Source organism: Rhodococcus sp. 14C212 (genome assembly GCF_011058195.1).
Lineage (GTDB): Bacteria > Actinomycetota > Actinomycetes > Mycobacteriales > Mycobacteriaceae > Rhodococcus > Rhodococcus aetherivorans.
The window spans coordinates 1-113,530 of record NZ_JAALEH010000001.1 but is presented as its reverse complement, the minus strand read 5'-3'; the positions used below and the strand labels follow the sequence as shown (position 1 = coordinate 113,530).

110 protein-coding genes, 3 pseudogenes and 2 riboswitches (1 of these 115 cut by a window edge) are annotated in these 113,530 nt (G+C 71.4%); of the genes and pseudogenes, 51 read left to right on the top strand and 62 right to left on the bottom strand.

Annotated features, from left to right (window positions below):
- From G6038_RS00565 to G6038_RS00550, 4 genes are all read right to left on the bottom strand, one after another.
- Positions 1-689, bottom strand: partial view of a ferredoxin reductase gene (locus tag G6038_RS00565; RefSeq protein WP_165035389.1) — the 5' portion only. The gene continues 442 nt to the left of window position 1, outside the view; 689 of the gene's 1,131 nt are visible here — the first part of the coding sequence; the start codon lies at positions 687-689; its stop codon lies beyond the left edge, outside the window.
- Between the two features lie 106 nt (positions 690-795).
- Complete coding sequence (locus G6038_RS00560; protein WP_165035388.1) at positions 796-1,308, bottom strand: hypothetical protein; 513 nt, start codon at positions 1,306-1,308, stop codon at positions 796-798.
- Positions 1,309-1,311: 3 nt separating this feature from the next.
- The gene (locus G6038_RS00555) at positions 1,312-2,724 is read right to left on the bottom strand and encodes a wax ester/triacylglycerol synthase family O-acyltransferase (RefSeq protein WP_165035387.1); all 1,413 of its coding nucleotides are present in this window, start codon (positions 2,722-2,724) and stop codon (positions 1,312-1,314) included.
- A complete protein-coding gene (locus tag G6038_RS00550; protein ID WP_165035386.1) occupies positions 2,721-3,173 on the bottom strand; it encodes an HAD-IA family hydrolase in 453 nt (150 codons plus the stop codon). The genes G6038_RS00555 and G6038_RS00550 overlap by 4 nt, the downstream gene beginning before the upstream one ends.
- A 194-nt stretch (positions 3,174-3,367) precedes the next feature.
- Here G6038_RS00550 and G6038_RS00545 point away from each other — a divergent pair, with 194 nt between their 5' ends.
- Positions 3,368-3,868: an Rv3235 family protein gene (locus G6038_RS00545; RefSeq protein WP_165035385.1), complete on the top strand. Its 501-nt coding sequence runs from the start codon at positions 3,368-3,370 to the stop codon at positions 3,866-3,868.
- 46 nt (positions 3,869-3,914) lie between these two features.
- Here the strand turns inward: G6038_RS00545 and secA are convergent, their stop codons facing one another.
- From secA to G6038_RS00480, 13 genes are all read right to left on the bottom strand, one after another.
- Positions 3,915-6,776 (bottom strand): preprotein translocase subunit SecA, encoded by a 2,862-nt coding sequence (secA, locus tag G6038_RS00540; RefSeq protein WP_165035384.1) that lies wholly within the window; start codon positions 6,774-6,776, stop codon positions 3,915-3,917.
- Between the two features lie 167 nt (positions 6,777-6,943).
- Positions 6,944-7,618 carry a ribosome-associated translation inhibitor RaiA gene (gene raiA / locus G6038_RS00535; RefSeq protein WP_165035383.1) on the bottom strand — a complete coding sequence of 225 codons (675 nt, stop codon included), beginning with the start codon at positions 7,616-7,618 and terminating at the stop codon, positions 6,944-6,946.
- Between the two features lie 255 nt (positions 7,619-7,873).
- The gene (locus G6038_RS00530) at positions 7,874-8,521 is read right to left on the bottom strand and encodes a ComF family protein (protein ID WP_165035382.1); all 648 of its coding nucleotides are present in this window, start codon (positions 8,519-8,521) and stop codon (positions 7,874-7,876) included.
- A 47-nt stretch (positions 8,522-8,568) separates the two neighbouring features.
- A complete protein-coding gene (gene lpqB / locus G6038_RS00525) occupies positions 8,569-10,341 on the bottom strand; it encodes an MtrAB system accessory lipoprotein LpqB (RefSeq protein WP_165035381.1) in 1,773 nt (590 codons plus the stop codon).
- Positions 10,338-12,113, bottom strand: a complete 1,776-nt coding sequence (gene mtrB, locus G6038_RS00520; RefSeq protein ID WP_346772709.1) for an MtrAB system histidine kinase MtrB — start codon at positions 12,111-12,113, stop codon at positions 10,338-10,340. Before mtrB ends, lpqB begins: the two co-directional genes overlap by 4 nt.
- Positions 12,110-12,796, bottom strand: coding sequence for an MtrAB system response regulator MtrA (mtrA, locus tag G6038_RS00515; RefSeq protein ID WP_346772716.1), 687 nt, complete (start codon positions 12,794-12,796; stop codon positions 12,110-12,112). The genes mtrB and mtrA overlap by 4 nt, the downstream gene beginning before the upstream one ends.
- Complete coding sequence (locus G6038_RS00510; protein WP_165035378.1) at positions 12,793-13,458, bottom strand: dTMP kinase; 666 nt, start codon at positions 13,456-13,458, stop codon at positions 12,793-12,795. Before G6038_RS00510 ends, mtrA begins: the two co-directional genes overlap by 4 nt.
- A 31-nt stretch (positions 13,459-13,489) precedes the next feature.
- Entirely contained in the window at positions 13,490-14,977 is a 1,488-nt protein-coding gene (gene ahcY / locus G6038_RS00505; protein ID WP_100057735.1) for an adenosylhomocysteinase, read from the bottom strand.
- Between the two features lie 58 nt (positions 14,978-15,035).
- A complete protein-coding gene (locus G6038_RS00500; RefSeq protein WP_165035377.1) occupies positions 15,036-15,698 on the bottom strand; it encodes a TetR family transcriptional regulator in 663 nt (220 codons plus the stop codon).
- A gap of 118 nt (positions 15,699-15,816) precedes the next feature.
- On the bottom strand, positions 15,817-17,088 hold the full coding sequence (gene manA / locus G6038_RS00495) for a mannose-6-phosphate isomerase, class I (protein WP_165035376.1): 1,272 nt from the start codon (positions 17,086-17,088) through the stop codon (positions 15,817-15,819).
- Positions 17,088-18,173, bottom strand: coding sequence for a tobH protein (locus tag G6038_RS00490; RefSeq protein ID WP_165035375.1), 1,086 nt, complete (start codon positions 18,171-18,173; stop codon positions 17,088-17,090). Before G6038_RS00490 ends, manA begins: the two co-directional genes overlap by 1 nt.
- Positions 18,174-18,255: 82 nt before the next feature.
- Positions 18,256-19,623 carry a phosphomannomutase/phosphoglucomutase gene (locus tag G6038_RS00485; protein WP_165035374.1) on the bottom strand — a complete coding sequence of 456 codons (1,368 nt, stop codon included), beginning with the start codon at positions 19,621-19,623 and terminating at the stop codon, positions 18,256-18,258.
- Between the two features lie 69 nt (positions 19,624-19,692).
- Positions 19,693-20,088, bottom strand: a complete 396-nt coding sequence (locus G6038_RS00480; protein ID WP_346772708.1) for a DUF3499 domain-containing protein — start codon at positions 20,086-20,088, stop codon at positions 19,693-19,695.
- A gap of 88 nt (positions 20,089-20,176) precedes the next feature.
- Between G6038_RS00480 and G6038_RS00475 the strand changes: the two genes are divergently transcribed.
- Positions 20,177-20,671, top strand: coding sequence for a metallopeptidase family protein (locus G6038_RS00475; protein WP_037201001.1), 495 nt, complete (start codon positions 20,177-20,179; stop codon positions 20,669-20,671).
- A 5-nt stretch (positions 20,672-20,676) separates the two neighbouring features.
- Here G6038_RS00475 and G6038_RS00470 read toward each other — a convergent pair whose 3' ends face one another.
- The gene (locus G6038_RS00470) at positions 20,677-20,940 is read right to left on the bottom strand and encodes a WhiB family transcriptional regulator (protein ID WP_170914112.1); all 264 of its coding nucleotides are present in this window, start codon (positions 20,938-20,940) and stop codon (positions 20,677-20,679) included.
- 402 nt (positions 20,941-21,342) lie between these two features.
- Here G6038_RS00470 and cofD point away from each other — a divergent pair, with 402 nt between their 5' ends.
- From cofD to G6038_RS00455, 3 genes are read left to right on the top strand one after another with little or no spacing between them, the layout of a single operon-like run.
- Positions 21,343-22,332 (top strand): 2-phospho-L-lactate transferase, encoded by a 990-nt coding sequence (cofD, locus tag G6038_RS00465; protein ID WP_165035373.1) that lies wholly within the window; start codon positions 21,343-21,345, stop codon positions 22,330-22,332.
- Positions 22,333-22,334: 2 nt separating this feature from the next.
- On the top strand, positions 22,335-23,711 hold the full coding sequence (locus tag G6038_RS00460; RefSeq protein ID WP_165035489.1) for a coenzyme F420-0:L-glutamate ligase: 1,377 nt from the start codon (positions 22,335-22,337) through the stop codon (positions 23,709-23,711).
- The gene (locus tag G6038_RS00455; RefSeq protein WP_165035372.1) at positions 23,708-24,295 is read left to right on the top strand and encodes an NUDIX domain-containing protein; all 588 of its coding nucleotides are present in this window, start codon (positions 23,708-23,710) and stop codon (positions 24,293-24,295) included. Before G6038_RS00460 ends, G6038_RS00455 begins: the two co-directional genes overlap by 4 nt.
- On the opposite strand, the gene G6038_RS00450 is transcribed toward G6038_RS00455, so the two are convergent.
- Genes G6038_RS00450 through rfbD form a run of 4 tightly spaced genes read right to left on the bottom strand, consistent with a single transcriptional unit; the run spans position 24,292 to position 27,948 of the window.
- The gene (locus G6038_RS00450) at positions 24,292-25,047 is read right to left on the bottom strand and encodes an SGNH/GDSL hydrolase family protein (protein WP_165035371.1); all 756 of its coding nucleotides are present in this window, start codon (positions 25,045-25,047) and stop codon (positions 24,292-24,294) included. The two genes, G6038_RS00455 and G6038_RS00450, sit on opposite strands and share 4 nt — an antisense overlap.
- A 16-nt stretch (positions 25,048-25,063) precedes the next feature.
- A complete protein-coding gene (locus G6038_RS00445) occupies positions 25,064-26,149 on the bottom strand; it encodes an NDP-sugar synthase (RefSeq protein ID WP_165035370.1) in 1,086 nt (361 codons plus the stop codon).
- Positions 26,146-27,051, bottom strand: coding sequence for a glycosyltransferase family 2 protein (locus G6038_RS00440; RefSeq protein WP_165035369.1), 906 nt, complete (start codon positions 27,049-27,051; stop codon positions 26,146-26,148). The genes G6038_RS00445 and G6038_RS00440 overlap by 4 nt, the downstream gene beginning before the upstream one ends.
- Positions 27,052-27,087: 36 nt before the next feature.
- Entirely contained in the window at positions 27,088-27,948 is an 861-nt protein-coding gene (rfbD, locus tag G6038_RS00435; RefSeq protein WP_165035368.1) for a dTDP-4-dehydrorhamnose reductase, read from the bottom strand.
- Positions 27,949-28,103: 155 nt separating this feature from the next.
- On the opposite strand from rfbD, the gene G6038_RS00430 reads away from it, so the two are divergent.
- Both G6038_RS00430 and G6038_RS00425 read left to right on the top strand, forming a co-directional pair.
- On the top strand, positions 28,104-29,639 hold the full coding sequence (locus tag G6038_RS00430; protein WP_165035367.1) for an LCP family protein: 1,536 nt from the start codon (positions 28,104-28,106) through the stop codon (positions 29,637-29,639).
- 14 nt (positions 29,640-29,653) lie between these two features.
- Positions 29,654-30,361, top strand: a complete 708-nt coding sequence (locus G6038_RS00425) for a TIGR03089 family protein (protein ID WP_165035366.1) — start codon at positions 29,654-29,656, stop codon at positions 30,359-30,361.
- Positions 30,362-30,373: 12 nt separating this feature from the next.
- Here G6038_RS00425 and G6038_RS00420 read toward each other — a convergent pair whose 3' ends face one another.
- The 3 genes from G6038_RS00420 to G6038_RS00410 form a co-directional block, all read right to left on the bottom strand.
- Complete coding sequence (locus tag G6038_RS00420) at positions 30,374-30,727, bottom strand: hypothetical protein (protein ID WP_206024050.1); 354 nt, start codon at positions 30,725-30,727, stop codon at positions 30,374-30,376.
- A 79-nt stretch (positions 30,728-30,806) separates the two neighbouring features.
- Positions 30,807-31,310 (bottom strand): 5-(carboxyamino)imidazole ribonucleotide mutase, encoded by a 504-nt coding sequence (gene purE, locus G6038_RS00415; RefSeq protein WP_346772707.1) that lies wholly within the window; start codon positions 31,308-31,310, stop codon positions 30,807-30,809.
- Positions 31,303-32,505 (bottom strand): 5-(carboxyamino)imidazole ribonucleotide synthase, encoded by a 1,203-nt coding sequence (locus tag G6038_RS00410; RefSeq protein WP_206024080.1) that lies wholly within the window; start codon positions 32,503-32,505, stop codon positions 31,303-31,305. The genes purE and G6038_RS00410 overlap by 8 nt, the downstream gene beginning before the upstream one ends.
- A gap of 222 nt (positions 32,506-32,727) precedes the next feature.
- Here G6038_RS00410 and G6038_RS00405 point away from each other — a divergent pair, with 222 nt between their 5' ends.
- Positions 32,728-33,276, top strand: a complete 549-nt coding sequence (locus G6038_RS00405) for a GtrA family protein (protein WP_165035364.1) — start codon at positions 32,728-32,730, stop codon at positions 33,274-33,276.
- A 52-nt stretch (positions 33,277-33,328) separates the two neighbouring features.
- On the opposite strand, the gene G6038_RS00400 is transcribed toward G6038_RS00405, so the two are convergent.
- The 4 genes from G6038_RS00400 to G6038_RS00385 are packed head-to-tail and all read right to left on the bottom strand — an operon-like array spanning position 33,329 to position 36,823.
- Positions 33,329-34,633 (bottom strand): HAMP domain-containing sensor histidine kinase, encoded by a 1,305-nt coding sequence (locus G6038_RS00400; RefSeq protein WP_165035363.1) that lies wholly within the window; start codon positions 34,631-34,633, stop codon positions 33,329-33,331.
- A gap of 10 nt (positions 34,634-34,643) precedes the next feature.
- Positions 34,644-35,327: a response regulator transcription factor gene (locus G6038_RS00395; protein ID WP_100057411.1), complete on the bottom strand. Its 684-nt coding sequence runs from the start codon at positions 35,325-35,327 to the stop codon at positions 34,644-34,646.
- Positions 35,328-35,365: 38 nt separating this feature from the next.
- Positions 35,366-35,911, bottom strand: coding sequence for a PH domain-containing protein (locus G6038_RS00390; RefSeq protein ID WP_165035362.1), 546 nt, complete (start codon positions 35,909-35,911; stop codon positions 35,366-35,368).
- A 45-nt stretch (positions 35,912-35,956) separates the two neighbouring features.
- Positions 35,957-36,823 (bottom strand): biotin--[acetyl-CoA-carboxylase] ligase, encoded by an 867-nt coding sequence (locus tag G6038_RS00385; RefSeq protein ID WP_165035361.1) that lies wholly within the window; start codon positions 36,821-36,823, stop codon positions 35,957-35,959.
- A 117-nt stretch (positions 36,824-36,940) separates the two neighbouring features.
- Between G6038_RS00385 and G6038_RS00380 the strand changes: the two genes are divergently transcribed.
- The 5 genes from G6038_RS00380 (at position 36,941) to G6038_RS00360 (ending at position 40,896) form a co-directional block, all read left to right on the top strand.
- Entirely contained in the window at positions 36,941-38,581 is a 1,641-nt protein-coding gene (locus G6038_RS00380; RefSeq protein WP_165035360.1) for an acyl-CoA carboxylase subunit beta, read from the top strand.
- A gap of 152 nt (positions 38,582-38,733) precedes the next feature.
- The gene (locus tag G6038_RS00375) at positions 38,734-39,042 is read left to right on the top strand and encodes an acyl-CoA carboxylase epsilon subunit (protein ID WP_165035359.1); all 309 of its coding nucleotides are present in this window, start codon (positions 38,734-38,736) and stop codon (positions 39,040-39,042) included.
- Positions 39,043-39,044: 2 nt separating this feature from the next.
- Positions 39,045-39,701 carry a nucleoside triphosphate pyrophosphatase gene (locus G6038_RS00370; protein ID WP_165035358.1) on the top strand — a complete coding sequence of 219 codons (657 nt, stop codon included), beginning with the start codon at positions 39,045-39,047 and terminating at the stop codon, positions 39,699-39,701.
- Between the two features lie 25 nt (positions 39,702-39,726).
- A complete protein-coding gene (locus tag G6038_RS00365) occupies positions 39,727-40,524 on the top strand; it encodes a class I SAM-dependent methyltransferase (protein WP_165035357.1) in 798 nt (265 codons plus the stop codon).
- 9 nt (positions 40,525-40,533) lie between these two features.
- Complete coding sequence (locus G6038_RS00360; RefSeq protein ID WP_165035356.1) at positions 40,534-40,896, top strand: cupin domain-containing protein; 363 nt, start codon at positions 40,534-40,536, stop codon at positions 40,894-40,896.
- Here the strand turns inward: G6038_RS00360 and G6038_RS00355 are convergent.
- Positions 40,862-41,263: a group III truncated hemoglobin gene (locus G6038_RS00355; protein ID WP_165035355.1), complete on the bottom strand. Its 402-nt coding sequence runs from the start codon at positions 41,261-41,263 to the stop codon at positions 40,862-40,864. The two genes, G6038_RS00360 and G6038_RS00355, sit on opposite strands and share 35 nt — an antisense overlap.
- A gap of 93 nt (positions 41,264-41,356) precedes the next feature.
- Between G6038_RS00355 and G6038_RS00350 the strand changes: the two genes are divergently transcribed.
- From G6038_RS00350 to G6038_RS00310, 9 genes and pseudogenes are all read left to right on the top strand, one after another.
- The gene (locus tag G6038_RS00350) at positions 41,357-42,250 is read left to right on the top strand and encodes a sulfurtransferase (protein ID WP_165035354.1); all 894 of its coding nucleotides are present in this window, start codon (positions 41,357-41,359) and stop codon (positions 42,248-42,250) included.
- Complete coding sequence (locus G6038_RS00345; RefSeq protein ID WP_165035353.1) at positions 42,247-42,660, top strand: SufE family protein; 414 nt, start codon at positions 42,247-42,249, stop codon at positions 42,658-42,660. Before G6038_RS00350 ends, G6038_RS00345 begins: the two co-directional genes overlap by 4 nt.
- A 6-nt stretch (positions 42,661-42,666) precedes the next feature.
- Positions 42,667-44,109, top strand: a complete 1,443-nt coding sequence (locus G6038_RS00340) for a condensation domain-containing protein (protein WP_165035352.1) — start codon at positions 42,667-42,669, stop codon at positions 44,107-44,109.
- A 120-nt stretch (positions 44,110-44,229) separates the two neighbouring features.
- Positions 44,230-46,026 carry an acetyl/propionyl/methylcrotonyl-CoA carboxylase subunit alpha gene (locus G6038_RS00335; RefSeq protein ID WP_165035351.1) on the top strand — a complete coding sequence of 599 codons (1,797 nt, stop codon included), beginning with the start codon at positions 44,230-44,232 and terminating at the stop codon, positions 46,024-46,026.
- An 83-nt stretch (positions 46,027-46,109) separates the two neighbouring features.
- A pseudogene (locus G6038_RS31090) lies at positions 46,110-46,286 on the top strand (DUF1707 domain-containing protein); the annotation flags it as partial.
- A gap of 440 nt (positions 46,287-46,726) precedes the next feature.
- Positions 46,727-47,107: a DUF1707 domain-containing protein gene (locus tag G6038_RS00325; RefSeq protein ID WP_165035349.1), complete on the top strand. Its 381-nt coding sequence runs from the start codon at positions 46,727-46,729 to the stop codon at positions 47,105-47,107.
- Positions 47,108-47,365, top strand: coding sequence for a hypothetical protein (locus tag G6038_RS00320; protein ID WP_165035348.1), 258 nt, complete (start codon positions 47,108-47,110; stop codon positions 47,363-47,365).
- Entirely contained in the window at positions 47,362-47,703 is a 342-nt protein-coding gene (locus G6038_RS00315; protein ID WP_165035347.1) for a VanZ family protein, read from the top strand. Before G6038_RS00320 ends, G6038_RS00315 begins: the two co-directional genes overlap by 4 nt.
- 117 nt (positions 47,704-47,820) lie before the next feature.
- Positions 47,821-48,216, top strand: a complete 396-nt coding sequence (locus G6038_RS00310) for an MmcQ/YjbR family DNA-binding protein (RefSeq protein WP_165035346.1) — start codon at positions 47,821-47,823, stop codon at positions 48,214-48,216.
- Between the two features lie 39 nt (positions 48,217-48,255).
- On the opposite strand, the gene G6038_RS00305 is transcribed toward G6038_RS00310, so the two are convergent.
- Positions 48,256-49,080 carry a tyrosine-protein phosphatase gene (locus G6038_RS00305; RefSeq protein WP_165035345.1) on the bottom strand — a complete coding sequence of 275 codons (825 nt, stop codon included), beginning with the start codon at positions 49,078-49,080 and terminating at the stop codon, positions 48,256-48,258.
- A 23-nt stretch (positions 49,081-49,103) separates the two neighbouring features.
- Positions 49,104-49,307: pseudogene (locus G6038_RS00300) on the bottom strand (tail fiber domain-containing protein); the annotation flags it as partial.
- Between the two features lie 432 nt (positions 49,308-49,739).
- Between G6038_RS00300 and G6038_RS00295 the strand changes: the two are divergent.
- Positions 49,740-51,569, top strand: coding sequence for a histidine kinase (locus G6038_RS00295; protein ID WP_346772706.1), 1,830 nt, complete (start codon positions 49,740-49,742; stop codon positions 51,567-51,569).
- Between the two features lie 38 nt (positions 51,570-51,607).
- Here G6038_RS00295 and lat read toward each other — a convergent pair whose 3' ends face one another.
- Together lat and G6038_RS00285 are read right to left on the bottom strand one after the other, a co-directional pair.
- Positions 51,608-52,951 carry an L-lysine 6-transaminase gene (gene lat, locus G6038_RS00290; protein ID WP_165035344.1) on the bottom strand — a complete coding sequence of 448 codons (1,344 nt, stop codon included), beginning with the start codon at positions 52,949-52,951 and terminating at the stop codon, positions 51,608-51,610.
- 66 nt (positions 52,952-53,017) lie between these two features.
- Positions 53,018-53,467 carry an Lrp/AsnC family transcriptional regulator gene (locus G6038_RS00285; protein WP_165035343.1) on the bottom strand — a complete coding sequence of 150 codons (450 nt, stop codon included), beginning with the start codon at positions 53,465-53,467 and terminating at the stop codon, positions 53,018-53,020.
- 36 nt (positions 53,468-53,503) lie between these two features.
- On the opposite strand from G6038_RS00285, the gene G6038_RS00280 reads away from it, so the two are divergent.
- Both G6038_RS00280 and G6038_RS00275 read left to right on the top strand, forming a co-directional pair.
- Positions 53,504-55,009, top strand: coding sequence for an aldehyde dehydrogenase family protein (locus G6038_RS00280; protein WP_165035342.1), 1,506 nt, complete (start codon positions 53,504-53,506; stop codon positions 55,007-55,009).
- Positions 55,006-56,166: a hypothetical protein gene (locus G6038_RS00275; protein ID WP_165035341.1), complete on the top strand. Its 1,161-nt coding sequence runs from the start codon at positions 55,006-55,008 to the stop codon at positions 56,164-56,166. Before G6038_RS00280 ends, G6038_RS00275 begins: the two co-directional genes overlap by 4 nt.
- 10 nt (positions 56,167-56,176) lie before the next feature.
- Here G6038_RS00275 and G6038_RS00270 read toward each other — a convergent pair whose 3' ends face one another.
- Genes G6038_RS00270 through G6038_RS00260 form a run of 3 tightly spaced genes read right to left on the bottom strand, consistent with a single transcriptional unit; the run spans position 56,177 to position 57,976 of the window.
- On the bottom strand, positions 56,177-56,611 hold the full coding sequence (locus G6038_RS00270; RefSeq protein ID WP_165035340.1) for a pyridoxamine 5'-phosphate oxidase family protein: 435 nt from the start codon (positions 56,609-56,611) through the stop codon (positions 56,177-56,179).
- Positions 56,608-56,985, bottom strand: a complete 378-nt coding sequence (locus tag G6038_RS00265; protein ID WP_165035339.1) for a hypothetical protein — start codon at positions 56,983-56,985, stop codon at positions 56,608-56,610. Before G6038_RS00265 ends, G6038_RS00270 begins: the two co-directional genes overlap by 4 nt.
- Positions 56,986-57,007: 22 nt before the next feature.
- Positions 57,008-57,976: a hypothetical protein gene (locus G6038_RS00260; RefSeq protein WP_165035338.1), complete on the bottom strand. Its 969-nt coding sequence runs from the start codon at positions 57,974-57,976 to the stop codon at positions 57,008-57,010.
- Between the two features lie 139 nt (positions 57,977-58,115).
- Between G6038_RS00260 and G6038_RS00255 the strand changes: the two genes are divergently transcribed.
- The 5 genes from G6038_RS00255 (at position 58,116) to G6038_RS00235 (ending at position 67,047) form a co-directional block, all read left to right on the top strand.
- Positions 58,116-59,660 (top strand): AMP-binding protein, encoded by a 1,545-nt coding sequence (locus tag G6038_RS00255; RefSeq protein WP_165035337.1) that lies wholly within the window; start codon positions 58,116-58,118, stop codon positions 59,658-59,660.
- The gene (locus G6038_RS00250; protein WP_206024068.1) at positions 59,657-61,027 is read left to right on the top strand and encodes an FAD-linked oxidase C-terminal domain-containing protein; all 1,371 of its coding nucleotides are present in this window, start codon (positions 59,657-59,659) and stop codon (positions 61,025-61,027) included. Before G6038_RS00255 ends, G6038_RS00250 begins: the two co-directional genes overlap by 4 nt.
- A gap of 44 nt (positions 61,028-61,071) precedes the next feature.
- Entirely contained in the window at positions 61,072-61,638 is a 567-nt protein-coding gene (locus G6038_RS00245; RefSeq protein WP_165035335.1) for a hypothetical protein, read from the top strand.
- A 97-nt stretch (positions 61,639-61,735) separates the two neighbouring features.
- Complete coding sequence (locus G6038_RS00240) at positions 61,736-66,253, top strand: ATP-dependent helicase (RefSeq protein WP_165035334.1); 4,518 nt, start codon at positions 61,736-61,738, stop codon at positions 66,251-66,253.
- Positions 66,253-67,047 (top strand): Fpg/Nei family DNA glycosylase, encoded by a 795-nt coding sequence (locus G6038_RS00235; protein ID WP_165035333.1) that lies wholly within the window; start codon positions 66,253-66,255, stop codon positions 67,045-67,047. The genes G6038_RS00240 and G6038_RS00235 overlap by 1 nt, the downstream gene beginning before the upstream one ends.
- A 52-nt stretch (positions 67,048-67,099) precedes the next feature.
- Here G6038_RS00235 and G6038_RS00230 read toward each other — a convergent pair whose 3' ends face one another.
- Positions 67,100-67,357 (bottom strand): Rho termination factor N-terminal domain-containing protein, encoded by a 258-nt coding sequence (locus G6038_RS00230; RefSeq protein WP_165035485.1) that lies wholly within the window; start codon positions 67,355-67,357, stop codon positions 67,100-67,102.
- A gap of 69 nt (positions 67,358-67,426) precedes the next feature.
- Positions 67,427-67,978, bottom strand: a pseudogene (locus G6038_RS00225) (TetR/AcrR family transcriptional regulator); the annotation flags it as partial.
- A 151-nt stretch (positions 67,979-68,129) separates the two neighbouring features.
- On the opposite strand from G6038_RS00225, the gene G6038_RS00220 reads away from it, so the two are divergent.
- Positions 68,130-68,666: a hypothetical protein gene (locus tag G6038_RS00220; RefSeq protein ID WP_165035332.1), complete on the top strand. Its 537-nt coding sequence runs from the start codon at positions 68,130-68,132 to the stop codon at positions 68,664-68,666.
- 94 nt (positions 68,667-68,760) lie between these two features.
- Here the strand turns inward: G6038_RS00220 and glpD are convergent, their stop codons facing one another.
- Positions 68,761-70,494: a glycerol-3-phosphate dehydrogenase gene (gene glpD / locus G6038_RS00215; protein WP_165035331.1), complete on the bottom strand. Its 1,734-nt coding sequence runs from the start codon at positions 70,492-70,494 to the stop codon at positions 68,761-68,763.
- Positions 70,495-70,590: 96 nt separating this feature from the next.
- Here glpD and glpK point away from each other — a divergent pair, with 96 nt between their 5' ends.
- On the top strand, positions 70,591-72,105 hold the full coding sequence (glpK, locus tag G6038_RS00210; protein WP_165035330.1) for a glycerol kinase GlpK: 1,515 nt from the start codon (positions 70,591-70,593) through the stop codon (positions 72,103-72,105).
- Between the two features lie 6 nt (positions 72,106-72,111).
- Here glpK and G6038_RS00205 read toward each other — a convergent pair whose 3' ends face one another.
- Together G6038_RS00205 and G6038_RS00200 are read right to left on the bottom strand one after the other, a co-directional pair.
- Positions 72,112-72,585 carry an aminotransferase class I/II-fold pyridoxal phosphate-dependent enzyme gene (locus G6038_RS00205; RefSeq protein ID WP_346772705.1) on the bottom strand — a complete coding sequence of 158 codons (474 nt, stop codon included), beginning with the start codon at positions 72,583-72,585 and terminating at the stop codon, positions 72,112-72,114.
- A 215-nt stretch (positions 72,586-72,800) separates the two neighbouring features.
- The gene (locus G6038_RS00200; RefSeq protein WP_165035329.1) at positions 72,801-74,201 is read right to left on the bottom strand and encodes an NAD(P)H-quinone dehydrogenase; all 1,401 of its coding nucleotides are present in this window, start codon (positions 74,199-74,201) and stop codon (positions 72,801-72,803) included.
- Between the two features lie 177 nt (positions 74,202-74,378).
- On the opposite strand from G6038_RS00200, the gene G6038_RS00195 reads away from it, so the two are divergent.
- Positions 74,379-74,849 (top strand): gamma-glutamylcyclotransferase, encoded by a 471-nt coding sequence (locus tag G6038_RS00195; RefSeq protein WP_006939627.1) that lies wholly within the window; start codon positions 74,379-74,381, stop codon positions 74,847-74,849.
- On the opposite strand, the gene G6038_RS00190 is transcribed toward G6038_RS00195, so the two are convergent.
- The 6 genes from G6038_RS00190 to G6038_RS00165 form a co-directional block, all read right to left on the bottom strand.
- A complete protein-coding gene (locus G6038_RS00190; RefSeq protein WP_165035328.1) occupies positions 74,846-75,892 on the bottom strand; it encodes an ABC transporter ATP-binding protein in 1,047 nt (348 codons plus the stop codon). The genes G6038_RS00195 and G6038_RS00190 overlap by 4 nt on opposite strands.
- Entirely contained in the window at positions 75,889-77,343 is a 1,455-nt protein-coding gene (locus G6038_RS00185; protein WP_206024063.1) for an iron ABC transporter permease, read from the bottom strand. Before G6038_RS00185 ends, G6038_RS00190 begins: the two co-directional genes overlap by 4 nt.
- A gap of 104 nt (positions 77,344-77,447) precedes the next feature.
- Positions 77,448-78,488, bottom strand: coding sequence for an iron ABC transporter substrate-binding protein (locus tag G6038_RS00180; RefSeq protein ID WP_165035326.1), 1,041 nt, complete (start codon positions 78,486-78,488; stop codon positions 77,448-77,450).
- 54 nt (positions 78,489-78,542) lie between these two features.
- Positions 78,543-79,697, bottom strand: a complete 1,155-nt coding sequence (locus tag G6038_RS00175) for a M20 family metallopeptidase (protein WP_165035325.1) — start codon at positions 79,695-79,697, stop codon at positions 78,543-78,545.
- Positions 79,694-80,854, bottom strand: a complete 1,161-nt coding sequence (locus G6038_RS00170; RefSeq protein ID WP_165035324.1) for a M20 family metallopeptidase — start codon at positions 80,852-80,854, stop codon at positions 79,694-79,696. Before G6038_RS00170 ends, G6038_RS00175 begins: the two co-directional genes overlap by 4 nt.
- Positions 80,855-80,888: 34 nt before the next feature.
- Complete coding sequence (locus tag G6038_RS00165) at positions 80,889-81,587, bottom strand: enoyl-CoA hydratase/isomerase family protein (protein ID WP_165035323.1); 699 nt, start codon at positions 81,585-81,587, stop codon at positions 80,889-80,891.
- Between the two features lie 65 nt (positions 81,588-81,652).
- On the opposite strand from G6038_RS00165, the gene G6038_RS00160 reads away from it, so the two are divergent.
- The gene (locus G6038_RS00160) at positions 81,653-82,465 is read left to right on the top strand and encodes a purine-nucleoside phosphorylase (protein ID WP_165035322.1); all 813 of its coding nucleotides are present in this window, start codon (positions 81,653-81,655) and stop codon (positions 82,463-82,465) included.
- Positions 82,462-83,937 (top strand): phospho-sugar mutase, encoded by a 1,476-nt coding sequence (locus G6038_RS00155; protein WP_165035321.1) that lies wholly within the window; start codon positions 82,462-82,464, stop codon positions 83,935-83,937. Before G6038_RS00160 ends, G6038_RS00155 begins: the two co-directional genes overlap by 4 nt.
- A gap of 71 nt (positions 83,938-84,008) precedes the next feature.
- Here the strand turns inward: G6038_RS00155 and G6038_RS00150 are convergent, their stop codons facing one another.
- Positions 84,009-84,704, bottom strand: a complete 696-nt coding sequence (locus G6038_RS00150; protein ID WP_165035320.1) for an MspA family porin — start codon at positions 84,702-84,704, stop codon at positions 84,009-84,011.
- A 380-nt stretch (positions 84,705-85,084) separates the two neighbouring features.
- Entirely contained in the window at positions 85,085-85,708 is a 624-nt protein-coding gene (gene upp / locus G6038_RS00145; protein ID WP_165035319.1) for a uracil phosphoribosyltransferase, read from the bottom strand.
- Between the two features lie 187 nt (positions 85,709-85,895).
- Here upp and G6038_RS00140 point away from each other — a divergent pair, with 187 nt between their 5' ends.
- The 5 genes from G6038_RS00140 to G6038_RS00120 are packed head-to-tail and all read left to right on the top strand — an operon-like array spanning position 85,896 to position 91,076.
- Positions 85,896-86,540 (top strand): ABC transporter permease, encoded by a 645-nt coding sequence (locus G6038_RS00140; protein ID WP_165035484.1) that lies wholly within the window; start codon positions 85,896-85,898, stop codon positions 86,538-86,540.
- Positions 86,537-87,727, top strand: a complete 1,191-nt coding sequence (locus tag G6038_RS00135; protein WP_165035318.1) for an ABC transporter ATP-binding protein — start codon at positions 86,537-86,539, stop codon at positions 87,725-87,727. The genes G6038_RS00140 and G6038_RS00135 overlap by 4 nt, the downstream gene beginning before the upstream one ends.
- Complete coding sequence (locus G6038_RS00130; protein WP_206024048.1) at positions 87,724-88,530, top strand: ABC transporter permease; 807 nt, start codon at positions 87,724-87,726, stop codon at positions 88,528-88,530. Before G6038_RS00135 ends, G6038_RS00130 begins: the two co-directional genes overlap by 4 nt.
- On the top strand, positions 88,527-89,504 hold the full coding sequence (locus tag G6038_RS00125) for a glycine betaine ABC transporter substrate-binding protein (RefSeq protein WP_165035317.1): 978 nt from the start codon (positions 88,527-88,529) through the stop codon (positions 89,502-89,504). The genes G6038_RS00130 and G6038_RS00125 overlap by 4 nt, the downstream gene beginning before the upstream one ends.
- 15 nt (positions 89,505-89,519) lie before the next feature.
- Positions 89,520-91,076, top strand: a complete 1,557-nt coding sequence (locus G6038_RS00120) for an MFS transporter (RefSeq protein ID WP_165035316.1) — start codon at positions 89,520-89,522, stop codon at positions 91,074-91,076.
- Between the two features lie 102 nt (positions 91,077-91,178).
- On the opposite strand, the gene G6038_RS00115 is transcribed toward G6038_RS00120, so the two are convergent.
- On the bottom strand, positions 91,179-91,493 hold the full coding sequence (locus G6038_RS00115) for an SMR family transporter (protein WP_165035315.1): 315 nt from the start codon (positions 91,491-91,493) through the stop codon (positions 91,179-91,181).
- A gap of 10 nt (positions 91,494-91,503) precedes the next feature.
- A riboswitch (guanidine-III (ykkC-III) riboswitch) is annotated at positions 91,504-91,571 on the bottom strand.
- A gap of 140 nt (positions 91,572-91,711) precedes the next feature.
- On the opposite strand from G6038_RS00115, the gene G6038_RS00110 reads away from it, so the two are divergent.
- The 5 genes from G6038_RS00110 (at position 91,712) to G6038_RS00090 (ending at position 95,031) form a co-directional block, all read left to right on the top strand.
- Positions 91,712-92,056 (top strand): type VII secretion target, encoded by a 345-nt coding sequence (locus G6038_RS00110; protein ID WP_165035314.1) that lies wholly within the window; start codon positions 91,712-91,714, stop codon positions 92,054-92,056.
- Positions 92,053-93,027: a C40 family peptidase gene (locus tag G6038_RS00105; protein ID WP_165035313.1), complete on the top strand. Its 975-nt coding sequence runs from the start codon at positions 92,053-92,055 to the stop codon at positions 93,025-93,027. The genes G6038_RS00110 and G6038_RS00105 overlap by 4 nt, the downstream gene beginning before the upstream one ends.
- 67 nt (positions 93,028-93,094) lie before the next feature.
- Entirely contained in the window at positions 93,095-93,427 is a 333-nt protein-coding gene (locus tag G6038_RS00100; protein WP_165035312.1) for a hypothetical protein, read from the top strand.
- 5 nt (positions 93,428-93,432) lie between these two features.
- Positions 93,433-93,738, top strand: a complete 306-nt coding sequence (locus G6038_RS00095; protein ID WP_165035311.1) for a YbaB/EbfC family nucleoid-associated protein — start codon at positions 93,433-93,435, stop codon at positions 93,736-93,738.
- 60 nt (positions 93,739-93,798) lie between these two features.
- Positions 93,799-95,031, top strand: coding sequence for a primosomal protein (locus G6038_RS00090; RefSeq protein WP_165035310.1), 1,233 nt, complete (start codon positions 93,799-93,801; stop codon positions 95,029-95,031).
- Here G6038_RS00090 and G6038_RS00085 read toward each other — a convergent pair.
- The 5 genes from G6038_RS00085 to G6038_RS00065 form a co-directional block, all read right to left on the bottom strand.
- Positions 94,964-96,352, bottom strand: coding sequence for an FAD-binding protein (locus G6038_RS00085; protein ID WP_206024047.1), 1,389 nt, complete (start codon positions 96,350-96,352; stop codon positions 94,964-94,966). The two genes, G6038_RS00090 and G6038_RS00085, sit on opposite strands and share 68 nt — an antisense overlap.
- Positions 96,353-96,434: 82 nt before the next feature.
- Positions 96,435-98,525, bottom strand: coding sequence for an ATP-binding protein (locus G6038_RS00080; protein WP_165035308.1), 2,091 nt, complete (start codon positions 98,523-98,525; stop codon positions 96,435-96,437).
- Positions 98,526-98,579: 54 nt separating this feature from the next.
- Positions 98,580-99,680, bottom strand: a complete 1,101-nt coding sequence (locus G6038_RS00075; RefSeq protein ID WP_100057605.1) for an adenosine deaminase — start codon at positions 99,678-99,680, stop codon at positions 98,580-98,582.
- Between the two features lie 17 nt (positions 99,681-99,697).
- On the bottom strand, positions 99,698-100,981 hold the full coding sequence (locus G6038_RS00070; protein ID WP_165035307.1) for a thymidine phosphorylase: 1,284 nt from the start codon (positions 100,979-100,981) through the stop codon (positions 99,698-99,700).
- Positions 100,974-101,396 carry a cytidine deaminase gene (locus tag G6038_RS00065; protein WP_165035482.1) on the bottom strand — a complete coding sequence of 141 codons (423 nt, stop codon included), beginning with the start codon at positions 101,394-101,396 and terminating at the stop codon, positions 100,974-100,976. Before G6038_RS00065 ends, G6038_RS00070 begins: the two co-directional genes overlap by 8 nt.
- Positions 101,397-101,649: 253 nt before the next feature.
- On the opposite strand from G6038_RS00065, the gene sdhC reads away from it, so the two are divergent.
- Genes sdhC through G6038_RS00045 form a run of 4 tightly spaced genes read left to right on the top strand, consistent with a single transcriptional unit; the run spans position 101,650 to position 105,039 of the window.
- Positions 101,650-102,054 carry a succinate dehydrogenase, cytochrome b556 subunit gene (sdhC, locus tag G6038_RS00060; RefSeq protein WP_072786530.1) on the top strand — a complete coding sequence of 135 codons (405 nt, stop codon included), beginning with the start codon at positions 101,650-101,652 and terminating at the stop codon, positions 102,052-102,054.
- Position 102,055: 1 nt separating this feature from the next.
- Entirely contained in the window at positions 102,056-102,496 is a 441-nt protein-coding gene (locus G6038_RS00055) for a succinate dehydrogenase hydrophobic membrane anchor subunit (RefSeq protein ID WP_029544728.1), read from the top strand.
- Positions 102,497-102,511: 15 nt separating this feature from the next.
- Positions 102,512-104,263 carry a succinate dehydrogenase flavoprotein subunit gene (gene sdhA, locus G6038_RS00050; protein WP_165035306.1) on the top strand — a complete coding sequence of 584 codons (1,752 nt, stop codon included), beginning with the start codon at positions 102,512-102,514 and terminating at the stop codon, positions 104,261-104,263.
- Positions 104,263-105,039, top strand: coding sequence for a succinate dehydrogenase iron-sulfur subunit (locus tag G6038_RS00045; protein ID WP_003935736.1), 777 nt, complete (start codon positions 104,263-104,265; stop codon positions 105,037-105,039). The genes sdhA and G6038_RS00045 overlap by 1 nt, the downstream gene beginning before the upstream one ends.
- A 69-nt stretch (positions 105,040-105,108) precedes the next feature.
- Here the strand turns inward: G6038_RS00045 and G6038_RS00040 are convergent, their stop codons facing one another.
- Together G6038_RS00040 and G6038_RS00035 are read right to left on the bottom strand one after the other, a co-directional pair.
- Positions 105,109-106,146, bottom strand: a complete 1,038-nt coding sequence (locus G6038_RS00040; protein WP_165035305.1) for an NAD(P)-dependent alcohol dehydrogenase — start codon at positions 106,144-106,146, stop codon at positions 105,109-105,111.
- 89 nt (positions 106,147-106,235) lie between these two features.
- Complete coding sequence (locus G6038_RS00035) at positions 106,236-107,243, bottom strand: NADP-dependent oxidoreductase (RefSeq protein WP_165035304.1); 1,008 nt, start codon at positions 107,241-107,243, stop codon at positions 106,236-106,238.
- 125 nt (positions 107,244-107,368) lie between these two features.
- Between G6038_RS00035 and G6038_RS00030 the strand changes: the two genes are divergently transcribed.
- Positions 107,369-107,965, top strand: coding sequence for a TetR/AcrR family transcriptional regulator (locus G6038_RS00030; RefSeq protein WP_165035303.1), 597 nt, complete (start codon positions 107,369-107,371; stop codon positions 107,963-107,965).
- Here the strand turns inward: G6038_RS00030 and yhjD are convergent.
- The 4 genes from yhjD to G6038_RS00010 form a co-directional block, all read right to left on the bottom strand.
- Entirely contained in the window at positions 107,910-108,974 is a 1,065-nt protein-coding gene (yhjD, locus tag G6038_RS00025) for an inner membrane protein YhjD (protein ID WP_165035302.1), read from the bottom strand. The two genes, G6038_RS00030 and yhjD, sit on opposite strands and share 56 nt — an antisense overlap.
- 103 nt (positions 108,975-109,077) lie before the next feature.
- Complete coding sequence (gene trpS / locus G6038_RS00020) at positions 109,078-110,118, bottom strand: tryptophan--tRNA ligase (RefSeq protein WP_165035301.1); 1,041 nt, start codon at positions 110,116-110,118, stop codon at positions 109,078-109,080.
- Between the two features lie 82 nt (positions 110,119-110,200).
- Positions 110,201-111,004, bottom strand: a complete 804-nt coding sequence (locus tag G6038_RS00015; RefSeq protein WP_346772704.1) for an exodeoxyribonuclease III — start codon at positions 111,002-111,004, stop codon at positions 110,201-110,203.
- An 85-nt stretch (positions 111,005-111,089) separates the two neighbouring features.
- Complete coding sequence (locus tag G6038_RS00010) at positions 111,090-112,307, bottom strand: NADP-dependent isocitrate dehydrogenase (RefSeq protein ID WP_165035299.1); 1,218 nt, start codon at positions 112,305-112,307, stop codon at positions 111,090-111,092.
- Positions 112,308-112,573: 266 nt separating this feature from the next.
- A riboswitch (SAM riboswitch) is annotated at positions 112,574-112,689 on the top strand.
- A gap of 85 nt (positions 112,690-112,774) precedes the next feature.
- Between G6038_RS00010 and G6038_RS00005 the strand changes: the two genes are divergently transcribed.
- On the top strand, positions 112,775-113,530 hold a 756-nt coding region (locus tag G6038_RS00005; RefSeq protein ID WP_206024046.1), incomplete at its 3' end, for a PLP-dependent transferase.

Genomic DNA, 113,530 nt, shown 5'->3' with positions numbered 1-113,530 from the left:
GTCAGCCGCACGTACGGGCGGTACTGCTCGTGGTCCGCGCCGAAGCGGGCGATCTCGTCGGCGAACATCACCTCGGGGGCGGTGGGCGCCGAGTGCACATGCACGACGTCGGGCAGTTCGGCATGCGCCTGCAGCGACCGGCGGTCGAGGGTGCGCAGCATCGACATGATCGGGGTGATCCCGCTGCCCGCGGTGAGGAAGAGGATCTTCGCCGGCGGGGGGTCGGACAGGACGAACTCGCCCTTGGGTGCGGCGAGCCGCACGATCGTGCCCGCGGGCACGCCGCTCACGAGGTGACTCGAGAGGAAACCGTCGGCCATGGCCTTGACGGTGATCGAGATGAGCTTGCGGTCCCAGGTGGGCGACGAGGTCAGCGAGTACGAACGCCAGTGCCAGCGGCCGTCGACGTGCAGCCCGATGCCGATGTACTGGCCCGGCGCGTACCCGAAGTCGAAGCCCCAGCCGGGCTTGATGACGAGCGTCGCGGAATCGGCGGTCTCGCGGCGGACCTCGACGATGCGGCCGCGCAGCTCGCGCGCCGACCACAGCGGGTTCGCAAGGTGCAGGTAGTCGTCGGGCAGGAGCGGTGTCGTCAACCGCGCGGCCGCGCCGCGCAGGAGGTTCGACACGGATCGGTCCTTCGTCGCGACATGCGCCGCCGGCCGCTCGATCCAGTCCTTCAGACCCATCCGATCACTTCTCCTCGTCCAGGGGCTACGCCTCCGTAGGTTACCAGTTTCCTACGGAGGCGTAGGTTGCGGCGAGACAGCCGTCACACTCGTGGCCGGGAGCGGCTCAGAGCAGCTCGACCAGGAACTGCAGTTCCTGGGTGGCGTACCAGGCGAGTTCGTGGTCCTCGGCGTCGCCCAGCACGAACTCCGCCTCTTCGTCGCCGAGGTCGGCCGCGTCCACGACCGGTAGGGCACGGGCGATGTCCGGCTCCGCGGCGGCGAGGTCCACGTGCACCGACGCGACCGCGGACAGAGGCACCGGTCCGGACAGCCGGACCACCGCATCGTCGAGATCCGGACGCAGGGTCACCCCGTCGACATCCGCGGCCACCACCACCCGGCGCAGGCCGAACTCGGGGGCCGGGTCGCCGTCGGCGCGGCCGGCGAGCAACCGCAACGAGGCGCGGGCCGCCTCGGCCATCGCGACCTCGGCGAGCTCCTCGTCGTCGCCGGACGTGTACGCCTCCCGCAAGGCGGGGGTGACCGCGAACGCGGTGCGGCTCACCGCCTCGAACTCGCCGTCGGCGACCAGCCCCTTCAACGTCTCGATCGTGGCCGGTACGTACACCCGTGTCACAACTCACCTACTGGCATCCAACAACTCCTCGAGCGACTCGTGCAGCAGCGACGTCAGCACCTCCACATCGGGCATGGCGTCGCGGTCCGCATTCAGACCGTAGTAGACGTTGCCGTCGTACGACGTCAACGCGACGCTCAGGGCCTGGTTCTTCAGCAGGGGCGAGATCGGGTACATCTCGAGCACCCGTGCCCCGGCGAGGTAGAGGGGATGCTGCGGACCCGGTGCGTTCGTGATCATCAGGTTGAACATGCGCTGGGAGAAGCCGCTCGCGACACGCGCCCCGACCGCATGCATGGTCGCGGGCGCGAACCCGGACAGCCGCATCATCGACCGCGCCGGCACCCGCCGGCCCTGCCGCGAGTAGGCCTCCCCCGCGTGCGAGATGTGGGACAGGCGGACGACCGCGTTCGGTTCACCCACCGGAAGGTCCACCAGGAAGGTCGAGACCTCCCCGCGCGGCCCCGCCGCGGACACGTCCCCACCCTCGTCGGGAGCATCCGGGTCCTGCGTGTACACCGACATCGGCACCATCGCCCGCACCACCGTCGCCTCCGTCAGCGGTTCCCCGCGTGAGAGCAGCCAGTACCGCAGCGCCCCCGCGATCACCGCCAGCACGACGTCGTTGATGGTGCAGCCGTAGCGGGCCCGGATCTTCCGGTACAGCTCGAGATCGGCCTTGACCACCGCGAACCGGCGGTTGCGGGAGATCGAGGCATTCAGGGGGCTGCCGGGCGCGGACTGGGCGGCGGTGCGTGCCAGCCGGCCCACCACATCCAGCGCCTCGCCGGCGGTGGCGGCCAGGTCGCCGACGGCCGCCCGCAACCCCGACACGGCCTCGCCGGGGCGGGCCACCAGCTCCGCGAGCGCGCCGAGCACCAGCGCCGAGTCGCTCGGCTCCGGCTCCGGCATCCACAGCTCCTCCGGATCCACCCGGGGAGTCTCGGTGGGCTCGAAGAGCACCTGCCCGATCTCGAGCGCCTGCTCGCCGTCCACCAGCGCCGAGTGGGTCTTGGTGAACAGGGCGCACCGGTCGCCGGCCAGACCCTCGACGAGATACATCTCCCACAGCGGGCGCGAACGATCGAGAGGACGGGAGATCAGCCGGGCCAACAGGTCGTGCAACTGCGCCTCGGAGCCGGGCCGCGGCAATGCCGAGCGCCGCACGTGGTAGGTGATGTCGAAGTCGCGGTCGTCGACCCACACGGGCCGCGCCAGGCCGAGTGCGACCTCGCGGGCCTTCTGCCGGTACCGCGGCACCGCCGCGAGACGTCGCTCCACCAGCCGCAGCACGTCCTCGTAGTCGAGCCCACCGCGCGGCTGCTCCAGGATGGCGAGCGAGCCGATGTGCATCGGCGTATTGCTCGTCTCCAGAAAGTAGAACGACGCGTCCTGAGCCGACATCCGGTTGGTCATCGCCCGACATCCCCCTCGTCCCGCGGCGCCGCCCCGGCCCGCGACGACTCGCCGAGGCCGAACAGCACCGTCAATTCCGCCACCACCTCGGCGGCATCGGCATGATGCACGCCGACCATCCCCGTCGCGACCGCACCGTCCACGTTCACCCGCAGGTCGTCGACGAACACGCACGCCGACGGTTCGAGCCCGAGACGCCGGGCCACCAGCAGGTAGCTGCGCGGGTCCGGTTTGGCGGTGCCCACGTCTCCGGACAGCACCACCTCGTCCACCAGCCGGCCGCTCCCGAGATCGCGCAGTGGACCGGCCGCGGGACCACCCGGATCGTTGCTGAGGATCGCGGTGCGCACGCCACGTCGGCGCACCTCGGCGAGCACCCCACCGAGCGCGGCCGCGTCCGTGCCGGGGCCCGCGAGCACCCCACCGAAATCGAGCACGAGTCCACGCATCGCCTCACCCTAGTTCGCGAGCACCGGTTCGGCGATGCAACAGCCCGAACGACGCGGCGCCACCGGGCCCGCGATGCTCGTGCCTCCTCGGCGCGGATGTGGCACCATGACCCGCGGCTCCGTCCTCTCCCGGGGTCCGCTCACCGGGCGTCGGCCGTTCCGCGCCGACCTCGCCCCCTGGACCGGGAGAATCGATGACATCTCCGCACGACGCCCCTTACGTCCGGCGCATCGTTCCGTTCGAGCCGCCGGTGCAGCGCTGCTGCCCGGCCGGACCGCATCGCCGGCACGCGCGGCGCCGCCTCACCCCGCACGACGGCCGCTCGGTGCGCACCTCGGCGCCGCCGGCCGGCCGGCCGCTGCCGGAGGTGGATCCGGCAGCGCGACGGTTCGCCGACCTCGCGGCCCGGTTGATCCTCGAGGTGGCCGACCGGCGCCGCCCGGAGACTCAGCTCGCCGCGGTGCTGCATTCGTCGCTGCACGCGACCGTCGCCGCCGTGGCGAAGTCGGGCGACACGGGGACCGCAGTGCTGCTGCGGACCCGGCTGCGCGCGGTCGACGCCGACACCGCCGAGTTGTTCGGCTCCTACGGCCGCGGCCACCGCGTGTTCGCGCTGGCCGGCCGGATCTCGCGCCACCCCACGACACGCCGGACGCCGCACGGCTGGCTGCTCACCACCGTGTGGCTGGGCTGACCGAGCGACGTGGTTGGGCCGGCACCCTCCGGCCCGGACCGGGTCGTCAGCGCCGGCGCTCCGCCTTGGCCTGCTTACGTGCCGCCTCCCGGCGCTGCCGGCGGGTGCCCGTCGTCCCGGGTGCGGACGCGGCCGGCGACGATGTCGCGGGGCTGCGCCGCACCTGGGCACTGCCGTCCTCGGCCGGCCCGGTGTAGGTGAGGTTGCGCTCCTCGTCCTCGTCGAGCCCCTTCGCGCGCAACGTCGCCGGCGCGGGAGCAGGAGCAGGAGCGGGCGCGGGAGCAGGCGCGGGCGCGGGAGATGCCGGGGCGGGAGCGGGCTTCGCCAGGCTGGGGGCGGCCTGCGCCGCGACGGCCGCGGACGCGGCGCTGACGCTGACGCCCGGGGCCGGCTGCGGCTGCGCCGCCTCGACCTGCAGGTTGAACAGGAATCCGACGGACTCCTCCTTCAGGCCCTCGAGCATGCCGATGAACATGTCGTAGCCCTCGCGCTGGTACTCGACGAGCGGGTCGCGCTGCGCCATCGCCCGCAGGCCGATGCCCTCCTTGAGGTAGTCCATCTCGTAGAGGTGCTCGCGCCACTTGCGGTCGAGCACCGACAGCAGGACACGGCGCTCGAGCTCGCGCATGCCGCCCTCGCCGGCGACGGCGTCGATGTCCGCCTCGCGGCGGGCGTACGCGGCGTGCGCGTCCTCCAGCAGGGCCTCGCGCAGTTCCTCGCGGCTGAGGTCCGCGGGCTCGCCGTTCGTAGAGACGGTGAGTTCCTTGTGGTCGATACCCACCGGATAGAGGGTCTTCAGCGCCGTCCACAGCTGCTCGAGGTCCCAGTCCTCGACGTAGCCCTCGGCGGTGGCGCCGTCGACGTACGCGGTGACGACGTCCGCGATCATGTGCTCGACCTGGCCCTCGAGGTCCTCCCCGCGGAGGATGCGGCGGCGTTCGTCGTAGATGACGGTGCGCTGCTGGTTCATCACCTCGTCGTACTTCAGGACGTTCTTGCGGATCTCGAAGTTCTGCTGCTCGACCTGTGTCTGCGCGCTCTTGATGGCCTTCGAGACCATCTTCGCCTCGATCGGCACGTCGTCGGGCAGGTTCAGGCGGGTCATGATCGACTCGAGCGCCGCACCGTTGAAGCGGCGCATCAGCTCGTCGCCGAGCGAGAGGTAGAAGCGCGACTCACCCGGATCGCCCTGCCGGCCGGAGCGGCCGCGCAGCTGGTTGTCGATACGCCGGGACTCGTGCCGCTCGGTGCCGAGGACGTACAGGCCGCCCGCCGCCCGGACCTTGTCGGCGTCGGCCTTGACCTCGGCGCTGATCCGCTCGATCACCTCGTCCCAGGCCGCCTCGTACTCCTCGGGCGTGTGGACCGGGTCGAGACCCCGCTTGCGCAGCTCCACGTCGGCCAGGATGTCCGGGTTGCCGCCGAGCACGATGTCGGTACCACGACCGGCCATGTTGGTCGCGACGGTCACCGCGCCGGACCGGCCGGCCTCGGCGATGATCGTCGCCTCCTGCTCGTGGAACTTGGCGTTGAGCACGTTGTGCGGGATGCCGCGCTTGGTGAACTGCGTCGACAGGTATTCGGAGCGCTCGACGCTGGTGGTGCCGATCAGGACCGGCTGGCCCTTGGTGTGACGCTCGGCGACGTCGTCGACGACGGCCGCGAACTTCGCCTCCTCCGTCTTGTAGATCAGGTCGCCCTGGTCCGCGCGGACCATCGGCTTGTTCGTCGGGATCGGGATCACGCCGAGCTCGTAGATCTGATGCAGCTCGGCGGCCTCGGTCTCGGCGGTGCCCGTCATGCCGGAGAGCTTGTCGTAGAGGCGGAAGTAGTTCTGCAGCGTGATCGTGGCGAGCGTCTGGTTCTCCGCCTTGATCTCGACGCCTTCCTTGGCCTCGATGGCCTGGTGCATGCCCTCGTTGTAACGCCGTCCGACGAGGATGCGGCCGGTGAACTCGTCGACGATGATCACCTCGCCGCCCCGGACGATGTAGTCCTTGTCGCGCTGATACAGCTCCTTGGCCTTGATGGCGTTGTTGAGATAGCTCACCAGCGGCGAGTTCGCCGCCTCGTACAGGTTGTCGATGCCGAGCTGGTCCTCGACGAGTTCCACCCCGGCCTCGTGCACGCCGATGGTGCGCTTCTTGATGTCCACCTCGTAGTGGACGTCCTTCTTCAGCAGCGGCGCGATCCGCGCGAACTCGGCGTACCACTTGCTCGACGCATCGGCCGGACCCGAGATGATCAGCGGCGTGCGGGCCTCGTCGATGAGGATCGAGTCCACCTCGTCGACGATCGCGAAGTTGTGGCCGCGCTGCACGAGGTCGTCGAGCGAGTGCGTCATGTTGTCGCGCAGGTAGTCGAAGCCGAACTCGTTGTTGGTGCCGTAGGTGATGTCCGCGGCGTACGCGGTGCGCCGCTCGGCGGGAGGGAGGCCGGACAGGATCACCGCGGTCTCGAGCCCGAGGGACCGGTGCACCCGGCCCATCCACTCGGAGTCGCGCTTGGCGAGGTAGTCGTTGACCGTCACCACGTGCACGCCCTCGTCGGCGATGGCGTTGAGGTAGGCGGGCAGCACACAGGTGAGGGTCTTGCCCTCACCGGTCTTCATCTCGGCGATGTTGCCGAAGTGCAGCGCCGCGCCGCCCATGATCTGAACCGGGTAGTGCTTCTGGCCCAGCACCCGCCACGACGCCTCGCGGGCCGTCGCGAACGCCTCGGGCAGAAGCTCGTCGAGGGTCTCGCCGTCCTGGTAACGCCGGCGGAACTCGTCCGTCTTGGCCCGCAACTGCTCGTCGGTGAGGGTCTCGAACTCGGGTGAGAGGGATTCGACGTGGTCGGCGATGTGCTTGAGCCGCTTGACCATGCGACCTTCACCGACTCGGAGCAGCTTCGACAGCGACAGCACGGGCGTGTTCGTCCTCAATCTCGGGTACAGCACGGACAACGAAAATCCGGCCGAGGCCTGTATCGACCCCGGCCGGATTCCATGGTAGGCGGTCTTTCAGCGAGGTGACGAAGGGCGACCGCTCGGCAGGGTGGCACGCGAGGCGCCGCCGCTCCGCGGTCCGGTCGTCACACCAGTCGGATCAACCCGTAGTCGAACGCGTGCCGGCGGTAGACGACCGAGGGACTGTCGGTCTCCTTGTCGTGGAACAGGTAGAAGTCGTGCCCCACCAGCTCCATCTCGTACAACGCGTCGTCGACGGTCATCGGCTCGGCCGTGTGCTCCTTCGTTCGCACGATCCGGCCCGGACCTGCGGGCTCGGGCTCGTGCTGTTCCAACGAGATCTCCGGTGAGATGCCGAGGGAGTCGTCCTTGGCGAGCTCCGCGGTGGCCTCGGCGACCGAGACGGGGGTCTTCTCCCCGTGGTGTACCTTGCGGCGGTCCTTCGTGCGACGCAACCGCGACTCCAGCTTGTCCGTCACGGACTCGAAGGCGGCGTAGAAACTGTCCGCGGACGCCTCCGCGCGCACCACCGGTCCCTTGGCCCGAGCGGTGATCTCGACTCTCTGACAACTCTTCAGCTGCCGGCGATTGCGCTCGTGCTGCAACTCCACATCGAACAGGAAGATCGTCGGGTCGAAACGTTCGAGCCGAGCGAGCTTCTCGGACACGTAGACCCGGAAGTGATCCGGGACCTCGACGTTGCGCCCCTTGACGACGACGTCGGCGCGGGGACCGTTGGACTCCGCAGTACCGGCTTCGGCCTCTGCAGCGGGAACCTTGGACTTCGAAGGGATCGTCACTCGTACCTCCCGAGTACGGCCGGCGCAGCTCGCGCGCCGGCATGATCGACGAGCGCGAAACGCGCTCCGCCCGACACGACGGTCAGGGGCGTTTTGCGCCCGCTACCTGTGTTTTCGGGTCTGAGGGCGACGGTAGTACGGAACGGCGGGGAGTGCCACCGTTCCGCCGAATTTCACGCCGTGGTCACCTCCCGGCAGGACGGATGTCCCCTTTCTCCCGGTCCCACGTCCCGCGGCGCAGGGCCCTCCGTCTCTCTACGCGGCGGCGATCACCAGCACCCCGCACGGGCGATGGCCCGCGGCCCGCAGGACCCGCACCGACTCCGCCGCGGTGGCGCCGGTGGTGACGACGTCGTCGACGAGCAGCACCGCCGCCCCCGGCGGCGGACCCGCCGCCGTCCGGATCCGCACCCGGCCGGCCAGATTGCGCTGCCGCTGCGCGGCCGACAGCCCCACCGAATCCCGGGCGCCGCGTCCGGTGACGAGGAGGCCACAGACCTCGAGCCGCCGGTCGTGACCGGCGACCACGCGCGCCGCCCGCGTCACCGGGTCGCCGCCGCGTGAGCGCGCCGCCCGCGCCCTCGTCGGGGCGGGCACCACGAGGACGGGTCCGGCGGGCAGCTCGCCCCAGCGCCGCAACCGCGACACGGCCGTCGCCAGCGCGAGGCCGAGCGGGCCGGCCAGATCGCGTCGGCCGTGTTCCTTGGCCGCGATCACCGCGCGACGGCGGGCGCCGCGATACGGCCCCAGCGCCCACACCGGCACGCCGGGATCGACCCGGGGTCGGACCCGTGCCGGCACGTCCGCCAGTTCCCGGGCACAGCGCCGGCACCAGCCGACGCCGGCGAGTCCGCAACCGCCGCATTCGACGGGCAGCACCAGATCCAGCAGCGAGGTCAGCACGGCGACAGTGTGGCCGCCGGCCCCGACATCCCGCGCCGGGCGGGCCGTCAGCCCGGCAGGACGGGGACCGCCTGCAGCCCGGTCAGGCCGGGTACCTCCCGCCAGTACCGGTCGCCGGCCGGATCGGCGTTGTTCAGCTGGAACACCGCCCGCGAGTCGGCCACGAACTCCGAGGTCGTCGACGCCTCGACGGCGACCACGGGCGGGGTGAGGTTCCGGCTCGGCAGGGCGTCCATGCGTGAACCGTCCACCGCGACCTGCACGACGGGCACGTCGGAGGCGGACCGTGCCACCACCACGGTGTCCGGCGTGCTCCAGTCCAGCGACAACGCCGGGCTGCCGAGGCCGATGGCGATCTCCCGCGGCGTCGTGAGCGAGAACTCGCCGTTCGACTTCTGCACGACCACCGCGACGTACACGCGGCCGTCCACGATCATCGCCGCGCGCACGCCGTCGCGGGAGAGCCGCAGATCGCTGATCGTGTTGCCCACGGCCCGCACGGAGCCGGCGTCGACGGGGAGGACGGTGACCCGGCCGGTACCCGGCTCGCGTACCGCGCGCACCACGTTCGTGCCGTTGACCACGGCCCACACGGAGTTGTCGTCGAGCGCCCACGTGGGCCGCGTGATCGACTCGCCCTGCAGGGCACGTGCCGCCGTCCCGTCCCGGTACGGGCCGATCAGCAGCTCGGCGGTGGCTTCCGGGGCGGGACGCCCGGTGTCGGCGACGGCGGCCGCGAGCTCGCCGTCGTGCGACAGCGCGACCGAGCGCAGGTTCGTCGCGGTGCCGAAGGTCCCGGGCACCGGAGTCACCCCGGTCTCGGCGACGCTGACCAGCCCGCCGCCCCGCAGGGCGTGGAGCCCGATGGTGGCGCTCGAGGTGGCCAGCGGGTTCATCGACGCCACGTCCGCGGTGGTCCAGCCGTTCGGGAACCGCTCGTCCAGCGGCTGACCGTCCGCGAGCAGCACGTAGGGCCCGGTGATCTCGGCGTTGGCGAGGGTCCAGATCACCTGTGCCGCCAGCATCTCGCGGCTCTCCTTGCTCAGGGGCTTCAACCCCAGGAAGTCGATCCGGACGCCCCCGAGACCGACACCGACCTGGGTCGTGCGGCCGTCGGCCTTGGTGATCGGCCCCCGCACGGACACCCCGGAACCGAGTTCCGTGCGCACGGCCGGTGCCAGGGCGGCCTTCGGGCCCTCGATGAGCAGGCCGATCAGCTGTGCCGCGGTCTGGTCCTGGGTCGCGGCGATCCAGCGGGGATCCGGCACGACCGTGCGCCCGGACGGATCGACGAAGTACAGCGAGCGGCGCTGGTAGCCGTTGAGGAACTGCGGACGGTCCATGACGACGCCCGGTCCCATCTCGTCGATGCGCCACTCGCCGCCCGTGAGCACGAGCGTGATCCTGGTTTCGAACGGCCCCTCGTCGGCGCGGTAGACCCCGCCCTCCTCGAGGTGGCCGACCCGGTTGGCGCGGATGACGTACGTCGCACGGTCGGCGCTGCGCGACTCCGGCAGCACGTCGACCTTGTCCACGATCGTCGCGCTGGCAGCGTCGTCCCACTCGGCCGACATGTCGGCGGTGAGGAACTGCCGGGCCGGGAGGTGGCGGTTCGCCGGGTCGGTGCTGGCGCGCAGGAAGTCGCGCAGGAGCAGGTCCGGTTCCCGGCCCGGCGCCGGAGGTGGGACCGAGGTGGTGGTGGGCTCACGGGCGATGGTGCCGACCGCCTGCGGCGACGACGAGTCCGGCAGGCTGGCACACCCCGACACGGCGACGGTCAGGCCGAGCATCGCCGCGAGGATCGTCTTCGTGCCCCTCATTTGGCGGCTCCCTCGGGCGGGACCGGCACTTCCGCCGAATCCGCGGCCGTCCCGGCGTCGTCGCCGGTCCCGGCGTCCGCCGGCACCGCCTCGGTCGGCGCCGTCTCGACCGGCGCGGCCGGCGCGGCCGCTCCCGGCAGCGGGCGGCCCTGGACCGCACGGACCGTGCTGGGAACGAGCGGCAGCGGACTGCGGCCGACCTTGCGTCCCCGTTCCCGCGGGAGGGTCAGCCGGAAGCAGGACCCCTGGCCGGGCTCGCCCCACGCCTCGAGCTTGCCGTTGTGGAGGTTCGCGTCCTCGACGCTGATCGCCAGGCCGAGCCCGGTTCCGCCGGACCGCCGGACCCGCGACGGGTCCGAGCGCCAGAACCGGTTGAAGACGAGCTTCTCCTCGCCCGGACGCAGGCCGACGCCCTGGTCCCGGACGATGAAGGCGGCGGCGTTGTCGTCGGCGCGCAGGCGCAGCAGGATGGGCTTTCCCTCCCCGTGGTCGATGGCGTTGGCGAGCAGGTTCCGCAGGATGCGCTCGACGCGGCGCGGATCCACCTCGGCGGTGACGGGCTCGCCGGGCAGGTCCACGATCAGCTCGGTCCCGCTCTCGCGGGCGAGGTGCCGGACGGTGGACACCGCGGCACGGGCGCACATCCGCAGGTCGAGCTGCTCGGCCGCGAGTTCGGCGACGCCGGCGTCGTGACGGCTGATCTCGAGCAGATCGCCCAGCAGGCTCTCGAACCGGTCGAGCTCGGTGACGAGCAGCTCCGAGGCCCGCTTCAGGGACGGGTCGAGTTCGTCGCTGCCGTCGTGGATCAGGTCGGCGGCCATCCGCACCGTCGTCAGCGGGGTCCGCAGCTCGTGACTGACGTCCGAGGTGAACCGTTTCTGCAGGTTGCCGAACTCCTCGAGCTGCGTGATCTGCCGTGACAGGCTTTCGGCCATCTCGTTGAAGGACATGGCCAGGCGCGCCATGTCGTCCTCACCGCGCACCGGCATGCGTTCCTTGAGCCGGCCGTCGGCGAACCGGACCGCGATGCGCGACGCCGAGCGGATCGGCAGCACGACCTGGCGCGCGACGATCATCGAGATCGCGGCGAGCAGTACGGGCAGCACGCCGGCGCCGACGAGCAGCGTGCCCCGCACCAGTGACAGCGTGTTCTCCTCGCCCGCCAGCGGGAACACCAGGTACAGCTCGAGAGTGGAGATGTCCGACGCCGTCGGAGTGCCCACGATCAGGGCCGGACCGGAGTAGCCGTCCGGATCCGACACGGTCGCGAACTGGTAGGAGATCTGGCCCTTCTGCACGAAGGCGCGCAGGTTCTCGGGGATCTGATCGGCAGGACCGCTCGACGTCGGCGCGCGCGGTCCGTCGCCCGGCACGATCAGCACCGGGTCGAAGGTGCCCGCGACGCCGGTGTCCTGACCCGCGTCGCTGCCGCGATTGGTCAACGCCGCGGCGGCTCCGTCGAGCCGTACCTGCAGCGAACCGGAGTCGTCGGCGCCGGCGAGCTGGCCCTCGACGAGGGCGCGGGAGCGCTCGACCTCCTCGGTGGCAGCGTTGATCTTCACCTCGAGCAGCCGCTCGGTGATCTGGCTGGTGAGCACGACACCGAGGACGAGCATCACGATCAGCGACAGGGACAGGGTCGAGACCACGACCCGGAGCTGCAACGATCGCCGCCACGTGTGGGCGAGCCGGTTGCTCACCGCACGTGACCACCTCAGCAGCGGCAGGGTCCTCCTCGTGATCCGCCGCCGCAGTCGGTACCCACCGATCACGGCGGTCCGGCCTTGTAGCCGACGCCACGCACCGTCAGCACCACCTCGGGATTCTCGGGATCCTTCTCGACCTTCGCGCGCAACCGCTGCACGTGGACGTTCACCAGGCGGGTGTCGGCCGCGTGCCGGTAGCCCCAGACCTGCTCGAGCAGCACCTCACGGGTGAACACCTGCCGCGGCTTGCGCGCGAGCGCCACCAGCAGATCGAACTCGAGCGGCGTGAGAGAGATCAGTTCGTCCCCGCGGCTGACCTTGTGGGCGGGAACGTCGATGGCGATGTCGCCGATGGAGAGCACCTCGGCCGGTTCCTGCTCGGTGCGACGCAGCCGCGCCCGGACCCGGGCCACGAGTTCCTTGGGCTTGAACGGCTTGACGATGTAGTCGTCGGCGCCGGATTCGAGCCCGAGCACCACGTCCACGGTGTCCGACTTGGCGGTGAGCATCACGATCGGCACGCCCGAGTCGGCCCGCAGCACCCGGCACACGTCGATGCCGTTCATGCCCGGGAGCATGAGGTCGAGCAGGACGATGTCGGGCCGGATCTCCCGGACCGCGTTCAGCGCCTGCGAACCGTCACCCACCACATACGGCTCGAATCCCTCGCCCCGCAGGACGATCGTGAGCATCTCGGCGAGCGCGGTGTCGTCGTCGACAACCAGAATCCTCGGCTTCATGGCTTCTATCGTGTCACTCCTCGACCGTGGTGAACCTGATTTGAGATCTCGGCGGCGAGTTGTCGCGGATCGGCGTCGGCTCCGGCAACCCGCCACGGCGACATCCACTGTCGGCGTGCGAGGTCGTCGTACACCTGCCCGGTCCGGGCCTGCAGACCCGAGTCCCGTTCGTACGCGTCCCGATCGCGGGCCGTGTCGGCGGCGGCGCGACTGCGCGCCCGCTGCGCGGCCAGCTCCACGGGCACCCGCAGCAGCAGCTGCAGATCCGGTACGGGCAGCGCGAACCGGTCGAACTCGAGCTCGCGGACCCACTCCACGGACGACCCCGAGCCGTCCTCGTGGTGCCGCGCGGCGGTGTAGGCGGCGTTGGACGCGACGTACCGGTCGAGCAGCACGATGTCGTTGTCCGCCAGGAGCTTCCGCAACTCGTCGGCGGCGTCGCGCCGATCGAGGGCCCACAGCAACGCCATCGCCTCGATGCTCGACGCCGTGTCACCGTGCCGGCCCCGCAGGGCCTCGGCCCCGAGGTCGGCGTGCACCGACACGCCGTAGCGCGGGAACGCCAGCGTCGCGACGACGAATCCCGCAGCGCGCCAAGCCTCGACGAGGCCGGCGGACAGTGTCCGCTTGCCGGCCCCGTCGAGGCCCTCCACGACGATCAACGCGCCCATCGGCGGTGTCCTGCGATCCTCGCTACCGTGCTCAGTACCGGTAGTGCTCGGGCTTGTACGGGCCCTCCACGTCGACCCCGATGTACTCGGCCTGGTCCTTGGACAGCTTGGTGAGCTCGCCGCCGAGGGCCTCGACATGGATGCGGGCGACCTTCTCGTCCAGGTGCTTGGGCAGGCGGTAGACCTCGTTGTCGTACTCGTCCGGCTTGGTCCACAGCTCGATCTGGGCGATCACCTGGTTGGCGAACGAGTTGCTCATCACGAACGACGGGTGGCCCGTGGCGTTGCCGAGGTTGAGCAACCGGCCCTCGGACAGCACGAGGATGGAATGCCCGTCGGCGAAACGGAACTCGTCGACCTGCGGCTTGATGTTGATGCGGGTGACGTCCGTCGCCCGCTCGAGACCGGCCATGTCGATCTCGTTGTCGAAGTGGCCGATGTTGCCCAGGATCGCCTGGTGCTTCATGCGGCGCATGTGGTCGAAGGTGATGATGTCCTTGTTGCCGGTCGCGGTGATCACGATGTCGGCCTGCTCGATGAAGCCCTCGACCGTGACGACATCGAAGCCGTCCATCAGCGCCTGCAACGCGTTGATCGGGTCGATTTCGGTGACCGACACGCGCGCACCCTGCCCGCGCAGCGCCTCCGCGCAGCCCTTGCCGACGTCCCCGTAGCCACATACCAGGGCGGCCTTGCCGCCGATGAGCACGTCGGTGCCGCGGTTGATGCCGTCGAGCAACGAGTGCCGGGTGCCGTACTTGTTGTCGAACTTGCTCTTGGTGACCGAGTCGTTGACGTTGATCGCGGGGAACGCCAGGTCGCCGCCGGCCGAGAGCTGGTACAGCCGCAGCACACCGGTCGTGGTCTCCTCGGTGACGCCGCGCACCGACTCGGCGATCGCCGTCCACTTCTTCGCGTCCTGCGCGAGGGACTCGCGCAGCAGCGCCAGGAACACCCGGTACTCGGCGGAGTCGTGCTCCTCGTCCACCGGCGGCACCACACCCGCCTTCTCGAACTGCGCGCCCTTGAGCACCAGCATGGTGGCGTCACCACCGTCGTCGAGGATCATGTTGGCCGGCCGCGGCGTCCCGTCGGCGGCGGCGGGCCAGGTGAGCATCTGCTCGGCAGCCCACCAGTAGTCCTCGAGGGTCTCGCCCTTCCATGCGAACACCGGCACACCGCGCGGGGCCTCCACGGTGCCGTGCGGGCCGACGACGACCGCAGCGGCGGCATGGTCCTGGGTCGAGAAGATGTTGCACGAGGCCCAGCGCACCTCGGCGCCGAGCGCGACGAGCGTCTCGATCAGCACGGCCGTCTGGACGGTCATGTGCAGCGAGCCGGAGATCCGCGCGCCCTTCAGCGGCAGCACCTCCGCGTACTCGCGGCGCAGCGCCATCAGGCCGGGCATCTCGTGCTCGGCCAGCCGGATCTCCTTGCGGCCGAATTCGGCGAGGGACAGATCGGCGACCTTGAAGTCGATCCCATTCAGCTGGTCGGCCACGAGCTTGGTGTCGGACACGTGAGAATGCCTCTCCTGTTGTCAGTCGGTTCTGCCAACAGGCTATACAACTCGCTGCTCAGCCGTGCCGGGCGGAGCGATCGATGAACGGCCCGAGCAACTCCGCCAGGTCCGCGGCGACGTCCCGGTCGGACTCGGGCGGCATGGAGATGTAGCTCATCGCGATGCGCACGATGGCGCGGCCCAGGATGCCCGCATCCGACGCGGATGCCTGTACCCAGCTGCGCTGGAAGGTTTCCGACAGCCGGGCGGAGGCCCGCTCGATGAGCGGCGCCGAATCGGTGGTGATCAAGCGCAACAGGTCGGGCTTGGCCTCGCCGCGCAGCAGCGACTGGATCAGCGGGTCGGCGCTGCTCTCGACGAAGAACGACGTGAACCCCTCGACGAGGGCGTCGCGCGCCTGCCCGACGTGGGTGTAGATCGCGTCGTCGACGGCGTCGACGAACTGATCGACCAGGCGCAGGGCGTACGCCTGGGCCAGGCCCTGCCGCGAGGAGAACTCGTTGTAGAGCGTCTGCCGGCTCACGCCGGCGCCCCGGGCGACGTCCGTCATGGTGACGGCGGACCAGTCGCGGGCGGTGAGCAGGTCCCGCATGGCATCGAGCACCGAGTTGCGCAGCAGCATCCGGCTGGCCTCGTGGAACGGTACGCGTTGCCGGTCCTCGGGTTCCCCGGCTCGCGGGGGTTCCCCGGATGTGGACGATTCGTGCACGATCGACATGCCGCGACGGTTTCACGCGGGGCGGATCCCGTCAACACGAACGTCCCGGTGAGGTCGGGTCCTCCGGATGCCGAATCTCGTGGATGCCCGCGTCGAGCGGAAACCGCGCGTGTTTCCGCTAGTCGACGGGTGCGCCGGTGTCCGCCAACCGCGCGCGGAACAGTTGCGCCGGCTCGCCGGCCGTCCGCACCGTGACGGCCGGGTCGGACGCCGACAGCCACACCGCCTGTCCGGCCGACAGCTGCAGGCTCCGACCGCCACATTCCACGCCGGCCACCCCGGCGGTGCACAACAGGATCTGCGGGCCGCACGGCGGCAGGGTGACGGAGTCCGGTGCGGCACCGGAGCCGGGGGTGAGATCGACCCGCGACAGCGCGAACTCCGGGGCGGGAGTCCGGTAGCGCACCTCACCCGGCCCGGACGGCTCCGGTTCGAGGATCGGCACGTCCACGGGACGGAAATCGAGCACCCGCAGCAGCTCCGGCACGTCGACGTGTTTCGGCGTGAGGCCGCCGCGCAGCACGTTGTCCGAGTTGGCCATGATCTCCACGGCCATGCCGTGCAGGTACGCGTGCAGGTTCCCCGCGGCGAGGAACAGGCCCTGCCCCGGCTCGAGGGTGATCCGGTTGAGCAGCACCGCAGCGAGCACCCCCGCGTCGCCCGGGTAGAACTCGGCCAGCTGCAGCACGGTCCGCACCTCCTCGGCGAACGAGGCCGTGCCGCTGCCGTTGTGCGTCGCCAGGTACGTCACGCAGCCGTCGAGCACCCGCGGCAGCAACGCCGACAGCACCGACTGCGGCAGGGTGATCCAGATGGTGAACAGCGCCCGCAGGCCGTCCGGGTCGGGCTGTCCGGCGAGCAACCCGATGTACGGATCGAGCTCGGGAACCTCGAGGGCGCCGAGCAGCTCGACGGTGCGATGCGGGTCCCGGAAACCGGCGAGCGCCTCGAAGCGGGTGAGCGCGACGACGAGTTCGGGCTTGTGGCTCGCATCGCGGTAGTTCCGCACCGGCGACTCGAGGGGCAGGCCCGCGGCCTCCTCCCGGGCGAAGCCCTCGGCGGCCTGTTCGGCGCTCGGATGGGCCTGCAACGACAGCGGTTCCTCGGCGGCGAGCAACTTGAGCAGGAACGGCAGCCGCGGCCCGAACCGGCTCAGCGTCGCCGACCCGAGATGCCCGCCCGGATCGGCCTCGAGCACGTCGAGCAGCGATGCGCTCCCGCCCGGGCCGTCGCCGTTGGTGCTCACCACGCGCGCCGGGTCCGCGGGATGCGCACCCAGCCACAGTTCCGCCTCCGGATGGGCGGACGGCACCGTACGGCCGCACAGCGCCGCGATCGCGGTGCGCGAACCCCAGGCATACGAACGCAGCGCACCTTCGAGTCGGAGCACTAGCAACCACCGACCAACCGCAGATAGGCCGCGGCCATCTCGAATCGCACGGCCAGCACCGCCACCTGCTCCGGCACCGGCGGCACCGCCTTCGCCTCGAACTCCCCCACCACCGATACCAACTCCATGTCCGGCAGCGCTGCCGCGCGCCGCTCCGCCTGCCGCCGATCCTCCTCCACGCTCAGCACGAACACCCGCGCCGGGGGTGCGGGCACCGGCCCGTCGAGCTGTTCGTCGTGGAAGAACGGATCGTACGGTTCCCCGCTCGCCGGCGGTCTCGCGATGAACCGGTCCCGGGCGGCGAGGACGTCCGACAACGCCGACGCCGACGCGATCACGCCGGCCACCTGCAGCAGGGACTCCCCGGCGTGCCGGGCCAGCGCGGCCGTCACCGCGGAGTCGCCGGCCAGCGCCACCCGACGCGACTGGATGCGGGCCGCGAGCGCCTTCGCCGGATTGTGGAACACCTCGCTGCCCGGCTGGTCGCGACCGGCCTCCGCGTCCGCCGAATCGGCGAGATCGGCCAGCGGGGGAACCGCGCCCGCCGTGCGGGTGGCCTCCATCGCCACCACCACCGCAAGGAACACGGCGAGGTGCCGCAGGAGTGAATACGCCACCGGCACCCGGATCCGCGGGGGCAGCAGCATCGCCCGGCCGGCGGTCGCCGCCCGGATCGGCCCCTCGTCCGGGGCGTCGACGACCACCTCGGCACCGCGCCGCAGGGCCGCGGCGACCGACTCGGCGAGCTGCGGGTCGCCCGCGTCGTCGCCCGCGACGACGACGACGTCGAGCGGGCCGACCCACGGCGGCGTGACGGGGGCCGTGACCAGCGGCACGGCCGAGCGGGCCGCAAGCATCGCGACGACCAGCTCACCCGCGCGCGCGGCGCGCGCGTCGCCGCACACGAGCACCACGCTGCGGGGGTGCAGGCCGTGCAGGCGGTCGAGGATCTGCTCGTCGACGGCCGCGGCGGTGGCCCGGATCTGGGCCCCACCGAGCGCGGCGAACCGCAGGATCCCGTCGACGTCCGCATCGATCAGGGCGTCCGTGTCGTCCAAGTCCAGGAACGAAGAGGGAGCCGTCATGGCTGCGCCACCATCCTTCCGACTCGAACCGTCCCGGCGCCGGGCCCCGGGAACTCGATTATCCCCGCCACGGATACTTCCGTCACGCGCGCACGATTGCCAGGATTTCCCTCACCAGCGCGTCGACCTGTTCGGCGGTGCGGGCCTCGACGTTGAGCCGCAGCAGCGGCTCGGTGTTGGAGGCGCGCAGGTTGAACCAGGCGCCGTCGGCGAGCTCGACGGTGACGCCGTCGAGCCGGTCGATCGAATCGGCACGATCGCCGAATGCCTCGAGCACCGCGGCGGTGCGCTCCGCGGCGTCGGCGACGGTGGAGTTGATCTCCCCGGACGCCGCATACCGGTCGTAACTGCCCATCAGCTCGGACAGCGTCCGGTCCTGGCCGGCGAGCGCGGCGAGCACGTGCAGCGCGGCGAGCATGCCCGAGTCCGCGCCCCAGAAGTCGCGGAAGTAGTAGTGCGCGGAGTGCTCGCCCCCGAACACGGCCCCGGTCTCGGCCATCTGCTGCTTGATGAACGAGTGCCCGACGCGGGTGCGTACGGGCTTGCCGCCGAGTTCGGCGACCAGTTCCGGCACCGCGCGCGAGGTGATGAGGTTGTGGATGATCGTCGACCCGGGTTCCTTGGCGAGTTCCCGCGAGGCCACCAGGGCGGTAACCGCCGACGGAGTGACCGGCTCACCGCGCTCGTCGACGACGAAGCAGCGGTCGGCGTCGCCGTCGAACGCGAGGCCGAGGTCGGCACCGGATTCGCGCACGAGCTTCTGCAGGTCCACCAGGTTGGCGGGATCGAGCGGGTTGGCCTCGTGGTTGGGGAAGGTGCCGTCGAGTTCGAAGTACAGCGGCACGAGGTCGATCGGGAGCGCGCCGAACACCGCCGGTACCGTGTGCCCGCCCATGCCGTTGCCGGCGTCGACGGCGACCTTCAGCGGGCGCATCGCCGACAGGTCCACCCGCGAGCGGACGAACGCGGCGTAGTCGGCGAGCACGTCCCGTTCGGAAACCGTGCCGGCGGCGCCGTCGAAGTCCGGGACGCCCGCGACGAGTTCGGCGGCGATGGTGGCGAGGCCGGTGTCCTGCCCGACCGGCTTCGCCCCGGCCCGGCACAGCTTGATGCCGTTGTAGCGCGCCGGGTTGTGGCTCGCGGTGAACATGGCGCCGGGGGCCTCGAGGATGCCGGAGGCGAAGTACAGCTGGTCGGTGGAGGCGAGTCCGATGTGCACGACGTCGAGTCCCTGGGCCGTTACGCCCGCGGCGAAGGCCTGCGACAACCGCGGGGACGATTCGCGCATGTCGTGGCCGATCACGATGCGGGTGGCGCCGCCGTCGCGCATCAGGCGAGCGAAGGAGGCTCCGACATCACGGACGAACCCGGCATCGAGCTGTTCTCCCACCACGCCACGCACGTCGTATGCCTTGACCACGGCGGACACGGACTCGGCAGATCTCGCCACTGTTGCTGCTCCTGATCGTCGACTGGCACCGCCTCCGCGGCGGGGCACGGTCAGCCTAATGCGCGACGATCAGGACGTGGGATCGGGCAACACGCGCAGGTGGCCACGACGGCCGGTGCGGGCCGTGGGTGGCGCCGCCAGCGCCGTGGGGACACCGGAATCGGTGTCGTCGGAGTCGGTTCGGCCACGCTCGCCGAGACCGGCCTCGCGCACCGCCTCGGCCAGGGCGGTCAGGTCGTCCTCGTCCGGAGTGCCGGTGGTGAAGGCACCCTCGTACCGGACCAGCTCCCACCCCTTGGGCGCGGTGATCCGCGAGCCGTGCGATTCGCACAGATCCCACGAGTGCGGCTCGGCGACCGTCGCCAGCGGACCGACGACCGCGGTGGAGTCCGAGTACACGTAGGTCAGCGTCGCAACAGCAGGGTTCTTGCACCCAGGCCGGCAGCATCGACGCAGTGATCTCACAGTCGGAGAGTAGCGCGCCGTCCGCCCGGGGACTATCCGGACACACCGGAGAACCCGGTACAGATTTTCGTGTCGTACTGTCCAGAGCATGCACCGCTCGCGCCGTTCCCGCCCTGTGACGTCCCGCTCGGTCGCGCGACGCGGCCGCGGGGTGCGCGGGCCGTTGTTCCCGCACGAGCTGCCGGCGTGGCGCTCGCGGGCGGAGAAGTTCGATCTGCTCGTGCTGGGGGCGTTCGCCCCGATCGACGCACAGTGGCACGACCGGCTGACCAAGCTCGACATCGCCGTCGACGAGGTGCCCAAGATTCGCGCCCTCGACCCCGACTCGGTGAACTGGCCGTCGGAGGTGGTGGCGGACGGTCCGGTGCCGCTGTCGCGTCTCGTGCCCGCGGGGATCGACCGTCGCGGCGCCGCGACGCGGGCCCGGATCGTGCTCTTCCGTCGCCCGCTCGAACTGCGGGCGAAGGATCCCGAGGATCTCACCGATCTGGTGCACGACGTGCTCGTGCACCAGGTCGCCACCTATCTCGGCGTGGAGCCCGAGGTCATCGACCCCGAGCTCGGCGGCTTCGACGAGGACTGACGTCCTCAGACGATGCCGCGCTTGAGGCGCCGGCGCTCCCGCTCCGACAGACCGCCCCAGATGCCGAAGCGCTCGTCGTTGGCCAGCGCGTATTCGAGACACTCGTCCCGGACCTCGCAGCCCAAGCAGATCCGCTTCGCCTCCCGCGTCGATCCGCCCTTCTCGGGGAAGAACGCCTCGGGATCCGTCTGCGCGCACAGCGCGCGTTCCTGCCACTGTTCGTCGCCACCGTCGGACGGGTCGCCGAAACCATCGATCAGGCTGAGCACGGGTCGCGCGGGCGCGTCCCCCCCGATGCCGTCGATGTCGTCCCGAACGTCCTCGCCTGCAGTGTCGATGCCTGCAGTGTCGATCCGAGAGCTCTCGAACCATTCGCGCTCGTCGGCCATCGTTCGCCTCCTCACCTGCAGCGCTGCAACTCTCGTCGAAACCGGCCCACTCCGCGCCATCCCGGTCGAACATGCGTTCGAATGCAGTTCACCACAACCGATCCCGGCCCCGGCTCACTGGAAATGACACTTATGTGATTAGACACGTGGGGCGTGTCGCGGTCAAGCCGAGCGGCGCCGCTGCCTTACCATCCGGGGTTCTCCACCGTGCCGCTGCGCGTCCGCCGCCCGGGCGCGCAGGCACCCCGGCAGCCCACCCGGCGCACCGCCTAGGCTTGCCCTGTGAACGTGACTGTATTGGTCGGCGGCGTCGGAGGTGCGCGTTTTCTCACCGGCGTGCGCCGGCTCCTCGGCATCGAACCCGGCCGCGACCTCGACCCCGACGCCGCACACCGGGTCACCGCGATCGTCAACATCGGCGACGACGTCTGGATGCACGGGCTGCGGATCTGCCCCGACCTGGACACGTGCATGTACACCCTCGGCGGCGGGATCGACACCGAACGCGGATGGGGCCGGGCCGACGAGACCTGGCACGCGAAGGAGGAGCTGGCGGCGTACGGCGCCACACCCGACTGGTTCGGTCTCGGCGACCGCGACATCGCGACCCACCTGCTGCGCACCCAGTTGCTGGGCGCCGGATACCCGCTCTCGGCCGTGACCGAGGCTCTGTGCGACCGGTGGAAGCCCGGCGTCACCCTGCTCCCGGTCTCCGACGACCGCAGCGAGACCCACGTGGTCATCACCGATCCGGCCGACGGCGAGCAGCGCGCCGTGCACTTCGAGGAATGGTGGGTCCGGCACCGCGCGCAGGTTCCCACGCACAGCTTCGCGCACATCGGCGCCGAGAAGGCCGCACCCGCCCCCGGGGTGCTCGCGGCGATCGAATCGGCGGACGTGGTGATCCTCGCCCCGTCGAACCCGGTGGTGAGCATCGGCGCGCTCCTCGCGATCCCCGGCCTGCGCGGCGCGCTGCGCACCACGTCCGCGAAGATCGTCGGCCTGTCGCCGGTGATCGACGGAAAGCCGTTGCGCGGCATGGCCGACGCCTGCCTCGACGTGATCGGCGTCGAGTCGACCGCGCAGGGCGTCGGACGGCACTACGGCGCCCGCACCGGCGCGGGCCTGCTCGACGGGTGGCTGATCCACTCCACCGACACCGCCGATGTGCCCGGCGTCGAGGTGCGCAGCGTGCCGCTGCTCATGACCGATCCCGGCGCGACAGCCGAAATGGCTCGCGCCGCATTAGAACTGGCAGGAGTGACGCCGTGACCATGCCCACCGACACGGCCGCCGGGACCGCCGCCGGAGTGCGCGACCACTCCCCCGGACGGCCGATCGAGATCCTCCCGGTGCCGGGCCTGCCCGAGTTCCGGCCCGGCGACGACCTCGCCGCCGCACTGGCCACTGCCGCACCCTGGCTCGCCGACGGGGACGTCCTCGTCGTCACCAGCAAGGTCTTCTCCAAGGTCGAGGGCCGCATCGTCGACGCCCCCACCGACCCCGAGGCCCGCGACGCGCTCCGGCGCCGCCTCGTCGACCAGGAGGCCGTACGCGTGCTCGCCCGCAAGGGCCGCACCCTCATCACCGAGAACCGGCTCGGGATCGTGCAGGCAGCCTCCGGGATCGACGGCTCCAACGTCGCCGCATCCGAACTCGCCCTGCTGCCCGAGGACCCGGACGCGAGCGCCGCGGCGCTGCGGGAGCGCCTGGGGACCCTGCTCGGCGTGACGGTCGCGGTGGTCGTCACCGACACGATGGGCCGGGCCTGGCGCGTCGGCCAGACCGACGCCGCGATCGGTGCGGCCGGGATCCCGGTGCTGCACGAATATGCGGGATCCCGGGACGCGCAGGGCAACGAGCTGTTCGTCACCTCGGTCGCCGTCGCCGACGAGATCGCCGCCGCGGGCGACCTCGTCAAGGGCAAGCTGGGCGGAGTACCGGTCGCGGTGGTCCGCGGCCTCGACCTGCCCGACAACGGTTCCACCGCACAGGAACTGATCCGCTGCGGGGAGGACGACCTGTTCTGGCTCGGCACCGCCGAGGCACTCGAGCGCGGCCGCCGCGAGGCGCTGCTGTTGCGCCGGTCGGTGCGCGAATTCTCCTCGGAGCCGGTCGATCCCGAGGATCTGCGGGATGCGGTCGCCGAGGCGCTCACCGCTCCGGCGCCGCACCACACCCACCCGGTGCGGTTCGTCTGGGTCCGCACCGAGCAGGTCCGCCGGCGGCTGCTCGACCGCATGCGCGAACGCTGGGCCGCCGACCTCGCCGGCGACGGGCTCGCACCGGCCGCGATCGACCGTCGGGTCGGCCGCGGCGCTCTCCTCTACGACGCCCCCGAAATGGTGATCCCGTTCTGGGTTCCCGACGGCGCGCACAGCTACCCCGACGTCCGCCGCACCGCCGCCGAGGCCACGATGTTCACCGTCGCCGCCGGCGCCGCGGTCCAGGGCCTGCTGGTCTCGCTCGCCGTGCGCGGGCTCGGCAGCTGCTGGATCGGGTCGACGATCTTCGCCCCGGATGTCGTGCGGCGTGAACTCGACCTGCCCGCGGACTGGTCGCCGCTCGGCGCGATCGCGGTCGGACATCCCCTCGAGCCGGCGACGCCGCGCGTCGCCCCCGCGACCGGCGACCTGCTGCTGGAACTGTGACCGCGTCCACGCTGCACGCCTCGGCCGTCGACCGGCTGCAGACCTGGCGGACCGATTCGGCGGACGCGGAGTCGCTGCGGCACACCATGTTGGCATTTCTCGACGCCGCGCCCGAGGGGTGTCTGCGCCGGCACGTTCCCGGTCACGTCACGGCGTCCTCGCTCGTGCTCGACGCCGACCGCCGGCACGTGCTGCTCACACTGCATCCCCGGGTGGGGCGGTGGATCCAGCTCGGCGGGCACTGCGAGGAATCCGACGAGACGGTCGTCGACGCGGCGCTGCGGGAGGCGACCGAGGAGTCCGGCATCGAGAACCTGGTCATCGATCCGGAACTGCTCTCGGCGCACACCCATCCGATCACCTGCTCGCTGGGCCGCCCGACCCGGCACCTCGACCTGCGGTTCCTCGTTGTCGCGCCACCCGGGGCCGTGCCCGTCCGCAGCGCGGAATCCACCGACCTGCGCTGGTGGCCGGTGGACGCACTGCCGCCGGAGGCCGAGCACGACACCCTCGGGCACCTGCTCGGCCTCGCCGCCGCACGCACCGGGGCGGGCCCCGCCGCACACACCGGGGCGGGCCGTTAGACCGGTTGTAGCGTGGGGCGTTTCGGTTCGATGCCGTCACCCGAGGAGGTGCCACGCAGGCGCCGGCCGACCCAGGGGATCAGGAATTCGCGTGCCCACCGGCGGTCCTCGGCCCGCTTCGCCGCCGAGACCACCGGCGCGGCATCGAATTCGGCCGGGGTGAGCGTGTGTGCCACACCGAGGAGATCGAGCACGCGGATCGCCATGTTCCGGTGACCGGCCGGCGACATGTGGAGCCGGTCGAAATCCCACATCCGCAGGTCGCGGTACTCGGCGAACCGCCAGAAGTCGACGATCGTCGCACCGTGGCGGTCGGCGATCTCCCGGACCAGCTCGTTGTAGACCGCCCAGCGGCCGCGCAGGACCCCGAACACCGGCGCCCAGCTACCGTCGTAGGCCGTCCACACGAGCACCCGTGCACCCGTGGCGGCAAGCTTGCCGATCGCGTCGTCGTACTCGGCCGCCAACGCGTCGAGGTCGAGCTTCGGACGCATCAGATTGTTGCCGCCGGCGTAGATCGTCACCAGGTCCGGCCGCAGCGCGATCGCCGCGTCGAGCTGCTCGTCGAGGATCGGACGCAGCAGCCGTCCGCGCACGGCGAGGTTCGCATACCCGAATCCGGGGTTGTCGCGGGCGAGCTCCTCGGCGACGAGGTCCGCCCAGCCACGCAACCCGTTGGGCCGGGCCGGATCCGGGTCCCCGACGCCTTCGGTGAACGAATCACCCAGCGCCACATACCGTTCGAACTTCATCGTGGAACCCCCCTGCTCACACGTCGGTGCTGAAACGGATCCCCCCGTCGGGGATCTGCACACCGGGCCAGACCCGGGCGCCGCGCAACAGCTCGCAGCGCGCCCCGATGTCGGCGCCGTCGCCGATCACCCCGTCGCGGATCAGGGCGCGGGGACCGACCCGGACCCCGAATCCGATGATGGACCGCTCGATCACCGCCCCGGCCTCCACCCTCGCGCCGTCGAAGATCACCGCGCCGTCCAAGCGTGCGCCGGCGCCGATCTCGGCGCCGCGGCCGACGACGGTGCCGCCGATCAGCAGGGCACCGGGCGCGACGGAGGCACCGGGATGGACGAGGGATTCGCCGCGCTGCCCACCGAGCGCGGGCGACGGCGCGATGCCGCGCACCAGGTCCGCCGAGCCGCGCACGAAGTCCTCCGGCGTGCCCATGTCCCGCCAGTAGGCGGCGTCGACGTGCCCGTACACGCGTTTGCCCTCCGCCAGCAGGGACGGAAAGACCTCACGCTCCACGGATACCGGACGGCCCTCCGGGATCGACTCGATGATCTCGCGCTTGAAGACGTAGCAGCCGGCGTTGATCTGGTCCGTCGGCGGATCCTGCGTCTTCTCGAGGAACGCGGTGACCCGGCCCTCCTCGTCGGTCGGCACGCACCCGAACGCGCGGGGGTCGCCCACGCGCACCAGGTGCAGCGTCACGTCGGCGTCGGTGCGCAGGTGCGTGTCGAGCACCGCGCCGAGATCCGTGCCGCCCAGGACGTCACCGTTGAAGACCATGACGTTGTCGGCGCGCAGCCGGGGCAGGACGTTGCGGATGCCGCCGCCGGTGCCCAGCGGCTCCGCCTCGGTGACATACTCGATCTCGAGACCCAGTTCCGAGCCGTCACCGAAGTAGTCCTCGAAAACCTCCGCCTTGAAGGATGTTCCGAGCACCACGTGCTTGATGCCGGCCGCACGGATCCGCGTGAGCAGGTGCGTCAGGAACGGCAGGCCGGCGGTGGGCAGCATCGGCTTCGGCGCGGACAGGGTCAGCGGCCGCAGCCGGGTGCCCTGCCCACCCACCAGGATCACCGCATCGGTGTGCGGCGCAGCATCGTTCGTCATCGTGTCCCCTGTTCCGTGGTCTTGCCCGCCCCGGCCGCCCGCGCCCGTTCGCGCGCCGCCGCGGCCACCGACATCCTCGACCGGGCGGCGAGCCCGGCCCGCAGCGCCCACCGCAGCGGCGCCTGCCACGGATGCGGGTGCCGGTCCGCCTGGAACCGGTACGCGCTCTCGTGGTGGGCCGGCAGCATCAGCTCGGGATGCCGGCCGGCGGCGTGCCCCTTCGCGTGCGTGACCTCTGCGGAGGGCACGTACACGTTGAGCCAGCCCGCCCGGCCGAACCGGTCGCCGAGATCGACGTCCTCCATGTACATGAAATAGCGCGAGTCGAAGCCGTCGACCGCGTCGAACGCCGCCCGCCGCACCAGCAGGCACGACCCGGACAGCCACCCCACCGCCCGTTCGGAGACGGTCTCGTTCTCCTGCCGGTACCGCTGCGTCCACGGATTCTCCGGCCACACCGTGCCGAGCAGCGCGTGCCCGGCGCCGGCGACCAGCCCGGGCACCGATCGCGCCGACGGATAGACGGTGCCGTCGGGCTCGCGGATGAGCGGACCCAGGGCGGCCGCCCGCGGCCAGCGACGCGCACCCTCGAGCAGCCGGTCCAGCGACCCGGGCCCCCAGCGCACGTCGGGATTGGCGACGACGACGAACTCCTCCGCCGGATCGACCTCCGCGACGGCCCGGTTGACGGCCCCGCCGTAGCCGATGTTGCCGCCGGTGTGCAGCAGCCGCACGTTCGAGTGCCGGGCCGCGGCGTCTTCGGGGGTGCCGTCGGCGGACCCGTTGTCCGCCAGGATCACTTGGGTGGGCAGGTTCGTCGCGCCGGTCAGCGAGGTCAGGAAGTGCTCCAGATGCTCACCGGGCGAGTAGGTCACCGTCACCACGGTCAGCTTCGAACTCACGCCGTCACCTTAGCCGCCGGGCGCGGCCGCGCCGAATCACGCCCGGGCCCGCAGGGCGCCGATCGCGGCGTGCAGCGCGGGCCGCCACGGCCGGAGCGGCGTCAGCCCGGCCGCGGCCCACGCGCTGCCGTCGAGGACGGAGTAGGCCGGGCGGGGTGCGGGCCGCACGAACTCGTCGCTGCCGCAGGGCTGCACGCGGCCCGGGTCGGCGCCCACCTCGGCGAAGACCGCACAGGCGAGGTCGAACCAGCTGGCCTGCCCGGAGTTCGTCGCGTGCAGGACCCCGCCGGGCACCGCACCGGCCCGGGCGGCGAGTTCGAGGAGCCCGTCGGCGAGGTCGGCGGCGTAGGTGGGGCAGCCGACCTGATCGTCGACGACCCGCACGGTGTCGCGTTCGCGCTCGAGCCGCAGCATCGTCGCGACGAAGTCGCTGCCTTCGCCGGTGTAGAGCCACGCGGTGCGCACCACGTGGGCGGTCGGCAACCGGTCGAGCACCGCACGCTCCCCCGCAAGCTTCGACCGGCCGTAGACGGTGCGGGGCCCGGTCGGATCGCCGACCCGGTACGGGCGGTCCCCGTCGCCGGCGAACACGTAGTCGGTGGACACGTGGATCAGGTGCGCTCCGGCGGCCGCGCACGCGGCGGCCAGGTGGGCCGGTCCCCATTCGTTGACCGCGGCGGCGTCCTCCACATGGGTCTCGGCCGCGTCGACGGCGGTGTAGGCGGCGCAGTTGAGCACGACGGCGCCCGGTTGGACGAGCGCGGCGACGGCATCCGGATCGGTGATGTCCGCCTCCTCCGCGCCGACGCCCCGGATCGGGAGGCCGGCCGCGGCGCCGCGGGTGAGCAGGTGACGGCCCAGCTGTCCGCGGGCTCCGGTGACGAGAACGGTCTGCACGGGCACGAGTCTGGCACGCCGGCGCGGCTGTCACCCGGTAGCCGGCGCGGCTGTCACCCGGTACGAGCCGGGCACGCCGCGGCGGGTGCCACAAGGGCCGCGGTGTCGGCAGTAGCCTGGGTGCGACCGCCGACGCCCGACGAGAGGACCGCCAGGTGCCGCCAGAGCCGCCCACACGCCGAGTGCCGGCGCGCGACGCGGGGGGAGGATCGGGGGTCTTCCGCGGCCGGCCGCTGCGGATCGCCGTCAGCGTCGCCGCGGCGCTCACCCTGGTCGTCACCGGCGTCGCGTGGCGCGGCATCGATTCGCTGCGCTCCTCGCTCGCCACGGTGGGCGGGCTCACCCTGGGCGACGGCCGGGACGGCGCCCTCGACATCCTCCTGGTGGGCACCGACAGCCGCACCGATGCACACGGCAATCCGCTGTCCCAGCGCGAACTCGACGCGCTGCGGGCCGGCGAGGAAGTGGCCAACAACACCGACACGGTCATCCTGGTCCGGGTACCGCTCGACGGCACCTCGGCCACCGCCATCTCGATCCCCCGCGACACCTACGTCCAGGTGCCCGACATCGGGATGTCGAAGATCAACGCCGCGTTCGGCGCCACCAAGGAGACCGAGCGGCTGCGACTCGTCGAGTCCGGCGAGTCCGATGCGGCTGCCGAGAAGGCGGCCACGCAGGCGGGCCGGGAGGCGCTGGTCGAGTCGGTCGCCGACCTGACCGGCGTCACGGTCGACCACTACGCCGAGGTCGGCCTGCTCGGGTTCGTGCTGCTCACCGATGCCGTCGGCGGCGTAGACGTGTGCCTGAACAACCCGGTCGACGAGCCGCTGTCCGGGGCGAACTTCCCCGCCGGCGAGCAGACCCTCGACGGCGCGGACGCCCTGAGCTTCGTCCGGCAGCGCCACGACCTGCCCCGCGGCGACCTGGACCGGATCGTGCGCCAGCAGGTGTTCATGGCCTCACTCGTGCAGAAGGTGCTCAGCGCGAAGACGCTGAGCAACCCGTCCAAGCTGAACCAGCTCAGCGCGGCCGTGCAGAGGTCGGTGGTCCTGGACTCCGACTGGGACATCCTCGACCTGGCCACCCGGATGCAGGACCTCGCCGGCGGCGCCGTGCAGTTCTCCACGATCCCCGTCCAGGACCTCAACGCGATGACCGACTACGGCGAATCCGTGGTGCAGGTGGATCCGGAGGAGGTGCGCCGCTTCGTCGCCGACCTCGTCGAACCCGGCTCCGGCGACGACGGGTCGCAGCCCACGACGAGCGCGGCGCCGGAGGTCGATGCCGGCACGATCACGGTGGACGTCGCCAACGCCGGTGGCGTCGCCGGCCTGGCCTCCCGCGTCGCGGCCGTGCTCGTCGGCGACGGCTTCGTCGAGGGCGGCGTCGGCAACCACACCGGCCGCGCGGTGGACGAGTCGACGGTCTTCGCCGCCGATCCCGAGTCCGACCAGGCGCGTGCCGTCGCGGAGGCGCTCGGTGGCCTGGCCACCGCCGCCGACCCGTCGCTCGACGCCGACACGGTGCGGGTGGTGCTCACCGAGGAGTATGCGGGACCGGGCACGGATGCGGACGTCACCTCCGTGGCCTCCGGATCGGATCTCGTGAGCGCCGGGGCCACCCCGACGTCCGTCCCGGCCGCCCCGCCGATCGACGCCGGCTCCGCCGGCCCCCGCTGCGTGAACTGAAGAACGAGGAAGCTGTGACCACTCTGACCGACACCCTGCTCGATCCGATCCTGGCCGCCGACCCGGCCGGCCCCCGCATCACGTGGTACGACGACGCGTCCGGCGCCCGGATCGAGCTGTCCGCGGTCACCCTGGCGAACTGGGCCGCCAAGACGGCGAACATGGTGCGCGACGAGTTCGGTCTGCTGCCCGGCGGCCGGGTGGCCGTCCTGCTCCCGGCCCACTGGCAGAGTGCCGCGGTCCTGCTCGGGGCGTGGTGGGCCGGCGCCGAGGTGGTACTCGAACCCGACGACGCGGACCTCGCGCTGGTCACCGCGGACCGTCTCGACGATGTCGCGGACGTCGCCGAGGTCGCCGTCCTCTCGCTCGATGCGTTCGGCCGGCCCGTGCCGGACCTGCCGGTGGGGGTCACCGACTACGCGACGCACGTGCGGGTGCACGGTGACCAGTTCCGCTCCGCCGGGGACGGCGGGCCGGTGCTCGACGGACGGACGGCCGGCGAAGTGGTTGCGGCGGCCCGGGACGCGGCCGCGGCGGCCGGCATCACCGGCGCGGACCGGGTGCTGTCGAGCCGCGACTGGGGCACCCCGCAGGCGCTGACCGACGGCCTGCTCGCCGTCCTCGCCGCGGGGGCGTCGCTGGTGCAGGTGAGCAACCCGGACCCGGCTGCCACGGATCGACGGGTCGAAAGCGAGAAGATCACCGTCCGGCTGAACGGCTGAGGGCCGGCAGGTTCAGGCGACGTAGCCCCCGTCGGCGAGGCCGGCCTCGATCTCGAACCTGTTGCGGGCACCCGGGTGGCGCAGCTCCTCCCAGGCGTAGCGGACGGCGAATCCGGCCCCGTGCCGCGCCCACTGATCGGCGTGGACCGCCTCGTGCCGCAGGATCCGACGCGACGGTGGCCGGCCGGTGAGGAACACCCCGCCGATCGTCGTGCCCGACCGGGCGTAGCCGCCGCGCATCCCGGTGCACACATAGAGGCCGAACTCGTCGTCGAAGCCGACGCGGCCACCCCACCCCCGGGCCCACAGCAGGGCCAGGACCGTCACCGCCCGGGCCTGCGCGTCGCCCCGCGACGCGCGCACCATACGATCCGCGCCGCGAGCAGTCGTCCGCGCGCGCAATTTCAAGGGCGGACGACCGAAAAGCGCGCGTACGTGCACGAAGTCAGCCGAGCAGCGTCCGCCGCAACGCGTCGTCCTTCTCGAGCACCATCTGCTCGAGGCCCGCCTGGAACTGCTCCATCCGTTCCCGCAGCGCGGGGTCGGCCGCGCCGAGGATACGGGCGGCGAGCAGGCCGGCGTTGCGGGCGCCGCCGATGGAGACGGTCGCGACGGGCACCCCGGCAGGCATCTGCACGATCGACAGCAGCGAGTCCATGCCGTCGAGGTACTTCAGGGGGACCGGCACGCCGATCACCGGGAGCGGGGTTGCGGAGGCGACCATGCCCGGAAGGTGGGCGGCACCGCCGGCGCCGGCGATGATCACCTTGATGCCGCGCCCGGCGGCGTCGCGGGCGTAGTCGAGCATGCGTTGCGGGGTGCGGTGCGCCGAGACGACCCCCACCTCGAAGCGGATCCCGAACTCGACGAGCGCCTCGGCGGCGGCCTGCATCGTCGGCCAGTCCGAGTCGCTGCCCATGATCAGGCCGACCTGTGCTCCGTCAGTCACCGTGAGAATCCCATCCGTCGGTCCACACTCCGTGCGAGAGCCAGTGCGCCGCGCGTTCCGCGCGTTCGCGCACCGCCGCCACGTACTGCGGGTCGTCGATCGACCCGGACGCGTCCCCGAGCACGTTGACGTGCCCGATCTTGCGGTCCTTGCGCTCGCCCTTGCCGTAGAGGTGCACACGCACGTCGGGCATCCGGGCGAACAGGTGGTGCAGCCGCTCGTCCATGCTCATCGCGGGCGCCTCGGGGGCGCCGAGCACGTTCGCCATCACCGTCACCGGGACGATCGGTGACGTGTCGCCGAGCGGGTAGTCCAGCACCGCGCGCAGGTGCTGTTCGAACTGTCCGGTGCGGGCGCCGTCCATGCCCCAGTGCCCGGAGTTGTGCGGCCGCATCGCGAGCTCGTTGACGATCAGCTCGCCGGATTCGGTCTCGAACAGCTCGACCGCCATCACCCCGACCACGCCGAGCTCGGCGGCGATGCGCAGGGCCAGCTGTTCGGCGCCGGCCTCGATGTCGGCCCGCAGGTTCGGGGCCGGCGCGATGACGACGGCGCACTGCCCGTTCAACTGCACGGTCTCGACCACGGGCCAGCTCGCGCCCTGCCCGAACGGCGAGCGCGCGACCATCGCGGACAGCTCCCGCCGCCACGAGACCTTCTCCTCGGCGATGAGCGGCACCCCGGCCGCGAGCTGCTCGGCGACGATCCGCTGCGCCTCGTCCACGTCGTCGGTGATCCACACACCGCGACCGTCGTAGCCGCCGCGCGCCGACTTGATCACCACGGGCCACCCGTGCTCGTCGCCGAACGCGGTGAGGTCGTCCACCGAGGTGAGCTCGGTGAACGGCGGCACCGGGGCACCGAGCTCCGCGAGACGCCGGCGCATCGCGAGCTTGTCCTGCGCGTAGATCAGGGCCTGCGGCGGCGGCTGCACGCTGACGCCCTCGCGCTGGAGCACCTCGAGGTGCTCGGTGGGCACGTGCTCGTGGTCGAAGGTCAGGGCGTGGACGCCGGTCGCGGCACTGCGCAACGCGTCGAGATCGGTGTGGCTGCCGAGCACCACGTCGGGGCTGACCCGCGCGGCCGGATCGTCCGGGCTCGCGGCCAGCACCCGCAGGGTCTGGCCGAGCGCGATCGCGGCCTGGTGGGTCATCCGGGCGAGCTGGCCGCCGCCGACCATCGCGACGACCGGCATACCGGTGGGCAGCGTGCGGGGAGAGTGCGAGCGGGCGTCGCCGGCGGGAGTTGCGGCGGCAGCCGAGTCCGGGGGTGTAGCGGTCACGGCTCACCATGGTGTCACAGCGGGCGGTGGGCGCGGCGCCGCGCTCCCGCGCGACACCCCGTCGTTCCTGTGGTAAAGCTGATAAACCGCCCGCGGGTGCGTGTGTTCGGATCCCGGTTTCGTAGACTCGTCCGGGTGTCTTTCGTCGATGCTGCCGTGAACCGAGTCCCCGAGCCTCTCCGGGGCCTGTTGCTGCGGCACCACGAGTTGATCAAGTTCGCGATCGTCGGCGGCACCACCTTCGTCGTCGACTCGGTCATCTTCTACACCCTCAAGCTCACGGTGCTCGAGGAGAAGCCGGTGACCGCCAAGGTCATCGCCGGCGTGATCGCCGTGATCTGCTCGTACGTCCTCAATCGGGAGTGGTCGTTCAAGAACCGGGGCGGCCGGGAGCGGCACCACGAGGCGCTGCTGTTCTTCGCCGTCAGTGGCATCGGCGTGGTCCTCAGCTTCATCCCGTTGTGGATCTCGAGCTACGTGTTCGACCTGCGGGTGCCGAACGTCAGTCTCACCATGGAGAACATCGCCGACTTCGTCAGCGCCTATCTCATCGGCAATCTGCTGCAGATGATCTTCCGGTTCTGGTGCTTCCGCCGTTTCGTGTTCCCGGAGGAGATGAACCCCGGCGGGGGCGATGTTCCCGAGCACGAGGAACTCGCCGAGGAAGGCCTGGGGCACTCCTGAATCCGGTCCCCGCCGCCGCGGGTCAGCCGAATCCGGTCCCCGCCGCCGCGGGTCAGCGCGGTTCCCGGATCCCCGCGTGGGCGGACTCGTCGCGGGTCGAGCCGAGGAACAGGGCGAACAGGGCGGGCCGGCGCCGTTGCAGTTCCAGGCGCCCGCCGTCGGCCTCGGTCAGGGCACGGGCGAGCGCGAGTCCCACCCCGGTCGAGCCGGTACCCGAGAAGCCGCGGTCGAAGATGTGGGGGGCCAACTCGTCGCTGACACCGTCACCCTCGTCGATCACCTCCACGCACACGGTCGATCCGCCGCCGTGGGTCGACACCCGCCGCACGGACACCGTGCACGTTCCACCGCCGTGCATGAGTGCGTTGTCGACCAGCACCGCGACGGCCTCGCGCAGCCGGGATCCGGTCACGCGGCTGCGCAGCGACGGATCGCCGCTCAGTAGCAGTTCCCGGCCCGCCTCCTTGTAGGGCCCCCGCCAGTCCGCGATCACTCCCGCCAGCTCCCCCACGACGGACACCTCGGTGCGCAGCTCGGACCCGCTGTTACGGGACGCGCGGACCAGTTCGTCGATGGCGGTGGTGAGCCGGTCCACCTGGCGCATCGCCTCCTCTGCCTCCTCGACGACGGCCGGGTCGGAGTGGGTGGACAGCTCGTCGAGGCGCAGCCGCACCGCGGTCAGCCGGGACCGCAGCTGGTGCGAGACGTCGCCGACGAGGGCGTGCTCGCGCTGCAGGCGCCCGGCGATCTCGACGGTCGCGGCGTCGAGGACGTCCGAGACGCGGTCGAGTTCCGGGATGCCGTGCCGGCGTGGATCGGGCCGGAAGTCGCCGTCGGCCAGCCGGCGGGCCCGCGCCGCGACGTCGCGCAGCGGGTCGGCCAGCCGGCGCGCGGTGACGACGGCGACGACGGCACCGACGGCCATGGACAGCAGCACCAGCAGCGTCACCCCGACCAGGACCTGCCGCTGCAGCAGGCGCATGTCCTCGGACGGCGCCTCGAGCCGCAGGGATCCCGACGTTCCCATCGACAGGGACTCGACCAGAGGGTTCGGTACTGCGGCGGCGCCGATGTCGAGGCGGGCCGCGGCGTCCTCGGGGGTCGGATAGACGACGAGGAGACGGCCGCCGTCGGGAACGACGAGCCGCAGGGAACTGGTGTCGAGGCCGCCGTCGACCAGGCCGTCGGCGCCCTCCTGGGCGATGATCTCCGCGGACATGCGGTCGAGCCGGTCCTGGAGGTCACTGCGCGCGGTGTCCTCGACGAACAGCCAGGCGGTGTAGGCGAGCGGGACTCCGAGCAGCAGGGCCACGAGCAGCGAGCCCGCAAGGACCGCGAACAGGATTCGGCGGCGCACTCCGGTCCCGTCAGTCGGTGTTCAGGCGGAAGCCGACGCCGCGGACGGTGGCGATGCGCCGCTCCCCGGCCGGGCCCTCGTCACCGATCTTGCGGCGCAGCCAGGACATGTGCATGTCGAGGGTCTTGGACCCGCGCAGGTCGGCGTCGCCCCACACCTCCTGCAGGATCGCGTCCCGTGAGACCACCTGGCCGGCGTGCTCGAGCAGCACCCGCAACAGTTCGTACTCCTTGTTGGCGAGGGTGACCTCGGAGCCGTCGACGAGCACGCGCCGGGCCGCCCGCTCGAGCCGGATCCCCGCGACCTCGACGATGTCCTCGGGCTCGCCGCCGCCACGGCGGCGCAGCAGCGCCCGCACCCGGGCCATGAGCTCGGCAAGCCGGAAGGGCTTGCCGACGTAGTCGTCGGCGCCGGCGTCGAGGCCGACGACGAAGTCGACCTCGTCGGTACGGGCGGTGAGCATCAGGACGGCGAGGTCGGAGCGGTGGGCACGGATCTGCCGGCACACCTCGAGCCCGTCGATGCCGGGCAGCCCGAGGTCGAGGATGAGCAGCTCGTAGTCACCGGACAGGGCCCGTTCGAGCGCGGCGGGACCGGTCTGTTCGACGGTGACGTCGTATCCCTCCCGGCCCAGCGCCCGGGACAGGGGCGCGGCGATGGCTTCGTCGTCTTCGGCGAGCAGGACTGCGGTCACGGATCCAGCGTACGGATCGGGACCGGCCGCCCGGCGCGTTACCAGGCTTTGCGACTCGGCCCGTCGGGTCGGGGTTCCCGGTCCCGCGCCGGGTCGGCGTGGAACGCCTGCTGGTACAGCAGGGCATGCACGTGCTGCACGTCGGGGATGTCGTCGAACTCGAGCGGATCGTCGGCCGCGGAGACGATGACGAGGGTGCCGGTGCGCAGGATCCGGTCCAGCAGGCCGTGCCGGAACTGCACGTTGCTGATGCGTCCCATCGGGATGTCGATGCCGGAGTGGGTGAGCACGCCCTGCCGGACGAGCACCCGCCGGTCGGTGACGATGAAGTGGGTCGACAGCCAGCTCACGAGCGGCGCCAGGCACTGCCACGCGACGATCGCCGCCCACAGCACCGCGAGCACGATCGTCACTGTGCTCGCGGTGGAGCCGTCGAGCCGGGCCTGGCTCAGGCCGAGCAGGAATCCGGCGAGCGCGGTGACGACCAGGAAGATCGCCGCCGGCACGATGAGCATCTTCCAGTGCGGATGCCGGTGCAGCAACAGCCGTTCCTCGGGGGCGAGGGCGTCCTCCGGGTATCCCATGCCGGACACGATGGCACAGCCGCGGCGCCGGGCGCTCGAGCCGGGTCAGGGCACCGGGCGCAGGTGGGTGATGTCTCCGGCCGACACCGCGATCGGCTCGCCACCGTCGTCCGGGATGATGACGATGCGGCCCTGCTCGTCGACGTCGACCGCGACGCCGTGCAGTTCCGTGTCGCCCGGCAGGACCGCCCGCACCCGGCGGCCGAGCGTGCCGCATCGGTCGCGGTAGGAAGCGGCCAGACCGGCGACGTCCCAGCCCGCGACGTACCACTGCTGCCACCGGCGGCCGAGTTCGCGCAGCAGGGCCTCGGCGAGTGCGGTGCGATCGAGGTCGGTCGCCCCGGCGAGCGCGAGCGACGTCGCGGTGGGGACCGGCAACTCGTCCTCGGTGAGCGAGACGTTGAGGCCGATGCCCACCACCACGACGGGGTCGGGGTGGGTGCCGGCGACCTCGGCGAGGATGCCGGCCACCTTGCGGCCCTTGACGAGCACGTCGTTGGGCCACTTCAGTTCGGCGTCCACAGCGGTGACCGAGCGGATCGCGTCGACGGTGGCGATGCCGGCCAGCAGCGGCAGCCAGCCCAGGTCGGCGAGGTCGATGCCGGGCATGCGCAGCAGCACCGAGACGATCACCTGGGCGCGGGGAACACCGGTCCATCCACGCGAGTGCCGGCCCCGGCCGCCGTGCTGGAACTCGGCGAGCAGGACGCGGCGGTCGGCTCCGGGTTCGCGGGCGGCCGCGAGCAGGTCGGCGTTGGTGGAGGCGGTCTCGGTGACGACGTCGAGGCGCCGGTAGAACGCGTCGGGGTCGGCGCCACGCACGAGCGCGGCGCGCAGCCGGGCGGCATCCAGCTCGCGCCGCGCGGGCGCGGGGTCGACGGGCGGGCTCTGCGGTTCGGGTTCGGTGGGCATCCGCACAGCCTAGGATGGGCAGCGAAACGTACTCGCCGGTAGCTTCAGTTCAATGATTCAACACAAGCGGGGCCTCGGTGCGCGATCGCTGACTGACGCTCGCTAAGCTCATGGGTCATGACCACTGTCCAGGAGCCGTCCGCGCCCGAGGCGGCGAGTACGCCCGATATCCACACGACTGCCGGCAAGCTGGCGGACCTGCGCAATCGCCAGGCTCAGGCTCAGGCCCCGAGCGGTGAGGCCGCCGTCGAGAAGGTGCACGCGAAGGGCAAGCTGACCGCCCGCGAGCGGATCCACGCGCTGCTCGACGAGGGCTCGTTCGTCGAGCTCGACCAGCTCGCCCGGCACCGCAGCACCAACTTCGGCCTGGCCGAGAACCGCCCGGTCGGCGACGGCGTCGTGACCGGCTACGGCACCATCGACGGCCGCGACGTGTGCGTGTTCTCGCAGGACGCGACCGTCTTCGGCGGCAGCCTCGGCGAGGTCTACGGCGAGAAGATCGTCAAGGTCATGGACCTGGCGCTCAAGACCGGCCGTCCGCTGATCGGCATCAACGAGGGGGCGGGCGCGCGCATCCAGGAGGGTGTCGTCTCGCTCGGCCTCTACGGCGAGATCTTCCACCGCAACGTGCAGGCCTCCGGGGTGATCCCGCAGATCTCGCTGATCATGGGCCCGGCCGCCGGCGGACACGTCTACTCCCCCGCCCTGACCGACTTCGTGGTGATGGTCGACCAGACCAGCCAGATGTTCGTCACCGGTCCCGACGTCATCAAGACCGTCACCGGTGAGGACGTCACCATGGAGGATCTCGGCGGCGCGCACACCCACATGGTCAAGTCCGGTGTCGCGCACTACGTCGCCGACGGCGAGCAGGACGCCCTGGACTACGTCAAGGACCTGCTGTCCTACCTGCCGAGCAACAACCAGGCCGCCGCGCCGCGCACCGAGCCGACCGACCCGATCTTCGGGTCGATCGAGGAGTCGCTGACCGAGGAGGACATCGAGCTCGACACGCTGATTCCCGACTCGGCGAACCAGCCGTACGACATGCACGAGGTGATCCGCCGCCTGCTCGACGACGACGAGTTCCTCGAGGTCCAGGCCGAGCGCGCCCAGAACATCATCGTCGGCTTCGGCCGCGTCGACGGCCGGTCCGTCGGCATCGTCGCCAACCAGCCGACCCAGTTCGCCGGCTGCCTGGACATCGACGCGTCGGAGAAGGCCGCGCGCTTCGTGCGCACCTGCGACGCGTTCAACGTCCCGATCGTCACGCTCGTGGACGTGCCGGGCTTCCTGCCGGGCACCGAGCAGGAGTACAACGGCATCATCCGTCGCGGCGCCAAGCTGCTGTACGCGTACGGCGAGGCCACCGTCGGCAAGATCACCGTCATCACCCGCAAGGCCTACGGCGGCGCGTACGACGTGATGGGCTCGAAGCACATGGGCGCGGACGTGAACCTGGCCTGGCCGACCGCGCAGATCGCCGTGATGGGCGCCTCCGGTGCCGTCGGCTTCGTCTACCGCAAGCGCCTGCTCGACGCGGCCAAGAACGGTGAGGACGTCGACGCGCTGCGCCTCGAGCTGCAGAACGAGTACGAGGACACCCTGGTGAATCCGTACGTCGCCGCCGAGCGGGGCTACGTCGACGCGGTCATCCCGCCGTCGCACACCCGCGGGCAAATCGTGGCGGCCCTGCGGCTGCTCGAACGCAAGATGGTCACGCTTCCGCCGAAGAAGCACGGGAACATCCCCCTCTGACGGCCGCACGGCCGCGACCATCCCGGCCGGCTCGGCCCTTCCGAGCCGGCCGGGCCACGACCCCACGAGAGGGACGACATGACTTCGAACGCGCAGCGATCCCGCTCCCGCGTCCTGCCCACCGGTTCCGGTAGCCTCCCGGGAGGTGTGTTGTGACTGCGGTAGCTGAGGAGAAGACCATCATCGACACCGAGGTGACCGAGGTCGCGGCGGCCGAGGAGGCCCCGGCGGCGGCGCCGGTTGCCGAGACCGCCGCCCCCGAGGCGCCCGCGGCGATCCGGATCGTCAAGGGCCGGCCCTCGGACGTCGAGGTCGCCGCGCTGGTGGCGGTGCTCGCCGCGGCCGCCGGGTCCGCCGCTCCCGCAGCGGACGACCGCCCGCGCGAGACGTGGGGCGACCCCACCCGGATGCACCGCCGGACGGCGCCGTTCTCGCCGTACTCGTACCCGAACCTGGGCTGATCATGGCGAGGCTGGTGCTCGCGTCGGCGTCCCCGGCCCGGTTGTCCGTGCTGCGCTCGGCCGGCGTCGCGCCGATCGTGCGGGTCTCGGCGGTGGACGAGGATGCACTGATCGCCGAGCTCGGTCCCGGCGCGGCGCCCGAACTGGTGGTCACCGAGCTGGCCCGCGCCAAGGCGGCGGACGTCGTGCCGGCCCTCGTGCGTGACAGCCTCGGCGACGACACCCTCGTCGTGGGCTGCGACTCGATGCTGCTGGTCGACGGGCAGTTGCAGGGCAAACCGGGGACGGTCGAGGTAGCGCGCGAGCGCTGGCGGGCGATGGCGGGACGCAGCGCCGACCTGCTCACCGGGCACAGCGTCCTGCGCCTGCGCGACGGCCAGGTCGTCGCCCAGGCCGCCGACCACAGCAGCACCACCGTTCACTTCGGCCGCCCCACCGACGACGACCTCGAGGCGTACCTGGCCAGCGGCGAGCCGCTGCAGGTGGCGGGGGCGTTCACGCTCGACAGCCTCGGCGGCTGGTTCGTCGAGCGCGTCGAAGGCGACCCCTCCTCGGTGATCGGGATCGGCCTGCCGCTGGTGCGTCGGCTGCTGGCCGAGGTGGGGGTGTCGGTGGCGCGGCTGTGGGCCTCGAACACCGCCGAGACGCCTTCTATTTAGGATTGCCTTCCCTTAATATTGGGATATGAGCGATCCCCATGCCCTGCCCATGTCCGAACGCGACTCCGCCCACCTGCCCGGCCACTGGCTGCTCGCCCGGCTCGGCAAGCGCGTGCTGCGCCCCGGAGGTGCGGGAATGACCGCGCGCCTGCTCGTCGACGCGGACATCGAGGGCAGCGACGTCGTCGAACTCGCTCCCGGCCTCGGTCGGACCGCGCGGGAGATCCTGGATTCGGCTCCGCTGTCGTACACCGGCGTCGAACACGACGACGCCGCGGCCGAGCTGACCCGAGCGGCGATCGGCGACCGTGGCCGCTGCGTCGTCGCGGACGCCGCCGCCACCGGCCTCCCCGACGCCGGCGCCGACGTCGTCGTCGGGGAGGCCATGCTCACCATGCAGACCGACGCGGCCAAGGCCCGCATCGTCGCCGAGGCCGTGCGGACGCTGCGCCCGGGCGGCCGGTACGCGATCCACGAACTCGCCCTCGTCCCCGACGCGCTCGACGATACGGTGAAGACGGAGATCCGGCAGGGCCTGGCCCGCTCCATCAAGGTCAACGCCCGTCCGCTCACCGTCGCCGAGTGGCGGGCCCTGCTCACGGACGCCGGCCTGAGCGTCGACGTCGTGCGGCTCGCCCCGATGGCGTTGTTGCGGCCCGCCCGGTTCGTCGCCGACGAGGGCGTCCTCGGCACCCTGCGCTTCGTACGCAACGTGCTGCGCGACGGCGACGCCCGCAAGCGGGTGCTGGGCATGCGTGCGACGTTCACGACGTACCGCACGTCGATCGCGGCCGTGGCGATCGTCGCGACGAAGCCGCGGTAGCCTGCGGTCGTGAGCCCCGCCGACGCGCCGCAGCCCGAACCCGCCGTCCCCGCCCTGTCGCACCTCGACGACGTCCGCGACGCCGTCGAGCCCTACCCGGACCGACCGCGCCCGCAGCGCGTCCTCGTCGCCGAGGGTGCGCGCGTCGTGGTCTTCGCCTTCGACGCCGGGCAGGAACTGCGCGAGCACACGGCCGCGTTTCCGGTACTGCTGCAGGCCCTCACGGGCCACCTGCAGGTGACCGCCGACGGGCGCACCGTGGACCTCGAGCCCGGCGGGGTGGTGCACATGACCACCCGCCTGCCGCACGCGGTACGAGCAGTCGAGCCGTCGCGGCTCATGCTGACGATGCTCGATCCAGCCGCGCGCTGATCGCCGCCGCGATCGATGCCGCCTTCGCCTTGGCGCGGTCGGCGTTCGTCCCGGCGAACAACTCGTCGACGGCCTCGTTCCACAGGTGCACCCAGCGGTCGAATCGGGCCGCGTCGAGCCCGTACTGCCGGTGCAGCGCGGCATGCACCGGCACGAGGGCGCCGCGGTAGCGGCCGGTGCGCAGCAGCACCTGCTCCCAGAAGTCTCCGACCGTCGGCAGATGGTCGTCGAGGCCGATCACGGCGAGGGTCGAGAACGGCGCCTCGAGCACGAGATCGACCAACGCGCGCTCGTAGAACCGGCGCAGCAGCCGATCGATGTCGGCGCGGGTCGCGAGGTCGGTCGGGGCGGACGGGGAGCGCAGCACGTTGCCCGACGGTACCGCCTAGAATCGACGGCGCACCTCGTCGTCACCGGATTGTCGATCACCGAACTGTCACCACTGCCTCAGGAGCCACCTGTGCCCGTCGCGCCCGACGCCAACCCGTCCTTCGCCGCCTACGCCGATCCGACCCGTCTGGTGTCGACGGAGTGGCTGTCCGCCCATCTGGGTGCGCCCGAGGTGAAGGTCGTCGAATCGGACGAGGACGTGTTGCTCTACGACGTCGGCCACATCCCCGGCGCCGTGAAGATCGACTGGCATCTCGACCTCAACGACCCGGTCACCCGCGACTACATCGACGGCACGCGGTTCGCCGCCCTCATGGACCGCAAGGGTATCCGCCGCACCGACACGGTCGTCATCTACGGCGACAAGTCCAACTGGTGGGCCGCGTATGCACTGTGGGTGTTCACGCTGTTCGGGCACGAGGACGTGCGCCTGCTCGACGGCGGCCGCGACGCCTGGATCGCCGAGAACCGCGACACCACCCTCGACATCCCGGTGAGCACCACCAGCGGCTACCCGGTGATCGAGCGGAACGACGCCCCGATCCGGGCGTTCAAGGACGACGTGCTGGACCATCTCGGCGCGGGCCCCCTCGTGGACGTGCGCTCCCCCCAGGAGTACACCGGCGAGCGCACCCACATGCCGGACTACCCCGAGGAGGGTGCCCTGCGCGGCGGCCACATCCCCACGGCCGTGTCCATCCCGTGGGCCCGCGCGGCGGCGCCGGACGGCCGGTTCCGGTCGCGGACCGAGCTCGAGGAGATCTACGCCGACATCGCGCCGGACTCCGACGTCATCGCCTACTGCCGCATCGGGGAACGGTCCAGCCACACCTGGTTCGTGCTGACCCACCTGCTCGGCTACGAGCACGTGCGCAACTACGACGGGTCGTGGACCGAGTGGGGCAACGCGGTGCGGGTGCCGATCGCCAAGGGCGAGGAGCCCGGAGAGGTGCCGGCCCGGTGACCCTGCCCGCTCCACTCTCCGAGATCGTCGACGATTTCGCCGCCGTCGAGGGCCAGGACAAGCTGCAGCTGCTGCTCGAGTTCAGCCGGGAACTCCCGCCGATCCCGGCCGAGCTCGAGGAAGCGGCGATGGAGCCGGTCCCCGAATGTCAGTCGCCACTGTTCCTGTCGGTCGATACGGCCGACCGGGAGCACGTGCGGCTGCACTTCAGCGCGCCCCCCGAGGCCCCGACCACCCGCGGATTCGCCTCGATCCTGCATCAGGGGCTCGACGGTCTCAGCGCCGAGCAGATCCTCGAGGTGCCCGACGACTTCTATGCGGCCCTCGGGCTGGCCGAGGCGGTCAGCCCCCTGCGCCTGCGGGGGATGAGCGCGATGCTGGCGCGCATCAAGCGGCATCTGCGTTCCTGAGATGCCATGGAGTTCACCGAACTCGAGGACTACCCCATCCCGGCGGGTGTGCTGACCGAATGGCTGCCGTGCGTCGCGGAGGAGTCCTGGAGCGCCGATCCGCGACCGGTGTCGTACGTGCACGAGGCACATCTGCGGCGCACCGCGGGCAGCCGGTACGGCGACGTCCCGGACGCGTGGCTCGGCACGGCCTTCGAGGTCGCGGGACGCCTCGGGGCGGAGCCGTTCCGGCGCGCCCTCGAGCGGTGGATCGACCGGCACGAACCGTTGCGCAGCCAGGTCGTCCTGACCGGTGACGGCGCCGTCGGCTCCGGCGGTGTGACCCGGCGGACCGCACCCCCGGGCGCGGTGTCGGTCCGGTTCGTCCGGCACCTGCCGTCCTCCCCGGACGACATCCGCGAGCACCTCGAGCAACTGCTGGCCGACTACACCGAGCCGCACACGTGGCCGGCGTACGTCTTCGCCACTCTCGAGCCCGAGGACGGGGACGCGTCCGCGGCGTCGTTCACCGTGTTCTTCGCCGCCGACCACGCCGTCGCCGACGCCTACTCGGTCGTGCTGGTCGCCCACGAGATCACGGCCCTGTACGAGCAGGAGCGGTCCGGCCGGCCGGCCGGACTGTTCCCCGTGGGCAGCTACATCGACTTCGGTGCCGCGGAGCGGGCGGACGCCACCGATCTGGCCGGCGAGCACGAGGCCGTGCGGATCTGGCGGGAGGCCCTGGCCGCCGGCGGCGGCGCGATGCCCGAGTTCCCGCTGCCCCTCGGCCCCCGGCCGACCGGTGCGGTGCCGCAGCGCCGCCTGTCGACGCGGATGCTCGACGACGACCGGGCCAACCGCTTCGCCGCCCGCTGCCGGGAAGCCGGGTACGGATTCTTCGCCGGCACGCTCGCGTGCCTCGCCCGCGCCACGGTCGAACTCGCCGGAGTCGACCGGTTCCGGACGCTCGCGCCGACCCATACCCGCAGCGGTCCGATGTGGGCCGGGGCCCTCGGCTGGTTCGTGGGCCTGCGCCCGGTCGAGATCGATGCGGCCGGGGGCACGGACTTCGCGACGCTCACGGCGTGCGCCGGCGCCGAGCTGCGCCGCACGCGGGCGAGCGCCCGGGTGCCGTTCGACCTGGTCGGCGAACTGCTCGGGATTCCCATGCGACCGCGATTCCTGGTGTCGTACATGGACGTTCGCTTCGTCCCCATGGCCGCGCAGTGGCCGCAGTGGAACGCCCGGACACTGCGCAGCCGCAGCTACACGCACGACGTGTTCCTGTGGTTCAACCGCAGCCCGAAGGGCGTGAACCTGGCCGGCCGGTTTCCCGACACGCCGACCGCCGCGGCCAACGTGCCGCCGTTCGTCGAGCGGGTCCGGGAATTGATGCACGAGGTGAGCGAGGGTCGCGAGTGGGACACGCCGGAACCCGGGAACGAGGGCGATTCGACTACCGGCCGGTAATGTTGCCGGGTTCCGGGCGACCCGTAGGGTGTAGGGGCTATCCGGTTACATCGTCTATCGGATTGACGCCTACACTCCCAGAGACGGCAATAACCTAACGATCGATCAACAGGAGGCTCCGTGCCCAGTCATGCCAGCGCGCACATCACGAAGGTGCTCGTCGCCAACCGCGGCGAGATCGCTGTGCGGGTCATCCGAGCCGCCAAGGACGCCGGTTACGGGAGCGTGGCCGTCTACGCAGAGCCCGACGCCGACGCCCAGTTCGTGAAGCTCGCCGACGAGGCATTCGCGCTCGGTGGCCAGACCTCCGCCGAGTCCTACCTGGTGTTCGACAAGATCCTCGACGCCGCCCGCAAGTCCGGTGCCGACGCGATCCACCCCGGCTACGGCTTCCTGTCCGAGAACGCCGACTTCGCGCAGGCCGTGATCGACGCCGGCCTGATCTGGATCGGCCCCTCCCCGCAGGCCATCCGCGACCTCGGCGACAAGGTCACCGCGCGGCACATCGCCGAGCGCGCCAAGGCGCCCATGGCCGCCGGCACCAAGGATCCCGTCAAGAACGCAGACGAAGTCGTCGAGTTCGCGAAGCAGTACGGCGTGCCGGTCGCGATCAAGGCGGCCTTCGGTGGTGGCGGCCGCGGCATGAAGGTCGCGCACTCCATCGAGGAGATCCCCGAGCTGTTCGACTCCGCGACCCGCGAGGCCGTTGCCGCCTTCGGCCGCGGCGAGTGCTTCGTCGAGCAGTACCTCGACAAGGCCCGCCACGTGGAGGCGCAGGTCATCGCCGACCAGCACGGCAACGTCATCGTCGCCGGTACCCGCGACTGCTCGCTGCAGCGCCGCTTCCAGAAGCTCGTCGAGGAGGCCCCCGCGCCCTTCCTGACCGACGAGCAGCGCCGCCGCATCCACGAGTCCGCCAAGGCCATCTGCCGCGAGGCCGGCTACTACGGCGCCGGCACGGTCGAGTACCTGGTCCAGGGCGACACCGTCTCCTTCCTCGAGGTCAACACCCGCCTGCAGGTCGAGCACCCGGTCACCGAGGAGACCGCCGGCATCGACCTGGTCCGCCAGCAGTTCCGCATCGCCAACGGCGAGAAGCTCGAGCTCACCGAGGACCCGGCCCCGCGCGGGCACTCGTTCGAGTTCCGCATCAACGGTGAGGACGCCGGCCGCGGCTTCCTGCCGGCCCCCGGTCCGATCAGCGTGTACCGCGAGCCCTCGGGCCCGGGCGTGCGCGTCGACTCCGGCGTGGTGCAGGGCGACGTCATCGGCGGCCAGTTCGACTCGATGCTCGCCAAGCTGATCGTCACAGGCGAGACCCGCACCCAGGCCCTTGAGCGCGCTCGCCGCGCCCTGGCCGAGTTCGAGGTCGACGGCCTGGCCACCGTGATCCCGTTCCACCGGCACATCGTCTCGCACCCCGCCTTCGTCGGGGACGGCGAGAAGTTCGACGTCTACACCAAGTGGATCGAGACCGAGTGGGAGAACACCGTCGAGCCGTACACCGGCGGTGGGGTCGCCCCCGAGGACGAGGACGAGGCGCTGCCGCGGCAGAACGTCGTGGTCGAGGTCGGCGGCCGCCGCGTCGAGGTGTCGCTGCCCGGCCAGTTCACCCTCGGCGCCGGCGGCGGTGCCGCCGGTGGGGCGCTCCGCAAGAAGCCGAAGCCGCGTCAGCGGGGCGGCGCCCACGGCGGCAAGGCCTCCGGTGACGCGGTGACCGCGCCGATGCAGGGCACCGTCGTCAAGGTCGCGGTCTCCGAGGGTCAGGAGGTCGCCGAGGGTGACCTGATCGTGGTGCTCGAGGCCATGAAGATGGAGAACCCGGTCAACGCGCACAAGGCCGGCGTCGTCACCGGCCTGTCGGTCGAGCCCGGCGCCGCCATCACCCAGGGCACGGTGCTCGCCGAGCTCAAGTAGCAGTTCTGCCTGCAACGGCGCGCCCCGTGAATCCGAGGATTCACGGGGCGCGCCGTCGTTCGTTCCGGGACTAGGGTGGTGACATGGCCGATTCACCGGAGGTCCGTATCGGCACGGCCGAGCGCGAACAGGCCCAGCGCCTGCTCGGCGAGCACTTCGGTGCCGGTCGCCTCACCCTCACCGAGTTCGAGGACCGCAGCGGCCGCATCGCCGCCGCCGTCACCCGCCGCGATCTCGCGCTCCTGTTCACCGATCTGCCCCCCGTGACCGGCCGGACCGACGGGCACCGGCACGGGTGGTGGCTTCTGGTCCCGGTCGTGGTCCTCGGACTGTTCGCGTTCTACGAACTCCTGGAACCGAACGTGTGGGTCATGACGGGTGCGACCGCCGTCGCCACCGTCGCCGTCCTCGCCGTCCGCGCCCGCGGCGGGCGACCGCGCACGGCCGAGCCGGCCTTTCTCCGCGACGTCCCGCCGCTGCCCGCCCCCGTCTCCCGGGACCCGCAGCCGCCCGCGACGCGCGATGTCCCGGACGTGGTGTGGCTGCTGACGATGAGTATGTTCGCCGTCGCGCCGGCGCTGGTGCTGCGGCACCCCATCGCGCTGCTGATCTCCGCCGTCGCGCTGATCCTGATCATCTCCCGGGCGTTCCGGACCGGCACCGGCGGGACCGGTCGCTGACGACACATTAGTGTGGACCCATGGCCGACTCCCCCGAGGTCCGTATCGGCACCGTCGAACGCGAACAGGCGCTGAACCTGCTCGGTGAGCACTTCGGCGCGGGCCGGCTCACCCTCGTCGAGTTCGACGAGCGCAGCGCGAAGGCGGCCGCCGCCACCACCCGCGCCGAACTCGACGCCCTGTTCACCGACCTTCCCCCCACGACCCCGAATACACCTGCGGCGGTGGACGACACCGCGAAGGCCGAGCAGCGGGAGAAGTGGCGCACCGCCGCCATGGGGCTGATCCCGCTCATCGCGCTCGTGCTGTTCTTCGTCTTCGACAACTGGATGTGGTTCCTGTTGATCCCGGCCGCGGGCATCCTGTACTCCGCGACCAAGGGCACGAAGGGCGGCTGCTGAGTGGAGCCCGTCGAGATCAACGCCGGCAACTGGTACCTGCTCGCCGAACGCCCCGACGACTGGGCCGCCGACACGGGCTACCACTGGTCGGTGCGGGAGGCGACGACCGCCGATGTCGAAGCCACTGTCGAACTCCGGCCCGACGGGACGCTGACCGGGACGGCCGAACCCGGTTGCGAGGACGCGCTGGCCGCGGGGTCGGCCGCCGTGCGACGGTTCGCCGAGGGCGCTTGGAACATGACGGTCATCCCTGAATGACCGCCCGGTTCGCGCCGGTGGCGCTCACGCTCGTGGTCGTCACCGTGCTGCTCATGCTGCCGGGCGATACGACCCCGTCGGGGTTCCCGCACGCCGACAAGATCACGCACGCACTGATGTTCGCGGTGCTCGCGTACGCGTCCCGCTTCGCCCGGATCCCGCCCGCCGCGACCGTCGCCTGGCTCGCGGTGTACGGGGTGCTCACCGAGGTCCTGCAGGCGACCGTCGCGGTGCGCCGGTCGGGATCGGTGTGGGACTGGTGCGCGGACCTGGTCGGGGTGCTGCTCGGCAGTGCGCTGTACGCCGCGGTGCGTCGTCGTTCCCGAGCACGGGCGTAGGTGCCCGCGTCCGCCGGTACGACTTCCCCGGCGCCGCGGGGACATCGCCCCTGCGCATTGCGAGCAGCGAGAACGGACGCAGGTCGTGGTGTCGCCGGCGGACGGTACGCTGCGCGCATGCCGCATCCCGTCATGTTCGACGAGGCCGATCCGCTGCTGACACGGGTACGTGGGCTGGCGCTGACCTTCCCGGGTGCCGCCGAGAAGATCTCGCACGGAAGGCCGTTCTTCTACACGAGGACTGCGTTCGCCGTGTACGGCGGATTCGTCAAGGCTACGGGCGCGCAGTTCCCGCGGTCCCTGATCCTCAAACCGGACGCCGCCGAGCGCGAGGCCCTGCTCGGACAGCCACACACCTACGACCCGGCGTACCTGGGTCCGTCGGGATGGATCGGGTTCGACCTGGATCGGGCCGACACCGACTGGGACGAGGTCGCCGAGTTGCTCGACATGTCGTTCCGGGTCACGGCGCCGGCGAAACTGGTGCGCGAGTGGGACGGCCGCGTCGGATGATCCGGGCGCGGCGGGGGCTCCGCACCCCCGTGCCCGACCTCACCCCAGCAGAGCCTGCCCGAGCCGGTCCCGATCGGCGTTCGTGAGCCCCAGTCCGTCGTCGAGGTACCGGTCGAACGACCCGAACGCGTCCTCCGCCGTCGCGAACGCCACCTCGAGGTACTCGGCGCGGACGCCGAGAACGGATTCGAGGTCCGCACGCTCGACCCCCTTCGCGGTGAGCGCGGCGAGAATCGGTTCGAACGCCGGCAGCAGCATCTCGTTGGTCCGCAGGTAGTCCTCGAACACAGAGTCACGATCCACACCGAGCGCCAGCAGCAGCACGGCTGCGGCCCAGCCGGTGCGGTCCTTGCCGGTGGTGCAGTGCACGAGAACCGGGGTGCCGTCCTCGACGAGCAGCGAGCGCAGCAGCGTCCGATACGCCGCCCGGGCGCTCGGCAGCAGCACGAAGTCGCGGTAACTGCCCCGCAGGTACTCGGCGCCGCGGCCGTCCCCGAGAACCTCCCGGGCGAACGCGGCGTCGGTCAGCAACTCCTTCATGTGCGCGGCGATCGAACCGTGCTCACGATCGGCGAGCACGTCGAGCGGCAGATGCCGGACGCCGGCCGGCACCCGGTCGGGCGCCGCCTCCCGTTCCGCGGCCGTTCGCAGATCCACGACCGTCGTCAGCCCCAGTCCGTCGAGGACACGCGCATCCGCGTCGGTGACCCGGCTCAAGTCGGTCGAGCGGTACACCACGCCCCGTCGCACCGACGCGCCGGCCCGGGTCGTCCACCCGCCGAGGTCGCGCAGGTTCGGGATCGACTTCGGTTCGAGCCCGGGCCCCGGCGTTCGGGCAGGGCTACCGGCGGCGGAGTCCGACATGGGCCCACCCTAACGGGGTGGGTTCACGCTGTCGTGACCGTGCCACCGGCATCGCGCGACCAGTCACCCCGTCGAGCCTCCACCAGTTCCTCGTGGAGGGCGATCACCCGGCGATGGAGGGCCTGGATCGCGGCCATGCACACGCCGTTGGCGTCGACGACCGAGATCGAGCGCTCCGAGTACCCGAGTCCGAACGCGGACGCGAAGTCCAGGGCCATCGGGTGCCGGGCAGGCGCGGACAGCCGGGCATCCGTGCCGGCTTTGCCGGCAGCCGCACTCATGCCGGCTTCGCCGGCAGTCGAGACTGTCACAGGACTCACCCACTACCGCGCGAGGGCGCGGATGACGCCCTTGATGCTCGCGTCGTCGCGAAATACGAGCGGCAGCAGGTTCGTGAGGGCATTCACGATGAGGGTGAACCGCATTACCTTCTCCTTCGGTTCTTGCGGCCGGTTCTTGCGGCGCTCTCGCTGCCGCTTCCGTGCGGCCCGGGGGGTTCCGGACACACCACCACAACTGTGAGGTCCGGCCCCCGTCGCCTCATACGTGGTGACACCGGAATGCGGGACCGTGGTGACACCCGCACGCGTTCCGTGCCAGCACGGTGGTGCCGGCGACGGCGCGGGGGGAGACTGAGACGGTCCGGGAGGAGGCCGGCCGTGCGGCATCGAGTAATCCAGCTGCTCGTCGTGGTCACGGCAGTGCTGGTCGCAGCGATCGCCGCGGCGGTGGACTGGTCGCCGACGGCGCTGCGGGATCCGGCCCGCACGCTGCTCCTCGGGCCGCGGGAATCCTTCGCCGCCGCCGAGGGGCCGTTCCTGCCGGTGTTCGGGCCCACCGAACTCGCGCTGTTCCTCGGCACCGGAGTCGCGTTCGTCGTGTCCGGAGCGATCGCCTGGAACACTCGCCCGCAGGACCTGACCGGGCCCCTCATCCTCATGGCCGGTCTGTTGTGGTTCCTCGGCGGCCTGCGACGTTCCGGCGAGGCCGTGGCCTTCACCGTCGGCGTGACCGCGACGAACCTGTACCTGCCCGTCCTGCTGCAGGCCCTGATCGGGTTCCCGACCGGCCGGCTGCACCGACGGTGGCAGCGCCTGTTCGTGGGCGCCGCGTGGATCCTCGCCACGATCGGCATCGTGGCCGAGTGGTTGTTCTTCGATCCGCGGACCGCACCCGCGGCATCACCGTCGACATCGACGAATCTTCTTCTGCTCCGGGATGATCCGTCGCTGGCACACGCGGTGCAGCTCGTCGTCGGGTTCTGCGCGTTCCTGATCGTGGGGACGCTCGTGCTGGTGGTGGTCGCTCGCTGGCGTTCGGGATCGCCGGCGTACCGGGCCGGTTTCGCGCCGCTCGGTGTCGCGTACGGCCTCTCCGCGGTGATCACGATCGTGGTGCTGTCGAGCGCGGTGAGCCTTCCCTGGTCGCCCCCGTCGTGGGTGCTCAACCTGCGCTATCCGACCACGGCGCTGTTTCCTCTGGCGGTGGCGGTCGGTCTCGTCCGGTACCGGCTGGCGCGTGCTGCGGTCAGCGACGCGATGGTGGAGATCGGTTCCGCGCCCATCGATGTCGGATTCGTCGACGCGCTCCGGCGGGCCGTGCACGACCCGAGCCTGGTGCTGTGGACCTATGCGCCCGAGCGCGCGGCATACGTCGATCCGGACGGGGCGGTCCACTCCCTTCCCCGCCGCTCCGATTCGCGCGCGGCGACCATCCTCGAACGCGCCGGCGACCCCGTGGGCGCCCTGGTGTACGACCCGTCCCTCGAGACGCAACCCGAGCTGCTCGCCGCGGTCCGCAGCGCGACGGCGCTCGCCCTCGAGCACGAGCGGTTGCAGGCGGACCTGCAGCTCCGGCTCGACGAGGTGCGCCGATCCCGCGAACGGATCGTCGCGGCCGGCGACATCGAGCGGCGACGCCTCGAGCGCGACCTGCACGACGGTGCCCAGCAGCGTCTCGTCGCCGCGTCGCTGTTGTTGCGCCGTGCCCAGCGCGCCGGGGACGGGGCCGATCTGCGCCGGCTGCTCGCGGACGGTGCCACCGAACTCGACACCGCCCTGACCGAACTGCGGGAGCTCGCCAGGGGGGTGTACCCGGCGGTGCTCACCGAGCGCGGCCTCGCGGCCGCGCTGCGCTCGCTGGCCGAGCGGGCACCCGTGCCCGTCGGCATCGACGACGGCCTCCCCGGCCGGCCCTCGCCTCCCGTCGAACTCGCCGCGTACCTCATCGGGGCGGAGGCCGTCACCAATGCCGGAAAGCACTCCGGGGCCACCGTCGTCCGCATCTGCCTGCACCGGGCGGGTGACGCGCTGCGCATGACGATCCGCGACGACGGATGCGGTGGCGCGCGGCCGTCGCCCGGCGGGGGGCTGGACGGGCTACGGGATCGGACCGCGGCTCTCGGCGGCGACCTCGTGCTCGACAGCCCCGAGGGCCGCGGCACGACCGTCGACGTCACGCTCCCCTTCCACCTCGACGTCGAGTCCTGACCGGATCCGACCGCCGGAACGGTTCCCGGGCCGGCGGATCAGTGCCGTGCCACCTCCCCCAGCACGCGGTCCAGCGCGTCGAGCGCCTCGTCCAGCTCGGCGGTGGTGACCGTCAGCGGCGGCCGGAACCGGATGCCGCGCTGCCCGGTGCCGATCATCAGCACGTGCTCGTCGACCCGCAGGCGGGTGAGCACGGCGTCGCGGACGTCGGGCGTGGGCAGGGTGAACGCGCACATCAGCCCGCGTCCGCGCGGCTCGCCGACCAGCCGGTGGCGGACGGCGAGCTGGTTCAGCCCGGACAGCAGATGCGCCCCGGTCATGCGTGCGCGGTCGACGAGCCGGTCCCGCTCGATCACCTCGAGAATCCGCCGGGCGCGGACCATGTCGGTCAGGTTGCCGCCCCAGGTGGAGTTGAGCCGCGACGAGACCGTGAAGACGTTGTCGGGAATCTCGTCGATCCGGCCGCCGGCCATGATGCCGCAGACCTGGGTCTTCTTGCCGAAGGCGACGATGTCGGGGGCGACGCCGAACTGCTGGTACGCCCAGGTGGTTCCCGTCATCCCGACGCCGGTCTGCACCTCGTCGAAGATCAGCAGCGCATCGTGACGGCGGCACAGTTCCGCCATGGCCTGGAAGAACTGCGGCCGGAAGTGATGGTCGCCGCCCTCGCCCTGGATGGGCTCGGCGATGAAACACGCGATGTCGTGCGGATTCTCGGCGAACGCCCGGCGCGCCTGCTGCAGCGCATGCGCCTCCGCGGCCTCGACGTCGCGGTCGCCGGCGAGGTAGGGCGCGTCGATGCGCGGCCAGCGAAACTTGGGGAACCGGGCCGTCTTGACCGGGTCCGTGTTGGTGAGGGACATCGTGTAGCCGGTGCGTCCGTGGAACGCCTCGGTCAGGTGGAGAACGCTGCCCCCCAGGTCGGAGCCGAGTCCGCGGGCCTCGTTGAGCCGGCTCTTCCAGTCGAAGGCCGCCTTGAGGGCGTTCTCCACCGCGAGCCCGCCGCCGTCGACGAAGAACAGGTGCGGCAGGGCCGGGTCGCCGAGCACCCGCGCGAAGGTGTCGACGAACCGGGCCATCGCCACCGTGTAGATGTCGGAGTTGCTGGGCTTGTTCGCGGCGGCCGCGGCGAGTTCGGCGGTGAACGCCGGGTCGTCGACGATGTCGGGAGGGTTCATCCCGAGCGCGGAGGACGCGAAGAACCCGAACATGTCGAGATAGGTCGTGCCGTCCCGTTGGTCGACGAGCCGCACGCCCCGCGATCGGTCGAGGTCGAGGACGAGGTCGAACCCGTCCACCAGCAGATGTTCGCGCAGAACGGCGTGTACCCGGCTCGGGGGCAGCTCGCGGGCACCGTCCGGGTGTCGGAATGCAGTGCTCATGCCCAGAGGGTACGTCAATGTTCCACCAAACCCGGCGGGATAAAGGAAGATCACCCCTTCTGACGACTATCGTTCGTAAAATGTTTGGAGGATGACGGTGCTGCGGGTGGCCACATTCGCCGTCGCGCGGATCTCCTGCAGGAGTTGTTCGAGCGCCCGCGGCGAGGCGACGCGCACGAGCAGGATGTAGCTCTCGTCCCCCGCCACGGAGTGGCAGGATTCGATGGCGTCGATGTGCCGCAGCCGCGCCGGCGCGTCGTCGGGCTGGGACGGATCGAGAGGGGTGATCGCGACGAACGCCGACAGCATCAACCCGAGCGCTTCGGGATCGACCTTCGCCGCGTATCCGCGGATCACCTGCCGGGCTTCGAGGCGGCGGACCCGGGACTGCACCGCGGAGATCGACAATCCGGCCTTCTCGGCGAGGGTGGCCAGCGTCGCCCGGCCGTCCGCCACCAGTTCGCGCATGAGCAGCCGGTCGATCTCGTCCAGGGACTCCTTCGAGTTTTCCGCCATCAGCGCAGGCTAACCGAACCGGAAAGGACATCGACGATGAATCCGACTGGCAATCTGCATGATCGCGCCGCGGCCGCGCTGCGCCGCTGCGGGGCGAGCGCCCCCGCCCTCGACGGCCCCCACACGGTCACCAGTCCGATCGACGGCTCGGAGCTCGCGCGGCTGCACCCGGCCCGCGCCGCGGACGTCGACGCCACGGTCGCCGTGGCGAGCGTGGCCTTCGAGCACTGGCGGCAGGTCCCGGCGCCGGTGCGGGGCCGGCTGGTCCGCAGGCTCGGGGACCTGCTCGGCGAGCACAAGTCCGATCTCGCCGAGCTCGTCACGCTCGAGGCCGGGAAGATCCCCTCCGAGGCGCTCGGCGAGGTGCAGGAGATGATCGACATCTGCGAGTTCGCGGTCGGCCTCTCGCGCCAGCTCTACGGCCGCACGATGCCCTCCGAGCGACCCGGCCACCGGCTGATGGAGACGTGGCACCCCCTGGGGGTGGTCGCCGTGATCTCTGCGTTCAACTTCCCCGTCGCCGTGTGGTCCTGGAACGCCGCGATCGCGCTCGTGTGCGGCGATCCGGTGGTGTGGAAGCCCTCCGAGAAGACCCCGCTCACGGCGCTGGCCTGCCACGCGTTGCTCGAGCGGGCCGCGGGCGACGTGGGTGCCCCCGGCGGCCTGCACCACGTCCTGGTCGGCGACGCCGCCGTCGGCGAGGCGCTGGTCGACGATCCGCGTGTCGCTCTGGTGAGCGCGACGGGCTCGATCCGGATGGGCCGCATCGTCGCGCCCCGGGTGGCGGCACGGTTCGGGCGCTGCCTGCTCGAACTCGGCGGCAACAACGGCGCGGTCGTCGGACCCTCCGCCGACCTCGACCTCGCCGTGCGGGCCGTGGTGTTCGCCGCGGCCGGCACCGCCGGGCAGCGCTGCACCACCCTGCGACGGCTGATCGCCCATCGCTCCGTCGTCGACGAGCTGACCGAGCGGATCGCCAAGGCCTACTCGGGGCTGCGGGTGGGCGATCCGTTCGACGACGGGGTGCTCGTCGGACCGCTGATCGACAGCGGTGCCCACGCCGCGATGCGGACCGCGCTCGAGCGCGCCGAACTCGACGGCGGCATTCTCGTCACGGGTGGCGACCCTGTCGAGGTCCCCGGCGACGGGGTGTACGTCCGGCCCGCGGTCGTGCGGATGCCGGCGCAGACGGACGTGGTGCGCGAGGAGACGTTCGCCCCGATCCTCTACGTGCTGGCCTACGACGACTTCGACGAGGCGATCGCCCTGCACAACGGGGTACCCCAAGGACTTTCGTCGTCGATCTTCACCACCGACCAACGCGAGGCCGAGCGCTTCCTCGCCGCCTCGGACTGCGGCATCGCCAATGTCAACATCGGCACCTCCGGCGCGGAGATCGGGGGCGCGTTCGGCGGCGAGAAGGAGACCGGCGGCGGCCGCGAGTCGGGTTCGGACTCGTGGAAGGCGTACATGCGCCGCGCCACCAACACGATCAACTTCTCCGACGACCTCCCGCTGGCCCAGGGTGTGGAGTTCGGTTGAGCGACAAGCTGGTTCCGTACCGACTGTGGGGGTGCCGGCCGGACCGGTTCGACACCGAGATCGAGGGCGAGTTCGCGTGGACCGACCACATCGTGCGGACCCTCGGCGCAGCGTTCGAGGCGGCCGGCGCCGAGATCCGGAGGGACGTGTCCCTGCTGCCGGAGACACACGGCGTCAGCGTGCGCGCGGACGGGCTGACGCTGGGCATCCTCGGCGACGGCGACGCGCTGCGCTACGGGCCGGTGCTCCGCCGCGTCGTCGCAGGCGGGTACCTGCCGACCGTGCCGGGCCGCATCTGGGCCGCCGATGCGGGTGCCTACAACGACGACCCGGCCCGCAGCGGCCGCATCATCGCCCGCGTCTCGGTCAGCCTCGGCGCCCCGGCCCGGCTGGTGCCCCGCAACGATCCTCCGGACGTGCCCTACACGCTGCTGCCCCCGGGCCGGACCCTCCAGGTCACCGGCGAGGAACGGCACTTCGACCTGCTGCACCCCTACGCCGACCCGCCCGGCAAGTACGCCCTGCTCGTCACCCTCCACGAGGCGGACGGCGCGCTGGTGGAGGTGCGGGTGGACGACCGGGCGTGCGGATACCTCGGCCGGCGGTCCAGTGCGCGTCTGCTGCCGATCGTGACCCACCTGTCCGCGCGCGGACTCCGTACCGCTGCACGCGCGGCGGTGAGCGGATCCCGGCTGGCGGCCGAGGTGACGGTGTCGGTGACGCCGGCCGACGAGATCGACGAGCGCGTCCTGGACGGACCGCCGGTGATCGTGCCGCGGTTGGCGCCCGGCCCGGTCGCCGACCCGCCCGACCCGGTGCTGCCGATGCACCGGTACCACGGGTGGGGCGGGCAGATCGTCGTGCAGGGCGACCGGCTGTGGATCCTGCGGGAGGGTCCCGTGGCGCGGGCGTTGGGTCCGGTTCCGTTGACGCCCAGGCGGATCCGTCTGCGGGACGTGGTGGACGTGCAGTTCCGCCCGGCGCTGCCGCAGACCGACGGCATGCTCCGGATCGTGACGGGCGGCGGCCGGGACGGCGCGCCGTCCTCGGCGGATCCCGACACGGTGGTGTTCCACCATCCCGACCGGCAGCGATTCCAGGCGCTCACCGAGTGGCTGCGGCACGTCGCGGCCGTGAACGCCGGACCGCCGTCGTGAGAGACACCCCTCAAGGCCGCCGCAGCAGCTCTGCCTCTCCCGGTTCGACGACGATCGTGGCCGGCGCGCTCTGCCCGTAGTACCGGGTACGCAGGAGCCAGCTCCGCGCGTGCGACAGCTCCGAGCGCCATCCGCCGAGGTAGTACTTCCGGCCGAAGCGGACCATGACGGCCGCGGGCGGCGCGCCCGGCCGCACGGTGGCCCGCCCGCGCAGCCGCAGGACGGGGCCCCGCTCGCCGTCGTCGAGCAGCACGACGACATCGGGATTCGCGGCGGCGTTACGCGCCGCCACGGTGTCGCGCCCGGTGCCGAAGTACAGCCGGCCGTCGACCTGCACGAACCACAGCGGGGCCAGGGCCGCCGCGCCCTTCGGCGAGCGGGTTGCCAGGCGCGCGACCAGGGCACGGTCGAGGAAGTCGCGCACGACGGCGTCGTCGGCCTTCACGCGTCCCGCTCCTCGTGCAGGGTCGCGTAGTCCCACGCGGTGGCGCGTCGCGGAGTGAACACGAACCAGGCGAGATCCTCGCGACCGTCGGGGGCGGGGGCGTCCGCCGCGGCGAGGCGTCCGCGCCAGTTCACCGCCCGCAGCTCGAACCAGAACTCGCCGTCGTCGAGCAGGACGGTGACCCGGTCGAGCCCGGCCGACGGTGGCATCGACTCCCGCGGCACACCGACCCACAACGCGCCGTCGCGTCGCCGGACCCGCGCGGGCAGCGCGGCGACCGCACCGGCGTCGTCGAATGCGACCGCCGCGCGACCGTGCTCGATCAGCCTTCCGGCCAGCGGTTCCGGTTCGACGCGCTGGGTGACCTTCCCCATGCCGACAGACGATACCGCCGGATCATCCGCGGCGGCCGGGATCGCGCGGGGCCGGCCGGATCCGGATCGGTTCGGGCACCGTGACGGTCTCGTTGCCGGGCAACGGCTCCCCGCGGCGCCGCCCGACGTCGGCGACCGTGTCGACGTCCGCGAGCGGTTGCGCCCCCTGACGCGCGACGGTCTCGTCGTAGAGCTCGAACCACGGGAATCCGCGGCCGGTGTAGTCGGCGGCGGCCAGGGGCCGGGTCGGAGGGTCCTCGCCGGTGACCGCGCGCCACTGCTCGCTGTTCACCAGGTGCACGTCGACGACCGAGCGGTGCTCGAGGTCCCACGCATCGTGCGGTTCGACCGGGGTGGCGACGCCCTGCTCGACGGACCCGCCGGCACCGAGCCCCATCGCCGGGGCCGGCGCGAAGGAGTGCATCGGACGCCGGGCGTCGAACTCGGCACGTTCCGCCCATCGTCGCGCCCGCATGGGGTAGGCCGCGACGCGGATTCCGCCCCGCGCCGGCCCGGACCGCAGCTGCTCCTCGGCGCTGTAGCCGGAACCGAGCGGCATCGCGACGAACTGGCGCACCCGCCCCTGCGCCACGACGAAGCCGTCGAGCCACGGTTGCGTCGGCACCTCGAGGTAGTCCTCGCGCCCGAAGTCCGGCCCCGGCGACCAGGGTTCGCCGGTGAGCGCGTCGACGTCCCCGGCGGCGACCTTCACCAGGAACGGATACCGCGACTCGAACCCGAGCCAGCACGCCTCCGACTGCCACATCGGCATCACCAGTCCGCCGCGGGACCGCCACGAGTCCGGGATCCGGGCGTCGTCGAGTCCGGCGACGGTCCGCAGCGGGAACCGTCCGAGGCCGGGCGGCAACGGGTAGGTGTTGCCGTCGTCCGGCACCCGCAGGGTGCGGTGGAAGGAGACGGCCATGCGGGCGGCGGCGTGCACCTCCGGGAACTCGAACACCAGGCGGTCCTTCTCCAGGGCGAGCGCCACGTCGTCCCTCCCGTCCGCCTGCTCCGGTGCCGTTCACGTGCGGGTGAGGGTACGCCGACCGGGCAGGCCGGTCGAGCAGTTGCGCCGAGCGCCTCTCGGCTCACGTGACCCGGGCCACAGCTGTGGTAGACCAAGGGGCATGTTTCCTGGGAACTTCGTCGCCACAACCCCCGACAAGCCCGCCATCGTGCGGCCCGCCACCGGGGAGTCGCTCACCTACCGGCAGCTCGACGAGAACTCCGTCCGCCTCGCGAAATACCTGCGCGCCACCGGACTCGAGCCGGGCGACCACATCGCGCTGATCTCGGACAACGACCTGCGGGTGATGGAGGTCTACTGGGCGGCGCTGCGTTCCGGCCTGTACGTCACGGTGGTCAACTGGCACCTCACCCCCGCCGAGGCCGCATACGTGGTGAACGACTGCGGCGCGAAGGTGCTGCTCGCCTCGGCGGGCGCGGCGACCGCGATCGACACCCGTTCCGGGGCCTACCCGAACGTGATCCGCCGGCTCGCGTACGGCGGTGCGTTGCCCGGCTTCGACGACTATGCCGACGCGCTCGCGGCGTTCGACCCCTCGCCGCTCGAGTCGCAGCCGCGTGGTCAGGACATGCTCTACTCCTCGGGCACCACCGGCCGGCCCAAGGGCATCAAGCCGAAGCTGCCCGAGGGACAGGTCCAGGACGTCCCGGATCCCTACACGGCGGTGTTCGCCCCGATGTACGGCTTCGACGCCGAGTCGGTGTACCTGTGCCCGGCCCCGCTGTATCACGCTGCGCCGCTTCGCTTCTGCGGAGTCGTGCAGTCCGTCGGGGGCACGGTGGTCCTCATGGACCGGTTCGAGCCGGAGGAGGCGCTCGCGCTGATCGAGCGTTACCGCGTCACCCACAGCCAGTGGGTGCCGACGATGTTCGTGCGGATGCTCAAGCTCCCCGAGGAGGTGCGCGGCAGGTACGACATGTCGAGCCTGAAGGTTGCCATCCACGCGGCGGCGCCGTGCCCGCCGGAGATCAAGCGCGCCATGATCGAGTGGTGGGGCCCGATCGTGTACGAGTACTACGCCTCCACCGAGGGCGCGGGCGCCACGTTCATCGACTCGGAGCAGGCGCTCGAGCACCCGGGATCCGTGGGTCGTGACGGCGTGATGGGAATCGTCCACATCTGCGACGACAGCGGCGCCGAGCTGCCGGTCGGTGCCACGGGCACGGTGTGGTGGGAGCGCGACGAGCGGCCCTTCGAATACCACAACGACCCGGAGAAGACCGAGGAGGCGACGCACCCCGATCATCCGACGTGGACCACCAGCGGCGACATCGGATACCTCGACGAGGAGCGCTATCTGTACCTCACCGACCGGGCCGCGTTCACGATCATCTCCGGTGGCGTGAACATCTACCCGCAGGAATCGGAGAACATCCTCACCCTGCACCCCAAGGTGTACGACGTCGCGGTGATCGGGGTCCCCAACGAGGAGATGGGCGAGGAGGTCAAGGCCGTCGTCCAGCTCGCCGACGGCGTGGAGCCCGGACCCGAGGTCGAGCGCGAGCTCCTCGACTTCGTCCGCGAGCGCGTCTCCCACTTCAAGGCGCCGCGCAGCATCGACTTCTCCGACGACCTGCCGCGCACGCCCACCGGCAAGCTCGTCAAGCACAAGCTGCGCGCCCGCTACCTCACCCCGGCAGGCTGACCGTGCCCGCCGATCTCGCCGAGCTCGCCGACCAGCTCCCGGACGGCGCGCTGATCACCGATCCGGACCTGCTCGCCGGGTACCGGCAGGACTGGGCCCGCGATCCGGACGCGGCGGTGCCGCGCGCGGTCGTGCGGGCCACGCGCACGGCGGACGTGCAAGCCACACTGCGGTGGGCGAGCGCGCACCGGGTGCCCGTGGTGCCGCGCGGCGCGGGCACCAGCCTGTCCGGCGGCGCGGGCGGGGTGCCGGGCGGGATCGTGCTGAGCACCGAGCGGATGCGGGCGATCACCGTGGACCCGGTCACCCGCACGGCGGTCGCTCAGCCGGGACTGCTCAACGCCGAGGTCAAGCGGGCCGCGGCCGAGCACGGGCTGTGGTATCCGCCCGACCCGTCGTCGTTCGAGATGTGCACGATCGGTGGCAACGCGGCGACCAACGCCGGTGGGCTGTGCTGCGTGAAGTACGGCGTCACCACGGACTACGTCCTCGGCCTCGAGGTGGTGCTCGCCGACGGCACCGCGGTGCGGCTCGGCGGACCCCGTCTCAAGGACGTGGCGGGCCTGTCGCTGACCAAGCTGTTCGTCGGCAGCGAGGGCACCCTCGGCATCATCACCGAGGTGACGCTGCGGCTTCTCCCGCCGCAACCGCCGGCATCGACGATGGTCGCCACGTTCGGCTCGGTCCAGGCCGCGGCCGACGCGGTGCTGGCCGTGACGGCGACGATGCGCCCGGCGATGCTCGAGTTCATGGACCGCGCCTCGATCAATGCGGTCGAGGACGCGCTGCACATGGGGCTGGACCGCGACACCGAGGCGATGCTCATCGCCCGGTCCGACGCGCCGGGCACGGCCTCGGCGCAGGAGATCGCGACGATGGTGCGGGCGTGCGAGGACGCCGGTGCCGAGGAGGTGTTCTCGACCGACGACCCCGAGGAGGGCGAGGCGTTCGCGGCGGCGCGGCGGATGGCCATCCCGGCGGTCGAACGGACCGGCAGCCTGCTGCTCGAGGATGTCGGCGTGCCCCTGCCGGCGCTGCCGGCCCTGGTCGGGGGTGTCGCCGAGATCGCCGAGCGCAATGCGGTGACGGTGGCGGTGATCGCACACGCCGGCGACGGCAACACCCATCCGCTGATCGTGTACGACCCCGCCGACGCCGACCAGACGGCCCGCGCGCACGTGGCCTTCGGGCAGATCATGGACCTGGCGATCGCGCTGGGCGGCACCATCACCGGGGAGCACGGGGTGGGCCGGCTGAAGAAGGCGTGGCTGCCGGATCAGGTGGGTCCCGACGTGATGGACCTGACCCGGCGGATCAAGGCGGCGCTCGACCCGGAATCCATCCTCAATCCGGGCGTCATCCTCTGAAACAAGATCGAGTACGGTGGCCGCGTGCGTGAGGAACAAATCCAGTGAACGCCCGTACGCCCTTGTCGCCGGCGGGCCTGCCACTGCGCGACACCCGCTACCGGACGTTCGAGCAGTACCCGGAGTTCGCCACGGCGACAGCATGGCTGCGCGACTACGTGCGCGCCGCGGTACCCAATCCGAGGATGAGTGAACGCGAGTACTGGTCGGTGGTGTGCCTGCCGCCGCACGACGGCTCCACCGAGGCGGAACCGCTGGTGCGCGTGCACGTCGGCGCGATCGAGGCCGCGGGGCTGTACGTGGAGGCCCTGCAGGTGGAGCAGCCACGCCGGATCGGCGGCCGGGTCACCGTGGCCGTCGACGACCTCGAGGCGGCCGCCGGAACGAGCGTGGAGGTGCTCGCGGCGGCCCACTCCGGCCTGCAGTTCCGCCCCGACGGCCCGGTCGTGTCGATCGGCTGGTCCGACGGACCCGCCGGCCGGGCGCAGCTCGCCGCCGTACCGTGGGAGCCGGCTGCCGCCGCACTCGTCGAACGGGTGATGCGGACCGGCCGGTGCCTGTGGGCGTCGGACCACTGCGCGCAACTCGCGCGGTTCGCGCTGGCCGACTGACGCCCGGCCCGGCCCGCCGCCGGCCGGGGGCCGACCGGCACGAGCACGACATCCGGGAAACCGCCGACGTGTCGTACCGGCGGTGCACCATGGAACGGTGACCGACGTCCTGACCCGTTTCTCCGAGCCCACCCGGCAGTGGTTCGCGGGCGCGTTCGAGGCCCCGACCGCCGCACAGCTCGGGGCCTGGGAGTCGATCTCCTCCGGCGCGCACACCCTGGTGGTGGCTCCCACCGGGTCGGGCAAGACACTCTCGGCCTTCCTGTGGTCGCTCGACCGCCTCGCGGCCACCCCGACCGACCACCCCGGCACCCGCGTGCTCTACGTCTCCCCGCTCAAGGCCCTCGCGGTGGACGTGGAACGGAACCTGCGCTCGCCGCTGGTCGGCATCACCCAGACCGCGCGACGGCTCGGCCTCGAGCCGCCGGAGATCACCGTCGGCGTGCGCTCGGGCGACACGTCGGCGGCGGACCGGCGCGCCTTGATCCGCACCCCGCCGGACATCCTCATCACCACCCCCGAGTCGCTGTTCCTCATGCTCACCTCCGCGGCGCGCGAGACGCTCGCCGGTGTGGAGACCGTCATCGTCGACGAGGTGCACGCCGTCGCCGGAACGAAACGGGGTGCACACCTTGCGCTTTCGCTCGAACGGCTCGACCTGCTGCTCGGGCGGCCCGCGCAGCGGATCGGCCTCTCGGCGACGGTGCGCCCGCACGAGGAGGTGGGCCGGTTCCTCGCCGGGTCGGCGCCGATCCGCATCGTCGCCCCGCCGTCCGCCAAGACGTGGGATCTCACGGTGCGGGTGCCCGTCGAGGACATGACCGAACTGGGCGTACAGCCGGAACTCTCGGACGACGGGATGCCGGGGGTTCCGCAGGCCGGGTCGATCTGGCCGCACGTCGAGGAGCAGATCGTCGACCTCATCGTCGCGCACCGTTCCACCATCGTGTTCGCCAACTCCCGCCGCCTCGCCGAGCGGTTGACGGCCCGGCTCAACGAGATCCACGCCGAACGCGAGGGCGAGGCGGTGGACCACCGGCCCCGGCCCCCGGCGCAGCTCGGCGCGCCCACCGAGGTCGCTTTCGGCGCGCAGCCGCTGCTGGCGCGGGCGCACCACGGCTCGGTGAGCAAGGACCAGCGGGCGCTGATCGAGGACGACCTCAAGTCCGGGCGGCTGCGCTGCGTCGTCGCCACCTCGAGCCTCGAACTCGGCATCGACATGGGCGCGGTCGACCTGGTGATCCAGGTGTCGGCACCACCGTCGGTGGCGAGCGGACTGCAGCGCGTCGGGCGGGCGGGCCACCAGGTGGGCGAGATCTCCCGCGGGGTGCTGTTCCCCAAGCACCGCACCGACCTGGTGCACTGCGCGGTCACGGTCGAACGGATGGTGGGCGGGCACATCGAGGCCCTGCAGGTGCCGGCCAACCCGCTGGACGTGCTCGCCCAGCAGACCGTCGCCGCGGTCGCCCTCGAGCCGCTCGACGTGGACGAGTGGTTCGACACGGTGCGGCGCAGCGGCTCCTTCGCGACGCTGCCCCGCTCGGCGTACGAGTCGACGCTGGATCTGCTGGCCGGGCGGTACCCGTCGGACGAGTTCGCCGAGCTGCGGCCCCGGGTGGTGTGGGATCGCACCGCCGGCACCCTCACCGGCCGGCCGGGCGCGCAGCGGCTGGCCGTCACCTCGGGCGGCACGATCCCCGACCGCGGCCTGTTCACCGTGTACATGGTCGGCGAGAAGGCCACCCGGGTCGGAGAACTCGACGAGGAGATGGTGTACGAGTCCCGGGTGGGCGACGTGTTCGCGCTCGGCGCGACGAGCTGGCGCATCGAGGAGATCACCTTCGACCGGGTGCTGGTCTCCCCCGCCTACGGGCAGCCCGGCAGGCTGCCGTTCTGGCACGGCGACGGAGTCGGCCGCCCGGCCGAACTCGGCGCCGCCCTGGGGGCGTTCGTGCGCGAACTCGGGCACGCCGATCCGGAGGACGCCGCCGCCCGGTGCCGTCGCGGCGGCCTCGACGACAACGCGACCGCCAACCTGACACGGTTGCTCGAGGAGCAGCGCAACGCCACCGGCCACCTGCCCACCGACCGGACCCTGGTGGTCGAGCGGTTCCGCGACGAACTCGGCGACTGGCGTCTCGTGCTGCACTCCCCGTACGGGATGCGCGTGCACGCGCCGTGGGCGCTCGCCGTGGGCGCACGGCTGCTCGACCGGTACGGCGTCGAAGCCGCGCCCACGGCCTCGGACGACGGCATCATCGTCCGGCTCCCCGACACCGAGGACGCCCCGCCCGGCGCGGAGGTGTTCGCCTTCGACACCGACGAGATCGAGGACCTGGTCACCGAGCAGGTGGGCGGCTCGGCGCTGTTCGCCTCACGCTTCCGGGAATGCGCGGCGCGGGCACTGCTGCTGCCGCGCCGCACTCCCGGCAAGCGGGCGCCGCTGTGGCAGCAGCGGCAGCGCTCGGCGCAGCTGCTCGACGTGGCCCGTCGCTACCCCACCTTCCCGATCCTGCTCGAGACGGTGCGGGAATGCCTGCAGGACGTCTACGACCTGCCCGCCCTGCGGGACCTGCTCGGCCGCGTCGCCCGGCGGCAGGTCCGCATCGTGGAGGTCGAGACGGCCACCGCGTCGCCGTTCGCGACCTCACTGCTGTTCGACTACGTGGGCGCGTTCATGTACGAGGGCGACAGCCCGCTGGCCGAACGGCGCGCTGCGGCCCTGTCCCTGGACTCGACACTGCTCGCCGAACTGCTCGGGCGTGTGGAGCTGCGGGAACTGCTCGACGCCGACGTCATCGCCCGGGCCGAACTGGAGCTGCAGCACCTCGCCCCCGACCGCAAGGCCCGCGACGCCGAGGGGATCGCGGACCTGCTCCGGCTGCTCGGCCCGCTGACCGAGACCGAGATCGCCGAACGCACCACGGCCGATCCCGCCGCATGGCTCGGCGAGCTGGACGCGCAGCGACGGGTGCTGAAGGTGTCCTTCGCCGGCCACGAGCGGTGGTCGGCCGTCGAGGACGCCTCGCGGCTCCGGGACGCGCTCGGGGTGCCGTTGCCGATCGGCGTGCCGACGGCGTTCGTCGAGCCGGTGCCCGATCCGCTGGGCGACCTGATCGGCCGGTACGCCCGCACCCACGGCCCGTTCACCGCGGCGGAGGCGGCGGCCCGGTTCGGGCTCGGCACCGCCGTGGTGCAGGACGTGCTGCACCGGCTGGCCGCCGAGAAGCGAGTCAGCGCAGGTGAGTTCCGGCCCGGCACGACGGGCGCCGAGTGGTGCGACACCGAGGTGCTGCGGCGGCTGCGGCGACGGTCGCTCGCGGCGGCACGGCACGAGGTGGAGCCGGTCGGCACCGCCACCCTCGGCCGGTTCCTGCCGGCGTGGCAGCACGTGGGCGGCGGCCTGCGCGGGGTGGACGGGGTGGCCGCGGTCGTCGAGCAACTGGCCGGGGTGCCGGTGCCGGCGAGCGCTCTCGAGCCGCTGATCCTCGCGCCGCGGGTGCGGGACTACTCCCCCGCGATGCTCGACGAACTCACCACGACGGGCGAAGTGCTGTGGGCGGGGTCGGGGCAGATCTCCGGCAAGGACGGCTGGGTGTCGCTGCACCTGACCGACACCGCCCCCTTGACCCTCGCGCCGGCGGCCGAGATCGAACAGACCGACGTCCACCGCGGCATCCTGGACACGCTCGCGGGCGGCGGGGCGTTCTTCTTCCGTCAGCTCACCGAGGCCCTCGGCACCACCGACACGGAAACCGCCTCGGCGCTGTGGGATCTCGTGTGGGCCGGCCTCGTCTCGGGGGACACCCCGGCCGCGCTGCGCGCCCTCGTCGGCGACACCTCGCGCGCGACCCCCGCGCACCGCACGCCCCGCCGGGCCCCGCGCGCCCGAATGTACCGCGGACGTCCGGCGCTGCCGAACCGGACCGGGCCACCGACGGTCGGTGGGCGGTGGTCGCTGCTGCCCGACCGGGAAACCGATCCGACGGTGCGCGCCCACGCCGCCGCGGACCTGCTGCTCGAGCGCTACGGCGTGGTCACCCGCGGCGCGGTCGTCGCCGAGGGCGTGCCGGGCGGCTTCGCCCTGATGTACAAGGTGCTGAGCCGGTTCGAGGAGACGGGGCGGTGCCGCCGCGGCTACTTCGTCGACACGCTCGGCGGTGCGCAGTTCTCCCCCCCGGAGGTCGTGGACCGGTTGCGGTCCTACGGCGAGTCGCTCGAGGGTCGCCACACCGGCACACCCGCGGTGACGCTGGCCGCGTGCGACCCGGCGAACCCGTACGGCGCGGCACTGCCCTGGCCGAAGTCGGCGGCGCCCGAGGACTCGCCGCGGCACCGCCCCGGCCGCAAGGCCGGGGGGCTGGTGGTGCTCGTCGACGGCGAACTGGGTCTGTTCGTCGAACGCGGCGGCCGCACGGTGCTGACGTTCACCGAGGACCCGGGGATACTCCGCGGCGCGTGCGCGTCACTGGCCGGGTCGGTCAAGGGCGGAGGCCTCGACACGCTCGTCGTCGAGAAGGTCGACGGCAGTTCGATTCACGGTCACCTGTTCGCGGAGTTCCTCGCCGAGGCCGGCTTCTCGGCCACGCCTCGTGGTTTCCGGTTGAGGGCCTGATGCCCGAGGGCGACACCGTCTTCCAGGCGGCCACCCGGCTGCGCCGTGCTCTCGCGGGAAAGCCGTTGACGCGCTGCGACATCCGCGTGCCCCGGTACGCGACGGTCGATCTGACCGGCACCGTGGTCGACGAGGTGCTCGCCCGGGGCAAGCACCTTCTGATCCGCGTCGGTGCGCACACCGTCCACACCCACCTGAAGATGGAGGGGGTGTGGGACGTCCACACGCCCGGGACACGCTGGCGCCGCCAGGGATACCACGCCAGGATCGTGCTCGCGGTCGCGGACGCGGAGGCCGTGGGCTTCGACCTGGGGATCGTCGAGGTGCTGGACCGCGACCGCGAGGAGGAGGCCGTGGGACATCTGGGACCCGATCTGCTCGGGCCGGACTGGGACCCGGCGGCCGCCGCCGCGAACCTGATTCGCGATCCGGGCCGGCCCGTCGGTCTGGCGCTGCTCGATCAACGGGTGATGGCCGGGGTGGGCAACGTGTACCGGTGCGAGCTGTGCTTCCTGCGGGGCGTGCACCCGTCGACGCCGGTCGCGGACGCGGGAGATGCGACCGCCTGGGTCGATCTGGCGCACCGGCTGCTGATGTTCAACCGGGACCGCGTCAGCCGGATCACCACCGGCGACCGCCGGCCCGGCCGGGGCACGTGGGTGTACGGACGCGCGGGCAAGCCGTGCCGTCGGTGCGGAACCACGATCCGGACCGGCACGCTGGGGTCGGCGGCCGACCCGGACCGCAAGATCGACTGGTGCCCGCACTGTCAGCCGCGCGACGGGAGCGGTTGAGCCCGGCCCGCCCCGCCGGCTCGGTGGGTCCGCCGCTCGGTCGTTCCGCGGCTCAGTGGTTGCGCAGCGCGTCGATGAGCTCGCCCTTGCGTTTGGACGAGTAGCCCGAGATCCCGAGCTCCTTGGCCCTCTTCTTCAGCTCGGCGACGGTCCAGTCCTCGTAGGATCCCGACTTGCCGCCCTTGTGGCCCACGGAGGACCGGCCGCGATTTGCCGCCGCGTTCGAGATCCGGGCGGCCTTCTCCTTGGAGGCGCCGTCGTCGCGCAGTTCCTGATACAGCTTCTCGTCCTTGATCGACGACCTGGGCATGATGCCCCTCCCTTCGTCGAGCGTGCCGTCGTCCTGCGAATACCCCTCCGCCTGCGGCCCTACACTTCCGGCCCGGACGAGCAGGCCCACGCAGTGCCGCACCAGCCGCTCCGGCGACACCGCGACGGTGCCGTCCAGGTGGCCGATGAACAGGCTCGTCAGCGCCCCGACGAGCCCGACCGCCACCATGTGCCGCTCCTCGCGGTCGGCGATCGCCGTGAGCTGCTGCTGCACGAGCAGCACGAACGTGGGAGCGAGGTCGAGGCCCTGACCACCGAGCGACGGCTCCCGCAGCGGGCCGAGCAGCAGCACCCGGCCCACGGCCGGGCGGTCGACGATCAGGTCGACGAAGGCCCGGACCGCCGCCTCGGGAAGGTCCCCCGGTTGCGGGGCCGTACCGACCGCGGCCTCCAGCGCCGTGCGCACCCGTTCCCCGACGGCGGCATACACGGCGCGCACGAACGCGTCCCGGTCGTCGAAGCTTTCGTAGAAGTACCGCTCCGTCAGTCCGGCCGCCCGGCACACGGCGCGCACGTTGACCGCCGGTCCCTCGGGCGCCCCGAGCAGATCGATGCCCACCGAGAGCAGCGCGTCGCGGCGTGCCCGCCGGCGTTCCGCCATGTCGGTGCCGCCCCAGCGCCGTCGCACCCTCTCCACCACCGCGATCCCGTCGTCGACCACCTGCGTCGTCGGATCCTACGCCGCGGCCCGGACACAGCGGATGCGCGCAGTCGCAGGCTCCGTCCGCCCGGCGTCTGTCACCCTTGTCTGCATGGACTCCGATGCCCACGCGCTCCTGCACGGTCCGTTGTTCTCCCGGCGCACACCCCTGGACCGGGACAACGCCGCCAGCCGTATCAGCGCCTACATCTACGGCAACGTCCTGGTGCTCGCGGCGCTCGTACCGATCCTCACCGGCCCGAAGTACGTCGGCATCGCGATCGTGCTCGGTACGGCGCTGTCGACGTTCGTCGCCCACGCGTTCGCCGAGGCGGTCGGGCACACCGTGCGCCAGGGGACCCCCCTGACTCGGGCGGAGAAGATCGCCGAACTGCGTAATTCGGTGCCCATCCTGAGTTCGGCGGTGCTGCCGTCCGTGATCCTGGGAATCGGCTGGCTGGGCTGGCTCGAACCGCGCACCGCCCAGTTGCTCGCCGAGGTCGCCGTGCTGCTGCGGATCGGTGGCATCGTCTTCGTCATCGGCCGCCTCAACGGGGAGCGGCCGGGCCGCACGTCCCTCGTGAGTGCCATCGCACTCACCGCGGTTGCCGCGACCGTGGTGCTCGTCAAGGTGATCCTGACCCACTGACCTTCCGGGCCACCGACCTTCCGGGCCACCGACCTTCCGGGCCACCGACCTTCCGGGCCACCGACAGGACCGGGTCTCGCGTGCCGGCGGCGCCTCAGACGCCCGTGGGCACCGGCTCGAGGATCTCCGCGCGGGCCTCCGGGGCGGCGGCCCGCAGCGCGTCGGCGGACTCGTCGTCGGGCCGGCTCTGCGATCGGATCTCCGCTTCGACCCTGGCCCGGTAGGTCGCGATCTCCTGCTCCACCGTCGCGGCATCCCAGCCGAGGACGGGGGCGACCAGGCGGGCCGTCTGCTCGGCGCAGTGCACGCCGCGGTGCGGGTACTCGATGGAGATGCGGGTGCGGCGGGCGAGGATGTCCTCGAGATGCAGCGCTCCCTCCGCGGCCGCCGCGTACACGACCTCCACCTGCAGGTACTGCGGCGCATCCGTGAGCGGTTCGAGCAACTCGGGACGGTCGGCCGCCAGCTCCAGCATCTCGTCGATCAGCGACCCGTATCGGTCGAGCAGATGCTTGACCCGGTACGGGTGCAGGCCGTACCGCTCGGCGAGCTGCATCGTCTGGTTCACGAGCGCGAAGTAGCCGTCGGCGCCCACCAGCGGCACCCGTTCGGTGATGGACGGGGCGATCCGTGCGGGGATGTCCTCGGCCGCCAGGTCGACGGCGTCCTCGGCCATCACGCGGTAGGTGGTGTACTTGCCGCCGGCGATCGCCACGAGGCCGGGTGCGACCCGGGCGACGGCGTGCTCGCGCGACAGCTTCGACGTCTCGTCGCTCTCCCCGGCCAGCAGCGGCCGCAGGCCCGCATACACGCCGTCGATGTCGTCGTCGGTGAGCGGGACGACCAGGACCCGGTTCACGTGGTCGAGGATGTAGTCGATGTCGGCCTTCGTAGCGGCCGGGTGGGCGAGGTCGAGATTCCAATCGGTGTCGGTGGTGCCGATGATCCAATGGCTGCCCCACGGGATCACGAACAGCACCGACTTCTCGGTGCGCAGGATGATCGCCGAGTCGCTGACGATCCGGTCGCGCGGCACCACGATGTGCACGCCTTTCGAGGCGCGCACCCGGAACCGGCCGCGCTGCCGGGACAGGGCCTGGATCTCGTCGGTCCACACCCCCGTGGCGTTGATCACCACGTGCCCCTTCACGTCGGTGACCGACCCGTCCTCCGAGTCGCGCACCCGCACGCCGGAGACGCGGTCGGCCTCGCGCAGGAACCCGACCACCTGGGTCGAGGTGCGCACCACGGCGCCGTAGTGCGCGGCCGTGCGGGCCACCGTCATGGTGTGACGGGCGTCGTCGACGACGGTGTCGTAGTACCGGATCCCGCCCACGAGCGAGTCGCGCTTGAGCCCCGGCGCCATGCGCAGCGCCCCGGACCGGGTCAGGTGCTTCTGCGCGGGCACGGACTTGGCACCGCCCATCCGGTCGTACAGGAAGATGCCCGCGGCAATGTACGGGCGCTCCCACACCCGGTGGGTGACGGGGAAGAGGAACTCCAACGGCTTGACCAGATGCGGGGCCAGCGTCGAGAGCGACAGCTCGCGTTCCCGCAGCGCCTCCCGGACGAGACCGAACTCGAGCTGCTCGAGATAGCGCAGCCCACCGTGGAACATCTTCGACGAGCGGCTCGACGTGCCGGAGGCGAAGTCCCGTGCCTCCACGAGTGCGACCTTCAACCCGCGGGTGGCGGCGTCCAGGGCGGCACCGGCGCCGACGACGCCGCCGCCGATGACCACCACGTCGAACTGCTCCGAGCCGAGCCGTCGCCACGCGTCACGGCGCTGCTGCGGCCCGAGAATCTGGACGCCTGGTTGGTTGGTCACCGCATCGCTCCCGTGAGTCGCCGACGTTTCCGCACTCAGGCTAGTAGGTTCGTCCGCAGACTGCCGTCCCGAACCATACGCCCCGGAGAGGTTGCCGTGACCCGCTACATCGCCGCGATCGATCAGGGGACCACGTCGAGCCGCTGCATCATCTTCGACCACGACGGCCGCATCGCGGCCTGGGCCCAGACCGAGCACGAGCAGATCCTCCCCCGCGCCGGCTGGGTGGAACACGATCCGGAAACGCTGTGGCTCAATACCCGCGAAGTCGCCGCCCTGGCCCTGGCGAAGGCCGATCTGACACGCGCCGACATCGCCGCGATCGGGATTACCAACCAGCGCGAGACGACGGTCGTATGGGAACGCGCCACCGGCCGGCCCGTCCACAACGCGATCGTGTGGCAGGACACCCGCACCGATCGACTGGTCGAGCAGCTCGCCGGTGACGCGGGCGTGGACCGGTATCGCAAGGCCACGGGCCTGCCGCTCTCGACGTACTTCGCGGGCCCGAAGGTGCGGTGGATCCTCGACAACGTCGAGGGCGCCCGGGAGAAGGCGGAGGCCGGCGAGCTCGCGTTCGGGACGGTGGACAGCTGGATCCTGTGGAACCTCACCGGCGGCACCGGCGCAGGCAACCGGGAGCCGGGAGTGCACCTCACCGACGTCACCAACGCCTCTCGCACGATGCTCATGAATCTCGAGACGCTGCAATGGGATCCGGACATCTGCGCGGATTTCGGGATCCCGATGTCGATGTTGCCGGAGATCCGCAGCTCGTCGGAGATCTACGGGTACGCCCGCGAACGCGGGCCGCTCGCCGGCGTCCCGGTGGCGGGTATCCTCGGCGACCAGCAGGCCGCGACGTTCGGCCAGGCGTGCCTGTCGCCGGGCGAGGCGAAGAACACCTACGGAACCGGGAACTTCCTGCTCCTCAACACCGGGACGACGCCGGTGCGGAGCGAGCACGGGCTGCTGACCACCGTCTGCTACCGCATCGGCGACGCCCCGGCGGTGTATGCGCTCGAGGGTTCGATCGCGGTCACGGGGTCGCTGGTGCAGTGGATGCGGGACAATCTCGGGCTGATCCGTACGGCCGCGGAGATCGAGGATCTCGCCGCGACCGTCCCCGACAACGGCGGCGCGTACTTCGTGCCGGCGTTCTCCGGCCTGTTCGCGCCGCGGTGGCGCCCCGACGCGCGCGGCGTGATCGCCGGGCTCACCCGCTTCGTCAACAGGGGGCACCTGGCGCGCGCCGCGCTCGAGGCGACCGCCTACCAGACCCGCGAGGTGATCGAGGCGATGCACGCCGACTCCGGCGTCGAGTTGCACACCCTGAAGGTGGACGGCGGGATGGTCGGCAACGAGACGCTGATGCAGTTCCAGTCGGACATCCTCGGCGCCCCGGTGGTCCGGCCCGTGGTCGCCGAGACCACCGCGCTCGGCGCGGCTTACACGGCCGGCCTGGCGGTCGGTTTCTGGGAGGGCGAGGACGACATCCGGCGCAACTGGGCGGCCGGCCGCACCTGGGAACCGAAGATGAACGCCGCCGAGCGGGAGCGGCTCTACGCCGAGTGGAACAAGGCGGTCGAGCGGACCTACGGCTGGGCCTGATCCGCGTTACGCGCGGGCGGACCTGTGCCGCACGGCACGCACGGCGCGGCCGAGCCGGCGCGCCGCCTCGGCGAGGTCGGCCTCCCCGGCGGTCGCGAAGCACAGCCACGCACTGCGGCCGTGGTCGCCGGAGACCGCGAAGGCGGCCCCCGGCACGAACGCGACGCCGTGCTCGGCCGCGACGGGCAGCAGCTCGGCCGTGTCGAGCTCACCGGCGAACCGCACCCGGGCGAACATGCCGCCCCGCACGGCGGAGGAGACGACCGCGTCGCCGAACTCCGCGGCGAGGGCGGTCGACAGCGCCGTGGCCCGGGCGCCGTACGTGCCGCGCAGCCGGTCCAAATGCCCGGTGTACCAAGGCTCGTCGGCGAGGAGGGCGGCCGCGATCGCCTGCGTCAGGGACGAGCCGCACAGATCGGCACCCTGTTTCAGCAGCTCCACGGCTGCGCACAGCCGCCGGTCGCCGTGCAGCCAGCCCACCCGTAACGCACTCCCACATTATGGGACGGCGTCTGCGGCAGCGCGGCCGGGCGCCCGATCGAGACGTGAGGTGCCGAACGGGAATGTCTCGCGCCGAGCGGGCCGTGACTGCGGCATCGGCCGAGGAACTCCGACGACAAGCTCCCGCTCGGCGCGTATACCTCCCGCTCGCCCGCACCGTCGCCGAACGGGTCACGAGCGCCCGGCCCCATGTCTCAGTCCAGGTGGTCGTCGTGCCGCATCAGCTGGCGCGCCGCCTCGGTGATCGACCCGGTCAGCGACGGATACACCGAGAAGGTGTGGGCGAGATCGTCGACGCTGAGGTTGTTCTGCACCGCGATCGCGATGGGCAGGATCAGCTCCGAGGCGGTGGGGGCGACCACCACGCCGCCGATCACGACGCCGGTGGCGGGACGGCAGAAGATCTTCACGAAGCCGCGGCGCAGCCCCGACATCTTCGCACGGGGATTGGTGTGCAGCGGCAGCATCACGGTGCGGGCCGGCACCTCGCCGTTGTCGATCGCGGCCTGGCTGACGCCGACGGTGGCGATCTCGGGCCGCGTGAACACCGCCGAGGCGACGGTCTTGAGCCGGATCGGGCTCACCCCCTCGCCGAGGGCGTGGTACATCGCGATGCGGCCCTGCATCGCGGCCACCGACGCCAGCGGCAGCAGCCCGGTGCAGTCGCCGGCGGCGTAGATACCCGAAACGGGCGTGCGCGAGACCCGGTCGACCTGGATGTAACCGCCCCGGTCGAGTTGCAGGCCGACCTTCTCGAGCCCGAGGTCGGCGGTGTTCGGCACCGAGCCGACCGTCATCAGGGCATGGCTGCCCTCGACGATGCGCCCGTCGGCCAGCTTGACCCGGATCCCGCTCTCGGTGCGCTCGACGGCGTCGGCACGGGCGTGCTTGACCAGGTTCACGCCCCGCTCGGCGAAGGCGTCCTCGAGCACGAGGGCGGCGTCCTCGTCCTCGTGCGGCAGCACCCGGTCACGGCTCGAGACCAGCGTCACCTGAACACCGACCTCGGTGTAGGCGGAGACGAACTCGGCGCCGGTGACACCGGAACCGACGACCACGAGGTGCTCGGGCAGCGCGTCGAGGTCGTAGAGCTGACGCCAGTTGAGGATGCGGTCGCCGTCCGGCTCCGCGCCGGGCAGCACCCGCGGGCTCGCGCCGGTCGCGATGAGCACGACGTCGGCGTCGAGGATCCGCTCCTCGCCCGTGAAAAGGGTGGCGCGCACCTGATGCGCCGCCATCCCGACCTGGCTGTCGATGAGCTCGCCGCGGCCGCTGAGCAACTGCACGCCGGCAGCCTCGAGCTTGGTCCGGATGTCCGCGGACTGCGCGCGGGCGAGGCTCTTGACGCGGGCGTTGACCTCGGGCAGCGCCACCCCGGCGCTTTCGAGCTGGACGCCGAGGTCGGCGGCCCGGCGCATGTCCGTGCGGATGCCGGTGGACGCGATGAACGTCTTGGACGGCACGCAGTCGAAGAGCACGCAGGCACCGCCGATCCCGTCCGAATCGATCAGTGACACGGTCGCGCCGTACTGAGCCGCCACCAGCGCCGCCTCGTAGCCCGCAGGGCCGCCGCCGATGATCACGATCCGGGTCATTGTTCTCCTCTGTATCGATTCCGAGATGGTCCTCGGTCCGGGTGTGCGGGCGCCGGGGTTGCCGAACGTCCGCAGACACGCTATGCCACCGGCACCGTCCTGCGCACGCGGACTCGGCCGTGCAGCGGCCAGCGCCCCGTGTCCTGCGCCGGACGGTCAGCCATTAGCCTGTACCCCGTGCCGATCTACGCCGCCTACGGCTCCAACATGCATCCCGAGCAGATGCTGCAGCGCTGCCCGCATTCGCCGATGGCCGGAACCGGCTGGCTCCACGGCTGGCGGCTGACGTTCAGCGGCGGCGACATCGGCTGGGAGGGTGCGCTCGCCACCGTCGTCGAGGATCCCGACTCGAAGGTGTTCGTGGTGCTGTACGACGTACCCGACGAGGACGAACGCAGCCTCGACCGGTGGGAGGGCTCCGAACTCGGCATCCACCGCAAGATCCGGCTGCGCGTGGACACCGACGACGGACCCGTGCTCGCCTGGCTGTACGTCCTCGACGCGTACGAGGGCGGCCTGCCGTCGGCCCGCTACCTGGGCGTGATGGCCGACGCCGCCGAGATCGCGGGAGCCCCCGCCGACTACGTGCGCGACCTGCGTACCCGCAACAGCCGCAACGTCGGGCCGGGCCGGCCCGACAGCTTCTAGTCGCCGGCCGGCCGGTCCGGGTAGAACGGCACCGGGACGCCGACACGCAGCGTCACCGGGTCCCCGGCCTGCACGTCGTGCGACGCGGCCCGCTGCGCCCGGATCGTCTGCCCGGCGCCGGTCACCCGCACCTCCGTCAGTGCTCCGCCGAAGGCGACGTCGAGCACGGTGAACTTCGACGGCTCGTCGGCCGCGGCGACCTGCACCTGTTCCGGGCGCACGAGCACGTGCCCCTTGCCGTGGGCCGGGGCGGCGAGCGGGACCGTACCGATCACCGTGTGTGCGCGGTCGCCGTCCGCATCGGCGTCGAGGACGACCGAATCCCCCACGAATGCGCCCACCTCGAGCGTCGCGGGCCACCGGTAGACGTCCTCCGGGGTGCCCACCTGGGCGACACGCCCGCCGAGCATCACCGCGACCCTGTCCGCGATGGCCAGGGCCTCGGCCTGGTCGTGGGTGACCAGCACGGAGGCGACCTCCTGGTCCCGCAGCAGAGTGCGGACCTCGGTGCGCAGGCTGGCCCGCAGCCCGGCGTCGAGGGCGCTGAACGGCTCGTCGAGCAGTACGACGGACGGGTTCGGGGCCAGCGCCCGCGCCAGCGCGATGCGCTGCTGCTGGCCGCCGGACAGCTGCGACGGCTTGCGCTGACCGGTGCCGGCCAGGCCGACCAGTTCGAGCAGTTCCGCCACGCGGCGGTGCCGGACGGACTTCTGCCGCACCATCGATCGCCACGTCGGCTGCACCAGCCCGTAGCCGACGTTGCGCGCCACGCTCAGATGCGGGAAGAGCGCACCCTCCTGCGGCACCAGCCCCACCCCTCGCCGCTCCGGCGGCAGCGCCGTGAGGTCGCGTCCGTCCGCGACGACGCGCCCCGCGCTGGCCGGGTGCAGACCCGCGACGACGCGCAGCAGGGTGGTCTTGCCCCCGCCCGAGGGCCCGAGCACGGCCAGCAACGCGCCTCGCTCCACCGTCAGCGAGACGTCGCTGACGACCTCGGTCCGCCCGTACCGGGCGCATACGCCCTCGATGGAGAGCCCGCTCATTCCTCACCGCCACTTTCCGCATCGACCCGGCCCCGCAACAGTCGGCCCAGCACCAGCGACGGCAGCGCGGCGATGAGCACCAGGATCGCGGCGTACGGGGCCGCCGAACCGTATTCGAGGGTCTCGGTGTACTTCCACATCCGTGACGCCAGGGTGTCCTCCCCGATCGGCACGAGCAACAACGTCGCGGGCAGTTCCTTCGCGATGGTGAGGAACGCCAGCGCCGCCCCCGCGACGACACCGGGCGCGGCCAGCGGGACCATCACCCGGACGCCGGTCCGCAGCCGTCCGCTGCCGAGGGTCGCGGACGCGTCCTCGAGGCCGAGCGGGATCGAGGCGACCGCCGCGCGGATCGACCCGACGGCGAGCGGCAGGAACAGCACCGCGTAGCCGATCACGAGCATCGGGGTGTGCTGGTACCACTGCGGCAGCAGCCGGATACCGAAGAAGACCAGCGCCAGACCCACGGTGATGCCGGGCAGCGCGAACCCGACGTAGGAGGCGCTCTCGGTGAACCGCGCCACCGGCGAGGTCGAGCGCGCCGCCAGGGTGCCCACCGGCAGGGCCAGCGCCGTCGTCAGCAACGCCCCGAGGGCCGCCACCCACAGCGTGTACGTCGTCGCCGTCCAGATCCCCGCCCAGTCGATCGCCGCCTGCTGCGAGAACCACAGCCAGCGCGCGAGTCCGGCCAGCGGCACGCCGACGCTCACCACCAGCACGACGGCGAGGAACGCCAGGGCCGTCCACCGCTGCCGGTCCAGCGGCACGGGCGCGGCGGGTCGTGGGGCGCCGGAGCCGACGCGCGCGGTGGCCCCGCGGCGCACCCGGCGTTCGGAGACCGTCAGCGCGACGGCGAGCACGACGAGCACCAGGCCGAACACCGCGGCCGGGGTACGGTCGAGCAGCCCCCGGTAGCTGCCGTAGATGGCGAGGGTGAAGGCCTCGTACCGCATCAGCGCGACGGCACCGAAGTCGCTGAGGGTGTACAGCGCCACCAGCAGTCCGCCGGCCGCCGCGGTCGGCCACACCTGACGCAGGGTCACGGTGAGCGTGGTGCGCAGCCGGGACCGGCCGAGGGTGCGGGCCACCTCCTCGAGCCCCGGATCGACCGAGGCCAGCGCCGCGGACACCGGCAGGTACACGTACGGGAAGCTCGCCGCGGTGAGGACCAGCGCCGCCCCCGCGAAACCCGCGAGGCCGGGGAACTGGGCGATGTAGACGAAGCCGGACACGTACGACGGGATGGCGAGCGGAACGCTCAGCGCCAGGGCGAACCACCGCCGGCCGGGCAGGTCGGTGCGTGCCGTGAGCCACGCGGCGGTCACGCCGATCACGAGGCAGGCCACGGTGACGGTGAGCGCGAGAATGCCGCTGCGCCATACCAGATCGAGGGTGCGCTGCCGGAACACCAGCGACCACACGCGGTCGGGACCGTCGGCGAACGCACGCATGATCAGGTGCGCCACCGGGGCGAGCGCGAACACCGAGACACCCAGCGCAGCCAGGGTGAGAACGGGCCGGCTGCGCCGGGTGGGACGGAGAGCGGCGAGCTGGATCAGATGAATCCCAGCTCCTGCAGCAACGCCTGGGTCTGCTCGAGCGAGGCGAGTTCGGCGAGTTCGATGTCGGAGTTGCCGATCTCCGACAGCGGGCGCAGCTGGTCCTTGGTCTCGACGCCCTCGACGACCGGGTACTCGGCCGTCTCGTCGGCGAAGTAGGCCTGGGCCTCGGGCGAGAGCAGCGCTGCGACGAACTGCTCCGCCTGCTCCTTCTGGTCCGTGGTCTTCAGCACGCCGGCCCCGGCGATGTTCACCAGCGCGCCCGGATCACCGGCCTGGAAGTAGTAGACCTGCACGTTCAGGTTCTCGGCACCGCGCTCGTCCGCGAGGCCGTACCAGTAGTAGTGGTTGGTCAGGCCGAGGGTGACCTGGCCGGTGTCCACCCCCTCCATCAGCGGGCCGTTGCCCTCGAACGCCACCGGCTCGTTGGCCTTGAAGGCCTCGAGCCAGGCGCGGGCGCCGTCCTCACCGCGCGCGACGCGCAGCCCGGTGACGAACGCCTGGAACGACGCGTTGGTCGGGGCGAAGCCGATCCGGCCCTTCCACTTCGGGTCCAGCAGGCCGTCGATGCCGGTGGGCAGATCCTGCGGCTGCACCTTCTCGTCGTTGTAGACGAGCACGCGGGCGCGCGCGGAGGTCGCCACCCACGTGCCGTCGGCGGCGCGGTAGTCGGCGGGAACCAGATCGGTCACCGACGCCGGCAGCGTCTCGAGCAGCCCCGCCTGGTCGAGCAGGCCGAGCGCACCGGCGTCCTGGGTGAACACCACGTCGGCCGGCGAGGAGCCGCCCTCCTCGACGAGCTTTCCGGTGATCTCCGGGGTGCTGCCGTAGACGACGTCGACCTCGAAGCCGAGGGTGCCCTCGAGCTGGTCGATCAGCGGTCCGACCAGGTTCTCGCTGCGCCCGGAGTACAGGGTGAGCGCACCGCTGGACTCGCCCCCGGACTCACCCGATCCCGAGTCACTGCCGCACGCGGCCAACGCGGCGGCGACGACCCCGGCCGACAGTACGGCGACAGCTCTGCGTCGAAAATGCATCCGGACCTCCTGGCGTGAGCGACGACTCACAGGCAACGTACAGGTTGCGCAAGCCTAACCTGATCCCAGGACCAGGTTCGTCATCACCCGTACGCCGACGGCCAGGGCCCGTTCGTCGAGATCGAAGTCGGGCTGGTGGATGTCGAGCTTCGGCCCGGTCCCCCGCCACACACCGAGCCGGGCCATCGCGCCCGGAACCTCCTCGAGGTACCAGGAGAAGTCCTCTCCCCCACCGGACTGCGGGGTGTCCGCCAGCGCGTCCGGGTCGATCGCGCGCACCGCGTCCTCGACCATCCGGGCCGACACCTCGTCGTTGACGACGGGCGGCACACCGCGCCGGTAGTCCAGCTCGTAGCTCAGCCCCGTGGGCGCGAGCAGGCCGTGCACGATCTCCCGCACCATCGGTTCGAGCAGCTCCCAGGTCTCGTGGTCGCCGGTGCGGACGGTGCCGGTCAGCATCCCGGTGCGGGGAATCGCATTCGCGGCCTTGCCCGCCGTGACCGCGCCCCACACCATCACCGTGCTCGTGCGGGGGTCGATGCGGCGGCTGAGCATGCCCGGCAGCCCGGTGATCACGGTGCCGAGCCCGTACACCAGATCGCCCGTCAGGTGCGGGCGGGAGGTGTGCCCGCCCGGCGAGTCGAGGACCAGCTCGACCGTGTCGGCGGCCGAGGTGATCGCCCCGACCCGCACCCCGACCCGGCCCGCCTCGAGCCGCGGATCGCAGTGCAGCGCGAAGATCCGGGCCACCCCCTCGAGCGCGCCCGCGGCGACCACGTCGAGTGCGCCGCCGGGCATCACCTCTTCGGCGGGCTGGAAGATCAGCCGAACACCCACCGGCAGCTCGGGCACCGAGTTCAGCGCCAGCGCGGTGCCGAGTAGGACGGTGGTGTGGGCGTCGTGCCCGCAGGCGTGTGTCACGCCCGGCACGGTGGAGGCGAACGGCAGGCCCGTCATCTCCTGCATGGGCAACGCGTCCATGTCGGCGCGCAAGGCGATCCGCGGGCCCTCGGGACCGAGATCGCAGATCAGGCCCGTGCCGCGCGGCAGCACCTTCGGCTCGAGCCCGGCGGCGGCGAGCGTGCTCCCGACGAACTCGGTGGTGGCGTACTCCTGCCGGGCCAGTTCGGGATTGGCGTGGATGTGCCGGCGCCACGCCGACAGCTCGTCGGTGTGCTCGCCCAGCCACTTCTCGATGTACGGATTCATCGGCGCGCCACGTTCTCGAGCAGCCGTGCACGTTGTGTGGGATCGGCCGCCGCGCGGGCCGCCGTCGCGGCGAGCGCGCGGGCGCCGTCGAGGACGGCGAGGTCCGCCGAGGCGGTGACGCACGCGGCGGCGAACGCCGCCTGGTGGGTCACCGCCCCACCCGAGTCGAGACCGATCACCGGGTGGATACCCGGCACCACGTTCGTCACGTTTCCCATGTCGGTGCTGCCCAGCGGGCGCGATCCTTCCTCCTCGACGGGCAGCGGCGTGCGCCCGAGACCGATGATCTCCTCACGATAAGCCCGGACCAGCCACGGGTCGGGAGTCAGTTCGGTATAGGTCGGCGACACGGTGCGGATCTCGTGCGTGCAGCCGGCGGCGAGAGCCCCGGCGGCGAAGCAGTTCCCGGCACGCTCGGACAGGTCGGCCAGGGAGTCCGCGGTCGTCGCCCGCAGGTAGTACAGCAGTTCGCTGTGCGCGGGCACGATGTTCGGGGCGGTGCCGCCGTCGCTGACGATCCCGTGGATCTGCTGGCCGGGCAGCAGGTGCTGACGCAGCAGGCCGACGGCGACCTGCGCGACGGTCGCGGCATCGGCGGCGTTGCGGCCGTATTCGGGGGCGGCAGAGGCGTGCGCCTCGCGACCGGTGTAGGTGACGGCGATGTCGGCGAGGGCCAGCGAGGTGGCCCCCGTGATGTCGAACGGGCCCGGGTGCACCATCAGGGCCATGCCGACGTCGGCGAACACGCCGCGCTCGAGCATGAGCACCTTGCCGCCGCCGGTCTCCTCAGCGGGCGTGCCGATGACGCGGACGGTGATGCCGAGGGCATCGGCGACCGCGGCGAGACCCAGGCCCGCGCCGGCGCCGGCGGCGGCGATGATGTTGTGCCCGCACGCGTGCCCGATTCCCGGCAGGGCGTCGTATTCGGCGCAGATGCCGACGACGAGTTCCCCGCTGCCGAACCGGGCGTCGAACGCGGTGGGCAGATCGGCGATCCCGGTGCGGACCTCGAATCCGCCGCCGCGTAGCAGTTCGACGATCTTCGCGGCGCTGCGGTGTTCGTCGAAGGCCAGCTCCGGCTCGGCATGGATCGAATGCGACAGGGCGATCAGGCCGTCCGACGCAGCCTCGATCGCCCTGTCCGCATCGCTCGTCACCCGCTCAGTCTGGCACGGGCGGAACGAGCGCACCTCACCCGAGGCGGAAGTTCGACTCGTCCGTCTTCGTCTCGAGCGCCGCGATCAGCGGGGCGTGCAGACCGCGCTTGATGCCCGCCAGGTTGGCGCCGCGGGTGCCGGTCAGGGCGGCGGCCCGTTCGACGGCGGCGGCCACCACGGCGTCGCCGTCGACGGCGCGATCGACGATGCCCGCGGCGAGGGCGTCGGCGCCGCCGAACCGGCGGCCGGTCGTGGTCGCCTCGACCGCGGCCTGGATCGGCAACCGCTCGCGCAGCAGAGCGGACATGCCCACGGTGAACGGCATGTTCAGCGACACCTCGGGCAGGCACCAGAAGCCGCGATCGGCCCGCATGACGCGGAAGTCGTGGGTCAGCGCGAGCATCGCACCGGCACCGAAAGCGTGGCCCTGCACCGCCGCGACGGTCGCCGCGGGGAAGGTGAGGATCCGCACGTACAACTCGTGCACGGAATCGAGGTAGCCCGGCAGGTCGGGGAGATTGCCGAAGATCCAGTCGGTGTCGAGGCCGTTGCTCCAGAACTTCCCGGTGGCCGCGCTGACGAGCGCGGCCGGGCCGTCGTGCGCGTCGACCTCGTCGAGCAGCGCGTGGACGGCGGAGAGCCAGTCGGGGTGGAAGCGGTTCTCGGTGTCGCCGCCGGAGCGGTCGCCGAGGTGAAGGACGAAGACGTCGCCGTCGCGGTCGAGGTATGGCATGCGGAGAGGATAGCGCCAGAACCTACCGGTGAGTAACAACGAGCTTGACGCTAGGGTCGACCGACATGGGAGCACCCGACGCCATCGCCGACCCCCCTGCCGAGGCCGCCCGCGCCGCCGCGGCACTCGCCGAGCGCACCGGCGTGCCCGAACACCCTGTCGCGGTGGTGCTCGGCTCGGGCTGGCGCGCCGCAGTGGAGCGCTTCGGCCCGGCTGTCGCCGCAGTTCCGATGAGCGAACTTCCCGGGTTCGCCCCGCCCACCGCCGAAGGACATTCGGGCACCGTGCATTCGGTGCGGGTCGGCGAGACCCCGGTGCTCCTCCTCGCGGGCCGCACCCACGCCTACGAGGGGCACGACCTGAGCCGCGTCGTGCATCCGGTGCGCACCGCCGTCGCCGCCGGCGCGCGCACCGTCGTGCTCACCAACGCCGCCGGCGGCATCCGGCCCGAGCACGCGGTGGGTCAGCCGGTCCTGATCTCGGACCACCTCAACCTCACCGGACGCTCGCCGCTCGTCGGCGCACAGTTCGTCGACCTCGTCGACGCCTATTGCCCGCGACTGCGCGCCCTCGCCCGCGAGATCGACCCGACCCTCGACGAGGGTGTGTACGCCGGCCTGCCCGGCCCGCACTACGAGACCCCCGCCGAGATCCGCATGCTGCGGACGCTCGGCGCCGACCTGGTGGGCATGTCCACCGTCCACGAGACCATCGCCGCGCGGGCCGCCGGCGCGCGGGTGCTCGGCATCTCCCTGGTCACCAACGCCGCCGCGGGACTGACCGGCGAACACCTCGACCATCACGAGGTCCTCGCCGCGGGACGGGCTGCCGCCACCCGAATGGGCGACCTGCTGCGTGAACTGGCGGGCCGGCTGTGACCCTGCGCTTCGGCACCGCCGGGCTGCGCGGCCCCGTCGGCGACGGCCCGGACTGCATGAACGAGGACGTGGTCGTCCGCACCACCGCGGGCCTGGCCCACTGGCTCGACGCACGCGGGTCCGGCGGCGGCACCGTGGTCGTCGGCCGCGACGCGCGCACCGGATCCGCCGAGTTCTTCGCTGCCGCCACAGAGGTTCTCGCGGCCGCCGGTTTCGACGTCGTGGCGTTGCCGCGCCCGCTCCCGACCCCGGTGACGGCGTACGCCGTGCGGACGCTCGACGCGGTCGCGGGCGTGCAGATCACCGCGTCGCACAACCCGGCCACGGACAACGGCTACAAGGTCTACACCCGCGGCGGCGCACAACTGGTCGAGCCGGACGACCGCGAGATCGAGGCGGCGATCGACGCCGTCGGCGACGCGGCGTCGGTGCCGCGCCTCACCGTCGCACCCGCCGGGGACGAACTGGTGGCACGATATCTCGCGCGCGCCGCATCGCTGCCGCGCTCCACGGCGCGGGAACTCCGCGTCGCGCTGACGCCGCTGCACGGCGTCGGCGGGGAGACCGCGGTGGCAGCCCTGCGTGCGGCCGGCTTCGGCGACGTGCACGTCGTCGACGCGCAATTCGACCCCGACCCGCGCTTTCCCACCGTCGAGTTCCCCAATCCGGAGGAGCCGGGGGCGGCCGATGCGCTGCTCGCGCTCGCCGCCGAAGTGGATGCCGACATCGCCCTCGCGCTCGATCCCGATGCCGACCGGTGTGCCGTGGGCGTCCCCACGCCCGACGGCTGGCGGATGCTGCGTGGCGACGAGACCGGCGTGTTGCTCGGCGACCGGATTCTCGCCGGTGCGCCGCGCGGATCGCTCGTCGCGACGACGATCGTCTCCTCGACGCTGCTCGGCAAGCTCGCCGCCGCGCGCGGCGCCCGCTACGCGCAGACCCTCACGGGCTTCAAGTGGCTCGCCCGCGCGGGCGACGGGCTGGTGTACGCGTACGAAGAGGCCCTCGGACACTGCGTCGACCCGGACGCGGTGCGCGACAAGGACGGCATCGCCACGGCGATCGTCGTCGCGGACTACGCCGCGGAGCTGAAGACCCGGCGGCGCACTCTCGTCGACGCCCTCGACGCCCTGTACCGCGAGTTCGGGCTGCATCTCGGCGATCAGGTCTCGATCCGGGTGACCGACCTCGCGCGGATCGGGGCGATCATGAGCCGGCTGCGGTCCGCGCTGCCGGCCGAACTCGCCGAGGAGCCGGTCGCGGCCACCGACCTCGCGACGGCGACCGGCCCGCTGCGCACCGACGCGGTGGTACTCGAGGGCGCGTCGGTGCGGGTCGTGGTGCGGCCCTCGGGCACCGAGCCGAAGCTCAAGTGCTATCTCGAGGCGGTCGCCCCGGACGGTGATCGCGGCCTCGCGACGGCGCGACTACGGGCGTTGCGCGCGTGGGCAGCCGCGCTGGACGGGCGCTGACGCGAAACGCCGGTGCCGATGGCGGCCGCCCATCGCGGTCACCACCGGCACCGGCGGAGAAACGACGACCCTCAGAGGCGGTGCGGCACCCCGTAGGTGACGACGGTGTCGTTGTTCGAGGTGACGGCCCTGGCGTACGGCCGGATCGTGACCGGGCCGAGCGCTCCCGAGACCGAGCCGTGGACTCCCGCGAGCCGGACGGTCGCCGCCCTGCCGTCGAACTCCATGTCCTGGACGAAGGGCACGTCGGTGATGCCGCCGGGCGCCAGATCGACCTCGATCTCCTGCGACGGGATGATCGAACCGCCGATCGTCGCGCCGGTGCTCGCGTCGAGCCCGAGCGCGAACTCGGGGGCGAGTTCGACGCCGATGCCGAATTCGTTGCCGACCTCCCAGTCGAGGCTGGGGGTGAAGATGTGCACGACGGCGCCGTTGAGGGCGACCGGATAGCCGATCTGGTATCCGATGGTCAGCTTGGTGTCCTGGAAGGAATCTGCGTCGGGTCCGGTGATGTTGACCGATACGACCTCGTCGTGGAAGAACTCGAAGCTGACGGGCGAGCTGTCCAGCGGCGGATAGGACTGGATCGACGTGTCGGCCTGCAGCACTTCGATGGCGTTGTTGTTGCCGAGGGGCAGCGTCCGGGCATTGTCGACAGCGGCTCCGGCACTGCCGGACCCCACCACCATGCCCAGCACTGCGGCCGCACCGAGTGCGGTGGCCCGGGCGCACTGTCGAAACCTGTTGCCGGAGAAGGTGTTGATCATCGAGCGGACCTCATTTTCGTGGACGGTCGAGGGCAGTGGACGAACCAACCGATCTCGGCGAGCGTAACCAGAGAAGCCCCGCCCGGAAGGCGAGTTGATCATCTTCGCCGAAACGAGACGGACTCGGCCGCACGCGCCGCCGCCCCGGACCGGACCCTCGTCACCTCCGGCGCTGCGGCCGGAATCCCTTCCTGTCCTGCGGTTTCGCCCTTTCCGGGCCGGATCCCGGCGCGGCGCGCGACGCGTCGGAGCCGACCCGGGCCAAACCTCAAATGCAACTCTATTGTGATCCCGTCACACAACAGACAAAAAGGACAAACAAGCCTTTCCGGTCAGCGACGCGGATCGCCGGTGCGGCGCAACCGGATCCGCGAGCCGTCTCAGCGTGGTCCGAACTGACGGTCGCCGGCGTCCCCGAGTCCCGGGACGATGTACTTGTCCTCGTTGAGTCCCTCGTCGATCGTCGCGGTCACCAACCGGACCGGATGACCGGAGTCGGCGAGCGCCGCCACCCCCTCCGGGGCGGCGACCACGCACACCGCGGTGACATCGGTTGCTCCGCGCGTGACCAGCAGCTCGATCGTGTGCACCATGGAGCCGCCGGTGGCGAGCATCGGGTCGAGCACGTAGACCGGGAGGCCGGACAGGTCGTCCGGGAGCGACTCGAGGTACGGCACCGGCTCGAACGTCTTCTCGTCCCGGGCCAACCCCACGAAGCCCACGCGCGCCTGCGGGATCAGCGCGTGCGCCTGCTCCACCATGCCGAGCCCCGCGCGCAGCACCGGCACCAGCAGCGGAGGCTGCTGCAGGCGCACACCGGTCGTGGTTGCGACGGGCGTGCGCACCTCGAACTGCTCCACCGGGGCGTCCCGGATCGCCTCGTAGACCAGCATCTGGGTCAGCCGGCGCAGCGCGTACCGGAAGGCGGCGTTGTCGCTGCGCTCGTCACGCAGGGTCGTGAGGAGAGCAGCGGCGAGCGGGTGGTCGACGACGAGCGAATCCATGCCGGAAGGATAGAACGCGGCCACCGTATGCCTGCCGCCGAGTGGGGGCGCGGACCGCCCGGCCTCGGCCGGCGACCCACGGTGCGTTTCCGCGACTTCTCCGTCGCGGTTCTCCGTCTCGGCCCGAAGGCCACCGCAGTTGTGCCATCGTGACAGTCGGGCGTGCGGGGAGACGGGACGGGTGCGCATGTGGGAATTCGTCGACGAGCGCTGGGCACAGATCGCCTTCAGCGCCTACCAGCACGTGAGCCTGGTCGTGCAGGCCGTTCTCCTCGCGACGATCGTCGCCGTCCTGATCGCGGTGATGGTCACGCGCGTCCCGCGGCTCGAGCCCGTGGCGAACGCGCTCAGCGCCATCGGTCTGACGATCCCGTCGTTCGCCCTGCTCGGCATCCTGATCCCACTCGTCGGAATCGGCGTCACCCCGGCGTTCATCGCCGTGGCCTTCTATGCGGCGCTGCCCGTGCTGCGCAACGCGGTCGTCGGCCTGCAGGGCGTCGACGGCGCGCTCGTCGAGTCGGCGCGAGGCCTCGGCATGGGCGAGGTCGGTACGCTGACCCGAGTACGGCTTCCCCTGGCCTGGCCGGTCATCCTCGCCGGAGTGCGGGTCTCCACCCAGATGTCCATGGGGGTCGCCGCCATCGCCGCCTACGTCCTCGGTCCCGGCCTGGGCTCGTTCATCTTCACGGGCCTGTCCCAGATCGGTGGCGCCAACGCCCTGAATTCCGCGCTCGTGGGCACGGTGGGCGTGGTCGTGCTCGCCCTCGCTCTCGACGCACTGCTCCTCGCGATCGGCAAGGTCACCGTCTCGAAGGGAATCCGAGCCCGATGAACACGCCAGCACATTCCGCCGGGGGCATCAGCGGCACCGACATCGACCTGGTCGACGTGGTGAAGACCTTCCCCGGTCAGGCCCGGCCCGCCGTCGACGGACTGAGCCTGCACATCCCGGCGGGCGAGATCGTGATGTTCGTCGGTCCGTCCGGTTGCGGCAAGACCACGTCGCTGAAGATGATCAACCGGCTCGTCGAACCCACCGCAGGCACCATCCTGATCGGGGGTGAGGACATCCGTTCCGCGGACGTCGACGACCTGCGCCGGCGGATCGGATACGTGATCCAGGGCGGCAGCCTCTTCCCGCACATGACGGTCGCCCAGAACATCTCGATCGTGCCCCGGCTGCTGGGCTGGGACAAGCGACGGACCGCGGACCGGGTCGTGGAGCTGCTCGAACTGGTCAACCTGGATCCCGACAAGTACTGCGACCGGTACCCGCGGGAGCTGTCCGGCGGCCAGCAGCAGCGGGTCGGCGTCGCGCGGGGCCTGGCCGCCGATCCGCCCGTGGTGCTCATGGACGAGCCGTTCGGGGCGGTCGATCCGATCACCCGGCACCGGCTGCAGGACGAGCTCCTGCGCATCCACGAGGAACTGCGCAAGACGATCGTGTGCGTCACCCACGACATCGACGAGGCCGTGAAGCTGGGCAACCGCATCCTGATCATGGAGGAGGGCGCGCACGTCGCCCAGTACGACACCCCCGAGGTGATCCTCTCGGCACCGGCGAACCGGTTCGTCGAGAAGTTCGTCGGTGCCGGGTCCACCCTCAAGCAGCTGTCCCTCAGCCGGGTCGACGACCTCGACCTCGTCGACGGCACCACCGCCACCGTGGGAAGCCCCGCCGCCGAGGCGGTCTCCCGCGCCGCAGCGAACGAGGACGACACCGTCGTGGTCCTCGACCAGCGGCGGCGGCCGGTGGCGTGGCTGTGGGTGCGCGAGCTCGAGGGCGCCGAGTCCGTCCCGGCCGGCGAACCGCAGGGCGTGATCACGCTCGATCGGCACGCCACGTTGAACGATGCGCTCGACGCGATGCTCACCTCGGCGCACGGGGCCGCGATCGTGACCGGCCGGCACGACGAATTCCTCGGATTGGTGAACTTCGAGTCCGTCACCAATCGGATCCGCCCCACCGGTCCACGTTCGGCGGGGCCCGGCGCCGACGAAACCGGGAGCCGCATATGAGCCTCGACGCCGAGCCGGCCGCGCCGTCGCGCGCCGCGGGAACCGGGACACGCTCGCGCGACGCCCGCGCGGGACGTGAGAACAAGGGGCTGCTCGTCGTCATCCCCGTCCTCGTGGCGGTGGTGTTCGCCGCGTGGGCGCTGTGGCGCAGCAACGCCGACCTGGACTCGATCGAGGCCCGGCAACTCGACTGGACCACGATCACGAACCTGTTCTGGCAACACGTCGGGCTCACCGTCGTCTCCGCGATCCTCGTCGTGGCGGTGGCCGTCCCGCTCGGCATCGCCCTGACCCGGCCGCGGTCCCGCGCACTCGCACCTGTTGCGGTGGGGATCGCCAACGCGGGCCAGGCGGCCCCGGCCATCGGCCTGATCGTGTTGCTCGCGATCTGGCTCGGCTTCGGATTCGGCACGGCGGTCGTCGCCCTGACCCTGTACGCCGTGCTGCCGGTGCTGCGGAACACGATCACCGGGATCGAGGGCATCGACCCCACGCTCGTCGAGGCCGGCCGCGGAATCGGCATGTCCGGCGCCGGGGTGCTGCTACGCGTCGAACTGCCGCTCGCCGTACCGGTGATCATGACCGGCGTGCGCACCGCACTCGTCCTGCTCGTGGGCACCGCCACCTTGGCCACGTTCATCAACGCCGGCGGCCTCGGTTCCCTCATCGTCACCGGCATCACGCTCTTCCGGTATCCGGTGCTCGTCAGCGGGGCCCTGCTCGTGGCGCTGCTCGCCCTGCTCATCGACTGGGCGGGCCGGGTCCTCGAACTCGCGGTGCAACCGAAGGGGCTGCGCCGGTGACCCGGATCCCGCTGCCCCGCATCGCCGCGCCCCTGCTCGTCGCGGCGACCCTGGCCGCTTGCGGACTCGGAACCGCCGGCGGCTTCGTCCCCACCGGCGAGCTCGCCGGTCCCCTGCAGTCCGTCGAACGGCTCGACGGGGCGGGCGTCGCGGTGGGATCGAAGAACTTCTCCGAAGGAATCCTGCTCGGGAAGATGGCGGTGATCCTCCTGCGCTCCGCCGGTGCGGACGTCACGGATCTGACCAACATCCCCGGCAGCGCCAGTTCCCGCCAGGCGCAGCTCGAGGGACAGGTCGACCTCCAGTGGGAGTACACCGGAACGGCCTGGATCGCCTACCTCGGACACGAGGAGGCCATCCCCGACGAGCAGGCGCAGTACCAGGCCGTGCGCGACGAGGACCTGCGCGAGAATGATCTGGCGTGGCTGCCGCCCGCCCCCATGAACAACACCTACGGCTTCGCGGCCACCAGCCGCAACGCCCAGCGCCTCGGCGTGGACTCCCTCTCCGACATCGCGAACATCCCGGTCGCCGAACGCACCTTCTGCGTGGAATCCGAGTTCGCCAACCGCAACGACGGCCTGCAGCCGATGCTCGAGACGTACGGGATCCCCCTCGGCGCCGGGGTCCCGCGGGAGAACATCAAGACCCTGGACACCGGGGCGATCTACGAGGCGACGGCCCGGGGCGAATGCAACTTCGGTGAGGTGTTCACCACGGACGGACGGATCGAGGCACTCGATCTCACGGTGCTCGAGGACGACCGCACGTTCTTCCCCATCTACAACGTGGCGGTCGTCGTCCGCGAGGAGACCCTCACCGAGAACCCGCAGATCGCCGACCTGTTTGCCCCCGTCACGCGGGAGCTGACCGACGAGACCCTCATCGAACTGAACGGGCAGATCGACGTCGACGGCCGGGAGCCGGCCGAGGTGGCCTACGACTGGCTCGTGGAGAAGGGCTTCCTCGAGTAGGACGGGGTGTGCGAGATGGCCGAACGCGCCGCGGCGGCGCCACGCCTCACCGGCCGGATCCTCCTGACCGTTCTCGGACCCGCGATCGCCTACGCGATCGCGGCCGTCGACCCGCTGATGCTGACCCTCAACCTGTCCACCGTGGGCCGGGGTCTCGACGTTCCCGCCGACCGGATCGGGATGCTCGCCGCCGCCTCCACCCTCATGGTGGCCGCATCCGTCCTCGCGGTCGGCACACTCGGCGACCGGTTCGGGCTCGCACGCATGCTCGTGTGGGCCCTCGTCGCCAACATCGCCGTCGGACTGCTGTCGTCGATGGCGCCGAACTATCCGGTGCTGCTGCTGACGCGCTTCCTGGACGGCCTGGCGCTGACCGCGCTGCTGGGACTGTCGCTGGCGCTCGTCACCGCCTCCGTCCCGGCCGAACTGCGGTCGACGGCTCTCGGCATCCTCATGGCCGTCGACATGGTCCTGTACGGCATCACTCCGGCGGTCGGCGGGTGGGTCGTGGAGACGTTCGGCTGGCGATCGCTGTTCCTCGTCACCCCGCCGCTCGCGCTGATCGCGCTGGCGCTGATCGTCCGGTTCGTCGACGAACCACCGCGCCGGGCCGCGGGCGGAGTCGACGTCCTCGGTGTGAGTCTGTTCGGAGTGGCTCTGCTCGGCCTGGTGGCGGGGATCGGAGCGGTGCCCGACGGACTCACCGAACCACGCGCCTGGGTGCCCCTGAGCGTCGGCGTCGCCGCCGCCGCGACGTTCGTGTGGCACGAACGAAGGACGCCGGATCCCGCCCTGAACCTGTCGCTGTTCGGGCGCCGCGCCTTCTTCCTCGCGGTGCTCGCGGTCGTGACCGTGAACCTGCTCGCGGCCGGTCTGGGAACAGTGCTCGGCCAGCTCGGCGACTACGTGCTGGGCATGTCCTCGCAGGCCGTCGGACTGCTGTACCTTCCCGGCACGCTCCTGATCGCCGCGGCGAGCGTGCTCGCCGGCCGGATGATCGCCGCGCACACCGCGCGCCCGGTGCTGGTGACCGGACTGCTGATCGTCGTGCTGAGCGGGCTCGTGACGGCGGCGACGGTCGCCCCGACGATGGCGGTCGCGGCGCTCGTCGTGGCGACGTGGACCAGCAATCTGGGCGGATTCGTGGCCGGAACCGCGACCGCCGACACGATCCTCTCGCAGGCCGAGACCGGCAACACCGGGTCGGTCGCCGCCGTCCAGCCGGCGTTCGGGATGATGGGCTACGCGCTCGGCCCGACCGTCTACATCCTGCTGCTCGACACGTTTTACCGGCGAGAAGTGCTCGAGGACGCCGACACTCGCGGCCTCTCGGCGCAGGAGGCGGAGCAGGCCGAGCACGCCGTCACGATGGCGATGTCCCACGGCGGCGGTCCCACCGGGTACGACCCCAACCTCGTGCAGCTCGCCCACGGGCTGACCCTCGGCGTCGACTTCACCGAGGGCGTCGCTACCACCATGCTGATCGTCTCGGCGCTGCCGCTCGTCGTCGCGGTGCTGGTCTTCTTCCTCATGCCGCGACGACCCGACGGCGTCGGCACGCGCATGCCCTAGCGCCCGATCCGCCACTACCGTGCGCGGATTCGTGCGCCCGGTGCCGGTGGCCGGTGCTCCTCGCGGCCGGCCCGAGGGCTGCAGCGTCCCGCCGGAGCGGGTTCAGTGCACCAGCTTCAGGCCGATCACGCCCCCGACGATCATGCCCAGGAACAGGACCTTCGACGCCGACACCGTCTCTTCGCCCGTGGCCATCGCGAACGCCACGGTGAGCACCGCACCGATCCCCACCCACACCGCGTAGGACGTCCCCACCGGCAGCCGGCCCATCGCATACGCCAGTCCCGCCATGCTCGCGACCAACGCCGCGACGAACACCACCGACGGGCCGAGCCGGCTCAGTCCCCTGGACCGATCCAACGCGGTGGCCCACACCGCCTCCAGCACCCCGGACACCACCAGAACCAACCACGACATCACAGCCTCCGACGGGCCGTCTTGTCGCACACCGGGTACGGCGCCCCTCGTCCGGGAGCCCGGTGAGGCAGGCTCGATTCCACGGTCCCACACGCCGTGGCGGGGAACAAATCCGCCCTCCGGTGTCCAAAATCGCGAGACCGCAGGGAACCGGCCCACCGCCCGCTGCGTCCAAGCGGTGGAAGGACGATCCGTTTCCACGGAGGGGAGCAGGCCGAATGGACGCAGGCACCGGCAGCGGCAACCACGAGGTGGTACGCGTCCGGCCCGAGACGATCGCGGCGTTCGGACGCACCGCCGCGGCCCTGGCCGGGCGGCTGCACGACGTCGCCGACGACGCCCGCGCGGCCGATCCGGCACCGCTCGGGACGGTGTTCGGCCCGGTCGGCGCCGAGTTCCTCGCCGCGTTCGCGGCCACCCATCACGCCCACGGAGCGGAACTGACCCGTCTCGGTGACACCCTCGACGCCATGGGCGTGGTCGCGGGTGCCACCGCGGCCGCCTACGAACGCGTCGTCGCAGCCCAGTCGGCACAGCTGAACGCCGCCGGGACCCCGCGGTGACCGCGGCGCCGGGGACGGATCTGCTCACCGCTCCCCTGGCCGAGCTGCTGTCGGCGTTCGGCTCCGGATCCGTCGGCACCGACCCGGCCACCGTGCTGCGGTCGTGCGCCGAACTGGTCGACGGCGTGCACTCGGTGGGCCGGGCCGCGCTGGGCGAACTCGCGTGGGACTGGGCGGGGGCCGCGGCGGAGACGGCCGTGCGCAGCGGCGAGCGCGCGCTCGCCGACCTCGTCGCCGCCGCCGACCGGGGGACGGCCATCGCCGACGTCGCGGCGGACGCGACCACCGTCGTCCTGACCGGTGCAGCCGAGATCGCGCGGCTGATCGAATCGTTCACGGCGCTGGCCGAGCGCTCCGCTCCCCTGACGGCGCTACCGCAGGGGCAGATGATGTTGCTGGTCGCGGCGATCGAGCACATCGCGGCCGGGCTCGACGTCCTGGCCCGGGTCACCGCTTCGCTCGCCGAGCAGACGACCAGGATGGCGGAGCTGATGCCGTCGGAACCCGCGCCGGCAGCACCGACGGCCGGCGATCCGGCCGGCTCACCGGCCGGCGAGCTGCGGGCCTTCGGCGGCTACGGCGCCGAGGTGCGGCTGCCCGACGGCACCGTTGCCGTGGCACCCAATCGGGCGGCGGCCGAGGCGGTGCGTCACGCGCTCTCCCAGCAGGGCACCCCCTATGTGTGGGGTGGCACCGCACCGGGGCAGGGCCTCGACTGCAGCGGTCTGACCCAGTGGGCGTACGGGCAGGCCGGGGTGCAGATTCCGCGCCTTGCGCAGGAGCAGGACGTCGGCACTCCCGTCGATGCGAGCGCGGTGCAGCCCGGCGACCTCGCGGTGTGGGACGGGCACGTCGCGATGATCGTCGGTAACGGCCTCATGGTCGAGGCCGGCGATCCCGTGCAGCTGTCGCCGATCCGGACCACGAACAGCGGGATGGGATTCCAGGGCTTCTTCCGTCCCACCGGTTAGGCCGGGAACCGGCGGGCCCACCGGCCAGGCCGGGAACCGACGGACGCGGCGTCGCGTCCAACCCGGTATGGACACCGCGGAGACGACCATCACGACGGCGACCGCCCGGAACCGGGCCGGCACCGTCTCGGTACGCACCACCGAACAGGGCCTGCCCGTCGACCTGCACATCGATCAGAGCGAACTACGTTACGGGGCAGCGCAACTGGCCGAACAGATCGTGTCGCTGTGCCGTCGCGCGACACTCGAGGCCGCCGCGCTGCACCGAGAGGAGCTGGCGGGCAGGGGAATGCCGGAGGGACTGCTGAACCGGCTGGGCCTGCCCACCCACGACGACGTGCAGCGCGCACGCCGCGACGACGCCCGGACGGCCGGCTCTCCGTCGGTGACCGGGTGGTGAGCGCGATGTCGGCGAACGATCAGCGGATCACGGAGATCGTGGAAGGTGTGCGCACGCGGCTCGGGGCCCTGCAGGACTGCGTGGCCGCCCTCGGCGTGGTGTCGGGCGCCGCGACGAGCCCGGACGGCCTGGTACGGGCCGAGGTGGACAGTAACGGCGCCCTGACCGGACTGTGGCTCGCCGAGGCGCTGGGCGGGCTCCGCGCGCGCGATGTGGCGGCATCGATCCTGGCCACGGCGCACGAGGCGGCACGGGCCGCCGCCGCCGAACGAGCCCGTCTGCTCGGGGAGCTCCGCGGTGCGCTCGGGTGACGGTCGTCTCATCGGCGCCCAGCTATGTCTTCGGCCGGGACATGGCTAGGCTTGGCGACCATGGCTGGAGACATCGTCCCGATCGAGCTCGGTCTCACCGACGGCGACGTCGTGACCCTGTGGGCGCCGCGGTGGCGCGAGGGCGACGACGAATGGGAGGCGTTCCTCGGCCACGGTGACGATCTGTACGCGTTCGGTGTGGTGGCCGAGCTCGTCGCGTTCGTCCGCTCCGGCGCCGACAACGACCTCGTCGAGCATCCGGCCTGGCCGGTGGTCTCGAAACTCGCCGCGGAGGAGTTCGAGCCGGACGAGAGCCGTTCGTACGACCTGATCGGCGTGCCGGAACTGGTGGCGGACGACGCGGATCCGGAGTCCGTCGCCGAACTGCAGAACACGTTCGACATCGTCTCCGTCCTCGGCGACGTGTGCGAGCTCGAGTCGGTGACGAAGTTCTTCGAACGGGCGGAGATCGAGGCGCTGCTGAGCCACGGTGTCGCGGCGTTCGAGGGCCGCGAGGGCGGCGAGCTGTGGAACCGGGTCGGCTCCGCCGTCGCCGAGGACTGGGACAAGGTGATCGACGCGCTCGACGCCGTCGTGAAGTCCCCCGCGGTCGATGCCGAGCTCGTCGCCGAGGCCGAGGCGGAACTCGTCGCGGCCGAGGAGAACATCGTCGAGGCCGAGGACGCCGCCGAGGAGGCGGAGGACGAGGAGTACGAGTTCGTCGACGGGGACGAGAACGAGGACACGAGCTTCTGGACGGCGGTCGGCATCGACCCGGTCAAGATCATCGCCTCCGACGGCACGTGGTTCACCCTGCGCTGCTACCTCGACGACGACGCGCTGTTCCTCGGCCGCGACGGGACGATCCTCGTGTTCCCCACCGAGCGGGCGCTGGCGCGTTACCTGGCCGACCACCACGACCACGATCTGGCGGCGCTCAGCACCTACGACGACATCCGGCACGCGGCGACGGACGGTTCCCTCGAGGTCGAGGTGACGGACGAGAACGTGTACGTGCTGCCCGGGATCGCGGACGACATCGAGCACGGTACGGAGGCGGTGGACGCCGACCAGCTGGATCTGGCGGTCGAACTGTTCACCGACGCCGCGAACTACGCCGAGGACGACAGCACCGACGCCACGCTGGCCGGGTCGACGGAGCTGGGCTGGTTCGTCAACTACGTGCTCGAGCCGGATCCGACGCGGCTCGCGCCCAGCGCCCCGTTCACCGCGGAGGCCGAGGCATGGCGGGCTCTCGAGCGGGAGTTCGAGGCCCGGCTGCACAAGCACTGATCGTCCGGCGGAGCACCCGCCCGAGCACCGGCGGGGCGAACAGCGTCCCGGGCGGGTCCACCATCGCCGCGACGCGGAAGAATGCGCGCACCACCTCGGGATCCTGCGCGGCGGCGGCGTGGACGAGCGGCAGGTAACGGTTGGCCAGGCGCACTTTCGCGCTGCGCCGGCCCTCGACCTGCGGCCAGGCGAGGTCGCCGCCGGTCGCCATGTCCCAGGGCACGTCGACGACCTTCGCCATATCCCGGAACCATCGATGCGGGTCCGGCTCCCGGCCGCCCTTCAGGTGTTCGGCGAGCAGCCCGGCTTCGAACGCCGCGACGCTCATTCCCTGCGCGTAGATCGGGTTGAAGCTGCAGGCGGCGTCGCCGGTCACCAGCAGTCCCTCCGGCAGGCGCCGGCACCGTTCGTAGCGCTGCCGTCGACTCGCCGGAAAGTGGTACGACCGGGGTGCGTCGAGCGGCTCGGCGTCCCGGATGGCGTCGTACACGTCCGGGCGGGGCAGGGACCGCAGGAAGTCCACCCAGCCGTCCGGCGAGGACGGGGGCCGGTGACCGAGCATGCCCACCGCCGTCACGAGGCAGCGACCGTTCTCGATCGTCTGGATGGCGGCACCGCGCGGGTACGGCGGCGACGGTGCGAGCAGAATCCCCAGGTCGCCGCCCATGAGTGCCGGATCGGAGACGTAGGTGCGCGTGACGTACGTGAGGTCGACGCGCACCTCCTCCCGCTCGGGCGGGTGGTACCCGAGCCGCTCGAGCCACGCCGGGGTTCGCGAGGCGCGGCCGGTGGCGTCGACGACGAGGTCGGCGCCGAGAATCTCTTCGACGCTGCCGTCCGCCCTGCGGAGCACGCGCACGCCGGTGACCTTTCGACCGTCCCGGCTCACGGTCAATCCCAGCGCGTCGCAACGGTCGACGATCCGCACTCCGGGAAGTGCGGCGACGCGGGACCGCACCCGATGTTCGAGATCCGGCCTGCTCGCGCTCACGGCCGTCAGGTCGCTCTCCGCCTGGCGGAGGCGGTGGCCACCGAGATACCAGCGCACGTCGCCGCACTGGTCCACCATCGGTGCACCGTCGCCGACGAGATCGGCGGTGAGCCCGGGCAGCAGTTCCTCCATGGCGCGCATCCCGCCGGCCACCAGCACATGGATGTGCCGCCCCTGCGGTACGCAGCGCCGCGCCGCGGCACCGTCCGGCAGTCTGTCGTGATCGATCACCACCACGTCCGAGTACGCATCCGACAACACCCGCGCGGCAAGAAGACCGGCCGTTCCCGCGCCGAGAACCACGGCGCGATCACCGATACGTGTCACCATTTCCGGCACCTCCTCGTTCGAGTGCGAGAAGCATGCGCCCGGAATCTGCTCGGTCACCAGTCCGTTCGGTGCTCGGTTGTGCTCACTGCCGGCGGCCGTACACCTCCTGGTCCCACAGCCACGACACGATCCGCTCCATCCCTGCGGCCAGATGCCTCCGGTAGGTGCTGAACGGCAGTCCGAGCGCTGCCGCGGCCGACTCCTGGGTCGCCGCCGGCCGCAGATACGTCCGGTCCACGGCCCGCAGCAGTTTGTCGTCGCGAGGATGGTCGGCGAGGGTGGCGACCGCGTCGCGCAGCACCTGCTGGAGCAGCGCGACGTCGGGTTCACCGGAGCCGGCCCGGTCGTGGAGCAACCGGGTGCGCAGCAGCGGATTGCGGGCGAGCAGAGCGTGCTGACGCAGGTCGTGCAGGCCCTGCTTGACCGACTGTGCGAACTCGGGTTGGGAGAGTACGAGCAGCACGGGTGCGCTGGGCAAGGACGGCGACGGACCGCGGGCCAGCCCCCGTTCCGTCACCCGTTCGAGCCAGGCGTCGACCGGGACGCGCCGGAAATCGTGGGCGAACAGGCCGAATCGGCGGGGACCGACGACGAAGTCGCCGCCGTCGACCCGCGGGAGGTCGGCGACGGCGAAGTAGTCGTCCCACCGGTCCGGCTCGGCCAGGGCGAGCGCGTCGTAGGCGAGACCCCGGCCGGTGAGGTATCGCTGCATCGTGAGGATCGGGACCGCGTTGAGCGTCGGTGAGGGATCCTGGTACGTCTCCCGGTCCACGACGAATCGGGTCTGGGTGACGACGTCGCCCTCGCGCACCGGCGTGCATCGCCGCGCGGCCCGCCATGCCGCCGCGGCGCCCGGGTCGCCGTCCCGGTCCTCTGCGGAGGCGCGGGTGAGATCCAGCAGCCCGATCACTCCGCGGACGGTCCCGTCCAGACCACGCAGAACGAAGAAGCCGTCCGGTTGCCGGTCGAGCCACCACCGCGCGAGACGGGCGGACTCCTCTCCCTCCGCGGTCCGGATCAGCGCGACGACTGCCGCGTGCTCACCGGCGGTGGCGGGTTCCGGATAGTGCCGGCCCCAGCTCTCCCACTGCACCGGAGAGAGGACGCCGGCGAGGTTGCGGAACACGAACTTGAGGTCGAAGATCGCCTGCTGTTGCCGTCGGCCGGTCGCCGAGTCGAGGGTCCGGTGGATGTGCCGCCACACTCGGCGGAAGACGTCGGCATAGCTGTCGGCGTCCCGCCACCACAGGTCGGCGTCGATGACGTCGCGGGCCAGGTCGTGGGGATGGAGGCCGTCGGCCCCGATCTCGACGAACGACAGGCCCCGAAGCCACCGGAACGCGTCGTGGGCGCGGTCGTCGTCCGTGCCCAGCGCGTCCCGCAGGAGCGATTCGGTGGTCACGCGGGCGAGTGCACACACTTCCAGGGCCCGACGATGCACGGTGCCCGGTTCCTCGTCGACGAATCGGCGCAGCAGCGTCCCCACGAGGTCGGGACTCAGCGGATCCGCGTCGGCACTTCCGCCGCGGAGCACCGCGTCGGCGAGCAACGACAGCGCCAGCGGATGGCCGTGCGCCACCCGGCAGAGGCGTTCGTGCAGATCGTCCCGGACCCCGGCGGCGCGCAGGTAGTCGACGCTCTCCCGGGGTGCGAGATTGCGCAACGACACCACCCGCAGCAGATCGCCCCATGCGAGGTCCGAGCGCCACTGCGGCGACGGTGGACTCCGCCCCGCGATCACCGTCACCGCACTGTCCGGCAACCGCGGCAACAGATCCCGGCGGATCCAGCCGTCGATCGGTGCGAGTGCCTCGTACGTGTCGATCACCATCACCAGCCGTTGCCCGGAGGCGGTGGCGATTCGATCCGCGTCCACGTCGAGGTGCTCCGCCAACGAGGCGAGCACGGCGGTCGGGGCGGGAACGAGGTCCCTCCCGTCGAGACGCACGAGGACCGAACCCGCCCGCACGGCGAGATCGGCCACCTCGTCGAGCAGGCTCGTCTTACCGATCCCTCCGGGCCCGTACAGGTACAGCACCGAGAACGGGGATCGGGGCGAGTCGAGGGCGGTACGTACCAGTTCGAGCTCGGCCGAACGACCGACGAACCGGCGCCGCCGGCGCGCGGAGAGCACGTCGCCGAGAGTTGCCGAGGGCGGGACGCGATCCCTCATACCTCGACCCTACGAGGTGAGGTCCGCCGACGGTACTGTCCGCCGCGGGTACCGTCAGCCGATCAGGACGGCGTAGCCGGGCTTGATCACGTCGTCGATGAGCTCGAGCCGCTGGTCGAACGGCAGGAACGCGGACTTCATCGCGTTGATCGTGAACCGCTCGAGGTCGGACCACCCGTACCCGAACGTCTCGACCAGCCGCATCATCTCCTTGCTCATCGTCGTGTCGCTCATCAGACGGTTGTCGGTGTTGACGGTGACCCGGAACCGCAGGCGCGCCAGCAGGTCGAACGGATGCCGCTCGAGGGTGTCGACGGCGCCGGTCTGCACGTTCGAACTCGGGCACAGCTCGAGCGGTATCCGCTTGTCGCGCACGTAGTTCGCCAGCAGGCCGAGGGTGGCGGTACCGTCCGCGGCGACGGTGATGTCGTCGACGATGCGCACGCCGTGGCCGAGGCGGTCGGTGCCGCAGAACGCGATGGCCTCGTGGATGGACGGCAGCCCGAACGCCTCCCCCGCGTGGATCGTGAAGTGCGCGTTGGCGGCGCGCATGTACTCGAAGGCGTCGAGGTGCCGGCTCGGTGGGTAGCCGGCCTCGGCGCCGGCGATGTCGAACCCCACGACGCCGCGGTCGCGGAACCGCACCGCCAGTTCGGCGATCTCCCGGGATCGGGCCGCGTGCCGCATCGCGGTGAGCAGTAGCCGCACCCGGATCGGCTGGGCGCCGGAGGCCTCCACCGCGGACTCCCCCGACCGGAACCCCTCGAGCACGTGCTCGACCACGGAGTCCAGGTCCAGCCCCCGCTCGAGATGCTGCTCGGGGGCGAAGCGGACCTCGGCGTAGACGACGCCGTCGGCGGCGAGGTCGAGCACGCATTCGCGGGCGACCCGCTCGAGGCCGTCCGGGGTCTGCATGACGGCCACGGTGTGCGCGAACGTTTCGAGGTACCGCTCGAGCGAGCCGCTGTCGGCCGAGTCCCGGAACCAGCGTGCCAGCTCGGGTTCCGTGCCGGCCGGCAGCCGGTACCCGCAGGCATCGGCCAGCTCGAGTACGGTTCCCGGCCGCAGACCGCCGTCGAGGTGGTCGTGCAGAAGCACTTTCGGCGCGGTCCGCAGCGCGGATTCGGTCAGTGTCGTCGTCGCCGGCTCCGTCATGCCCCGACGGTAGTCGGCTAGGCGGTGATCCGCTCGACGACGAGCGGCCGTGTCGCCGGCGCGGAGTCGGAGATGTGCACGCCCTCACCGAGCGTCGCCATCGCGGCGGGGAACTTCGCCGGGGTGTCGGTGTGCAGGGTGGCGATCACGTCCCCGGCACGGACCCGGTCCCCCGGCTTGACGTGCAGCTCGATCCCCGCCGCGGCCTGTACAGGTTCACCCTGCCGTTCGCGGCCGGCGCCGAGCCGCCACGCGGCCACACCCACCGCCATCGCGTCGAGCTCGGCGAGCACACCGTCGCCGGGCGCGCGCAGCACCTCGGTGTGCCGGGCGACCGGCAGCGGCGCATCGGGGTTGCCGCCCTGCGCGGCGATCATCGCGCGCCACCGGTCCATGGCGGTGCCGTCGCGCAACCGGTCCGCGGGGTCGACGTCGTCCCGGCCGACGGCGGCGAGCATCTCGCGGGCGAGGGCGAGGGTCAGCTCGACCACGTCGGGCGGGCCGTCGCCGGCGAGTACCTCGACGGCCTCGCGTACCTCGAGGGCATTGCCCGCGGTCCGGCCGAGCGGGACGTCCATCCGGGTGAGGAGCGCGACGGTGTGCAGCCCTTCGTCCTCGCCCAGCTCGACCATGGTGCGGGCGAGTTCGCGGGCGTCGCCGAGGTCCTTCATGAAGGCCCCGGAGCCGACCTTGACGTCGAGGACCAGGGCGCCGGTGCCCTCGGCGATCTTCTTGCTCATGATCGAGCTGGCGATCAGGGGGATGGACTCGACGGTGCCGGTGACGTCGCGCAGGGCGTAGAGCCGGCGGTCGGCCGGGGCGAGGTCGGCGCCGGCCGCGCAGACGACGGCGCCGACCGCCGGGTCGGCAAGGATCTCGGCGATCTCCGCGATGCTCAGCTCGGCGCGCCAGCCCGGGATCGATTCGAGCTTGTCGAGGGTGCCGCCGGTGTGGCCGAGTCCGCGGCCGGAGAGTTGCGGCACGACGACGCCGCAGGCGGCGACGAGCGGGGCCAGCGGAAGGGTGATCTTGTCGCCCACACCGCCGGTGGAGTGCTTGTCGACGGTGGGCAGGCCCAGGCCGGTGAAGTCCAGCCGCCGGCCCGAGTCGATCATGGCGGTGGTCCAGCGGGCCGTCTCGGCGCGCGTCAGGCCCCGGAAGTAGACGGCCATCGCGAGGGCGGCCATCTGCTCGTCGGCGACGACACCGCGCGTGAACGCCTCGATGATCCAGTCGATCTCGGCTCCGCTGAGCTCCTTGCCGTCCCGTTTGCGGGTGATGATGGACAGGGCGTCAAGCACGGTCGGCACCTCCCGCCTCGCGCACCGCGTCCAGGTCACCAGGGCCGAACGCGTCGGGCAGCAGTTCGGCGATGGTGCGCGGACCGCGGCGCGTGTCGATCTCGAGGTCGGGGCCGCCGTGTTCGAGGAGGATCTGCCGGCAGCGTCCGCACGGGCTCAGGACGGCCCCGCGGGCATCGCAGACGGCGACGGCCCGCAAACGCCCGCCACCACCGGAAATCAAGTTACCGACCAGTACACATTCGGCGCACAGACCCACTCCGTGTGAGACATTTTCCACATTGCATCCGACGACGATCCGTCCGTCGTCCACCAGTGCCGCGGCCCCCACCGGGAATCGGGAGTAGGGCGCGTACGCGCGGCCCATCACCTCATGTGCTTTGGCGCGCAAGGTTTTCCAGTCTACGTCCGGCATGGTTCCCCATCCTGTCACGGTGGCCGATTCCACGGTTCACCGGCCCGGCAAGGCCAGATCACAGTTGGAAAGGCAAACCTAAGTTGTCATTTGGAGGCCGTACGAACCGCCACTCGAATTAGTTCCCGACTTTCGGATAGGACTAAAGTCGGTCCAAGTCGGTTCAGGTTCACGTCGAGCCCGTGCTGCGGAATCCCCCAGAGGCTGGAGAGGCTCGACGCGTCCACCATTGACGTTGGAGGCACAGCACTCGATGAGCAGCACGACTGAAGCCGCTCCCGCACCGGGGCGCACACGGTCGCTTTACCGGGGAGACCCGGGCATGTGGTCCTGGGTTCTGCACCGGATCACAGGCGTGGCGACATTCTTCTTCCTTTTCGTCCACGTCCTGGACACGGCACTCGTCCGGGTGAATCCCGAGACCTATGACAGTGTCATCGAGACCTACAAGAATCCCGTCGTCGGTCTCATGGAGCTGGGGTTGGTGGCGATGGTGCTCTACCACGCCCTCAACGGCCTGCGCGTGATGCTCGTGGATTTCTGGTCCAAGGGCCCGCAGTACCAGCGGGTGATGCTCTGGACGGTCCTGGCGATCTGGTTCGTGGTGATGATCCCGGCCGCCGGTCGCATCTTCTACAACATGTTTGCGGGGCACTGAGATGACTGAAGCCAAGACTCTCGGCACGGCGTACGACCGCCCGGCCAGCCTCGACAATCCGCGCTCCCCGCGCCGCGCCGCGAAGAACAACTTCGAGCTCTACGCCTGGTTGTTCATGCGCCTGTCCGGCCTCGCGCTGATCATCCTGGTGCTCGGCCACCTGTTCATCATGCTGATGCTGGACGAGGGCGTGCACCGCATCAACTTCGCGTTCGTCGCCGGCCGCTGGTCCAGCCCGTTCTGGCAGTTCTGGGACCTGACGATGCTCTGGCTCGCCCAGTTGCACGGCGGCAACGGCCTGCGCACGGTCATCGCGGACTACTCCCGCAAGGACTCGACCCGATTCTGGCTCAACACGATCCTGGTCGTGTCGATGATCCTGATCATGGGCCTGGGCACCTATGTGATCTTCACCTTCGACCCCAACATCGTTGCGAGCTAGGGGAGCTACGACTTCATGCAGGAACATCGTTATGACGTGGTCATCGTCGGCGCCGGCGGCGCCGGCATGCGTGCGGCCATCGAGGCCGGCCCCCGCGCCCGCACCGCAGTTCTGACCAAGCTCTACCCCACCCGCAGCCACACCGGCGCCGCTCAGGGCGGCATGTGTGCCGCCCTCGCGAACGTCGAGGAGGACAACTGGGAGTGGCACACCTTCGACACCGTCAAGGGTGGCGACTACCTGGTCGACCAGGACGCGGCGGAGATCATGGCCAAGGAGGCCATCGATGCGGTGCTGGACCTCGAGAAGATGGGTCTTCCGTTCAACCGCACGCCCGAGGGCAAGATCGATCAGCGCCGGTTCGGTGGCCACACCCGTGACCACGGCAAGGCCCCGGTGCGTCGCGCCTGCTACGCGGCCGACCGCACCGGCCATATGATCCTGCAGACGCTCTACCAGAACTGCGTCAAGCACGACGTGGAGTTCTTCAACGAGTTCTACGCGCTCGACATCGCGCTGACGGAGACCCCCGAAGGCCCCGTCGCGACCGGCGTCATCGCGTACGAGCTCGCCACCGGCGAGATCCACATCTTCCATGCCAAGTCGATCGTGTTCGCCACCGGCGGCTCGGGCCGCATGTACAAGACGACGTCCAACGCGCACACCCTCACCGGTGACGGCATGGGCATCATCTTCCGCAAGGGCCTGCCGCTCGAGGACATGGAGTTCCACCAGTTCCATCCGACGGGACTCGCGGGCTTGGGCATCCTGATCTCCGAGGCCGTGCGCGGCGAGGGCGGCATCCTCCGCAACGCCGACGGCGAGCGCTTCATGGAGCGCTACGCCCCCACCATCAAGGACCTCGCGCCCCGCGACATCGTCGCCCGCTCGATGGTGCTCGAGGTGCTCGAGGGCCGCGGCGCCGGCCCGAACAAGGACTACGTCTACATCGACGTGACCCACCTCGGTGAGGACGTCCTCGAGGAGAAGCTCCCGGACATCACCGAGTTCGCCCGCACCTACCTCGGCGTCGACCCCGTCACCGAACTCGTGCCGGTGTACCCGACCTGCCACTACGTGATGGGCGGCATCCCCACCAAGATCAACGGTGAGGTGCTGCGCAACAACGAGGACGAGGTCCCCGGCCTGTACGCCGCCGGCGAGTGCGCCTGCGTCTCCGTCCACGGCGCCAACCGCCTCGGCACCAACTCGCTGCTCGACATCAACGTGTTCGGCCGCCGCGCCGGCATCGCCGCCGCCGAGTACGCGAACACCCACGACCACGTGGACCTGCCGGAGGACCCGGCCCGCAACGTCGTGGAGTGGCTCGAGCGGATCCTGGGTGCCGGTGGCAAGGAGCGCGTGGCGGACATCCGCAGCGAGCTGCAGCAGTCCATGGACAACAACGCCTCGGTGTTCCGCACCGAGGAGACGCTCAGCAAGGCGCTCGCGGACATCCACGCCCTGAAGGAGCGGTACAAGAACATCACCGTCCAGGACAAGGGCAAGCGCTACAACAGCGACCTGCTCGAGGCCGTCGAGCTGGGCTTCCTGCTCGAAATGGCCGAGGTCACCGTCGCCGGTGCGCTCAACCGGAAGGAGTCGCGCGGCGGCCACGCCCGCGAGGACTTCCCGACGCGCGACGACGAGAACTTCCTCAAGCACACCATGGCCTACAAGGAGGGGACGGAGCTGATCTCCCCCATCCGCCTGGCCTACAAGCCGGTGGTGCAGACCCGCTACGAGCCGATGGAGCGGAAGTACTGATGACAACCCTCGAGAAGAACGAAGCCGACGTCTCGAACCTGCCTCCCGTGCCCGAGGGTGCCACCATGGTCACCCTCAAGATCGCGCGGTTCAACCCCGAGGACGGCAAGGGGCAGCACTGGGACAGCTTCCAGGTTCCGGCGCTGCCGTCGGACCGCATGCTCAACCTGCTGCTGTACGTGAAGGGCTACCTCGACGGCACCCTCACGTTCCGCCGCAGCTGCGCGCACGGCGTGTGCGGCTCGGACGCCATGCGGATCAACGGCGTCAACCGTCTCGCCTGCAAGATCCTGATGAAGGACATGCTGCCCAAGGACGGCAAGCCGGTGACCATCACCGTCGAGCCGATCCGCGGCCTGCCGGTCGAGAAGGACCTCGTCGTCGACATGGAACCCTTCTTCGACGCGTTCCGCGCGGTGAAGCCGTTCCTCATCGCCACCGGCAACGAGCCGACCCGCGAGCGGATCCAGTCGCAGGCCGACCGTGCCCGCTTCGACGACACCACCAAGTGCATCCTGTGCGCGTGCTGCACCACCTCGTGCCCGGTGTACTGGAACGACGGCAGCTACTTCGGCCCCGCCGCGATCGTCAACGCGCACCGGTTCATCTTCGACAGCCGGGACGAGGGCGCAGCCGAGCGCCTCGACATCCTCAACGATGTCGAGGGCGTGTGGCGCTGCCGCACCACCTTCAACTGCACCGACGCGTGCCCCCGTGGCATCCAGGTGACGAAGGCGATCCAGGAGGTCAAGCGCGCGTTGCTGTTCGCCCGCTGATCTGCTTCTGCTCCACGGTGGAGGTGCCCGTCACTCGGTTCTACCGGGTGACGGGCACCTTCACCCGTTTCAGGGAACCACCACGCCGCGGCCGCGAATGCTGCCCTCCCGCAGCCGCCGGTACGCCGCCGGCCCCTCGTCGAGGGTGAACTTCTCCGTGTGGATGTCCAGCCGGCCCGCGCGGGCCAGCGCCACGACCTCCATCAGTTCCGACCGGGTGCCCCAGTACGGGGTCACGACGGAGGCGCCGAACGGGATCATGAAGAACCCGACCTTGGCGTGTGCGCCGGCGTGGATGCCGACGACCGAGATGTGCCCGTCGACCGCGACCACCTGCTGCGCCGTGTCGATCGTCGACTGGGCCCCGACGAAGTCGAACACCGCCGTCGCACCCTGACCGCCGGTCAGTTCCCGGATCGCGTCCGCCGCCCCGGCGCCCGACTTCACCGCCGCGTCGGCGCCGACCTCGCGGGCGAGGGCGAGGCGGTCGTCGTCGAGATCGACGGCGATCACGCGGGCCGCGCTGACGGCGCGCAGGATCTGGATACCGACGTGGCCGAGCCCGCCGACCCCGATGACGACCGCCGTCGAGCCGGGTCCCAGCAGCGGCAGAACCCGGGAGATCGCGTGGTACGGCGTCAGGCCGGCGTCGGTGAGCGGCACCGCGGCGACCGGGTCGAGGTCTCCGATCGGGACGAGGTGGCGCGCCGAATCGACGATCATGTACTCGGCCATCGACCCGGGCGAGCCGAGGCCGGGTGGGGTGATGCCCAGGTCCGCGGCGCGGGTGCAGTAGTTCTCCCGGCCGCGTGCGCACGCGTGGCACGCACCGCAGCCCCACGGCCCGTATACGGCGACGGCGTCCCCCACCCCGAATCCCGTGACGCCCTCGCCGAGTTCGGCGACGGTGCCGACACCCTCGTGGCCGAGGGTGAGGGGAAGACCGTAGATGTACTGCTCCGCCGGCATGTCCATCACGAAGATGTCCGAGTGGCACAACCCGGCCGCGGTGACCTTCAGCAGGATCTCGCCCGGCCCGGGCGCCGGAGTGGGGATGTCGACAACGACCGGCTCGGAGCCGATCTCGGTGTACTGGACGGCTTTCATGTGCCCGACTCTACGGCCGGGGGTGTGGGCCCGCCCGGTACTGCAGTGAATCTTCCGCTGCGCGACGCCGGCCGTTCCGGTCCCGGACGTCAGGCGATACGGACGAGCATCTTGCCGACGTTGCGCCCGCGCATGAGGTCGAGGAAGGCGTCCACCGAGTTGCCGATGCCGTCGACGATCGTCTCGTCGAACACCACGTCGCCGGCGGCGAGCCACGGCCCCATCTTCGCCGCGAATTCGGGGAAGAGGTGGGTGTAGTGGCCGAGGGTGAAACCCTGGAGGGTCAGGCCGCGGGTGATGATGTTGGCCATGTTGTCCGGTCCGGGCGTGCGCTCGGTGTTGTTGTACAGGGCGATCGCGCCGCACAGGGCGGCCCGGCCACCGTCGCGCAGGACGTCGAGCGCGGCCTCGAGGTGGTCGCCACCGACGTTGTCGAAGTACACGTCGATGCCGTCGGGTGCCGCACGGCGGAGCCGGCGCCGCACGGGCGCCGACTTGTAGTCGAACGCGTCGTCGTAGCCGTAGCGCTCGGTGAGCATCGCGACCTTGTCCGCGGATCCGGCGGAGCCGAGCACGCGGGCCGCACCCTCGAGCCGGGCGATCTGTCCGACGGCGGTGCCCACGGCGCCTGCGGCCCCGGAGACGAAGACGGTGTCGCCCGGCTGCATGCGGGCGATGTGCATCAAGCCGACGTAGGCGGTCAGCCCCGTCAGGCCGAGAATGCCGAGGTAGGCGGAGTTCGGGACGCCCGGAAGCTCGTCCACCACGCGGAAGGCGGCGGCGTCGCCCTGCGCGACGTCGCGCCAGCCGAGGTCGTGCAGCACGACCGAGTCGACCGGGTGGGCCGGCGACGTCGACTCCACGACGCGGCCGACCGCCCCGCCGGTCATGGTCTCCCCCAGCGCGAACGGCGGGATGTAGGACTTGACGTCGTTCATCCGCCCCCGCATGTAGGGATCGACCGAGACGAACTCGTTGACGACGCGGACCTGGTTGGGTGCGAGGTCGGGGAGATCGACCGTCACGGTGCGGAAATCGTCGTGCGTCGGCCAGCCGACGGGGCGTCGGACCAGCTGGATCTGGGTACTCGAGGTCACAGGGCGTGAACCTTCCTCACGTGCCGAGCCGCCGGGAGCTGTGCCCCGGGCGCCTCCGAAGTATTGAACTGACCATTCCAATATATACTGGAACGGTCTTTGCACAACGGGGAACGGAAGGGAACATGGGACGGCCACCGGAGTTCGACACCGCCGACGTCGTGGAACGGGCACGGGATCTGTTCTGGGACAAAGGATTCGAGGCCACCTCCGTCCCCGAGCTCGAGCGGGCGACGGGGCTGAACCGGTCGAGCCTCTACAACGCCTTCACCAGCAAGCGCGGATTGTTCGACGCCGCCGTCCGCGACTACCTCGACCGCGTAGTGCGACCCCGGCTGCGCGTCCTCACCGACGAGCCCACCGCGCCCGATGCGGCGGCACGCTACTTCCGGGCACTGGCCCGCACCGTGGCCGCCCTACCGGACGACTCGCCGCGCCGCGGCTGCCTGCTGCTGAACAGCACCGCCGGCCTTGCCGCCCACGACGAGACGCACCGCGCGGTCGTCACCGCCTACCGCGCCGAACTGACCACCGCGTTCGGGCACGCGCTGCGCGCGCTCGACCCCGCCGCCGACGACGAGGCGCTGGCCCGCCGGGTGCGGGTGCTGGCGTCGCTGTCGCTGAGCACGCTGCTGCTCGCCCGCGTCGACCGCGACGAGGCGGTCGCTACCGCCGAAGCCGCGCTCGCACAGCTCGACGAATGGCACGCGAGCGCTCGCTGAGCAGGACCCCGCCGAGTGCCCCGGCACCGACGAGCGCCAGACCGCCGCGCAGGCCGGGACCCTCGTGCACCTCCACCCGCGGCGTGATCCGAGCCAGCTCCGGGGGCGGCACGTGGGCCATGACCAGATTCTCCTTGGACGATGCCGCCCAGGCCGTGGCGAACAACACCATCCGGGCGGTCAGATTCGCGAACACCAGCACGCCGAGGATCGGGCCGAACGCCACCCCGGCGGGGCCGCTGGTGACCCGGGAGAGGTAGATCGAGCCGACCTGCTTGAACACCTCGAACGCCACGGCGGCGAGCAGGCCGGCCCGCATCGCGCTGCGGAAGGTGACGGGCTCCCGGGGCAGCCGGGCGATCACCCAGGTGAACAGCAACCACGTCGCGCACACGGCGAGGGCGATCGTCGTCACCGTCAGCGCCACCCCGATGCCGGGCACGTTCTCGAGCCGTAGCACCCCGACGAAGAAGTCCATGACGGGGCCGCTGCTCGCGGCCGACAGGGCCAGCGACGCCACGATGGCGAGGCCCAGGCCGAGGAGGGTCAGCGCGTCGTTGACCTTGGTGCGCACGAACCCGTCCTTGACATGCGGATGGTCCCACATCGCCGTGAGCGCGTCCCGCAGGTTGGTGATCCAGCCGATCCCCGCATACGCGGCGGTGAGCAGACCCACGGTTCCGACGGCGCTGCGGGAGGCGATCGCGGAGTCCACCAGGCCCTGCACCGTCGCGCCGAGTTCCCCGGGGATGTTCTGGGCGATCGCGGTCTGCAGCTGCTCGAGGGTCTCGGGCCGGCCCGCGAGCACGAAACCGGCCACCGAGAACGACAGCATCAGGATGGGAATCAGGGACAGCACACTGAAATACGTGATCCCCGCGGCGTAGTAGTCGCCCTTCTGCTCCTGGTACCGCAGGCCGGCCCGCACCAGGTGGTCGAGCGACGGATGCGCCGCTCGTTGCCGCTCGACGAATCCCGGCTTCGACGGTTCGGTGGAATCGTCGGCCATCGGTGGGCAGCTCCTTCCGCGTTCCGTCGCCCCGGGCTGTGTGCGGGGCACGCCTCCGGTTACTTTCGGGGCACGCCCCGGGCTACCCGGGGGCACGCCCCGGCTACTTGCGGGGCAGGAATCCCACCCTGTCATAGACCTGCCCGAGTGTCCGGGAAGCCACCTCGCGGGCCTGGTCGGCGCCGGTCGACAGGATGCGCAGCAGCTCCGCCTCGTCGGCGAGGTACTCGTCGACCTTCGCCTGCAGCGGCACGACGAACTCGGTGAGCACCTCCGCGGTGTCCGCCTTGAGGTCGCCGTACCCCTTGCCCGCGTAACCGGCGACGAGTTCGTCGACCGGCCGGCCGGACAGCGCGGCCTGGATGGTGAGCAGGTTGCTCACGCCGGGCTTGTTCTCGGGGTCGAAGCGGATCTCGCGCTCGTTGTCCGTCACCGCCGACTTGATCTTCTTCGCCGACACCTTCGGGTCGTCGAGCAGGTTGATCAGGCCGGCCGGGGTGGCCGCGGACTTGCTCATCTTCGCCGTGGGGTTCTGCAGGTCGTAGATCTTGGCGGTGCCCTTGATGATCTGCGGCTCGGGAACGACGAACGTCTTGCCGAACCGGGTGTTGAACCGCTGCGCGAGATCGCGGGTCAGCTCGAGGTGCTGGCGCTGATCCTCCCCCACCGGCACGCGCTGCGGCCGGTACAGCAGGATGTCCGCCGCCATCAGCACCGGGTAGGTGAACAGGCCGACGCTGGCGTGCTCGGTCCCCTCCTTGGCGGACTTGTCCTTGAACTGCGTCATCCGGCCGGCCTCGCCGAACCCGGTGATGCAGCTCAGAACCCACGCCAGCTCGGCGTGCTCGGGCACCTGGCTCTGGACGAACAGCACCGACCGGTCCGGGTCGATGCCGACGGCGAGCAGCTGAGCGGCAGCGCGGAGGGTGCGCCGGCGCAGCCCCTTCGGATCCTGCGGCACGGTGATCGCGTGCAGATCGGGGATGAAGTAGTAGGCGTCGAACTCGTCCTGCAGCGGAACCCACTGTTGCAGCGCGCCGAGGAAGTTCCCGAGGTGGAACGAGTCGGAGGTCGGCTGGATACCCGACAGCACCCGGGGCCGGGCGGTCGGCGCGGTGGTGTTCTGTTCTGCAGTGCTCGCCATGGTTGTCGATACTTTCACGTGCGCGGAGAGCCGCTCGCGGGAGGTCGGTTCCCACCGGCTCCGATCGGCGGGTCCGCCCGGATCAGCGGAACTGCACGGTGACCGGGGCGTGGTCCGACCACCGCTCGGCATAGGTGGCGGCACGCTCGACGCGAGCCTCCTTCGCCCGCTCGGCCAGTTCCGCCGTCACGAGGTGGTAGTCGATCCGCCAGCCGGCGTCGGTGTCGAACGCCTTGCCCCGGTAGGACCACCACGAGTACGGGCCGTCGACGTCCGGGTGCAGGGCGCGCACCACGTCGACCCAGCGGCCGTCGGCGAGCACCGTGTCGAGCCACGCACGCTCGCTCGGCAGGAATCCGGACTTCTTGACGTTGCCCTTCCAGTTCTTGATGTCGCGCTCGGTGTGGGCGATGTTCCAGTCCCCGCACACCACCATGTGCCGGGCCGCGGCCGCGGCCTCGGCGGCGCGGTGGTTCAGGTGCGTGGCGAACGACGCCATGAACCGCTCCTTCTCCTCCTGCTTCGGGGTGCCGGCCTCCCCGGTGGGCAGGTACAGGCTGCCGACGGTCACGTCCCCGAAGTCGGCCTCGACGTACCGGCCGGAGGCCGCGAACTCGTCCTCGTCGAACCCGATGTGCGAGGCGTCGGCGGGGCGCCGCGACAGGATCGCGACCCCGGCACGGCCCTTGGCCTCCGATTCGGCGGACACCACGTACCACCCGGCGTCGAGGGCGGGCGCGATCGCCGCGTGGAACTGCTGCTCGGTGGCGCGCACCTCCTGCAGGCACACGATGTCGGCCTGCGCGGTGGCCAGCCACGCGAGCAGGCCCTTGCCGGCGGCGGCACGGACGCCGTTGACGTTGACGGTGGTGATGACGTGAGGCACGACGGTCACGGTAGCCGACGGGCCGGACTCGAAACGACGACGGGACGCCCCCGGTTGGGGCGTCCCGTCGTGTGCGGTCCGTGCGTCAGGCGCGGGCCTTCTGAAGGTTCTCGTCGAGCGCGGCGAGGAACTCCTCGGTGGTCAGCCATGCCTGCTCGGGGCCGATGAGCAGGGCGAGGTCCTTGGTCATCTGGCCGGCTTCCACGGTCTTGATGACGACGTCCTCGAGCTGCTGCGCGAAGTCGATGACCTCGGGGGTGTTGTCGAGCTTGCCGCGGTGCTCGAGGCCACGGGTCCAGGCGAAGATCGACGCGATCGGGTTGGTCGACGTCGGCTTGCCCGCCTGATGCTGCCGGAAGTGCCGGGTGACGGTACCGTGCGCGGCCTCGGCCTCGACGGTCCTGCCGTCCGGGGTCATGAGCACGGAGGTCATCAGGCCCAGCGAACCGTAGCCCTGCGCGACGGTGTCGGACTGGACGTCGCCGTCGTAGTTCTTGCAGGCCCAGACGTAGCCACCCTCCCACTTGAGCGAGGAGGCGACCATGTCGTCGATGAGGCGGTGCTCGTAGGTCAGGCCCGCGGCGTCGAACTCGGCCTTGAACTCTTCCTCGAAGATCCGCTGGAACTCGTCCTTGAACATGCCGTCGTAGGCCTTGAGGATCGTGTTCTTGGTGGAGAGGTAGACCGGGTAGTTCTGCTGCAGCCCGTAGGACAGCGAGGCCCGCGCGAAGTCCTGGATGGACTTCTTGTAGTTGTACATCCCCATGACGACGCCGCCGTCCTCGGGGATATGGCACACCTCGTGCTGGATCGGCTCGCTGCCGTCCTCGGGCGTGAAGGTGATGGTGACGGTGCCCGGGCGGTCGACCTTGAAGTCGGTGGCGCGGTACTGGTCACCGAACGCGTGACGGCCGACGATGACCGGCTTGGTCCAGCCGGGCACCAGGCGGGGCACGTTGGAGATGATGATCGGGGCACGGAAGATGGTGCCGCCCAGGATGTTACGGATCGTGCCGTTGGGCGAGCGCCACATCTTCTTCAGGCCGAACTCCTCGACCCGGGCCTCGTCGGGAGTGATGGTGGCGCACTTGACGCCGACGCCGTGCTTCTTGATGGCATTGGCTGCGTCGATGGTGACCTGGTCGTCGGTTGCATCGCGGTGCTCGATGCCGAGGTCGTAGTACTCGAGATTCACATCCAGATAGGGATGGATCAGCTTGTCTTTGATGAACTGCCAGATGATGCGGGTCATCTCGTCGCCGTCGAGTTCGACGACCGTTCCTTCAACCTTGATCTTGGACATGTGCGCTTCGCGTCCTCCTAGGAAGTGTCCCTGGTCCCAAGTCGATCGCACTTTGTGGGTGCGATCGTGGTCGGCTCAATGAACCATTTATGGCGTGCTCACACGTGCGGAGCACGATCCAAACAAGACGAGCGTACTGCTATCCACCCGGTCCGCCAAGCGGGCCCCGCGCTACCGGCGGGTAACTTTCGCCTGCTCAGGCGCCTCCCCTCGGCGGGTATGGGTCGCCTACCGAAGCATCCGGTCGAGCCGCTAGACTCGCGCCAGGTCATGAGTACCAGCGTGAAGCCCCGGCTTGCTGGTCGGCAACCCTCCGGCCAGGGTGGGGTGCTCCGGGTGATGACCCGGTCGTCCGGCGACACGCCGCACGACAAGCCGGTCCGATGGAGGTATTTGTCATGAGGGTTGTGATCATGAGCTGTCGCCCCTAGCCGCCCCGACCTCCCGACCACGGCCAGAAGGACATCATGACCGACAGCGAGAACACCCGGCGCGAAGACGGCTGGAGCTTCGAGACCAAGCAGATCCACGCGGGACAGCCCGCCGGCGGCGACACCCGCGCCCGCGCCCTGCCGATCTACCAGACCACCAGCTACACCTTCGACAGCACCGACCACGCCGCCGCCCTGTTCGGCCTGAGCGAACCCGGCAACATCTACACCCGCATCATGAACCCCACCCAGGACGCGGTCGAACAACGCATCGCCGCCCTCGAAGGCGGCGTCGCCGCCCTGCTGCTCGCCTCCGGCCAGGCCGCCGAGACCTACGCCCTGCTCAACCTCGCCGCCGCCGGCGACCACCTCGTCGCCAGCCCCTACCTCTACGGCGGCACCTACAACCTGCTGCACTACACCCTGCCCCGCCTCGGCATCGAGGTCACCTTCGTCGACGACCCCGACGACCTCGACCAGTGGCGCGCCGCCGTCCGCCCCACCACCCGCGCCTTCTACGGCGAGACCATCGCCAACCCCAAGAACCACCTCCTCGACATCCCCGGCATCTCCGCCGTGGCCCACGAGCACGGCCTGCCGCTGATCGTCGACAACACCGTCGCCACCCCCTACCTGCTGCGCCCGCTCGAGCACGGCGCCGACATCGTCGTGCACTCGGCCACCAAGTACCTCGGCGGCCACGGCACCGCCATCGCCGGCGTGATCGTCGACGGCGGCACCTTCGACTGGACCACCACCGGACCCGACGGCACCGCCCGCCACCCCCAGTTC

Excerpts from the sequence above, each read along its gene's own strand:
- G6038_RS00555 (WP_165035387.1), bottom strand. The coding sequence starts at position 2,724 with ATGACCAACCGGATGTCGGCTCAGGACGCGTCGTTCTACTTTCTGGAG.
- G6038_RS00550 (WP_165035386.1), bottom strand. The coding sequence starts at position 3,173 with ATGCGTGGACTCGTGCTCGATTTCGGTGGGGTGCTCGCGGGCCCCGGC.
- G6038_RS00545 (WP_165035385.1), top strand. The coding sequence starts at position 3,368 with ATGACATCTCCGCACGACGCCCCTTACGTCCGGCGCATCGTTCCGTTC.
- lpqB (WP_165035381.1), bottom strand. The coding sequence starts at position 10,341 with ATGAGGGGCACGAAGACGATCCTCGCGGCGATGCTCGGCCTGACCGTC.
- G6038_RS00510 (WP_165035378.1), bottom strand. The coding sequence starts at position 13,458 with ATGGGCGCGTTGATCGTCGTGGAGGGCCTCGACGGGGCCGGCAAGCGG.
- G6038_RS00500 (WP_165035377.1), bottom strand. The coding sequence starts at position 15,698 with ATGTCGATCGTGCACGAATCGTCCACATCCGGGGAACCCCCGCGAGCC.
- G6038_RS00490 (WP_165035375.1), bottom strand. The coding sequence starts at position 18,173 with ATGACGGCTCCCTCTTCGTTCCTGGACTTGGACGACACGGACGCCCTG.
- G6038_RS00475 (WP_037201001.1), top strand. The coding sequence starts at position 20,177 with ATGCACCGCTCGCGCCGTTCCCGCCCTGTGACGTCCCGCTCGGTCGCG.
- G6038_RS00460 (WP_165035489.1), top strand. The coding sequence starts at position 22,335 with ATGCCCACCGACACGGCCGCCGGGACCGCCGCCGGAGTGCGCGACCAC.
- G6038_RS00450 (WP_165035371.1), bottom strand. The coding sequence starts at position 25,047 with ATGAAGTTCGAACGGTATGTGGCGCTGGGTGATTCGTTCACCGAAGGC.
- G6038_RS00445 (WP_165035370.1), bottom strand. The coding sequence starts at position 26,149 with ATGACGAACGATGCTGCGCCGCACACCGATGCGGTGATCCTGGTGGGT.
- G6038_RS00420 (WP_206024050.1), bottom strand. The coding sequence starts at position 30,727 with ATGGTGCGCGCGTCGCGGGGCGACGCGCAGGCCCGGGCGGTGACGGTC.
- G6038_RS00410 (WP_206024080.1), bottom strand. The coding sequence starts at position 32,505 with ATGCCGGTCGTCGCGATGGTCGGCGGCGGCCAGCTCGCCCGGATGACC.
- G6038_RS00390 (WP_165035362.1), bottom strand. The coding sequence starts at position 35,911 with ATGGGATACCCGGAGGACGCCCTCGCCCCCGAGGAACGGCTGTTGCTG.
- G6038_RS00385 (WP_165035361.1), bottom strand. The coding sequence starts at position 36,823 with ATGCCCACCGAACCCGAACCGCAGAGCCCGCCCGTCGACCCCGCGCCC.
- G6038_RS00380 (WP_165035360.1), top strand. The coding sequence starts at position 36,941 with ATGACCACTGTCCAGGAGCCGTCCGCGCCCGAGGCGGCGAGTACGCCC.
- G6038_RS00370 (WP_165035358.1), top strand. The coding sequence starts at position 39,045 with ATGGCGAGGCTGGTGCTCGCGTCGGCGTCCCCGGCCCGGTTGTCCGTG.
- G6038_RS00365 (WP_165035357.1), top strand. The coding sequence starts at position 39,727 with ATGAGCGATCCCCATGCCCTGCCCATGTCCGAACGCGACTCCGCCCAC.
- G6038_RS00340 (WP_165035352.1), top strand. The coding sequence starts at position 42,667 with ATGGAGTTCACCGAACTCGAGGACTACCCCATCCCGGCGGGTGTGCTG.
- G6038_RS00325 (WP_165035349.1), top strand. The coding sequence starts at position 46,727 with ATGGCCGACTCCCCCGAGGTCCGTATCGGCACCGTCGAACGCGAACAG.
- G6038_RS00315 (WP_165035347.1), top strand. The coding sequence starts at position 47,362 with ATGACCGCCCGGTTCGCGCCGGTGGCGCTCACGCTCGTGGTCGTCACC.
- G6038_RS00310 (WP_165035346.1), top strand. The coding sequence starts at position 47,821 with ATGCCGCATCCCGTCATGTTCGACGAGGCCGATCCGCTGCTGACACGG.
- G6038_RS00305 (WP_165035345.1), bottom strand. The coding sequence starts at position 49,080 with ATGTCGGACTCCGCCGCCGGTAGCCCTGCCCGAACGCCGGGGCCCGGG.
- lat (WP_165035344.1), bottom strand. The coding sequence starts at position 52,951 with ATGAGCACTGCATTCCGACACCCGGACGGTGCCCGCGAGCTGCCCCCG.
- G6038_RS00285 (WP_165035343.1), bottom strand. The coding sequence starts at position 53,467 with ATGGCGGAAAACTCGAAGGAGTCCCTGGACGAGATCGACCGGCTGCTC.
- G6038_RS00280 (WP_165035342.1), top strand. The coding sequence starts at position 53,504 with ATGAATCCGACTGGCAATCTGCATGATCGCGCCGCGGCCGCGCTGCGC.
- G6038_RS00265 (WP_165035339.1), bottom strand. The coding sequence starts at position 56,985 with ATGGGGAAGGTCACCCAGCGCGTCGAACCGGAACCGCTGGCCGGAAGG.
- G6038_RS00255 (WP_165035337.1), top strand. The coding sequence starts at position 58,116 with ATGTTTCCTGGGAACTTCGTCGCCACAACCCCCGACAAGCCCGCCATC.
- G6038_RS00235 (WP_165035333.1), top strand. The coding sequence starts at position 66,253 with ATGCCCGAGGGCGACACCGTCTTCCAGGCGGCCACCCGGCTGCGCCGT.
- G6038_RS00230 (WP_165035485.1), bottom strand. The coding sequence starts at position 67,357 with ATGCCCAGGTCGTCGATCAAGGACGAGAAGCTGTATCAGGAACTGCGC.
- G6038_RS00220 (WP_165035332.1), top strand. The coding sequence starts at position 68,130 with ATGGACTCCGATGCCCACGCGCTCCTGCACGGTCCGTTGTTCTCCCGG.
- G6038_RS00200 (WP_165035329.1), bottom strand. The coding sequence starts at position 74,201 with ATGACCCGGATCGTGATCATCGGCGGCGGCCCTGCGGGCTACGAGGCG.
- G6038_RS00190 (WP_165035328.1), bottom strand. The coding sequence starts at position 75,892 with ATGAGCGGGCTCTCCATCGAGGGCGTATGCGCCCGGTACGGGCGGACC.
- G6038_RS00185 (WP_206024063.1), bottom strand. The coding sequence starts at position 77,343 with ATGCGTGCGTTCGCCGACGGTCCCGACCGCGTGTGGTCGCTGGTGTTC.
- G6038_RS00180 (WP_165035326.1), bottom strand. The coding sequence starts at position 78,488 with ATGCATTTTCGACGCAGAGCTGTCGCCGTACTGTCGGCCGGGGTCGTC.
- G6038_RS00175 (WP_165035325.1), bottom strand. The coding sequence starts at position 79,697 with ATGAATCCGTACATCGAGAAGTGGCTGGGCGAGCACACCGACGAGCTG.
- G6038_RS00165 (WP_165035323.1), bottom strand. The coding sequence starts at position 81,587 with ATGCCATACCTCGACCGCGACGGCGACGTCTTCGTCCTTCACCTCGGC.
- G6038_RS00160 (WP_165035322.1), top strand. The coding sequence starts at position 81,653 with ATGGGAGCACCCGACGCCATCGCCGACCCCCCTGCCGAGGCCGCCCGC.
- G6038_RS00150 (WP_165035320.1), bottom strand. The coding sequence starts at position 84,704 with ATGATCAACACCTTCTCCGGCAACAGGTTTCGACAGTGCGCCCGGGCC.
- upp (WP_165035319.1), bottom strand. The coding sequence starts at position 85,708 with ATGGATTCGCTCGTCGTCGACCACCCGCTCGCCGCTGCTCTCCTCACG.
- G6038_RS00140 (WP_165035484.1), top strand. The coding sequence starts at position 85,896 with ATGTGGGAATTCGTCGACGAGCGCTGGGCACAGATCGCCTTCAGCGCC.
- G6038_RS00135 (WP_165035318.1), top strand. The coding sequence starts at position 86,537 with ATGAACACGCCAGCACATTCCGCCGGGGGCATCAGCGGCACCGACATC.
- G6038_RS00130 (WP_206024048.1), top strand. The coding sequence starts at position 87,724 with ATGAGCCTCGACGCCGAGCCGGCCGCGCCGTCGCGCGCCGCGGGAACC.
- G6038_RS00120 (WP_165035316.1), top strand. The coding sequence starts at position 89,520 with ATGGCCGAACGCGCCGCGGCGGCGCCACGCCTCACCGGCCGGATCCTC.
- G6038_RS00115 (WP_165035315.1), bottom strand. The coding sequence starts at position 91,493 with ATGTCGTGGTTGGTTCTGGTGGTGTCCGGGGTGCTGGAGGCGGTGTGG.
- G6038_RS00110 (WP_165035314.1), top strand. The coding sequence starts at position 91,712 with ATGGACGCAGGCACCGGCAGCGGCAACCACGAGGTGGTACGCGTCCGG.
- G6038_RS00100 (WP_165035312.1), top strand. The coding sequence starts at position 93,095 with ATGGACACCGCGGAGACGACCATCACGACGGCGACCGCCCGGAACCGG.
- G6038_RS00095 (WP_165035311.1), top strand. The coding sequence starts at position 93,433 with ATGTCGGCGAACGATCAGCGGATCACGGAGATCGTGGAAGGTGTGCGC.
- G6038_RS00090 (WP_165035310.1), top strand. The coding sequence starts at position 93,799 with ATGGCTGGAGACATCGTCCCGATCGAGCTCGGTCTCACCGACGGCGAC.
- G6038_RS00085 (WP_206024047.1), bottom strand. The coding sequence starts at position 96,352 with ATGGTGACACGTATCGGTGATCGCGCCGTGGTTCTCGGCGCGGGAACG.
- G6038_RS00080 (WP_165035308.1), bottom strand. The coding sequence starts at position 98,525 with ATGAGGGATCGCGTCCCGCCCTCGGCAACTCTCGGCGACGTGCTCTCC.
- G6038_RS00075 (WP_100057605.1), bottom strand. The coding sequence starts at position 99,680 with ATGACGGAGCCGGCGACGACGACACTGACCGAATCCGCGCTGCGGACC.
- G6038_RS00065 (WP_165035482.1), bottom strand. The coding sequence starts at position 101,396 with ATGCCGGACGTAGACTGGAAAACCTTGCGCGCCAAAGCACATGAGGTG.
- sdhC (WP_072786530.1), top strand. The coding sequence starts at position 101,650 with ATGAGCAGCACGACTGAAGCCGCTCCCGCACCGGGGCGCACACGGTCG.
- G6038_RS00055 (WP_029544728.1), top strand. The coding sequence starts at position 102,056 with ATGACTGAAGCCAAGACTCTCGGCACGGCGTACGACCGCCCGGCCAGC.
- sdhA (WP_165035306.1), top strand. The coding sequence starts at position 102,512 with ATGCAGGAACATCGTTATGACGTGGTCATCGTCGGCGCCGGCGGCGCC.
- G6038_RS00045 (WP_003935736.1), top strand. The coding sequence starts at position 104,263 with ATGACAACCCTCGAGAAGAACGAAGCCGACGTCTCGAACCTGCCTCCC.
- G6038_RS00040 (WP_165035305.1), bottom strand. The coding sequence starts at position 106,146 with ATGAAAGCCGTCCAGTACACCGAGATCGGCTCCGAGCCGGTCGTTGTC.
- G6038_RS00030 (WP_165035303.1), top strand. The coding sequence starts at position 107,369 with ATGGGACGGCCACCGGAGTTCGACACCGCCGACGTCGTGGAACGGGCA.
- yhjD (WP_165035302.1), bottom strand. The coding sequence starts at position 108,974 with ATGGCCGACGATTCCACCGAACCGTCGAAGCCGGGATTCGTCGAGCGG.
- trpS (WP_165035301.1), bottom strand. The coding sequence starts at position 110,118 with ATGGCGAGCACTGCAGAACAGAACACCACCGCGCCGACCGCCCGGCCC.
- G6038_RS00010 (WP_165035299.1), bottom strand. The coding sequence starts at position 112,307 with ATGTCCAAGATCAAGGTTGAAGGAACGGTCGTCGAACTCGACGGCGAC.